88 protein-coding genes, 1 tRNA gene and 3 rRNA genes (2 of these 92 only partly in view) are annotated in these 115,343 nt (G+C 59.1%); 64 read left to right on the top strand and 28 right to left on the bottom strand.

The window, feature by feature from the left end:
- From ACYZT0_RS24880 to ACYZT0_RS24865, 4 genes are all read left to right on the top strand, one after another.
- Positions 1-2,025 (top strand): 23S ribosomal RNA (locus tag ACYZT0_RS24880) (it extends 867 nt beyond the left edge of the window).
- A 156-nt stretch (positions 2,026-2,181) separates the two neighbouring features.
- Positions 2,182-2,297, top strand: a 5S ribosomal RNA gene (gene rrf / locus ACYZT0_RS24875).
- Positions 2,298-2,404: 107 nt separating this feature from the next.
- Positions 2,405-2,520, top strand: a 5S ribosomal RNA gene (gene rrf / locus ACYZT0_RS24870).
- A 407-nt stretch (positions 2,521-2,927) separates the two neighbouring features.
- Positions 2,928-4,808, top strand: coding sequence for a methyl-accepting chemotaxis protein (locus ACYZT0_RS24865; RefSeq protein WP_462043432.1), 1,881 nt, complete (start codon positions 2,928-2,930; stop codon positions 4,806-4,808).
- Between the two features lie 58 nt (positions 4,809-4,866).
- Here the strand turns inward: ACYZT0_RS24865 and ACYZT0_RS24860 are convergent, their stop codons facing one another.
- From ACYZT0_RS24860 to ACYZT0_RS24840, 5 genes are all read right to left on the bottom strand, one after another.
- Positions 4,867-5,334, bottom strand: coding sequence for an SRPBCC family protein (locus tag ACYZT0_RS24860; protein ID WP_462043431.1), 468 nt, complete (start codon positions 5,332-5,334; stop codon positions 4,867-4,869).
- Positions 5,335-5,365: 31 nt separating this feature from the next.
- Positions 5,366-8,782 carry an amino acid adenylation domain-containing protein gene (locus ACYZT0_RS24855; RefSeq protein ID WP_462043430.1) on the bottom strand — a complete coding sequence of 1,139 codons (3,417 nt, stop codon included), beginning with the start codon at positions 8,780-8,782 and terminating at the stop codon, positions 5,366-5,368.
- 13 nt (positions 8,783-8,795) lie between these two features.
- On the bottom strand, positions 8,796-9,725 hold the full coding sequence (locus tag ACYZT0_RS24850; RefSeq protein ID WP_462043429.1) for a diiron oxygenase: 930 nt from the start codon (positions 9,723-9,725) through the stop codon (positions 8,796-8,798).
- On the bottom strand, positions 9,722-10,498 hold the full coding sequence (locus tag ACYZT0_RS24845; RefSeq protein ID WP_462043428.1) for a DUF3050 domain-containing protein: 777 nt from the start codon (positions 10,496-10,498) through the stop codon (positions 9,722-9,724). Before ACYZT0_RS24845 ends, ACYZT0_RS24850 begins: the two co-directional genes overlap by 4 nt.
- 682 nt (positions 10,499-11,180) lie before the next feature.
- A complete protein-coding gene (locus ACYZT0_RS24840; RefSeq protein ID WP_462043427.1) occupies positions 11,181-11,891 on the bottom strand; it encodes a GntR family transcriptional regulator in 711 nt (236 codons plus the stop codon).
- Between the two features lie 234 nt (positions 11,892-12,125).
- Here ACYZT0_RS24840 and lapG point away from each other — a divergent pair, with 234 nt between their 5' ends.
- Positions 12,126-12,818: a cysteine protease LapG gene (gene lapG / locus ACYZT0_RS24835; RefSeq protein WP_462043426.1), complete on the top strand. Its 693-nt coding sequence runs from the start codon at positions 12,126-12,128 to the stop codon at positions 12,816-12,818.
- Between the two features lie 14 nt (positions 12,819-12,832).
- Complete coding sequence (gene lapD / locus ACYZT0_RS24830) at positions 12,833-14,779, top strand: cyclic di-GMP receptor LapD (protein WP_462043425.1); 1,947 nt, start codon at positions 12,833-12,835, stop codon at positions 14,777-14,779.
- Positions 14,780-14,931: 152 nt separating this feature from the next.
- Here the strand turns inward: lapD and ACYZT0_RS24825 are convergent, their stop codons facing one another.
- Both ACYZT0_RS24825 and ACYZT0_RS24820 read right to left on the bottom strand, forming a co-directional pair.
- Entirely contained in the window at positions 14,932-15,270 is a 339-nt protein-coding gene (locus ACYZT0_RS24825) for a tryptophan synthase subunit beta (RefSeq protein ID WP_462043424.1), read from the bottom strand.
- Positions 15,271-15,418: 148 nt separating this feature from the next.
- Positions 15,419-28,918 carry a retention module-containing protein gene (locus ACYZT0_RS24820; protein ID WP_462043423.1) on the bottom strand — a complete coding sequence of 4,500 codons (13,500 nt, stop codon included), beginning with the start codon at positions 28,916-28,918 and terminating at the stop codon, positions 15,419-15,421.
- 358 nt (positions 28,919-29,276) lie between these two features.
- Between ACYZT0_RS24820 and ACYZT0_RS24815 the strand changes: the two genes are divergently transcribed.
- The 12 genes from ACYZT0_RS24815 (at position 29,277) to ACYZT0_RS24760 (ending at position 45,332) form a co-directional block, all read left to right on the top strand.
- Positions 29,277-30,629, top strand: coding sequence for a TolC family outer membrane protein (locus ACYZT0_RS24815; protein WP_283189571.1), 1,353 nt, complete (start codon positions 29,277-29,279; stop codon positions 30,627-30,629).
- Between the two features lie 42 nt (positions 30,630-30,671).
- Positions 30,672-32,828, top strand: coding sequence for a type I secretion system permease/ATPase (locus ACYZT0_RS24810; protein ID WP_462043422.1), 2,157 nt, complete (start codon positions 30,672-30,674; stop codon positions 32,826-32,828).
- Complete coding sequence (locus ACYZT0_RS24805) at positions 32,818-34,185, top strand: HlyD family type I secretion periplasmic adaptor subunit (RefSeq protein WP_462043421.1); 1,368 nt, start codon at positions 32,818-32,820, stop codon at positions 34,183-34,185. Before ACYZT0_RS24810 ends, ACYZT0_RS24805 begins: the two co-directional genes overlap by 11 nt.
- 320 nt (positions 34,186-34,505) lie before the next feature.
- Positions 34,506-35,402 carry a TauD/TfdA dioxygenase family protein gene (locus tag ACYZT0_RS24800; RefSeq protein WP_462043420.1) on the top strand — a complete coding sequence of 299 codons (897 nt, stop codon included), beginning with the start codon at positions 34,506-34,508 and terminating at the stop codon, positions 35,400-35,402.
- An 18-nt stretch (positions 35,403-35,420) separates the two neighbouring features.
- A complete protein-coding gene (locus tag ACYZT0_RS24795; protein WP_462043419.1) occupies positions 35,421-36,446 on the top strand; it encodes an ABC transporter substrate-binding protein in 1,026 nt (341 codons plus the stop codon).
- Between the two features lie 5 nt (positions 36,447-36,451).
- Entirely contained in the window at positions 36,452-37,312 is an 861-nt protein-coding gene (locus ACYZT0_RS24790; protein WP_462043418.1) for an ABC transporter ATP-binding protein, read from the top strand.
- Between the two features lie 20 nt (positions 37,313-37,332).
- Positions 37,333-38,199: an ABC transporter permease gene (locus ACYZT0_RS24785; RefSeq protein WP_462043417.1), complete on the top strand. Its 867-nt coding sequence runs from the start codon at positions 37,333-37,335 to the stop codon at positions 38,197-38,199.
- A 61-nt stretch (positions 38,200-38,260) separates the two neighbouring features.
- Positions 38,261-39,187, top strand: a complete 927-nt coding sequence (locus ACYZT0_RS24780; protein ID WP_462043416.1) for a LysR family transcriptional regulator — start codon at positions 38,261-38,263, stop codon at positions 39,185-39,187.
- A gap of 230 nt (positions 39,188-39,417) precedes the next feature.
- Positions 39,418-40,956, top strand: a complete 1,539-nt coding sequence (locus ACYZT0_RS24775; RefSeq protein WP_462043415.1) for an MFS transporter — start codon at positions 39,418-39,420, stop codon at positions 40,954-40,956.
- A gap of 26 nt (positions 40,957-40,982) precedes the next feature.
- Entirely contained in the window at positions 40,983-42,047 is a 1,065-nt protein-coding gene (locus tag ACYZT0_RS24770; RefSeq protein ID WP_462043414.1) for an HlyD family secretion protein, read from the top strand.
- Entirely contained in the window at positions 42,044-43,591 is a 1,548-nt protein-coding gene (locus ACYZT0_RS24765; protein WP_462043413.1) for an efflux transporter outer membrane subunit, read from the top strand. The genes ACYZT0_RS24770 and ACYZT0_RS24765 overlap by 4 nt, the downstream gene beginning before the upstream one ends.
- A gap of 172 nt (positions 43,592-43,763) precedes the next feature.
- Positions 43,764-45,332: a glycosyltransferase family 39 protein gene (locus ACYZT0_RS24760; protein WP_462043412.1), complete on the top strand. Its 1,569-nt coding sequence runs from the start codon at positions 43,764-43,766 to the stop codon at positions 45,330-45,332.
- 110 nt (positions 45,333-45,442) lie between these two features.
- Here the strand turns inward: ACYZT0_RS24760 and ACYZT0_RS24755 are convergent, their stop codons facing one another.
- The 3 genes from ACYZT0_RS24755 to ACYZT0_RS24745 all read right to left on the bottom strand — a co-directional run bounded on the left by ACYZT0_RS24755 (position 45,443) and on the right by ACYZT0_RS24745 (position 47,445).
- Positions 45,443-45,826, bottom strand: a complete 384-nt coding sequence (locus ACYZT0_RS24755) for a DUF6124 family protein (RefSeq protein WP_462043411.1) — start codon at positions 45,824-45,826, stop codon at positions 45,443-45,445.
- A gap of 327 nt (positions 45,827-46,153) precedes the next feature.
- On the bottom strand, positions 46,154-46,912 hold the full coding sequence (locus ACYZT0_RS24750; protein WP_462043410.1) for a slipin family protein: 759 nt from the start codon (positions 46,910-46,912) through the stop codon (positions 46,154-46,156).
- A gap of 2 nt (positions 46,913-46,914) precedes the next feature.
- On the bottom strand, positions 46,915-47,445 hold the full coding sequence (locus tag ACYZT0_RS24745) for an NfeD family protein (protein ID WP_462043409.1): 531 nt from the start codon (positions 47,443-47,445) through the stop codon (positions 46,915-46,917).
- Positions 47,446-47,643: 198 nt separating this feature from the next.
- Between ACYZT0_RS24745 and ACYZT0_RS24740 the strand changes: the two genes are divergently transcribed.
- From ACYZT0_RS24740 to ACYZT0_RS24725, 4 genes are all read left to right on the top strand, one after another.
- Positions 47,644-48,105, top strand: a complete 462-nt coding sequence (locus ACYZT0_RS24740; protein WP_462043408.1) for an aminoacyl-tRNA deacylase — start codon at positions 47,644-47,646, stop codon at positions 48,103-48,105.
- 155 nt (positions 48,106-48,260) lie between these two features.
- Positions 48,261-48,506 (top strand): DUF2789 domain-containing protein, encoded by a 246-nt coding sequence (locus ACYZT0_RS24735; RefSeq protein WP_462032779.1) that lies wholly within the window; start codon positions 48,261-48,263, stop codon positions 48,504-48,506.
- A 143-nt stretch (positions 48,507-48,649) separates the two neighbouring features.
- Positions 48,650-48,895, top strand: a complete 246-nt coding sequence (locus ACYZT0_RS24730) for a type II toxin-antitoxin system Phd/YefM family antitoxin (protein ID WP_462043407.1) — start codon at positions 48,650-48,652, stop codon at positions 48,893-48,895.
- Entirely contained in the window at positions 48,885-49,166 is a 282-nt protein-coding gene (locus tag ACYZT0_RS24725) for a type II toxin-antitoxin system RelE family toxin (RefSeq protein WP_109627206.1), read from the top strand. The genes ACYZT0_RS24730 and ACYZT0_RS24725 overlap by 11 nt, the downstream gene beginning before the upstream one ends.
- A 17-nt stretch (positions 49,167-49,183) precedes the next feature.
- On the opposite strand, the gene ACYZT0_RS24720 is transcribed toward ACYZT0_RS24725, so the two are convergent.
- A complete protein-coding gene (locus ACYZT0_RS24720) occupies positions 49,184-49,366 on the bottom strand; it encodes a hypothetical protein (protein ID WP_462043406.1) in 183 nt (60 codons plus the stop codon).
- Positions 49,367-49,562: 196 nt separating this feature from the next.
- Here ACYZT0_RS24720 and ACYZT0_RS24715 point away from each other — a divergent pair, with 196 nt between their 5' ends.
- From ACYZT0_RS24715 to ACYZT0_RS24660, 12 genes are all read left to right on the top strand, one after another.
- Positions 49,563-49,991, top strand: a complete 429-nt coding sequence (locus tag ACYZT0_RS24715) for a MarR family winged helix-turn-helix transcriptional regulator (RefSeq protein ID WP_462043405.1) — start codon at positions 49,563-49,565, stop codon at positions 49,989-49,991.
- Complete coding sequence (locus tag ACYZT0_RS24710; RefSeq protein ID WP_462043404.1) at positions 49,988-52,060, top strand: FUSC family protein; 2,073 nt, start codon at positions 49,988-49,990, stop codon at positions 52,058-52,060. Before ACYZT0_RS24715 ends, ACYZT0_RS24710 begins: the two co-directional genes overlap by 4 nt.
- On the top strand, positions 52,057-52,266 hold the full coding sequence (locus tag ACYZT0_RS24705; protein ID WP_462043403.1) for a DUF1656 domain-containing protein: 210 nt from the start codon (positions 52,057-52,059) through the stop codon (positions 52,264-52,266). Before ACYZT0_RS24710 ends, ACYZT0_RS24705 begins: the two co-directional genes overlap by 4 nt.
- Positions 52,263-53,150 carry an efflux RND transporter periplasmic adaptor subunit gene (locus ACYZT0_RS24700; RefSeq protein ID WP_462043402.1) on the top strand — a complete coding sequence of 296 codons (888 nt, stop codon included), beginning with the start codon at positions 52,263-52,265 and terminating at the stop codon, positions 53,148-53,150. Before ACYZT0_RS24705 ends, ACYZT0_RS24700 begins: the two co-directional genes overlap by 4 nt.
- Positions 53,147-54,595 (top strand): efflux transporter outer membrane subunit, encoded by a 1,449-nt coding sequence (locus ACYZT0_RS24695; protein WP_462043401.1) that lies wholly within the window; start codon positions 53,147-53,149, stop codon positions 54,593-54,595. Before ACYZT0_RS24700 ends, ACYZT0_RS24695 begins: the two co-directional genes overlap by 4 nt.
- 82 nt (positions 54,596-54,677) lie before the next feature.
- Positions 54,678-55,316, top strand: coding sequence for an NADH:ubiquinone oxidoreductase subunit N (locus tag ACYZT0_RS24690; RefSeq protein WP_462043400.1), 639 nt, complete (start codon positions 54,678-54,680; stop codon positions 55,314-55,316).
- Positions 55,317-55,614: 298 nt separating this feature from the next.
- Entirely contained in the window at positions 55,615-57,120 is a 1,506-nt protein-coding gene (locus ACYZT0_RS24685; protein ID WP_462043399.1) for a YdgA family protein, read from the top strand.
- Between the two features lie 251 nt (positions 57,121-57,371).
- Positions 57,372-59,441: a type VI secretion system Vgr family protein gene (locus ACYZT0_RS24680; RefSeq protein ID WP_462043398.1), complete on the top strand. Its 2,070-nt coding sequence runs from the start codon at positions 57,372-57,374 to the stop codon at positions 59,439-59,441.
- A complete protein-coding gene (locus ACYZT0_RS24675; RefSeq protein ID WP_462043397.1) occupies positions 59,438-60,271 on the top strand; it encodes a DUF4123 domain-containing protein in 834 nt (277 codons plus the stop codon). The genes ACYZT0_RS24680 and ACYZT0_RS24675 overlap by 4 nt, the downstream gene beginning before the upstream one ends.
- A complete protein-coding gene (locus ACYZT0_RS24670) occupies positions 60,268-63,540 on the top strand; it encodes a toxin VasX (protein ID WP_462043396.1) in 3,273 nt (1,090 codons plus the stop codon). Before ACYZT0_RS24675 ends, ACYZT0_RS24670 begins: the two co-directional genes overlap by 4 nt.
- Positions 63,537-64,466, top strand: coding sequence for a hypothetical protein (locus ACYZT0_RS24665; RefSeq protein WP_462043395.1), 930 nt, complete (start codon positions 63,537-63,539; stop codon positions 64,464-64,466). Before ACYZT0_RS24670 ends, ACYZT0_RS24665 begins: the two co-directional genes overlap by 4 nt.
- 326 nt (positions 64,467-64,792) lie before the next feature.
- The gene (locus ACYZT0_RS24660) at positions 64,793-65,422 is read left to right on the top strand and encodes a hypothetical protein (RefSeq protein WP_462043394.1); all 630 of its coding nucleotides are present in this window, start codon (positions 64,793-64,795) and stop codon (positions 65,420-65,422) included.
- A gap of 353 nt (positions 65,423-65,775) precedes the next feature.
- Here ACYZT0_RS24660 and ACYZT0_RS24655 read toward each other — a convergent pair whose 3' ends face one another.
- Complete coding sequence (locus ACYZT0_RS24655; RefSeq protein WP_462043393.1) at positions 65,776-67,305, bottom strand: FAD-dependent oxidoreductase; 1,530 nt, start codon at positions 67,303-67,305, stop codon at positions 65,776-65,778.
- A gap of 139 nt (positions 67,306-67,444) precedes the next feature.
- Between ACYZT0_RS24655 and ACYZT0_RS24650 the strand changes: the two genes are divergently transcribed.
- The 7 genes from ACYZT0_RS24650 (at position 67,445) to ACYZT0_RS24620 (ending at position 72,004) form a co-directional block, all read left to right on the top strand.
- A complete protein-coding gene (locus tag ACYZT0_RS24650) occupies positions 67,445-68,005 on the top strand; it encodes a YbhB/YbcL family Raf kinase inhibitor-like protein (RefSeq protein WP_462043392.1) in 561 nt (186 codons plus the stop codon).
- A gap of 89 nt (positions 68,006-68,094) precedes the next feature.
- Positions 68,095-69,807: a vWA domain-containing protein gene (locus ACYZT0_RS24645; RefSeq protein ID WP_462043391.1), complete on the top strand. Its 1,713-nt coding sequence runs from the start codon at positions 68,095-68,097 to the stop codon at positions 69,805-69,807.
- 1 nt (position 69,808) lies between these two features.
- A complete protein-coding gene (locus ACYZT0_RS24640) occupies positions 69,809-70,375 on the top strand; it encodes an RNA polymerase sigma factor (RefSeq protein WP_462043390.1) in 567 nt (188 codons plus the stop codon).
- Entirely contained in the window at positions 70,372-70,995 is a 624-nt protein-coding gene (locus ACYZT0_RS24635; RefSeq protein WP_462043389.1) for a hypothetical protein, read from the top strand. Before ACYZT0_RS24640 ends, ACYZT0_RS24635 begins: the two co-directional genes overlap by 4 nt.
- A gap of 20 nt (positions 70,996-71,015) precedes the next feature.
- Positions 71,016-71,282 (top strand): hypothetical protein, encoded by a 267-nt coding sequence (locus ACYZT0_RS24630; RefSeq protein WP_462043388.1) that lies wholly within the window; start codon positions 71,016-71,018, stop codon positions 71,280-71,282.
- A 117-nt stretch (positions 71,283-71,399) separates the two neighbouring features.
- Complete coding sequence (locus ACYZT0_RS24625; RefSeq protein WP_462043387.1) at positions 71,400-71,699, top strand: type II toxin-antitoxin system prevent-host-death family antitoxin; 300 nt, start codon at positions 71,400-71,402, stop codon at positions 71,697-71,699.
- Complete coding sequence (locus ACYZT0_RS24620) at positions 71,696-72,004, top strand: type II toxin-antitoxin system RelE/ParE family toxin (protein WP_462043386.1); 309 nt, start codon at positions 71,696-71,698, stop codon at positions 72,002-72,004. Before ACYZT0_RS24625 ends, ACYZT0_RS24620 begins: the two co-directional genes overlap by 4 nt.
- A 292-nt stretch (positions 72,005-72,296) precedes the next feature.
- On the opposite strand, the gene ACYZT0_RS24615 is transcribed toward ACYZT0_RS24620, so the two are convergent.
- Positions 72,297-72,373: transfer RNA gene (locus ACYZT0_RS24615), tRNA-Arg, on the bottom strand.
- 350 nt (positions 72,374-72,723) lie between these two features.
- Here ACYZT0_RS24615 and gabD point away from each other — a divergent pair.
- The 3 genes from gabD to ACYZT0_RS24600 all read left to right on the top strand — a co-directional run bounded on the left by gabD (position 72,724) and on the right by ACYZT0_RS24600 (position 76,983).
- Entirely contained in the window at positions 72,724-74,166 is a 1,443-nt protein-coding gene (gabD, locus tag ACYZT0_RS24610) for an NADP-dependent succinate-semialdehyde dehydrogenase (protein WP_462043385.1), read from the top strand.
- A 173-nt stretch (positions 74,167-74,339) separates the two neighbouring features.
- Positions 74,340-75,617, top strand: a complete 1,278-nt coding sequence (gene gabT / locus ACYZT0_RS24605; RefSeq protein WP_462043384.1) for a 4-aminobutyrate--2-oxoglutarate transaminase — start codon at positions 74,340-74,342, stop codon at positions 75,615-75,617.
- A 151-nt stretch (positions 75,618-75,768) separates the two neighbouring features.
- Complete coding sequence (locus ACYZT0_RS24600; RefSeq protein WP_462043383.1) at positions 75,769-76,983, top strand: HDOD domain-containing protein; 1,215 nt, start codon at positions 75,769-75,771, stop codon at positions 76,981-76,983.
- 118 nt (positions 76,984-77,101) lie between these two features.
- Here the strand turns inward: ACYZT0_RS24600 and ACYZT0_RS24595 are convergent, their stop codons facing one another.
- Positions 77,102-78,091 carry a GGDEF domain-containing protein gene (locus ACYZT0_RS24595; RefSeq protein WP_462043382.1) on the bottom strand — a complete coding sequence of 330 codons (990 nt, stop codon included), beginning with the start codon at positions 78,089-78,091 and terminating at the stop codon, positions 77,102-77,104.
- Positions 78,092-78,242: 151 nt separating this feature from the next.
- A complete protein-coding gene (gene desA / locus ACYZT0_RS24590; RefSeq protein ID WP_462043381.1) occupies positions 78,243-79,427 on the bottom strand; it encodes a delta-9 fatty acid desaturase DesA in 1,185 nt (394 codons plus the stop codon).
- A 147-nt stretch (positions 79,428-79,574) separates the two neighbouring features.
- Between desA and dibA the strand changes: the two genes are divergently transcribed.
- The 6 genes from dibA to ACYZT0_RS24560 all read left to right on the top strand — a co-directional run bounded on the left by dibA (position 79,575) and on the right by ACYZT0_RS24560 (position 85,708).
- Positions 79,575-81,500, top strand: a complete 1,926-nt coding sequence (gene dibA / locus ACYZT0_RS24585; RefSeq protein WP_462043380.1) for a phosphodiesterase DibA — start codon at positions 79,575-79,577, stop codon at positions 81,498-81,500.
- Between the two features lie 174 nt (positions 81,501-81,674).
- Positions 81,675-81,857, top strand: coding sequence for a sulfur starvation response protein OscA (oscA, locus tag ACYZT0_RS24580; protein WP_007945260.1), 183 nt, complete (start codon positions 81,675-81,677; stop codon positions 81,855-81,857).
- Positions 81,858-81,927: 70 nt separating this feature from the next.
- Complete coding sequence (locus ACYZT0_RS24575) at positions 81,928-82,941, top strand: sulfate ABC transporter substrate-binding protein (RefSeq protein WP_462043379.1); 1,014 nt, start codon at positions 81,928-81,930, stop codon at positions 82,939-82,941.
- A 70-nt stretch (positions 82,942-83,011) separates the two neighbouring features.
- The gene (gene cysT / locus ACYZT0_RS24570) at positions 83,012-83,830 is read left to right on the top strand and encodes a sulfate ABC transporter permease subunit CysT (protein ID WP_030131597.1); all 819 of its coding nucleotides are present in this window, start codon (positions 83,012-83,014) and stop codon (positions 83,828-83,830) included.
- Between the two features lie 12 nt (positions 83,831-83,842).
- A complete protein-coding gene (gene cysW / locus ACYZT0_RS24565) occupies positions 83,843-84,715 on the top strand; it encodes a sulfate ABC transporter permease subunit CysW (protein ID WP_449642874.1) in 873 nt (290 codons plus the stop codon).
- A 3-nt stretch (positions 84,716-84,718) separates the two neighbouring features.
- Positions 84,719-85,708 carry a sulfate/molybdate ABC transporter ATP-binding protein gene (locus ACYZT0_RS24560; protein WP_462043378.1) on the top strand — a complete coding sequence of 330 codons (990 nt, stop codon included), beginning with the start codon at positions 84,719-84,721 and terminating at the stop codon, positions 85,706-85,708.
- Between the two features lie 96 nt (positions 85,709-85,804).
- On the opposite strand, the gene ACYZT0_RS24555 is transcribed toward ACYZT0_RS24560, so the two are convergent.
- Positions 85,805-86,323 (bottom strand): Mpo1 family 2-hydroxy fatty acid dioxygenase, encoded by a 519-nt coding sequence (locus ACYZT0_RS24555; protein ID WP_462043377.1) that lies wholly within the window; start codon positions 86,321-86,323, stop codon positions 85,805-85,807.
- 84 nt (positions 86,324-86,407) lie between these two features.
- Between ACYZT0_RS24555 and ACYZT0_RS24550 the strand changes: the two genes are divergently transcribed.
- Positions 86,408-87,094 carry a Crp/Fnr family transcriptional regulator gene (locus ACYZT0_RS24550; RefSeq protein WP_462043376.1) on the top strand — a complete coding sequence of 229 codons (687 nt, stop codon included), beginning with the start codon at positions 86,408-86,410 and terminating at the stop codon, positions 87,092-87,094.
- Between the two features lie 70 nt (positions 87,095-87,164).
- Entirely contained in the window at positions 87,165-87,530 is a 366-nt protein-coding gene (locus tag ACYZT0_RS24545; RefSeq protein ID WP_462043375.1) for a response regulator, read from the top strand.
- Between the two features lie 48 nt (positions 87,531-87,578).
- Here the strand turns inward: ACYZT0_RS24545 and ACYZT0_RS24540 are convergent, their stop codons facing one another.
- Positions 87,579-88,847, bottom strand: coding sequence for an IS110 family RNA-guided transposase (locus ACYZT0_RS24540; RefSeq protein WP_462041914.1), 1,269 nt, complete (start codon positions 88,845-88,847; stop codon positions 87,579-87,581).
- A 383-nt stretch (positions 88,848-89,230) separates the two neighbouring features.
- Positions 89,231-90,235: an AraC family transcriptional regulator gene (locus ACYZT0_RS24535; RefSeq protein WP_462043374.1), complete on the bottom strand. Its 1,005-nt coding sequence runs from the start codon at positions 90,233-90,235 to the stop codon at positions 89,231-89,233.
- Positions 90,236-90,335: 100 nt separating this feature from the next.
- Between ACYZT0_RS24535 and ACYZT0_RS24530 the strand changes: the two genes are divergently transcribed.
- From ACYZT0_RS24530 to ACYZT0_RS24490, 9 genes are all read left to right on the top strand, one after another.
- On the top strand, positions 90,336-91,409 hold the full coding sequence (locus tag ACYZT0_RS24530) for a fatty acid desaturase (RefSeq protein ID WP_462043373.1): 1,074 nt from the start codon (positions 90,336-90,338) through the stop codon (positions 91,407-91,409).
- A gap of 233 nt (positions 91,410-91,642) precedes the next feature.
- A protein-coding gene (locus ACYZT0_RS24525) for an IS3 family transposase (protein ID WP_462042754.1) occupies positions 91,643-92,805 on the top strand; the annotation gives its coding sequence in 2 pieces (ribosomal slippage) (positions 91,643-91,898 and positions 91,898-92,805; 1,164 coding nt in all).
- A gap of 236 nt (positions 92,806-93,041) precedes the next feature.
- Positions 93,042-93,623, top strand: coding sequence for an alpha/beta hydrolase (locus ACYZT0_RS24520; protein ID WP_462043372.1), 582 nt, complete (start codon positions 93,042-93,044; stop codon positions 93,621-93,623).
- Positions 93,624-93,683: 60 nt separating this feature from the next.
- Entirely contained in the window at positions 93,684-94,616 is a 933-nt protein-coding gene (locus tag ACYZT0_RS24515) for a sigma 54-interacting transcriptional regulator (RefSeq protein WP_462043371.1), read from the top strand.
- A gap of 163 nt (positions 94,617-94,779) precedes the next feature.
- Entirely contained in the window at positions 94,780-95,562 is a 783-nt protein-coding gene (locus ACYZT0_RS24510; RefSeq protein WP_033058537.1) for a MetQ/NlpA family ABC transporter substrate-binding protein, read from the top strand.
- Positions 95,563-96,114: 552 nt separating this feature from the next.
- Positions 96,115-96,780: an amino acid ABC transporter permease gene (locus ACYZT0_RS24505; protein WP_462043370.1), complete on the top strand. Its 666-nt coding sequence runs from the start codon at positions 96,115-96,117 to the stop codon at positions 96,778-96,780.
- Positions 96,761-97,420, top strand: coding sequence for an amino acid ABC transporter permease (locus ACYZT0_RS24500; RefSeq protein WP_462043369.1), 660 nt, complete (start codon positions 96,761-96,763; stop codon positions 97,418-97,420). The genes ACYZT0_RS24505 and ACYZT0_RS24500 overlap by 20 nt, the downstream gene beginning before the upstream one ends.
- Entirely contained in the window at positions 97,417-98,199 is a 783-nt protein-coding gene (locus ACYZT0_RS24495; RefSeq protein WP_462043368.1) for an amino acid ABC transporter ATP-binding protein, read from the top strand. The genes ACYZT0_RS24500 and ACYZT0_RS24495 overlap by 4 nt, the downstream gene beginning before the upstream one ends.
- Positions 98,196-99,077 carry a transporter substrate-binding domain-containing protein gene (locus tag ACYZT0_RS24490; RefSeq protein ID WP_462043367.1) on the top strand — a complete coding sequence of 294 codons (882 nt, stop codon included), beginning with the start codon at positions 98,196-98,198 and terminating at the stop codon, positions 99,075-99,077. Before ACYZT0_RS24495 ends, ACYZT0_RS24490 begins: the two co-directional genes overlap by 4 nt.
- Before the next feature lie 182 nt (positions 99,078-99,259).
- Here ACYZT0_RS24490 and ACYZT0_RS24485 read toward each other — a convergent pair whose 3' ends face one another.
- Positions 99,260-100,420, bottom strand: coding sequence for an AAA family ATPase (locus ACYZT0_RS24485; RefSeq protein WP_462043366.1), 1,161 nt, complete (start codon positions 100,418-100,420; stop codon positions 99,260-99,262).
- A gap of 182 nt (positions 100,421-100,602) precedes the next feature.
- Here ACYZT0_RS24485 and ACYZT0_RS24480 point away from each other — a divergent pair, with 182 nt between their 5' ends.
- Genes ACYZT0_RS24480 through ACYZT0_RS24470 form a run of 3 tightly spaced genes read left to right on the top strand, consistent with a single transcriptional unit; the run spans position 100,603 to position 105,820 of the window.
- Entirely contained in the window at positions 100,603-101,706 is a 1,104-nt protein-coding gene (locus ACYZT0_RS24480) for an efflux RND transporter periplasmic adaptor subunit (protein WP_462043365.1), read from the top strand.
- Positions 101,703-102,770 (top strand): efflux RND transporter periplasmic adaptor subunit, encoded by a 1,068-nt coding sequence (locus ACYZT0_RS24475; RefSeq protein WP_462043364.1) that lies wholly within the window; start codon positions 101,703-101,705, stop codon positions 102,768-102,770. The genes ACYZT0_RS24480 and ACYZT0_RS24475 overlap by 4 nt, the downstream gene beginning before the upstream one ends.
- Complete coding sequence (locus ACYZT0_RS24470) at positions 102,767-105,820, top strand: efflux RND transporter permease subunit (protein WP_462043363.1); 3,054 nt, start codon at positions 102,767-102,769, stop codon at positions 105,818-105,820. The genes ACYZT0_RS24475 and ACYZT0_RS24470 overlap by 4 nt, the downstream gene beginning before the upstream one ends.
- A 115-nt stretch (positions 105,821-105,935) precedes the next feature.
- On the opposite strand, the gene ACYZT0_RS24465 is transcribed toward ACYZT0_RS24470, so the two are convergent.
- The 9 genes from ACYZT0_RS24465 to tcyN all read right to left on the bottom strand — a co-directional run.
- The gene (locus ACYZT0_RS24465) at positions 105,936-106,562 is read right to left on the bottom strand and encodes a class I SAM-dependent methyltransferase (protein WP_462043362.1); all 627 of its coding nucleotides are present in this window, start codon (positions 106,560-106,562) and stop codon (positions 105,936-105,938) included.
- Positions 106,563-106,747: 185 nt separating this feature from the next.
- On the bottom strand, positions 106,748-107,392 hold the full coding sequence (locus tag ACYZT0_RS24460; protein WP_462043361.1) for a methionine ABC transporter permease: 645 nt from the start codon (positions 107,390-107,392) through the stop codon (positions 106,748-106,750).
- Positions 107,382-108,503, bottom strand: coding sequence for a methionine ABC transporter ATP-binding protein (locus ACYZT0_RS24455; protein WP_462043360.1), 1,122 nt, complete (start codon positions 108,501-108,503; stop codon positions 107,382-107,384). The genes ACYZT0_RS24460 and ACYZT0_RS24455 overlap by 11 nt, the downstream gene beginning before the upstream one ends.
- 2 nt (positions 108,504-108,505) lie before the next feature.
- Positions 108,506-109,315, bottom strand: a complete 810-nt coding sequence (locus ACYZT0_RS24450; protein WP_462043359.1) for a MetQ/NlpA family ABC transporter substrate-binding protein — start codon at positions 109,313-109,315, stop codon at positions 108,506-108,508.
- 145 nt (positions 109,316-109,460) lie between these two features.
- Complete coding sequence (locus ACYZT0_RS24445; RefSeq protein WP_462043358.1) at positions 109,461-110,828, bottom strand: LLM class flavin-dependent oxidoreductase; 1,368 nt, start codon at positions 110,826-110,828, stop codon at positions 109,461-109,463.
- Positions 110,828-112,021 carry an SfnB family sulfur acquisition oxidoreductase gene (locus ACYZT0_RS24440; RefSeq protein ID WP_462043357.1) on the bottom strand — a complete coding sequence of 398 codons (1,194 nt, stop codon included), beginning with the start codon at positions 112,019-112,021 and terminating at the stop codon, positions 110,828-110,830. The genes ACYZT0_RS24445 and ACYZT0_RS24440 overlap by 1 nt, the downstream gene beginning before the upstream one ends.
- Before the next feature lie 23 nt (positions 112,022-112,044).
- Positions 112,045-113,286 (bottom strand): SfnB family sulfur acquisition oxidoreductase, encoded by a 1,242-nt coding sequence (locus tag ACYZT0_RS24435; RefSeq protein ID WP_462043356.1) that lies wholly within the window; start codon positions 113,284-113,286, stop codon positions 112,045-112,047.
- Positions 113,287-113,647: 361 nt separating this feature from the next.
- Positions 113,648-114,412, bottom strand: coding sequence for a hypothetical protein (locus ACYZT0_RS24430; protein WP_462043355.1), 765 nt, complete (start codon positions 114,410-114,412; stop codon positions 113,648-113,650).
- A gap of 474 nt (positions 114,413-114,886) precedes the next feature.
- A protein-coding gene (gene tcyN / locus ACYZT0_RS24425; RefSeq protein WP_462043354.1) for an L-cystine ABC transporter ATP-binding protein TcyN crosses the window boundary here: on the bottom strand, positions 114,887-115,343 show its 3' portion. It continues 299 nt past the right edge of the window; only the last 457 of its 756 coding nucleotides appear in the window; the start codon falls outside the window, past its right edge — the gene reads right to left on this strand; its stop codon occupies positions 114,887-114,889.

The raw sequence follows: 115,343 nt of genomic DNA, 5'->3' as shown, positions 1-115,343 counted from the left end.
AGGGGGTCATCCCGACTTACCAAACCGATGCAAACTCCGAATACCTACAAGTGCCGAGCATGGGAGACACACGGCGGGTGCTAACGTCCGTCGTGAAAAGGGAAACAACCCAGACCGTCAGCTAAGGTCCCAAAGTTATGGTTAAGTGGGAAACGATGTGGGAAGGCTTAGACAGCTAGGAGGTTGGCTTAGAAGCAGCCACCCTTTAAAGAAAGCGTAATAGCTCACTAGTCGAGTCGGCCTGCGCGGAAGATGTAACGGGGCTCAAACCATACACCGAAGCTACGGGTATCACTTAGGTGATGCGGTAGAGGAGCGTTCTGTAAGCCTGTGAAGGTGAGTTGAGAAGCTTGCTGGAGGTATCAGAAGTGCGAATGCTGACATGAGTAACGACAATGGGTGTGAAAAACACCCACGCCGAAAGACCAAGGTTTCCTGCGCAACGTTAATCGACGCAGGGTTAGTCGGTCCCTAAGGCGAGGCTGAAAAGCGTAGTCGATGGAAAACAGGTTAATATTCCTGTACTTCTGGTTATTGCGATGGAGGGACGGAGAAGGCTAGGCCAGCTTGGCGTTGGTTGTCCAAGTTTAAGGTGGTAGGCTGGACTCTTAGGTAAATCCGGGATTCTAAGGCCGAGAGCTGATGACGAGTTACCCTTTGGGTGACGAAGTGGTTGATGCCATGCTTCCAAGAAAAGCTTCTAAGCTTCAGGTAACCAGGAACCGTACCCCAAACCGACACAGGTGGTTGGGTAGAGAATACCAAGGCGCTTGAGAGAACTCGGGTGAAGGAACTAGGCAAAATGGCACCGTAACTTCGGGAGAAGGTGCGCCGGTGAGGGTGAAGCATTTACTGCGTAAGCCCATGCCGGTCGAAGATACCAGGCCGCTGCGACTGTTTATTAAAAACACAGCACTCTGCAAACACGAAAGTGGACGTATAGGGTGTGACGCCTGCCCGGTGCCGGAAGGTTAATTGATGGGGTTAGCTAACGCGAAGCTCTTGATCGAAGCCCCGGTAAACGGCGGCCGTAACTATAACGGTCCTAAGGTAGCGAAATTCCTTGTCGGGTAAGTTCCGACCTGCACGAATGGCGTAACGATGGCGGCGCTGTCTCCACCCGAGACTCAGTGAAATTGAAATCGCTGTGAAGATGCAGTGTATCCGCGGCTAGACGGAAAGACCCCGTGAACCTTTACTATAGCTTTGCACTGGACTTTGAATTTGCTTGTGTAGGATAGGTGGGAGGCTTTGAAGCGTGGACGCCAGTTCGCGTGGAGCCAACCTTGAAATACCACCCTGGCAACTTTGAGGTTCTAACTCAGGTCCGTTATCCGGATCGAGGACAGTGTATGGTGGGTAGTTTGACTGGGGCGGTCTCCTCCTAAAGAGTAACGGAGGAGTACGAAGGTGCGCTCAGACCGGTCGGAAATCGGTCGTAGAGTATAAAGGCAAAAGCGCGCTTGACTGCGAGACAGACACGTCGAGCAGGTACGAAAGTAGGTCTTAGTGATCCGGTGGTTCTGTATGGAAGGGCCATCGCTCAACGGATAAAAGGTACTCCGGGGATAACAGGCTGATACCGCCCAAGAGTTCATATCGACGGCGGTGTTTGGCACCTCGATGTCGGCTCATCACATCCTGGGGCTGAAGCCGGTCCCAAGGGTATGGCTGTTCGCCATTTAAAGTGGTACGCGAGCTGGGTTTAGAACGTCGTGAGACAGTTCGGTCCCTATCTGCCGTGGACGTTTGAGATTTGAGAGGGGCTGCTCCTAGTACGAGAGGACCGGAGTGGACGAACCTCTGGTGTTCCGGTTGTCACGCCAGTGGCATTGCCGGGTAGCTATGTTCGGAATAGATAACCGCTGAAAGCATCTAAGCGGGAAACTAGCCTCAAGATGAGATCTCACTGGGACCTTGAGTCCCCTGAAGGGCCGTCGAAGACTACGACGTTGATAGGTTGGGTGTGTAAGCGCTGTGAGGCGTTGAGCTAACCAATACTAATTGCCCGTGAGGCTTGACCATATAACACCCAAGCAATTTGCTGGCCCGAGAGGGCACCAGATTGCGGTGTGTGAAGACGACACCAGTCGAAAATTTGCAAGGCAACACACAAATCTATCACCTACCCATTCGCTGGAGCGTGAACCTGTAAAGGCCCACGACCTGGCTCCCGAATTTCTTGACGACCATAGAGCACTGGAACCACCTGATCCCATCCCGAACTCAGCAGTGAAACGATGCATCGCCGATGGTAGTGTGGGGTTTCCCCATGTGAGAGTAGGTCATCGTCAAGATTAAATTCCGAAACCCCTATCTGCGTATGCAGGTAGGGGTTTTGTTTTAGTAGAAGTCACCAATTTTGCTGGCACGTTACCGCGGTAACGGGCTGGTCACAGAATTTCTTGACGACCATAGAGCATTGGAACCACCTGATCCCATCCCGAACTCAGCAGTGAAACGATGCATCGCCGATGGTAGTGTGGGGTTTCCCCATGTGAGAGTAGGTCATCGTCAAGATTGAATTCCGAAACCCCTGTCTGCTAACGCAGACAGGGGTTTTTTCGTTATGGGCTCCCTAAACGCTCAGTGACGCCATAGTCGAACATCAAGACATCCAGAGAGATGTTATCTACCGAACCATCGTTGAAGCCGCGTAACACGTACTCATAGCGGTGGGTTGCGCCCGTACGAATAACCGTTCTTACAAAAAGGCTGATGAGCGCTCTGGCACGCCGTTCGGCGGGTATATGACACGAATGCCGACCATTTCGTACAAACCCCTAAGTTTTCTCCGGTTTGTGCCGACAGACTGATGAGACATGCGTGCACCAACGTAGAGCGGCCCCAGATCACTGGCTGCGCTGTTACATGGAATGTTGCACTCCGGAACGCATCCCCACTTTTTGCATAAGAAGTCGCATGAAATGAATCTCAAATTCAGTCATAAAATCCTGCTGGCCGCCTCTGGCGTCGTGGTGCTGGCTTTTGCGTTGTTCACTTTGTACAACGACTATCTGCAGCGAAATACCATCCGTGAAAGCCTTGAATCGAGCGTCCAGCAGGCTGGCGATCTGACCGCCAGCAGCGTGCAGAACTGGATGAACGGCCGCGTGCTGGTGCTGGAAAACCTCGCGCAGAACGTCGCCCATCAAGGCGCCAATGCCGACCTCCCGGGGCTGGTCGATCAACCGGCCCTCACCTCTAACTTCCAGTTCACCTACGTGGGTCAGGCCAACGGCGTGTTCACTCAGCGCCCGGACGCGAAGATGCCTGACGGTTACGATCCGCGTCTGCGTCCCTGGTACAAACAAGCGGTGGCTGCCGACAAGACCATGCTGACTCCGCCTTACATGGCTGCCGTCGGTGGCTTGGTGGTGACCATCGCCCTGCCGGTGAAAAAGAACGGCGAGTTGCTCGGCGTGGTCGGTGGTGACCTGAGCCTGGAAATACTGGTGAAGATCATCAACTCGGTGGACTTCGGTGGCATCGGCCACGCATTCCTGGTCAGCGCCGACGGTCAGGTGATCGTCAGCCCGGACAAAGACCAGGTGATGAAAAACCTGAAGGACATTTACCCGAACGCCGGCGTGCGCATCGAGAAGGGCAATCAGGAAGTCACCCTGAACAAGCAGGACCGTATCCTTTCGTTTACGCCGGTCAGTGGTCTGCCGAATGCCGAGTGGTACATCGGTCTGTCGATCGACAAGGACAAGGCCTACGCGCCACTCAGCCAATTCCGCACTTCTGCGCTGATCGCTATGTTCGTCGCCGTGACGGCCATTGCGGTGCTGTTGAGCCTGCTGATCAACGTGCTGATGCGTCCGCTGATCACCATGGGCCGGGCGATGCAGGACATCGCTCAGGGCGAAGGCGACCTGACCCGTCGCTTGGCCGTGGAAAGTAAAGACGAGTTCGGTGAGTTGGGAGGTTCGTTCAACCAGTTCGTGGAGCGAATTCACGCGTCGATTTCCGAAGTGTCGTCGGCAACCCGTCAGGTTCACGACCTGTCGCAACGGGTGATGGCCTCGTCCAACGCTTCGATCGTCGGTTCCGATGAGCAAAGCGCCCGAACCAACAGCGTAGCCGCGGCGATTAATCAATTGGGCGCCGCCACCCAGGAAATCGCCCGCAATGCCGCCGATGCTTCCCAGCACGCCAGCGGTGCGAGCGAGCAGGCCGATGACGGTCGTCAGGTGGTGGAGAAAACCATTCTGGCGATGACCGAGTTGTCGCAGAAAATCAGCCTGTCCTGCACTCAGATCGAAACCCTGAACGCCAGCACCGACAACATCGGGCACATTCTGGATGTAATCAAAGGCATCTCCCAACAGACCAACTTGCTCGCGCTCAACGCGGCCATCGAAGCGGCCCGTGCCGGTGAAGCCGGTCGTGGTTTTGCGGTGGTAGCGGACGAGGTGCGTAACCTCGCTCACCGTACTCAGGAATCGGCGGAAGAGATCCACAAGATGATCACCTCGCTGCAGATCGGTTCTCGCGAAGCGGTGACCACAATGAACGCCAGTCAGGCCTCCAGCGAACAGAGCGTCGAAGTGGCGAACCAGGCTGGCTTGCGACTGGTCAGCGTGACCCAGCGCATCGGCGAAATCGACGGTATGAACCAGTCGGTGGCCGCGGCGACCGAAGAGCAGACGGCGGTCGTGGAAACGCTCAACGTCGACGTTAACCAGATCAACCTGCTGAACCAGCAGAGCGTGGCCAACCTCAATGAAACGTTGAAGGATTGCGATGCGTTGTCGTTGCAGGCGAACCGGTTGAAGCAGTTGGTTGATAGCTTCAAAATCTGATCAAACGATGTAAAAAAGAGCCCGCTGTGGAGTGATCCGCAGCGGGCTTTCTTATGCCTTACGCAAACAGTTTCAATACATTGTTCATCGCATCATCGGCAAAGCCCTGAACGAAATCCTTGAACCCCGGCAGCGCCTCGGCACCGCCCTGTGCGGGTTCAGCGATGATGGTCCAGGTCGCCCGCGACTTACCCGCATCCAGCGGTTCAACACTCATTGCCGCCCACAAATTGGCCACGCCCAGGGTGTTGTAAATCGTGGTCCAGGTCATGTTCAGCGCTTGGTCATCCCGGGAATTGAGTTGCTCGACCACCAGGTTGCCGTCCTTGAAGAATTTCTTGCGCAGGGACGACACGCCTTCCCCGGTCATTTCGATGTGAGACAGCGCCGGAATGAATTGATCGAAGCCGGCAAAGTTACCGACCACTGCCCAGACTTTCTTGGCATCGGCTGGCACTTCCACCGAGGACACTACGTGGCAGCCTTGAGGATTTTTGATCAGGGTATCGGGTTGCAGGGTGCTCATGGTCTTGCTCCATTCTTGGGGTTGGGTTGAATCAGATGAAATTGATTTCTTTGAGGTAGTCGCAGCCACGACGCAGCAGCGCCGGGGATTTTTCCGGGTAATGCGCGCCCATCTGCCAGACGCCGGCCTGGGCGTTGTCGTGGCCGATCATCGAGATGTCGCCGATGTCTTCCTCGAAACCGTTGAGGTAAAAACCGAGCACGCCGAACAACGCATTGTTGCTGTCGACCCGGTCCAGTTGCTGCTGCCAGTCGGCGACGCTGACCATGGAAAACTCCCGACCCGCCTCACGAAATGACGCGACGTAGTTGTCCCAGCTCAGAGGCTCGGGGTTGTGCAGGTTGAATACCGCTTTTTCAGGCTGATAACGGCTGGCATGGAAGGCGATGAAGCGGGCCAGAAAGTCCACCGGCATCAGGTCGAAATTCAGCGTGAACTCCGGCACCTGGCCGAGCTGGATTGAGCCTTTGAGCATCAGCATCAAGCGATTCTTGTGAGGCTGGCAGACACCCGTGAGGCTGTTGAAACTGATGTTGCCGGGGCGATAAAGATTGACCCGTACGCCACGCTCGCGAGCCCGTTCGAGGATCCGCTCACCGACCCATTTGGACAGGTTATAGCCGTTCTTGATGTAGATCGGTGGGGTCTGCGCGGCAGGCAATTCCAGCACCCGGCCATCGGCGGCAATCGTGCTGGAGGCCGAGAGCGTGGAGACAAAATTGAAGATCTTTTTGCTGCGCCCTTCACACAACCGAAGGCACTCGAAAATCGGCTCGACGTTATCCCGCGCCAGCGACTCGTAATCGAGTACGTGATTGACGTTGGCGGCGTTGTGCACCAACGCGCCGAACTGCCGATCCAGTCGCTCGTAAACATCCGCTTCGAGCCCCAATGACGGGCGTGTGATGTCCGCCGCGTAAACCCGCACTCGGCTCAGGTCCAGATGGTCCAGGCGGTTTTCTCGCAAAGCATGGGCAAAACGCTCGGCCGCCGATTGCCCACCGCCATCGCGCACCAAGCAGGCGACTTCGCTGGCGCCCCAGGCCAGCAATGCTTCGACAATGTGCACGCCGACAAAGCTGTTGGCGCCGGTAACGATCACCTTGTGCACGTCGCCCATGCGGTTGACTGGCAACGGCTGGATATCCAGTTCACGGAAGGCATCGGACATGGCCTGCTCGCTCAGCACTTCTTCGGTGCCGGAGCCACGCACCAAGGTCGCCAACTTGGCAATGGTCGGCAATTCGATGAAGCGGTTGATCGAGATACTGCGACCGAATTCTTCCCGCAAACGCAAGAGCATGCGCGACAGCAGGATCGAGTGGCCACCCAGGTTGAAGAAACTTTCATCGGTGGAAATGTCGCTGGCCGGCAGTTCCAGCAGCTCAGCCCAGATCTCCAACAACAGCGCCTCATCGACACTGGCGGGCAAACGCCGCAAGGTGTTTTCGGAGACATTCACGGGCATCGCCAGCAGCGCCTTGCGGTCAACTTTGCCGTTGCTGGCGAACGGCATGCTCGGCAGTTCGGTCCAGGCAGTGGGTTGCATGTAATCCGGCAAAAACTGCATCGAGTGGGCTTTCAACGCATCGCGAGCGGTGCCGGGTTGATCCTCCTGAGGCTGCGCGAGGAAGGCCAGAATCCGTCGCTGGCTGTCGATGACCACCGCCACCTGGCGGTACAGCTGACTGTCGCGCAAGCAGCGTTCGATTTCTTCCGGCTCGACCCGAAAGCCACGAATCTTCACCTGATTGTCGCGCCGTCCGCAGAGCTCGATGCCGTCGCGGGTCCACTTCGCCATGTCGCCGGTACGGTAGGCGCGCAGGCTCCGGCCATTCGGCAAGCTCAGGTTCAGATAACGTTCGGCAGTCTGCTGCGGGTTGTTCAGGTAACCCAGGCACACGCCTGGCCCGACGATGTACAACTCACCGACCCTCTGTTCGGCCACCGGTTGAAAATCCTCATCGAGAATCAGTACCTGGCTGTTGGCGATTGGTGCGCCGAGGGTGCGGTTGTTGTCGCCGGTGCGCAGTTGCCGCGCGGTAATCAACACCGTCGCTTCGGTAGGGCCGTAGAGGTTGTAGAGGTTGCCCTGGCGGGTGAGTTGCTCGATGACATAGGGTTCGCAGACATCGCCGCCCGTCATCACGTGATCGAGGCATTGCAATTGATCCAGCGGCAGGATGCTCAACAACGCCGGCGGCAAAAAGGCGTGGCTCAGGTGCTGATGGCGGATCAGTTCGACCAGTTGCAACGGATCGCGCCGTTGATCGTCGCCGGGCACGATCAGTTCGGCGCCCTGAAGCAGGGTCGGGAAAATATCGATCAGCGACGAGTCGAAACTCAATGACGAAAATTGCAGCACCCGACTCTGCTCGGTCAGCTGCACGTAGTCGGCGTACCACGCGGTGAAGTGCGCGAGGTTGGCCTGGCTGAGCAACACACCTTTGGGATGGCCGGTGGTGCCCGAGGTGTAGAGCGCCATGCACGGCTCGTCTAGATCGGGTCGTTGACGCATCAAGGGTTGATCGAGATCCACGTCATCGGTGTCGATACGGCTGATGTCGAGTCCCGGCATTTGGGCCGCGAGCGGATGCTCACCGTCATGCAGCAGCAACACGGCCCCGGCGTTTTCCAGAATGTACTGCTGGCGTTGCAGGGGATGGCTCGGCTCCAGCGGCAAATACACCGCGCCGCTGCCAAGAATTGCCAGAATTCCCGCATACAACTCGCTGCATTTCGGCAGGCAGATCCCGACCACCAACGGCCCTTGATGCCGAGCGAGCAACGGGAGCAATTGCTGCTGGATCGCGCGGCTTTGGGCGTGCAAATGCCGATAGCTCAGGAACGTGCCGGCAATGTTCAACGCGGGTCGTTCGGCACACTGGATGAAGCGCTGCTCAAGGCGCTCGATCATCGGGATTTGGCTGAGTTCCAGCAGCGCGGGGGCAGCCGTGATATTGAGCCGATGGAAAAACGCGAGACTCTCCAAATAGAGCAGGTTTTCCACGACCCCGAAGCGAGCGGGAGCCGCAGAGTCGGTCAGCAAAAAATAGTCGGCATCGCGAGAGTAACGGCTGACCAGCAGCGCCACGTGATTGACCAGTTCCTCCACTGCCCGCAGGCGTAATACCTGGCCATTGCCCGAAGGTTCGTCGGTGATCGGCACGCGAGTGAACAGCGTCGAACCGTACGTGCACAGCAATTCCAGCGCCGGCAGGCCAGAAACTCCAGACTCACCAATACCCAGCTGCAGCGTCAATCGCGGCGCATCGCCGACGTCTTGAACAGGCAGGCTGGCGTCGTCGATCAGCAAATCGGCGTTACCCAGCGGTTGCTTGTCGACGGCAGTCAGGCGCACCAGAGCATGACCGTGTTGTTCAAGCTCCAGCGCCAGGTCGGTCAGGGCCTGGCTGTGTCCAATGAGCAGAATGTCGAGACGTCTCATGATGTGCTCCTCGTTAAACCAGGTAATCGCTGAGAGCGTCTTGCACGCACGGCGAATCGAGCAGCGAACTGCTGCGGAAAAACCGCACGATGTTGGCGACCAGCGGGTGATGGCGATTGATCGGGAAGGCCAACCCCGACACTTCGCTCTTGAGTGCGTGGCGTGCGGCATCGCTGATCTTCAAGGACTCGATCAGCCGGAAGTCGAACGACTTCTGAATGTCGTTGGTCAGGTAATGGCCGATGAATATCGGCAGGATGTGCGCGATGCATCGGCGGTCGTCTTCGCTCGCGGTGTGCCAGTAGATGCGCACCAGCCGCGCCCAGAACCCGGAGTGGCGACCTTCGTCGAGCAGGTGGTCGGCCATCAGGCCCTTGATCGACTGCTTGACCGTGTCGTCCTTGGCGAACGCCGCGACATCGCCGGTCACTGTATTCTCGGCAATGGCCACACAGATCAATTCCACGGCGCTGCGCAGGTGATCCGGGGCGAGCGCCACGGCCGCTGGAATGGCTCGGCTGAGTTCGATTTCATCCGGCAGTTCGATGGGTGTGATGCTTGTCATGGCGACGGTCTGTTGCATGAAATCCATCGCCACGAGTGCGTGGTAATCCTCGTCCACCACCACGGTCATGGCGTCGTAGCGGCAGGCGAACGGGAAGGCCACGGCGAAGCGATTCTTGGCGATGCTACGGGCAGTCTTATCGACGATTTCGGTTTCGAAAATCACCACGTCGTTGATGAATTTGTAGAGCGTCTGCACCAGTGCAAAGTCGCGCTGCTCCGGGCATTCACGCAGGAAAGTTTCGCTCAGCACCAACGGTTGGCGGCTCAATGGGTAGATCAGCTTGTCGTCGTTCTCCAGCACGCGCCGGGGGCGGGTACGGATGGTCGCGCGACTTTCCCAGGCATCGGCGAAGGATTGGTAGTCGGCGGCGTTCATGCGTTCACCTCAGCAACAGGTTCGCTCATGCTCAGGCGCAAGCCGTCCCACAAGGCGATGCGGCTTTCCACGGCAGCGATGGCGCTGGCGTAGACGTCCTCTTCGCGTTGCGGATCGCCATCAACCAGCCGGGCGAGAAGTTTTTCCGCCGCCGGGCCATGGTTTTCGGAGTCGACTTCGATGTGGCGCTCAAGGTAGTAACGAAAGGTCGGCGCCTGATCCAGACCAATGCCCCAATCATCGAGGATCCGCTGGAACATCTGCGGAATGACACTTTCCCGGCCATGCAGGAACACCGCCGCAACGCTATGGCCAGGCGCATGCAGCGCGGTGTGCAAGGTATGACGCACGAACCGTGCGGCGGCCGGGTCGACGTCCACACTTTGCAGCGCCACGTCGTAGCTCACCCCTTCCTTTTGCAGTGTCACGAAGCGCTCGACCGCGACCGTGCTGGCACCGACTTCGCGCATCGCATCCAGGTACAACTCGAAATGGCTGTAGTGACCTTGAGCGGGACGATCATCGGACTCTTCACCCAGCACGATCTCGTTGATCAAGCGCGCTGCCTGCGGATCTCGCGGTGGCAGCCAGGGCAGCTGAACGCAGGTCAGTTCCTGTTGCAGGCGTTTGGTCAGTGACATGAAATCCCACACTGCAAACACATGGGTTTCCATGAAACGTTGCAATACCGACAGTGAGTTGATTTCGGAAAAGATTGGATGAGCACTAAGTTCTGCTTTCTTCTGATTGAGGCGATCTTTATTCGTTTTCATGAGTGAGCCTATAAGTGATCTGAATGCCGTTAAGGGTGCTGTGATCAATAGTGACTGACGGTTTAAGTTTTCTATTGGCGAGCGAATGTCTCAAGTTAATTGATATGTGTGGGTTAAAAGTAAGTTGCCAGATAATGGCTTGCTGCCTGTATTCAAAGGGCGGCGGAGAGAAACTAATACACGAATAAAGTGTCAGGCAAGTTATTTTTTAACTAATTCAAAGTTCATGTTTATTCGGCGCGAGAAGTTCCAATAAGACTTTTGTTTTAAGTTTTATTTTGGCGTAGTTGCTCCTTCCGACTGATAAAGGTCAGAATTTAAATAAAGAGTGAATGCCTCACTCGAAGCAACTTTCTAACTGAATCGTTGAAGTGAATTGAGGGGTCGGAAGTTGGCTGGGATCAACGCCGGTTCTTCCTTTCCCGTGGCAAGACTCCTTCCGTAGGTTCTTGGTGCGGGGATTGCTCCGCTCGCGCGATGCGTCGCCCGTTCATTATTCGTTGGCCGGCCAAGAGTGAGCGTAATTCACAGCAGCCGCTATCACCGACGCGTCATCTGCTCGGGGTAAATATTGAATCTTCAGAGGGGTAAATCGAGGGCAGGGCTTTGGAGAGGGGCGCAGCGCAGTCGCGACAAGCGAAAACGAGCAGTTCGATCTGCTCGCTCAGGCTTGCCGTCGTTTTTACCGGGAGGTTTTTTTGTTCAGCGCTTCGGGGCTGTTGAGGTAGCGTGTGATGACCTCGACGGCCCGGTTAAGGTGATGTTCGAGCAACTTCACCGAGCGTTCGACGTCTCGGTCTTCTACGGCCTGCAAAAGCGCCCGGTGATCTTCCTGGGACAGTTTGCCCAGGCCCATGGCTTCCAGGTTGAAACGGAGGAAGCGCTCCTCTTCGTTCAATCCGTCTTCCACCAGCCTCAACAACCGCCCGTTCGGCGCCTTGCTGTACAGCGACATGTGGAAGAGCCGGTTGAGCCGGCCAATCTCGGTGTAGTTGTGTTCCGTTTCCAGGTCGTCGATATGACGGGCGGCCTGTTCGAAGTCTTCCTTCTCAAGCAGTGGAATCGACAGGCGCAGCGCTTCGGATTCCAGCAGGATCCGCAGTGCATAGGTTTCCACGGCATCGCCCTGAACCAGCGGTGCGACCACCGCACCTTTATGGGCGATTACGTTAAGCAGCGCCTGGGCTTCGAGTTGGCGCAAGGCTTCGCGCACCGGCATGCGGCTGACACCGAAAAGATCGGCCAAATCTTGCTGACGCAGGGCGGTGCCGCAGGGAATGCGACCGTCGAGAATGGCCGAACGCAGGGTTTCTTCGATTACCGAGCGTGCCAGATGAGCCGGTATCGGCCCGTTGACCTTGATGCTGTTCAGAGGATTGGGCTTCTGTGTCACAACTACGCACCCTGTTTGACTGAAAAAATTTGGATCCAAGAGGACACTAGTGACTGCCTGACAGGTTGTCAAACGTACACAAGGTCGCAAGCCTGACGTGGCCACGGTGTTTTTAATGACACCCGCCATACAAAGTCTAGCGCGCCACCGGTGATCTCACCGTGCCATTGTCTTTTACCGGGCTAACCTGCACCATCAAACGCTTTCCCACCTGCCTGACCTGGATGCCTCGCATTGGCGGTATGTTTCGCGATCCCTCGGACTTTGCGCTGGCTGTGCTGCGCGTTGTTGCTCGCCGGCGTTATGCTGGGCGGGCTGCATGCCGATTGGGATTTTTCGCTGATCAGCCGTCGCGCGCAGGCATTGTACGGGTCGTTGGGCGAAGGGCAGCAACGGATTGATGCCTGGCAGCACTTATTGGCTACGCAAAAGCAGGTCAACGAGCTCGAACAGCTTAAAGTGGTCAACCAATTCTTCAACAAGCAGATGCGCTATGAGGAAGACATCGACCTGTGGCACGAGGTCGATTATTGGGAAACGCCCATCGAGGCCCTGTGGAAGGGCGCCGGCGATTGCGAAGATTACGCGATCGCCAAGTATTTCAGCCTGCGCCATCTCGGCGTTTCCAGTGACAAGCTGCGCATCACGTACGTCAAGGCGTTGCGCCTGAATCGGGCGCACATGGTGTTGACCTACTACTCAAGCGCCGAGGCCATGCCGCTGGTACTCGACAGCTTGATCGATGCGATCAAACCGGCCAGCCAACGAACCGATTTGCTGCCGGTCTACTCTTTTAATGCCGAAGGGTTGTGGTTGCCGGGCGCCAAGGGCAACAAGAAAGTCGGTGATACCAAGCGCCTGTCTCGTTGGCAGGATGTGCTGAAAAAAATGCAGGCCGAAGGTTTCCCGGTCGAGACGACTAACTAGGAGCACGCGCTCAGATGTCTTTGTTCAAACAGCTGTTGATCGCTATCTGTCTGTTTCTGGTGATTGCCTTCACCGGCAGCTTCATGGTCAGCCTGGAAAGCTCGCGCACCCAGTACGTCAACCAGTTGCGCTCCCACGCCCAGGACGCCGCGACCGCATTGGCACTGTCCCTGACGCCGAACATCGACGACCCGGCAATGGTCGAGTTGCTGGTCAGTTCAATTTTCGACAGCGGTTACTACGCGAGCATCCGTGTGGTCGACCTGGCCAACGACAAGACCATCGTGGAGCGCAGCGGCATCCCGGCGGTGAACAATGTGCCGGACTGGTTCGTCAAACTGATCGGCCTGGAACCGGCCGGTGGCGACGCGATTGTCAGTCGTGGCTGGGAGCAGGCGGCGCGGGTCGAGGTGGTCAGCCATCCGATGTTCGCGTTGGCCAAACTCTGGCAGAGCGCGCTGGGCAGTCTTGGCTGGTTGCTGATCTGCGGTGCGGTGAGTGCGGTGCTGGGTGCGCTGTTGTTGCGCCGGCAACTGAAGCCGCTGGATTACATGGTCAAGCAATCCCACGCCATCGCTCGCCGCGAATTCCTCAGCCTGCCGGAACTGCCGCGCACACCCGAACTGCGCCGCGTGGTGCAGGCCATGAATCAAATGGTCGAGAAGCTCAAGGCGTTGTTTCAGGAGCAGGCCGTGCGTAGTGAAAAACTGCGGGTCGAATCCTATCAGGACAACCTGACAGGCCTGGCTAACCGTCGCTATTTCGAAATGCAGTTGAACGCCCGGGTGAGCAATCCGGAGCAGGCGAGTTCCGGTTATCTGCTGTTGTTGCGGGTCAAGGACCTGGCCGGGTTGAACCAGCGGTTGGGCGGTCAACGCACCGACCAGCTGTTGATAGCGGTGGGTGAGCAGCTGTCCCGCGAGTGTGCCAAGTACCCGGAAACCCTGAACCTCGTGACGCGGATTCGCGGCGGTGAGTTCGCCGTGCTGGCGCCTGGGCTGGTGCGTGAAGAAGCGCTGCAACTGGCGCAGAACCTCGACAGTGCGCTGGCGAGTCTGCATGCGACGGGCGCCACCGATGTCGCCTCGGTGGCCTCGATCGGGCTGGCGCCGTTTGTTTATGGTGACTTGCCGCAAGCCGTGCTTGGGCTGGGCGATCAGGCGTTGGCTCAGGCGGAAAGCCAGGGTGAACCGAGCTGGGCGTGCCTCGATCACAGCGCCTCGGCCAGCGTCGGTGATGACCATCATGCCTGGCACAACTTGCTGGATCAGTCGTTGGATCAGAAGCGTTTCGAACTGTATTTCCAACCGGTCGTTGCCGCCCAGGACACGCAATTGGTGCTGCATTACAAGGTGCTGTCGCGTCTGATCGACGACGAGGGCCAGACCATTCCCGCCGGGCGCTTCCTGCCGTGGCTCGAGCGCTTTGGCTGGACCGCGCGGTTGGACCGGCTGATGTTGGAGCTGGTGCTTGAACAGATGGCCGACCATGAAGAATCGCTGGCGCTGAACCTGTCTTCAGCGACGCTGGCCGACCCGCAGGCGTTGAATAAAGTCTTTGAAGTCCTGCGTCAGCATTCGAATCTCGGGGAGCGGTTGACCCTGGAAATCGGCGAGGAGCAGCTGCCGGAGCAAGCCATGCTGGAAGAACTGACGCGACGTCTGCACGAACTCGGGTTCTCCCTGAGCCTGCAACGCTTTGGCGGGCGTTTCAGCATGATCGGCAACCTGGCGCGGCTTGGGTTGGCGTACCTGAAGATCGACGGCAGTTACATCCGGGCGATTGATCAGGAAGGTGACAAGCGGTTGTTCATCGAGGCGATTCAGCGGGCGGCGCACAGCATTGATCTGCCGTTGATTGCCGAGCGGGTCGAGACGGAAGGGGAGTTGATGGTGATTCGTGAGATGGGGTTGTATGGGGTTCAGGGGCAGTTGTTTGGTGAGCCGAAGCCTTGGCACTAACCCACTGATCGTTCCCACGCTCTGCGTGGGAATGCAGCCCGTGACGCTCTGCGTCACATCGGTGTCAGGCGCAACATCAGCGGTGAGGCCGGAACGCGGAGCGTCCCTTGAGGCATTCCCACGCAGAGCGTGGGAACGATCAGCGTCTGGAGTTAGATCAACCCCGTCTCATCATCATCGATCAAATGGCTCAACCCACCCAACGCTTCACGGGCGTGTGACCGGTCCATCAGCTTGGCCTGGGCGGCGGCCGGCAGGTCGGTGACGCGGATCACGCCTTTGCTGGTCAACACCTGGATCAAGTCGTCCAGTACCCGAATCATTTCCAGGTCGCTCTGCTTGAGCTGTTTGAGGCTGGTTTCCACTACCTCGTTGGCGTACCAGGCCTGGATTTCATGGTGGTCGGCCGGCAGCGTTTCCGTGGCCTCGGCATAGGCCGCGGCTTCCACGCGCACCAACTGACCTTGCGCATCGCGTTGCACGTAGAACATTGAGCATCCCTCGGAAATGAACCAGCGTCATGCTGTCAGCAGCATAGGCCAACTGGACGCGAGTATGCGGTGCAGCGACGAAATCGTCACCGGGTTGATGGGCGTAAACGTGACGGCCGCCCCATAAGAGCGGCCGTTGTTCGTTGGATCAGCTGTTGTTGTGGTCAACCTTGATGGTCGGATCGCTACCGGCAATCAGGTTATGCAGGTTGGCGGTGGACCAGTTGTTGCCTTCCAGTTTGATCGTCACATCCGGTGCAGCGGCGGCGTCGGCACCGTTGAACTTGCCGGCGGAGCTGACTTGCAGGGACGAAACGCCGTCCACGGTGGTGATCTTCAGGAAGTTGTCGATAGTACTGCCGGTTTCGCCCTGCAGCAGATCGTGCAAGTCGATGCGATCACCTTCACTGGCTTTGAAGTCCTTGATCACGTCGCTGCCGGTGTCGCCAGCCTTCCACACGAAGGTGTCGGCGCCCGAACCACCGATCAGCGAGTCGTTGCCAGTGCCACCGAGGAGGGTGTCATTACCGGCACCACCGTCCAGCGTATCTGTGCCAGTGCCACCGATGAGGAAGTCATTGCCGGCGTCACCGTTCAGCAAATCGTTGCCAGTGCCACCGAGCAGGATGTCGTTGCCGCTGCCGCCGTAGAGTTTGTCGTCACCGCCCTGCCCGAAGATGATGTCGTTACCAGCACCACCCAACAGCGTATCGTCACCGTCGTGGGCGCCAGACACATCGAACGTGGAGTAGTGCTCGGTGACGTACTGGTGCACGTTGCTTGAGGTGACTTTGTTGGTTTCGATGCCGGTTTCCTTGCCGACAAAAGCCTGCAGCGCGGTGTAGCCCTCACCCGTCACGCCAGTGAAACTCACCAGATCGCCGAAGATGATGTCGTTGCCATCGCCGCCGTTGATAGTGTCCTTGCCTGGAAGGGTCGCTTCGCTGTGGCCGAGAATTGCGTTGGCCAAATCTTCCGGGTTGATATTGGCCAACGGTTTTCCATCGGTGGTGTTATACGGCGCGAGGTCGCTTACCGAGACATCGCTGTTCACGCCAATGGCTTGTACCTTGGAGTTTGCGGCAGCAAACAACGCGAACGCGGTTGCCGCATTGCTCGCACTGGAGCTGTCGACAGAGCCGCTGCCTGCGTAATCCGACAGTTCATAGGTGCCGTCACCTTGGGCGTGAACTTGCAAGTTGTAGCCTTTGGCGCTGTACTTGTCCGACGACCAGTTGCCGTTCGATTTTTCGCTCCATTTGTACAAAGCCCCCGAGGAATCAACTACCACGCGACTCTCACCACCGATAACCATCCTGAACTCGGTCCCTGGCGTGTAGGAGCCTTGCTTCAACACGTCGTCGAGGTAGAGGTCCTTAACGCTATCGGACTTGAAGTCGACGACCACCGGATTGGTTTGTTCTCTTTGCGTATAAGCGGTCGGCTCACCATCGGTGATGAAGTAGGTGAGGTTGATCGCGTGGGGGTTGCTCAGCGCGTCAGGCCCTTTGAACCAGTTCGCGGTGGTTTTGAACACGTCTTCGTAGTTGGTGTAACCACCAGACTGCATGCTGTTGAGGACCCCCTTCAATAGGTCCAGAGCGCCCGCTTTCGACAGATCGATCGAAATCGATTTGTTGACCTGTGTATCGAAGTCCACGAGGAATACTTTCACGGTGCCAGCGCTCGAGTTTTGCGAGGTGGCGCTGGCGATCAGCGAGGTGAACACCGCTATCAGGGAATTCTTCGCCGACGTTACGGAGGAAGCGCTCATGCTGCCGGAGCTGTCGACCATGAACGCGATGTTGTAATTCTGCCCCGGTATGACCGTCAGGCCGCCGATATCTCCCACTACGATGTCATTGCCATCGGTGCCACCGACATTGTCGTTTCCTGCGGTACCAGTGATCGGGTTATAGACCGCCGGATTAATCGTGATCGGAATCTGTGTGGTACTGCTGGCCGAGTCACCCTGGCTCTCGGTCGAGACTGCCGTCACGGTCAGTGTGTTGGTACCGGTGGCGTACGGTGCCGGGGTGTAGCTTAACTTGCTCACATCCCAGCCGCTGAGGTTGGCGACAGCGTTACCGGTCGTGCCGGTAAAGGTGTGCGTGCCGTCGGTCAGCGTCGCACCTGCCGGGATGCCGCCGATCGTGGTGATGGTCTGGGTTTCAGAGCCATCAGTGTCCAGCGAGGTTACCTTCAAGCCCAGCGCAACGCTGCTGTTCTCGGCCACCTGAGTAGTGGTGGCGGACACAATCGGTGTATCCGCGACCGCGGTCACACTGATGTCCAGGGTGGTGCTTGAACCGGTGCTGGTGGTGTAGGTCACCGTCGGAACCGTGCCGCTCCAATTGTTGGCCGGGGTAAAGCTGTAGTCACCGTTGGCACCGAGCGTCAGATTGCCGACGTTGGCTATGGTGGCAGTACCGCCTGCTGTGTACTCGGTGCCACCCACCGTGAACTTGGCCACGCTCAGGACGTTATCCACATCGCGGTCGTTAGTCAGTACGTTGCCGGTGGCGATCTTGTCCTCGAGGGCGGTGTTGCTGTCAGCAGTCAGCACACTCGGGTCATTGACCGGGGTGACGCTGATGTTCAGGGTCGAAGTGACATTGCTACCCAAACCGTCGGTGACGCTGTAGCTGACGGTCGGGACGCTGCCGTTGTAGTTGGCGGCCGGCGTGAAGGTGTAGGCGCCGTTGGCCGCAAGCACCAGGGTGCCGACATTGGTGATATTAGCGGTGGCGCCCGCCGAGTAAGCGGTCCCGCCGATGGTGAAGTTGACCACGCTGACCGGGCCATCGACGCTGCTCGTGCCGGTGAGGACGCTGCCGGTAATGACGGTGTCTTCCAGGGTGGAGACCGCTTCGTTGGAGTCGGTGAAACTGTCGTCGACCGGGGTGACGCTGATGTTCAGGGTCGAAGTGACATTGCTGCCCGAACCATCGGTGACGGTGTAGCTGACCGTCGGCACGATGCCGTTATAGTTGGCGGCCGGCGTGAAGGTGTAGGCACCGTTGGCCGCAAGCACCAGGGTGCCGACGTTGGTGATAGTCGCCGTGGCGCCTGCCACATAGATGGTCCCGCCGATGGTGAAGCTGACCACGCTGACCGGGCCGTCGACGCTGCTCGTGCCGGTGAGGACGCTGCCGGTAATGGCGGTGTCTTCCAGGGTTGGGACCGCTTCGTTGGCGTCGGTGAAGCTGTCGTCGACGGGTGTGACGCTGATGTTCAGGGTCGAAGTGACATTGCTACCCAAACCGTCGGTGACGCTGTAGCTGACGGTCGGCACGCTGCCGTTGTAGTTGGCGGCCGGCGTGAAGGTGTAGGCACCGTTGGCCGCAAGCACCAGGGTGCCGACGTTGGTGATAGTCGCCGTGGCGCCTGCCACATAGGTGGTCCCGCCGATGGTGAAGCTGACCACGCTGACCGGGCCGTCGACGCTGCTCGTGCCGGTGAGGACGCTGCCGGTAATGGCGGTGTCTTCCAGGGTTGGGACCGCTTCGTTGGCGTCGGTGAAGCTGTCGTCGACGGGTGTGACGCTGATGTTCAGGGTCGAAGTGACATTGCTACCCAAACCGTCGGTGACGCTGTAGCTGACGGTCGGCACGCTGCCGTTGTAGTTGGCGGCCGGCGTGAAGGTGTAGGCACCGTTGGCCGCAAGCACCAGGGTGCCGACGTTGGTGATAGTCGCCGTGGCGCCTGCCACATAGGTGGTCCCGCCGATGGTGAAGCTGACCACGCTGACCGGGCCGTCGACGCTGCTCGTGCCGGTGAGCACGCTGCCGGTAATGGCGGTGTCTTCGTTGGTCGGAACGGTTTCACTGATGTCGGTGAAGCTGTCGTCGACCGGCGTGACATTGATATTCAGGGTCGACGTGTCGTTGGTTCCTGAACCATCGGTGACGGTGTAGCTGACGGTCGGGACGCTGCCGTTGTAGTTGGCGACCGGGGTGAAGGTGTAGGCGCCGTTTGCCCCGATTACCAAGGTGCCGACGTTGGCGATGGTCGCCGTGCTGCCAGCGGTGTAGGTGGTCGCACCGATGGTGAAGTTGACCACGCTGACCGGGCCGTCAACGCTGGAAGTACCGGTGAGCACGCTGCCGGTTATGGCGGTGTCTTCCAGGGTTGGGACCGCTTCGTTGGCGTCGGTGAAGTTGTCATTAACCGGCGTAACACTGATGTTCAGCGTACTGCTCGAGCCGGTGTTGGTGGTGTATGTCACCTGTGGAACGTTGCCATTCCAGTCGGCAGCCGGCTTGAAGGTGTAGTCGCCGTTGCTGGCGATGATCAGCGTTCCGACACCGGTGATGGTCGCGGTCTGGCCCGCCGTGAAGCTGCCGTTGACCCCCGTCACGCTGAAGCTGGAGACGCTCAGGGCATTATCGACATCGTGGTCGTTGGTCAGCACGTTGCCGGTCGCGTTGTGGTCTTCGTCGACGGAGATCTTGTCCACCTGCAGCACGCTTGCGTCATTGACGGCAGTAACGTGCACCACCAGTGGCAGCGAGGTGCTGGCGCTTGGGGCGTCGCCGTCTTTGGCGGTGGCCGTTACGGTCAGTGTGATGTCGCCATTGAAGTTCGTCGGCGGTGTCAGCTTGAGCGTGGACAGGTTCCAACCAGTAACGTCCACCGAGGTCGAGCCGTCGGCAGCGTTGAAGGTGTGGGTGCCGTCGGTGAGTCTGGAACCCACCGGCAAGCCGTTCAGTGTGAGAGTGAGTGTTTCCGAACCATCGACGTCGTTGGTGTGGGCCTGGATGGTCGACAGCAGGATCGCGTGGTCTTCAAGACCCGAGTTGAGCACCTGGGTGACATTGATGTTGTCCAGCAGGCCGCCCAGGCTGTTGCTATCACCGGCGCGGAACTCGAGTTTCTGATTGCCATCGGCAGAGACCGGAATGTCGAAACTGTAGTGCTGCATACCGGAGGTCGCGGTGTTCAGGGTGCCAATGTGTTGGCCGCCCCAGTACACGTTGATGACGGAATTATTCACGCCGGCACGCGGTGCGTAGTCGAACGACACGTTATAGGAGGTGCCGGCCTTGGCATCGATAGTGGTGTAGAGGTTGCTCGCATCGCCGGTGTTGCGCTCCAGTTCGATGACCTGGTTGTTGCCGCCGGCACCATAGACGCTGGCCTTGCCGATTTCGACCTTGCCACCGCTGTTGTCTGTGTGCCACACGCCATTGCCGAGCTTGCTGACATCGATGTCGCTATGCGAGCCGTTCAGAGCGACTTCCTGGAAGTCGGTCGAGGCAACCGTACCGCCGCCGGACAGTGACAGGCTCGGGGTATCGGTTACTGGCGCGACGACGATGGTGCTGGTCGCCGAAGACGTGGAAGGTATGCCCTGGTTGTCGGTCGAGCTGTAGGTGAAGCTGGTGGTGCCACTCCAGTCGCCGGTGGGCTTGAAGTAAACCGTTGCGCCGTTGGCGGTTGCGGTGATCACGCTGCTGGCGGTCAACGCGATGGTCCCGGCGGCGTCAGCGTAAAACACGCCATTGGCCGGCAGGCCGGTCAAGGTGAAGTGGTCGACGGTGCCGTCGAGGTCATTGCCGCCGAGCTGCACGGCGATCAAATGATCTTCATCGCCGCTGGCCGAGGTGGTATTGACGGTTGGTGCGTCGTTGACCGAGTTGACCGTGATGTCCAGGGTGCTGGTGGAATTGGTGTTGGTGGTGTAGCTGATCTGTGGCGCGGTGCCGTTCCAGTTCGCTGCCGGGGTGAAGCTGTAGTCGCCGTTGCTGGCGATAGTCACCGTGCCGACGCCGGCGATGGTTGCGACTTGACCGGCGGTGAAGCTGCCAGTCACACCGGCGACGGTGAAGGTCGCGACACTTAGGGTGCTTTCGACATCGCTGTCGTTGTCGAGCACGTTGCCGATCGCCGTGGCGTCTTCGGCAATGGTTTGGGCATCGGCGGTCAGCACGCTCGCGTCGTCGACCGGGGTGACGCTCAGGTCCAGGGTGCTGGTGGAATTGGTGTTGGTGGTGTAGCTGATCTGTGGCGCGGTGCCGTTCCAGTTCGCTGCCGGGGTGAAGCTGTAGTCGCCGTTGCTGGCGATAGTCACCGTGCCGACGCCGGCGATGGTTGCGACTTGACCGGCGGTGAAGCTGCCAGTCACACCGGCGACGGTGAAGGTCGCGACACTTAGGGTGCTTTCGACATCGCTGTCGTTGTCGAGCACGTTGCCGATCGCCGTGGCGTCTTCGGCAATGGTTTGGGCATCGGCGGTCAGCACGCTCGCGTCGTCGACCGGGGTGACGCTCAGGTCCAGGGTGCTGGTGGAACCGGTGTCGGTGGTGTAGCTGATCTGTGGGGCGGTGCCGTTCCAGTTCGCTGCCGGAGTAAAGCTGTAGTCGCCGTTGCTGGCGATAGTCACCGTGCCGACGCCAGCGATGGTTGCGACTTGGCCCGCAGTAAAGGAACCGGTGACGCCTTGTACGGTGAAGCTGGCCACGCTCAGGGTGCTTTCGACATCGCTGTCGTTGTCGAGCACGTTGCCGATCGCCGTGGCGTCTTCGGCAATGGTTTGGGCATCGGCGGTCAGCACGCTCGCGTCGTCGACCGGGGTGACGCTCAGGTCCAGGGTGCTGGTGGAATTGGTGTTGGTGGTGTAGCTGATCTGTGGCGCGGTGCCGTTCCAGTTCGCTGCCGGGGTGAAGCTGTAGTCGCCGTTGCTGGCGATAGTCACCGTGCCGACGCCGGCGATGGTTGCGACTTGACCGGCGGTGAAGCTGCCAGTCACACCGGCGACGGTGAAGGTCGCGACACTTAGGGTGCTTTCGACATCGCTGTCGTTGTCGAGCACGTTGCCGATCGCCGTGGCGTCTTCGGCAATGGTGTTGGCATCGGCGGTCAGCACGCTCGCGTCGTCGACCGGGGTGACGCTCAGGTCCAGGGTGCTGGTGGAACCGGTGTCGGTGGTGTAGCTGATCTGTGGGGCGGTGCCGTTCCAGTTCGCTGCCGGAGTAAAGCTGTAGTCGCCGTTGCTGGCGATAGTCACCGTGCCGACGCCAGCGATGGTTGCGACTTGGCCCGCAGTAAAGGAACCGGTGACGCCTTGTACGGTGAAGGTCGCGACACTCAGGGTGCTTTCGACATCGCTGTCGTTGTCGAGCACGTTGCCGATCGCCGTGGCGTCTTCGGCAATGGTGTTGGCATCGGCGGTCAGCACGCTCGCGTCGTCGACCGGGGTGACGCTCAGGTCCAGGGTGCTGGTGGAACCGGTGTCGGTGGTGTAGCTGATCTGTGGGGCGGTGCCGTTCCAGTTCGCTGCCGGGGTGAAGCTGTAGTCGCCGTTGCTGGCGATAGTCACCGTGCCGACGCCGGCGATGGTTGCGACTTGGCCCGCAGTAAAGGAACCGGTGACGCCTTGTACGGTGAAGGTCGCGACACTCAGGGTGCTTTCGACATCGCTGTCGTTGTCGAGCACGTTGCCGATCGCCGTGGTGTCTTCGGCGACGGTGTTGGCATCGGCGGTCAGCACGCTCGCGTCGTCGACCGGGGTGACGCTCAGGTCCAGGGTGCTGGTGGAACCGGTGTCGGTGGTGTAAGTGACTTGCGGCACCGCGCCGTTGTAGTTCGCTGCCGGGGTGAAGCTGTAGTCGCCGTTGCTGGCGATAGTCACCGTGCCGACGCCGGCGATGGTTGCGACTTGGCCCGCAGTAAAGGAACCGGTGACGCCTTGTACGGTGAAGGTCGCGACACTCAGGGTGCTTTCGACATCGCTGTCGTTGTCGAGCACGTTGCCGATCGCCGTGGCGTCTTCGGCAATGGTGTTGGCATCGGCGGTCAGCACGCTCGCGTCGTCGACCGGGGTGACGCTCAGGTCCAGGGTGCTGGTGGAACCGGTGTCGGTGGTGTAGCTGATCTGTGGGGCGGTGCCGTTCCAGTTCGCTGCCGGGGTGAAGCTGTAGTCGCCGTTGCTGGCGATAGTCACCGTGCCGACGCCGGCGATGGTTGCGACTTGACCGGCGGTGAAGCTGCCAGTCACACCGGCGACGGTGAAGGTCGCGACACTTAGGGTGCTTTCGACATCGCTGTCGTTGTCGAGCACGTTGCCGATCGCCGTGGTGTCTTCGGCGACGGTGTTGGCATCGGCGGTCAGCACGCTCGCGTCGTCGACCGGGGTGACGCTCAGGTCCAGGGTGCTGGTGGAACCGGTGTCGGTGGTGTAAGTGACTTGCGGCACCGCGCCGTTGTAGTTCGCTGCCGGGGTGAAGCTGTAGTCGCCGTTGCTGGCGATAGTCACCGTGCCGACGCCAGCGATGGTTGCGACTTGGCCCGCAGTAAAGGAACCGGTGACGCCTTGTACGGTGAAGGTCGCGACACTCAGGGTGCTTTCGACATCGCTGTCGTTGTCGAGCACGTTGCCGATCGCCGTGGTGTCTTCGGCGACGGTGTTGGCATCGGCGGTCAGCACGCTCGCGTCGTCGACCGGGGTGACGCTCAGGTCCAGGGTGCTGGTGGAACCGGTGTCGGTGGTGTAAGTGACTTGCGGCACCGCGCCGTTGTAGTTCGCTGCCGGGGTGAAGCTGTAGTCGCCGTTGCTGGCGATAGTCACCGTGCCGACGCCAGCGATGGTTGCGACTTGGCCAGCGGAGAAGCTGCCAGTCACACCGGCGACGGTGAAGCTGGCCACGCTCAGGGTGCTTTCGACATCGCTGTCGTTGTCGAGCACGTTGCCGATCGCCGTGGTGTCTTCGGCAATGGTGTTGGCATCGGCGGTCAGCACGCTCGCGTCGTCGACCGGGGTGACGCTCAGGTCCAGGGTGCTGGTGGAACCGGTGTCGGTGGTGTAGCTGATCTGTGGGGCGGTGCCGTTCCAGTTCGCTGCCGGGGTGAAGCTGTAGTCGCCGTTGCTGGCGATAGTCACCGTGCCGACGCCGGCGATGGTTGCGACTTGGCCCGCAGTAAAGGAACCGGTGACGCCTTGTACGGTGAAGGTCGCGACACTCAGGGTGCTTTCGACATCGCTGTCGTTGTCGAGCACGTTGCCGATCGCCGTGGTGTCTTCGGCGACGGTGTTGGCATCGGCGGTCAGCACGCTCGCGTCGTCGACCGGGGTGACGCTCAGGTCCAGGGTGCTGGTGGAACCGGTGTCGGTGGTGTAGCTGATCTGTGGGGCGGTGCCGTTCCAGTTCGCTGCCGGGGTGAAGCTGTAGTCGCCGTTGCTGGCGATAGTCACCGTGCCGACGCCGGCGATGGTTGCGACTTGACCGGCGGTGAAGCTGCCAGTCACACCGGCGACGGTGAAGGTCGCGACACTTAGGGTGCTTTCGACATCGCTGTCGTTGTCGAGCACGTTGCCGATCGCCGTGGCGTCTTCGGCAATGGTGTTGGCATCGGCGGTCAGCACGCTCGCGTCGTCGACCGGGGTGACGCTCAGGTCCAGGGTGCTGGTGGAACCGGTGTCGGTGGTGTAAGTGACTTGCGGCACCGCGCCGTTGTAGTTCGCTGCCGGGGTGAAGCTGTAGTCGCCGTTGCTGGCGATAGTCACCGTGCCGACGCCAGCGATGGTTGCGACTTGGCCCGCAGTAAAGGAACCGGTGACGCCTTGTACGGTGAAGGTCGCGACACTCAGGGTGCTTTCGACATCGCTGTCGTTGTCGAGCACGTTGCCGATCGCCGTGGTGTCTTCGGCGACGGTGTTGGCATCGGCGGTCAGCACGCTCGCGTCGTCGACCGGGGTGACGCTCAGGTCCAGGGTGCTGGTGGAACCGGTGTCGGTGGTGTAAGTGACTTGCGGCACCGCGCCGTTGTAGTTCGCTGCCGGGGTGAAGCTGTAGTCGCCGTTGCTGGCGATAGTCACCGTGCCGACGCCAGCGATGGTTGCGACTTGGCCAGCGGAGAAGCTGCCAGTCACACCGGCGACGGTGAAGCTGGCCACGCTCAGGGTGCTTTCGACATCGCTGTCGTTGTCGAGCACGTTGCCGATCGCCGTGGTGTCTTCGGCAATGGTGTTGGCATCGGCGGTCAGCACGCTCGCGTCGTCGACCGGGGTGACGCTCAGGTCCAGGGTGCTGGTGGAACCGGTGTCGGTGGTGTAGCTGATCTGTGGGGCGGTGCCGTTCCAGTTCGCTGCCGGGGTGAAGCTGTAGTCGCCGTTGCTGGCGATAGTCACCGTGCCGACGCCGGCGATGGTTGCGACTTGGCCCGCAGTAAAGGAACCGGTGACGCCTTGTACGGTGAAGGTCGCGACACTCAGGGTGCTTTCGACATCGCTGTCGTTGTCGAGCACGTTGCCGATCGCCGTGGTGTCTTCGGCGACGGTGTTGGCATCGGCGGTCAGCACGCTCGCGTCGTCGACCGGGGTGACGCTCAGGTCCAGGGTGCTGGTGGAACCGGTGTCGGTGGTGTAAGTGACTTGCGGCACCGCGCCGTTGTAGTTCGCTGCCGGGGTGAAGCTGTAGTCGCCGTTGCTGGCGATAGTCACCGTGCCGACGCCGGCGATGGTTGCGACTTGGCCCGCAGTAAAGGAACCGGTGACGCCTTGTACGGTGAAGGTCGCGACACTCAGGGTGCTTTCGACATCGCTGTCGTTGTCGAGCACGTTGCCGATCGCCGTGGTGTCTTCGGCGACGGTGTTGGCATCGGCGGTCAGCACGCTCGCGTCGTCGACCGGGGTGACGCTCAGGTCCAGGGTGCTGGTGGAACCGGTGTCGGTGGTGTAGCTGATCTGTGGGGCGGTGCCGTTCCAGTTCGCTGCCGGGGTGAAGCTGTAGTCGCCGTTGCTGGCGATAGTCACCGTGCCGACGCCGGCGATGGTTGCGACTTGACCGGCGGTGAAGCTGCCAGTCACACCGGCGACGGTGAAGGTCGCGACACTTAGGGTGCTTTCGACATCGCTGTCGTTGTCGAGCACGTTGCCGATCGCCGTGGCGTCTTCGGCAATGGTGTTGGCATCGGCGGTCAGCACGCTCGCGTCGTCGACCGGGGTGACGCTCAGGTCCAGGGTGCTGGTGGAACCGGTGTCGGTGGTGTAGCTGATCTGTGGGGCGGTGCCGTTCCAGTTCGCTGCCGGAGTAAAGCTGTAGTCGCCGTTGCTGGCGATAGTCACCGTGCCGACGCCAGCGATGGTTGCGACTTGGCCCGCAGTAAAGGAACCGGTGACGCCTTGTACGGTGAAGGTCGCAACACTCAGGGTGCTTTCGACATCGCTGTCGTTGTCGAGCACGTTGCCGATCGCCGTGGCGTCTTCGGCAATGGTTTGGGCATCGGCGGTCAGCACGCTCGCGTCGTCGACCGGGGTGACGCTGAGGTCCAGGGTGCTGGTGGAACCGGTGTCGGTGGTGTAAGTGACTTGCGGCACCGCGCCGTTGTAGTTCGCTGCCGGGGTGAAGCTGTAGTCGCCGTTGCTGGCGATAGTCACCGTGCCGACGCCAGCGATGGTTGCGACTTGGCCAGCGGAGAAGCTGCCGGTGACGCCTTGTACGGTGAAGGTCGCAACACTCAGGGTGCTTTCGACATCGCTGTCGTTGTCGAGCACGTTGCCGGTGGCAACGTGGTCTTCATCGACGGTGTTAGTGTCAGCCGTCAGGACGCTCGGGTCATCGACTGGCGTGACATTGATGTTCAGCGTTGAGGTGACGTCAGTGCCCAAGCCGTCGGTCACGGTGTAGCTGACCGTTGGCACAGCACCGTTGTAGTTGGCGGCCGGGGTGAAGGTGTAAACCCCGTTGGCTGCGAGCACCAAGGTGCCGACGTTGGCAATAGTGGCGGTTTCACCGGCTTGGTACTGGGTACCGCCGACCGTGAAGTTGACCACGCTGACGTCGCCGTCGACGCTGCTGGTGCCGGTCAGCACGTTGTCAGTGACCGCCGTGTCTTCGTTGGTGATCAGCGTTTCGCTGGCATCGGTGAAGGTGTCGTTCACCGGGGCGACGCTGATGTTCAGGGTCGAGGTGACATTGCTGCCCGAACCGTCGGTGACGGTGTAGCTGACGGTCGGCACTGTGCCGTTGTAGTTGGCCGCCGGAGTGAAGGTGTACGCACCGTTCGCTCCGATCACCAGGGTGCCAACGTTGGCAATAGTCGCGGTACTGCCGGCGGCGTAGGTGGTTTCACCGATGGTGAAGTTGACCACGCTGACGTCGCCGTCGACGCTGCTGGTGCCGGTCAGCACGTTGTCAGTGACCGCCGTGTCTTCGTTGGTGATCAGCGTTTCGCTGGTGTCGGTGAAGCTGTCATCGACCGGGGTGACGCTGATGTTCAGGGTCGAGGTGACGTTGCTGCCCGAACCGTCGGTGACGGTGTAGCTCACCGTTGGCACTGTGCCGTTGTAGTTGGTCGCCGAAGTAAAGGTGTAGGCGCCATCGGCGGCGATGACTAGAGTCCCGACATTGGCAATAGTCGCGGTACTGCCCGCGGCGTAGGTGGTTTCACCGATGGTGAAGTTGACCACGCTGACCGGACCATCAACGCTGCTAGTACCGGTGAGCACACTGCCAGTCACTGGGGCATCTTCCAGACCGGAGACCGTTTCGCTGGCATCGATAAAGTTGTCATCAACCGGGGTAACGCTGATGTTCAAGGTCGAAGTGACGCCAGAACCGGAGCCGTCAGTGACGGTGTAGCTGACGGTGGGCACCGTGCCGTTGTAGTTGGCAGCCGGGGTGAAGGTGTAGGCACCATCGGCCGCAATGACCAAAGTCCCGACATTGGCAATGGTGGCGGTCTGGCCGGCTGTGAAGGTGTCATTGACGCCGGCGATGGTAAAGGTGGCCACGCTCAGGACGTTGTCGATGTCGCTGTCGTTACTCAGCACGTTGCCGATCGCAGGGGTGTCTTCTGCAATGTTTTGGTTGTCTGCAGTCAAAACGCTCGGATCATCGACCGCCGTCACGGTGAGATCCAGCGTGCTGGTCGAGCCGGTGTTGGTGGTGTACGTGACTTGCGGTACGGCGCCGTTGTAGTTGGCGTCTGGAGTAAAGGTGTAGTTGCCATTGGTGCCGATGGTCAACGTACCGACACCGACGATGGTCGCCGTCTGGCCTGCGGTGAAACTGCCGGTCATGCCAGCGACGGTGAAGCTGGCGACGCTGAGGGGCGTGTCGGCATCGCTATCGTTGTTCAGTACATTGCCGGTCGCGACGCTATCTTCGGCCTGTGTGCCAGTATCAGCGATCAGTACACCCGGAGCGTTGGTGGCCGTGGTGTTCTGATTGCCGGTATCGAGCGTGGTGTTTGTGGCAGTGGAATCAGGACCGACGGTCGGGAAACCAATGGTCGGGTCGACCCGGCCAGCGGTTGCGTCCAGCACCACGAAGCTGTGGCCGCCACCTGCCGCGCCGCCCGTACCGGCGCCCGTAGGGCCGGCCGCGGTGGCTTCAAGATTGGTGGTCGGGTCGGCACCGGCAGCGATGGCTTGCTGCAGCTCTTCAACCGATGGCGCGGCTTGTGCAGTGGCTTGTGCCAGGTCAGTGCTGGAATCCGGGTCGCTGCCGCTCCATTGAGTGTCGCGGCCCAGGTCCAGGGTCCGGCCGTCAGCCAGTTCAAGCGTGACAGCACCTGCTGCGCCAGTGTCTACCTGATCGCCGACAAACAACCGATCACCTTCAACGAGTACGCGGCGCACGCCCTCTGGGGACACAGCGAAAACCTGACCGACAATGCTTTTGACGATGGCCACAACACTGCTCATTGAAGACTCTCCGGGTGTCACATTCAGTAGACGTCCATGTACCTGAGAGCGATTGATCGCGTTCAGTCTGGATGGACTTTCAATAGATAAAAGGCGCAATTCTGACGCGGTCATTCGTCAATAAAATGGCTATATTTTTTCGCTATAAACTTTATGCCAAACTATTGACCTTGCGCATGTCATCCTAAACAATCGCCTCCGTAATGTCACATTGATATTTCGGCGCCGACCGCTCTCGAAGAGTGTGATTCAGTTCCAACATTCAACTTTCCGACATACGGTCATTCCAGTTGTCATCATCCGATGCAGCGGCACGCTCTGCAGTGACTCAAGACAAGCAATTCCGGGAACTCCAATAATGCGTTTGCATCTGCTCAAGGCTTTACCCTTCGCCGTAGCCGCCAGTTTTGTTCAGGCGCAGACCCTTCCGGAGGCCATGCAACAGGCACTGGATGTCCATCCGGAAATCCAGGCAGGCGTTAACAGTCGATTGGCCGCGGATTATCAGTTAAAGGCAGCAAAAGGTGGATACCTCCCACGGGTCGACCTGCTGGGTGGTTATGGTCGCGAAGGCACTGACAGCGTTACCACGCGTGCTGCCGGCAACAACAATCACTGGGAAACCCTGAATCGCAGCGAGTCGAGTGTGCGGTTGTCGCAAATGGTTTTTGACGGTTTTGCGACGTCGAGTGAAGTGGGGCGTCAACAAGCCACCGTTAACTCCCGCGCTTATTCTTTGCTGGGCACGTCCGAACGCACCGCGCTCACCGTCGCTCAGGTTTATCTCGATGTACTGACCCGCCGTGAGTTCGTGCGCCTGGCGACCGACAACCTGAAGAGCCACGAACGAATCTTCGACCAGATCAAACTGCGCACCCAGCGCGGCGTGGGCAGCGGCGCCGACCTCGATCAGGCCGAAGCGCGTATGGCTCAAGCCCGCAACAACCTGATCACCGAGCAGACTAACCTGGCCGACGCCGAGACCAACTTCCTCAGCGCCGTGGGCCAGATGCCCGATCAGCTGGAGCGTCCTGCCGATTTCATGGCGCTGTTGCCGGCCAACCTCAATGAAGCCCGGGCGCAGATGCTGGAAAACAGCCCGATCCTGCGTTCCGCCGAGTCTGACATTGCCGCTGCCGAGAAACAGTACGAAGCCGCGAAGTCGAGCTTCTACCCACGCTTCGATGCCGAATTGGGTCGCACTGCCGACAACGATCTCGGCGGCCAGAACGGTCACAGCAATGAATGGCAGGCCATGTTGCGCATGCGCTTCAATTTGTATGCCGGCGGCAGCAACAAGGCTGATCTGGAATCCAAGTCCTACCTGTCCACCCAGGCACTGGATATTCGCAACAACGCCTTGCGCGTATTGAACGAAGAGCTGGGTCTGGCCTGGAATGCCTTGAACAACGCCAATGCCCAAGTGCCGATTGCCCAGCAATATGTCGATCACAGCACCAGCGTGCGCACCGCCTATCAGAAGCAGTTCGGTCTGGGCGAGCGCACGTTGCTCGACCTGCTCGACAGCGAAAACGAGCTGTTCTCGGCTTCTCGTCGCCTGGCGGAGATCAAAAACATTCAGTTATTTACTCAGTACCGAATCAAGGCGACCATGGGCGAGTTGCTCAAGAGCCAGGGAGTGGTCGCACCGTTGGCATCCGTTGTGCAGAACGACGTGAAGCCGAAGGTTCAACTGCCCGGTATGAATTGAGCAGAACCTTCATTGTTCAATTGTTAGCCAAGAGTGCCGAGCGTGGAATCAGAAGTCAGTCGAGTTCAACTCATCCATGATCCACGCGCGCTGCACGACGATCCGTTACTGGACGGCTTGCTGGCGCTCTGCACCCTGCATCAGAAACCGGCCAGCGCCGCGATGTTGACCACCGGCCTGCCGTTGCCCAAGCAGCGTCTGAGTGTTGAACTGCTACCCCGCGCGGCAGCTCGCGCCGGTCTGCAAGGGCGGGTGCTGGTACGCAAACTGGAGCAGATCCCGGCGATTGCCATGCCGGCGTTGTTGCTGCTCAAGGATGGTCGCAGTGCCGTCCTGCTGGGTTGGCTAGGTGACGACCAGGCGCGCCTGCTGCTCAGCGAAAGCGATGGCGGCGAAAGTGTCGTCAGCCGCGAACTGCTGGCCGATGACTACATCGGCAAAGTGTTCTTCGCTCAACCCCAGCACAAATTCGACGTTAATCACGGCACGCTGATCCCGCGCGCGCGCTCCTGGTTCCGCGACACCCTCAAACGTTCGCGCTGGCTGTACGCCGACGCCATCGCCGCCAGTTTCCTGATCAACATCATTGCCATGGCCGCGCCGCTGTTCGTGATGAACGTTTACGACCGCGTCGTGCCGAACCAGGCCGAATCGACCCTGTGGGTGTTGGCCATCGGTATCACCGGGGCTTACCTGTTCGATCTGATCCTCAAGAGCCTGCGCAGCCTCTGCCTGGACCTGGCCGGGAAGAAAACCGACCTGATCATCTCGGCCACGTTGTTCGAGCGCATCGTCGGCATGGCCATGAAGTACCGCCCGGCGCGGGTCGGCAGCTTCGCCCAGAACATCCATGAGTTTCAGAGCCTGCGGGACTTTCTCGCCTCACTGACCCTCACCAGCCTGATCGACCTGCCGTTTACGCTGCTGATCTTCATGGTCATCGCGATTCTCGGCGGGCATCTGGTGTGGATTCCGGTGCTGGCGTTCCCGATTGCCTTGCTGATTGGCTATGCGCTGCAGAAACCGCTGGTGGCGACCATGGAGCGGACCATGGCCCTGGGCGCCGAGCGTCAGTCGAGCCTGATCGAAACCCTGGCCGGCCTCGATGCCGTGAAGGTCAACAACGCCGAAAGCGAACGCCAGTATCAGTGGGAGCAAACTATCGGCACCCTCAGCCGCCTGGAGTTGCGGGTGAAAATGCTCTCCGGTCTGGCGATGAACATCACCTTGCTGATCCAGCAACTGGCCGGGGTGATCATGATCGTCTTCGGCGTGTACCAGATCATCGACGGTCACCTGAGCATGGGCGGTTTGATCGCCTGCTACATGCTCAGCGGTCGCGCCCTCAGCCCGCTGGCCTCGCTGTCTGGCCTGCTAACCCGCTATCAGCAAGCGCGGGTGACCATGACGTCGGTCGATCAGATGATGGAGCTGCCGCAAGAGCGCAATTTCGAAGAGCGCCCACTGAGTCGCAAGGTCCTGCAAGGCGCCATCGAGTGCCGACAGATGAACTTCACTTACCCGAACCAACAGAACGCGGCGCTGAAGAACATCAACATGATCATCAAGCCCGGCGAGAAGATCGGCATTATCGGGCGCAGCGGCTCGGGGAAAAGCTCCTTGGCCAAACTGCTCGTAGGCCTCTACCAGCCAGACGACGGCGCGCTATTGGTGGATGGCGTCGATATCCGCCAGATCGACGTCAGCGAATTGCGCCACAACATCGGTTACGTGGCTCAGGACATCCAGCTGCTCGCCGGGACCCTGCGCGACAACCTCGTGTCGGGTGCGCGCTATGTAGAGGACGAAATGGTGCTGCAAGCTGCCGAGTTGGCCGGCGTCCACGAATTCGTCCGTCTGCACCCGCAAGGTTATGAGCTGCAAGTCGGCGAGCGCGGGCAGAACCTGTCTGGCGGTCAGCGCCAGAACGTTGCCCTGGCCCGTGCGTTGCTGCTCAACCCGCCGATCCTGCTGCTCGACGAACCGACCAGCGCCATGGACAACACGGGTGAAGAACGCCTTAAGCAACGCCTCGCGGCGGTGGTTGAAAACAAGACCGTGGTGCTGGTGACGCACCGGGCTTCGCTGTTGTCGCTGGTGGATCGGCTGATCGTCATCGACCGCGGGCTGATTATCGCCGACGGCCCGAAAGCCGCTGTGATGGAAGCGTTGAAGAAGGGGCAGATCAGTGTTGCTTAAGTCGGGTTTCAAGAATTCGATCGGCCGTTATTTCAAAGGCTCCGAGTCGCTGCATGGCCAGCCACTTCCCGAGGTCAATAAAGCGCTGATCGAAGACGCCCCACGCGTGGTGCGGCTGACCATCTGGGCGATCATCGGCTTCTTCGTGTTCCTGATGCTCTGGGCCAACTTCGCGGTGATCGACGAAGTCACCAAGGGCGACGGCAAGGCGATTCCGTCGTCCAAGATCCAGAAAATCCAGAACCTTGAGGGCGGTATCGTCTCCGAGTTGTTCGTGACCGAAGGGCAGATCGTCGAGGCCGGCGCGCCGCTGATTCGCCTGGACGACACGCGATTCGCCTCCAATGTCGGCGAAACCGAAGCCGATCGGCTGTCGATGCTGCTGCGAGTAGAACGCTTGAGCGCGGAAGTCGATGACCGACCGCTGAACTTCCCCGCTGACGTGCTAAAGGCCGTACCCGGTCAGGCGACCAGCGAGGAGTCGCTGTACATCAGTCGCCGTCAGCAGCTGCACGATGAAATTGGTGGTTTGGAGGAGCAGTTGATCCAGCGTCAGCAAGAGCTGCGCGAGTTCACCTCCAAACAGTCGCAGTACCGTAACGGTCTCGCGTTGCAGCGTCAGGAAATCAACATGTCCGAGCCGTTGGTGGCCCAGGGCGCGGTATCGCCGGTTGAAGTGCTGCGACTCAAGCGCGCCGAGGTTGAAACCCGCGGGCAATTGGACGCGACCACCCTGGCCATTCCTCGCGCCCAATCGGCGATCAAGGAAGTGCAGCGCAAGATCGACGAGACTCGTGGCAAGTTCCGCAGCGAAGCACTGACTCAACTCAACGAAGCACGCACTGATCTGAACAAGGCCCAGGCCACCGGCAAGGCGCTTGAAGACCGGGTCAGCCGGACGCTGGTGACTTCGCCGGTGCGCGGTATTGTCAACAAATTGCTGGTGAACACCATCGGCGGCGTGATCCAGCCAGGCAGTGATCTGGTGGAAATCGTGCCGCTGGACGACACCTTGCTGGTTGAGGCGAAAGTTCGCCCGCAAGACATCGCCTTCCTGCATCCGGGGCAAGAGGCGACGGTGAAGTTCACGGCCTATGACTACACCATTTATGGCGGGCTCAAAGCCAAGCTTGAGCAGATCGGTGCCGACACCATCACCGACGAAGACAAGAAAACCACCTACTACCTCATCAAACTGCGTACTGAGCGCAGCCACTTGGGGACGGATGAAAAGCCGTTGCTGATCATCCCGGGGATGGTGGCTTCGGTGGACATCATCACGGGTAAGAAGACCGTTCTCAGTTACCTGCTCAAGCCGATTATTCGGGCGCGCGCCGAGGCGTTGCACGAGCGGTAGTTCTCGAGCGCAGCTGACGGCCTCTTCGCGGGCAAGCCTCGCTCCTACAGGATTTCATGTCGTACGCCAAATATGTGAACGACCCCAACCCTGTAGGAGCGAGGCTTGCCCGCGAAGGCGGCCTCAAAAACACTACAATCCAAAAGCCATATCGTTATTCACTAACGGTATTTAAATTTCAGTTCTTATATCTATAAAGTCATCTTCCTGCGTACCTGCCGACCAATCGGCGCGCCGCACGACACGAACCAACACGGGACCTCCGTGAGTTTCTTGATCGACGCGCGCGCCCTTGAGCGTGCCGTGCGTGGGAGTGATTTATGTCTGCAGCAACGGCTTCCCCAAGCGCCGCGAACGTCGCGCCGCAAACCTTTGACATCCGCCCGTTCAGTGGCGCCGTCGGTGCCGAAATCATCGGCCTTGACGTGTCCCGCCCGTTCAATGATCAGGACTTCGCCCGCATCCACCGCGCGCACCTGGATCATCACGTCGTGGTGTTCCGCGACCAGCGTATTACCCCCGAGCAGCACATCGTCTTCAGCCGTCGTTTTGGCGTGTTACAGATCCATGTGCTCAAGCATTTCCTGCTGGCCGGGCATCCGGAAATTCTCATCGTTTCCAACATCATCGAAAACGGCCAATCCATCGGCCTCGGTGACGCCGGCAAGTTCTGGCATTCCGACCTTTCCTATAAAGAACTGCCAAGCCTGGGCTCGATGCTGCACGCCCAGGAGCTGCCGTCCGAAGGCGGCGACACGCTCTTCGCCGACATGCACAAAGCCTGGGACAACCTGCCCGAAGCGCTGCGCAAAGCCGTCGAAGGCCGCTCGGCGGCGCACGCTTACACCGCGCGCTACAGCGAGACCAAATTCGAAGGCAATTGGCGCCCGACGCTGACGCCGGAACAACTGGCGCAGGTCGCTGAAGTGGTCCACCCGATTGTCCGTACCCACCCGGAAAACGGTCGCAAAGCGTTGTTCGTCAGTGAGGGTTTCACCACGCGCATCGTCGGTCTGCCGGAAGACGAGAGCAAACAACTGCTCGACGAGCTCTACGCCCACAGCGTGCTGCCGCAAAACATCTACCGCCATCAATGGCAGGCCCACGACCTGGTGTTCTGGGACAACCGTTCGCTGATTCATCTCGCCGCCGGATGCCCAAGCTATCTGCGCCGCAAGTTGTATCGCACCACCATCCAGGGCGACGCGCCTTTCTGATTTGTCGGAGAAACTCTCATGTCCAAACGTCTTCCATTTGCCCCGCTGGCCGCTGCCATCGGCCTGGGTTTCAGCCTGATCGCCGGCAGCCTGGTGACGCCGACTGTGGCCCACGCCGAAGGTGAAATTCGCATCGCCGAGCAGTTCGGCATCGTCTACCTGCTGCTCAACGTCGTGCGCGATCAGAACCTGATCGAGAAGTACGGCAAGCAGGAAGGCATCGACATCAAGGTCGACTGGACCCAGCTCTCCGGCGGTGCCGCTGTCAACGATGCGCTGCTCTCCGGGTCCATCGACATTGCCGGTGCCGGCGTCGGTCCGCTGCTGACCATCTGGGACCGCACCCACGGCAAGCAGAACGTCAAAGCCGTGGCTTCCCTCGGCAACTTCCCTTACTACCTGGTGAGCAACAATCCCAAGGTCAAAACCATCGCTGACTTCACTGAGAAGGACCGCATCGCGGTACCGGCGGTCGGCGTGTCGGTGCAGTCGCGCATTCTGCAATACGCGGCCGCCAAGCAATGGGGCGACAAGGAATTCAATCGCCTCGACCAGTACACCATCGCCGTTCCGCACCCCGACGCCACAGCGGCGCTGATTGCTGGCGGCACCGAGTTGACCGGGCATTTCTCCAACCCGCCTTTCCAGGATCAAGAGCTGGCCAACCCTAACGTCCACGTTGTGCTGAATTCCAATGACGTGCTCGGCCCGAACTCGCCGACGGTGCTGTTCGCCACCGAGAAATTCCGCGACGAAAACCCGAAAACCTACAAGGCCTTTGTCGAAGCGCTGACGGAAGCCGCCGAGTTTGCTCAGAACGATAAGGGCGCGGCGGCTGACACTTACATCCGCGTCACCAAGGCCAAAATCGACCGTGCCGCGTTGCTGAAAATCATTGATAACCCGCAGTTCGAATTCAGCGTCACGCCGAAAAATACTTACCCGCTGGCCGAATTCCTCTACCGCGTCGGCGCGATCAAAAACAAACCGGACTCTTGGAAGGACTACTTCTTCCAGGACGCCAAACCGCTGCAAGGGAGCTGACCGACATGAACGCCCCTTTGCAAGGCCACACGGTCAGCAAACCGATCGCGGCAGCCCAGGCGCTGCTGTCGGTCGACAACGTCAGCCTCGAATACCGCACGCCTCAGCGGGTGGTTCGGGCGACCCATCAGGTCAGTTTCGAGATCGATTCGGCGGACCGCTTTGTGCTGCTCGGCCCGTCCGGTTGCGGCAAATCAACGTTGCTCAAGGCTGTCGCCGGGTTCATCCAGCCCTGTGAGGGCGAGATTCGTGTTCAGGGGCAAACCGTTAATGCCCCTGGACCGGACCGGATCGTGGTGTTCCAGGAATTCGATCAACTGCCGCCGTGGAAAACCGTCAAACAGAACGTGATGTTTCCGCTGCTGGCGTCCAGGACGCTCAAGCGCAAAGAGGCCGAGGAGCGAGCGCTGCACTACCTGGACAAGGTCGGTCTGGCGGCGTTTGCCGATGCCTACCCGCATACCTTGTCCGGCGGCATGAAAGCGCGTGTAGCGATCGCCCGGGCGTTGGCCATGCAGCCGAAAATCCTCTTGATGGACGAGCCCTTCGCCGCCCTCGACGCGCTGACCCGCCGCAAGATGCAGGAAGAATTGCTGCTGCTCTGGGAAGAAGTGCGCTTCACACTGCTGTTCGTTACTCACTCCATTGAAGAAGCGTTGGTGGTGGGCAATCGGATTCTGCTGCTGTCGCCGCATCCGGGGCGGGTGCGGGCGGAAGTCCACAGCCATCAATACGATTTGCACAGCCTCGGTGGCGTGGCCTTTCAGGAATCGGCGCGGCGCATTCATCGGTTGTTGTTCGATGAAGGTCAGTCCCCGGAAACCGAGCGTGAGCTGGACTTCTCCGACCTCCGCATCGCTTATTGAGCCATTGAGAGGAGTGCCCGATGAGCCTTTTATCATCCCCGCGTGAAGAATTTGAAACGGTATTGCAGCCGCTGACGAGTGTGCCGCTGGAGCGGGAGTTACCGCTCGGCCAGCGCCTCTGGCAACAGGGCTGGGTGCGTAAAAGTCTGATCCTGATTTTGCTCGCGGTGCTGTGGGAAGTGGTTGCCCGTGTTCAGAACAACGACCTGTTGCTACCCAGTTTTCTGCAAACCGGCAGCGCGCTGTATGACGGTTTGCTCAGTGGCGAGTTGCTGGGCAAGGTGTGGATTTCCCTGGTGGTGTTGCTCAAGGGCTACCTGATCGGCATCGTGCTGGCATTTGTCCTGACCACCCTGGCGGTGTCGACGCAGTTCGGTCGCGATCTGCTGAGTACGTTGACCTCGATGTTCAACCCGCTGCCGGCGATTGCGCTGTTGCCATTGGCGCTGTTGTGGTTCGGCCTGGGGCAGAACAGCCTGATTTTCGTGTTGGTGCATTCGGTGCTCTGGGCGCTGGCCTTGAACACCTATGCCGGCTTTCTCGGTGTCTCGGAAACCCTGCGCATGGCTGGGCGCAATTACGGTTTGAAAGGCATACGTTTCGTGCTGTTCATCTTGATCCCGGCAGCGCTGCCATCGATTCTCGCCGGACTGAAAATCGGCTGGGCCTTTGCCTGGCGCACGCTGATCGCCGCCGAACTGGTGTTCGGCGCCACCAGCGGCAAGGGTGGTTTGGGCTGGTACATCTTCCAGAACCGTAATGAGCTGTACACCGACAAAGTGTTTGCCGGGTTGGCGGTCGTGATCCTGATCGGCTTGTTGGTGGAAAATCTGGTGTTCGACACGTTGGAGCGGGTCACGGTGAAGCGTTGGGGGATGCAGCGTTGATCGATGTTTGATCTGCTAGCATTGCGTCTGCATCAATCCAGATCAGACACGAGTGCTCAGCATGCAACTCCCGGACATGAACCTGTTGGTCGCCCTCGATGCCTTGCTCGACGAGGGCAGTGTGGTGGGCGCTGCGCGGCGGATGAACCTCAGCCCGGCGGCCATGAGCCGGACGCTGACGCGAATTCGCGAGGCCATCGGCGATCCGATTCTGGTGCGCGCCGGTCGTGGTTTGGTGCCGACGCCCAAGGCACTGGCGTTGCGCGAGCAGGTGCGTGACGTGGTGGAGCAGGCCGCGCTGTTGTTTCGCTCGGCCGATGCGGTGGAGCTGGGTTCGTTACGGCGGCGTTTCAGCATCCGCGCCAATGACTTTTTCGTCGGGGTATACGGTGGCAAGTTGTTCGACACCCTCGATCGCCAGGCACCGCACTGTGAGTTGCGCTTTGTGCCGGAAGGCGATGGCGATGATGAGGCGCTGCGCGAAGGGCGGATTGATCTGAGCATCAGTAACACCCGGCCGTTGACCCCGGAAGTAAAGATTCAGAATCTGTTCTCTACTCATTTCGTCGGTCTGGTTCGCGAAGACCATCCGCTATTCGACGAAGAGATCACGGCCGAGCGTTTCGCCGGGTTTTCCCATATCAGCATGTCCCGTCGCGGCATTGCCCGTGGCCCGATCGATACCGCGCTCAATGCCTTGGGGCTGGAGCGGCGGGTAGCAGTGATTGCGCCGAGTTTCCACGCGGCGATGTTTGCCTTGCCTGATTCCGATTTGATTCTGCCGGTGCCTAAGGAGGCATTGCTGAGCGTCCAGCGCCTGGGCCTGAAGCTGAGTTCCTTCACCCTGCCGATTCCGCTGCCGACCCTAATGCTGACCCAGTCCTGGCACCCACGCTTCGACAAAGACCCGGCGCACCGCTGGTTGCGTGAAACCCTAAAAGCTTGTTGCGATGAGACGTGGCTGGCCGCACAACCCACCTCAAATTGATCACTGACCGCTGTCACTGATCGTTCCCATGCTCCGCGTGGGAATGCCTCAACGGACGCTCCGCGTCCGCTCTTGGGACGCGGAGCGTCCCGGGCTGCATTCCCACGCAGAGCGTGGGAACGATCAAAACCATTGCGTCTGGTGCACTTATAACCTTCTGATAAGTCAATTTTCGTAAGGTCCCGCGCTTCCTAAAATGCTTCGGTATTCACCCTCCGGAGCTTGCAGTCATGACTTCCCTCACGGTCACGGCACCTCTCGCCGCGGCCAGCCCAGCGACCGCTGTCGCGCCACCGGTCTTCGGTCCGCGGATCATCATCGGCCTGGCGGGCGTGTTGCTGGCGGTGCTGGTGTCGGGCCTGAACGAAATGGTGACCAAGGTTGCCTTGGCCGACATCCGCGGCGCGTTGGCCATCGGCTACGACGAAGGCACCTGGCTGGTTGCCAGTTACACCGCGACCTCGGTGGCCGCCATGGCCTTCGCACCGTGGTGCTCGGTGACGTTCTCGTTGCGGCGGTTCACCCTCTGCGCCATCAGCGTGTTCACCCTGTTGGGCGTGTTGTGCCCGTTCGCGCCAAGCTACGAAAGCCTGCTGGTCATGCGCACCTTGCAAGGCTTGGCTGGCGGCGCGTTGCCGCCGATGCTGATGACCGTCGCGCTGCGCTTTCTACCGGCAAACGTGAAGCTTTATGGTCTGGCCGGTTATGCCCTGACCGCGACGTTCGGCCCAGGGCTCGGCACTCCGCTGGCCGGGTTATGGACCGAATACGTCGGCTGGCAATGGACCTTCTGGCAAATCATCGCACCGTGCCTCATCGCTATGGCAGCGGTGGCTTATGGTTTGCCCCAGGACCCGCTGCGCCTGGAACGCTTGAAGCCATTCAACTGGCGCGGTTTGCTGCTGGGTTTTCCGGCGATCTGCATGCTGGTGATCGGCATCTTGCAAGGCAATCGGCTGGACTGGTTCGGGTCGAGCCTGATCTGCGGATTGCTCGGGGGTGGGTTACTGCTGTTGGTGCTGTTCCTGATCAACGAATGGTCGCAGCCGATTCCGTTTTTCAAGATGCAGATGCTCGGCATCCGCAACCTGTCGTTCGCCTTGCTGACCTTGGCCGGGGTGCTGGTGGTGTTGCTGGCGGTGATCATCATTCCGTCCAGCTACCTGGCGCAGGTGCAGGGTTATCGCCCGGTTCAGACCGCGCCGATCATGCTGCTGGCGGCGCTGCCGCAGTTGATCGCGCTGCCGTTGGTGGCGGCGCTGTGCAACCTGCGCCAGGTCGATTGTCGCTGGGTGTTGGGGATCGGTCTGAGCATGCTGACGCTGTCCTGCATCGGTGGGTCGCAGCTGACATCCGTGTGGATACGCGACGACTTCTACGTGCTGCAACTGCTGCAAATCTTCGGTCAGCCGATGGCGGTGCTGCCGCTGTTGATGCTCGCTACCGGGAGCATTACCCCGATGGAAGGGCCGTTCGCTTCGGCCTGGTTCAACACCGTAAAAGGCTTGGCGGCGGTGATCGCCACCGGCGTGCTGGAGGCGTTGACCACCTCAAGGCTGCATTTGCACTCAATGATGCTGGTGGACAACCTCGGCAATTCACTCCTGGTCGACAGCGACAGCGCGTGCCTTGCCCGTCGGCTGCATGAGCAGGCGGTGGTGCTGACGGCATCGGATCTTTATCTGTGCATGGCCGGCGTCACATTGGCGCTGATCCTGCTGATTTTCTGGCTGCCGACGCGGATCTATCCGCCGCGTGCGCCGACTTGAACGCTTCGCTGAAACAGAAGGTTTTTATGACGACTCAATCAAAGCAAAAAGTGGCCGTTGGCGTCGCCACGGTGGTGGCGCTCGGTGTACTGGTTTATCTGCTGGCGCCCGGCCTGTTCAACAAGCGTACGCAGCAGAACACCAATGACGCCTTTGTCTCGGCGGACTTCACGCTGGTGGTGCCGCGCGTGGCCGGGTTCATCAAGGAAGTGCTGGTGGAGGACAACCAGCAGGTCAAGGCCGGGCAGTTGCTGGCGCTGATTGATGACCGGGATTTGCGTGCCGCCGCTCAAGCGGCAGACGCTGAAACGCTGGTGGCCAGGGCGCAACTGCAAAATGCCCGTGCGACCCTTGAGCGCCAGGCTTCGGTGATCGCTCAGGCCCAGGCCACGGTCGTGTCGGCCAAGGCTGAAATGGCCTTCGCCGAGTATGAACTGAATCGCTACAACCATCTCGCCGGGGTGGGCGCCGGTACGGTGCAGAACGCTCAACAAGCGCGGACTCGCATCGATCAGGCCGCTGCGCGGCTGGCTAACGTGACGGCGGTGCTGGCGGCGGAACGCAAGCAGGTGGAGATCCTCACGGCCCAGCGTGACGCGGCGGAAGGAGGACTGAAACGGGCGCAAGCGGCGCTGGAAATGGCCAGCTATGAGTTGTCCTACACGCGCATCGTTGCGCCTCAGGACGGCGTGGTCGGCGAGCGCGCCGTTCGGGTCGGCGCCTATGTCACGCCGGGGAGCAAAATCCTCGCGGTAGTGCCGCTGGCGCAGGCCTATGTGGTCGCTAATTTTCAGGAGACCCAACTGACCGATGTGCAACCGGGGCAGGGTGTGCAAGTCCGTGTCGACAGCCTCGGCGGCGAAGCGTTGAGCGGTCGCGTCGAGAGCATCGCACCGGCCACGGGCGTGACGTTTGCCTTGATCAAACCGGACAACGCCACCGGTAACTTCACCAAGGTGGTGCAGCGAATTCCAGTGAAGATTGTTCTGGAGCCGGGTCAGGCATTGGCCGAACGGTTGCGAGTGGGGATGTCGGTTGAGGCGAGTATTGATACTGCCAGCGCTGATAAACATGAGGTCGTTCAACGATGAGGATTTTTGTTGATCGTGCTGACGCCTTCGCGAGCAGGCTCGCTCCCACAGGGGAATGCATTTCAATGTGGGAGCGAGCCTGCTCGCGAAGAGGCCAGCGGCCTCAACTCACCTTTTGCGCCTTGTTCGTCATGAGCCTTTCCGCCTGCACCGTCGGCCCGGACTTCCACAAACCCGAGCCACAGCAAATTACCGAATGGTCAAAACCGCCAAAGTCCGCCGCCAGCCAAGCCATCGCCGAAACCATGGACGAGCGCTGGTGGGACGTCTTCCACGATCCAAAGCTCTCAGCCCTGAGCCAGCGTGTCGTGACCGATAACCTCGACCTGAAACTCGCCAGCAGTCGCTTGCAGCAAAGTCGCGCTGCGCGTCAGGTGATCACCGCCGACCGTTACCCGAGTACCGCCGCCACTGGCAGCTACGGGCGTAAACGCAACAGCGGCGAAGGCTTGAACGATCCGTCGGGGCATAACGGCGATTCGGCGTTCAACCTGTGGGATACAGGTTTCTTAGCGTCCTGGGAACTGGATTTCTGGGGCCGTGTGCGCCGCGAAACCGAAGCGGCCGACGCGACCCTGGACGTCGCGGAAAACGACCGACGCGGCGTGTTGCTGTCAGTCCTCGCCGAGACTGCTCAGGACTACATTCAGCTGCGCGGTGTGCAAAGTACGCGCGCCGTCACCGAGCAGAACCTCGACGTTGCCCGCCATAGCCTGAAACTCTCGCAGCTGCGCCTGGCCGACGGTGTCGCCACCGACTTGGACGTCGCCGAAGCTGCCGCCCAGGTAGCGGCCATCGAATCGCGCCTGCCAGCGTTGGAGCAGCGCCAGTCGCAACTGATCAACGCCTTGAGCCTGTTGATGGGCGAGCCGCCGCAAGCGCTGCATGCCGAGTTATCCACCGACGCCCCGGTACCGCAATCCCCGCGTCAGGTCGCTATCGGTCTGCCGTCGCAACTGGCCGAACGCCGCCCGGACATCCGCCAGGCCGAAGCCCGCCTGCATGCCGCGACCGCGAGCATCGGCGTGGCCAAGGGTGATTTTTATCCGCGGATCACCCTGTCGGGCAACATCGGATCGCAAGCCATGCAACTCAGCGATTTCGGCTCCTGGGGCTCGCGCGCCTTCGGTATCGGCCCGCAATTCAGCTTGCCGTTGTTCGATGGCGGCCGCTTGCGCGGCGTGCTGCACCTGCGCGAAGCCCAACAACAGGAAGCCGCCATCGCCTACCAGCAAACCGTGCTGCGCGCCTGGCATGAAATCGACGATCAACTGACGGCCTACAACGCCAGCCAACTGCGCCGCGGCAGCCTCGCCGAAGCCGTCCGCCAGAACCAGATCGCCCTGCGCACTGCGCAACAACAATATGTGGAAGGGGTGGTGGATTTCGTTAACGTGCTGACGGTGCAAGGCGCGTTGTTGGCGACTCAGGAGCAGTTCGTGGAGAGCTCAACCGGGGTTTCGCTGGCGATGGTTGGTTTGTACAAGGCTTTGGGTGGGGGATGGGAGTCGGTGTATCCGGTGACAGAGACGGCACCGCGTTGACTTGGATTTTCACCTCAGCCTAGTGAAATGATTGACCGCAACCTGTACGCGCAACAGACAACTGCCCGCATAGTTAAAGGCGAAAGGTAAGCCAGCATCGACGAGGGCGCTGCCGCTGTCCTACAGTGATGGCAAGCTTCAAGGTTTTTTACCGGCAGTCCGAGGGGTGGCAATGGAGGCGCGCAGAGAAACTCCGCTTGACGGCACCCAAGGCCCGCACGCGGCACCCGGCGCCTGGGCGAGTGTTCTGCGCTTGATTCGATGGGTGCGCGAGCATTGGTTGCTGCCAATCCTGGCATTGGCCGCATTCGTGCGTTTTTATGACCTGACAGCGGCGGCTGTCTGGGGCGACGAAGGGTCCAGTCTGCTGCTGAGCCAGTATTCGCTGGCCGGGATCTGGGTGCATGCCGCCCATGATGTGCATCCGCCGCTGTATTTCATGCTGTTGCATGGCTGGATCGAGCTGTTCGGCAATGGCATTTTTTCGATTCGAAGCTTGAGCGCGCTACCGGGAATTGCCACCGTGGCGCTTGGCGTCTGGTTGGTGGACTTGCTCGCCACTCGCCGCGCCGCATTGTTGGCCGGCGTCCTGTTGGCGCTGCTACCTACCGCCGTGCGTTACAGCCAGGAAGTGCGCATGTATTCGTTGCTGGGGCTGTGGCTGATCGGTGCCACGATCGCCCTGGTTTACTGGATCAAACGTCCCGGGCGTAGGCGTTATCTGGTGATTTACACACTGCTGATGAGCGCAGCGTTCTACACCCATTACTTCACGGCCCTGTGCGTGTTGTGTCATTGGCTGTATTTAGGGCTGATCCGCATACAGCCTGGCTATCGCTTGCGGCATATCCAGCAGCCCGGCTGGTGGTTGGCGAACGTGGCGATTGTGTTGGTGTACTTGCCGTGGGTGCCCAACCTGATCGATCTGGTTCAGCACATGGACCAGCTCAAAGCCAATGGCGATGTAGGGTGGGAAACACCGGTCACGTTCGGCTCGTTGCCTTCGATGATCTGGTCGTTCCTGATCCAGGACGATGACGAGAACCTGCCCACATCGATTTTCATTACGTTGCCTTTGGCGTTGTTGGCCTTGGCCTGGGTGGCGCTGGCGCGAGATCGCAGTGTCATTCGTGGCAGCGCGTTGCTGGTGATCTACACCGTTTTGCCGTTGTTGCTGGTGTTTTCGGTGTCGTTCATCTCGCCGGTGTTCATCGAGCGTTACCTCACCGCGTATGCCCTCGGCCTGCCGATGATTGCTGCACTGGCCATTGACCGCGTGTACGCGGTCTTTCGGGTGGTGGCCCTGACGGTGCTGGTGTTGTTTGTCAGCGTCGAACTGGTCGGCCTGAACAACAACGCCACGGTCGATACCAACGATCAAATCAGCGTCATGGTGGACTACGTGAACCAGCACTTCGTTGCCGGTGACCGGATCGTCACCAGCGACATGCTTTGGTACCTCAGTTACGTCTATTACAACCGCACGGACGCCAAACCGCTGCTGTACACCCCACCGGCCAAGGGTGTTTCGAGCCGCCCGAATGCCTATGGTTTCGGCACGCTGGTGACCCAGGACATTTACCTCGACAGCCTCGGCGATTTGCCCAAAGGCACTGGCCGAGTGTGGTTGATCGGCACCCTCAATGTGCCAGACGAATTCGCGCCGTTGCCCAAAGGCTGGCAGAGCGTTGGCGTAACGCAGGCGGGAGGCGCCAACGCACGCCTGTTCGTGTTGCAGTGAGTCTGTAACAAAAAACGCGTTTTCCAGAAGTCGTGTATCGACGGGACTGACGCCATCGCGATCCGACCTGCTCGCGATGACGGCGGTCAATTCACCCCAAATCCACCCGGCTAGACCTTGACCCGGGCCTGCATGATCTCCGACTCCTCCCAATGATCCAGCGCTCGCTCTACGAGCAACTGCACGCCATCGGCCATGCGGCTGAGCGCCAGGGCTACCGAACGCCGCGTCCCGTCCACATCGTCCGCCAGATTGGCAGCGATGGCGCTGATGGACAGCAGGTCTTCGGAGGCGTTGGCCAGAAGGGTTTCGGTGTTGACATCGGGGGCGACGGTGAAGAGGTTGCCTTTGCGGTGCTTGGGCGGTTTTTCGGCGGTTGGGGGGAAGTAGTGGGCGAAGGCGCGTTCTGCGGCTTCTTTGAGTTTTTCGGTTTCGAGGGATTCTTCGGACGGGGTGCCAGAGTTGTCTGGCGGATTCGGCGTTACCTTGAACATATAAAAAATCCTAAACAGTAATAAGTTGGAGCCGTCACCGTTCGTTTGCACGCGAATTGGGTGGCGGCCGTGCGCAGGTGTGCAAGACCGGGACTGTTTAGGACACCCAGCAGATCCGAGGATCTCCTGCGCGCAGCCGCCATAAAGCATGAGCCATGGCAATTGCGCCCTAAACAGTTTCGTCGGACTTGCACGTCCGTGTCACCGTTTATTCAGTGACAAGGCCACACTAGACCTGGGTTCGGGCCGGAACAAGTTCACCAACACCGCTACAACTTGAAGGAAATCTCCGACGGCGCTACCGGACGTTGGCGACTGTAGCGAAGGTCACTCTTTGGACGACAAATCCGCCATCCCCTTGAGCAATTCGATCGGCAGCGGAAAGACAATCGTTGACGTCTTGTCCCCGGCAATCGAACTCAAGGTCTGCATATAACGCAGCTGCATGGCCCCAGGCTGGCGCCCGAGCATTTCGGCGGCCTGCATGAGTTTTTCCGAGGCCTGCAATTCGCCCTCGGCGTGGATGACTTTGGCCCGGCGTTCCCGCTCGGCTTCGGCCTGTTTGGCGATGGCGCGGACCATCGATTCGTTGAGGTCCACGTGCTTGATCTCGACGTTGGCGACCTTGATGCCCCAGGCGTCGGTCTGAGCGTCGAGCACTTGCTGGATGTCGATGTTCAACCGCTCACGCTCGGCGAGCAGTTCATCGAGTTCATGTTTACCGAGCACTGCCCGCAACGTGGTCTGGGCCAACTGGCTGGTGGCCATGAGAAAGTCTTCGACCTGAATAATCGCTTTCTGCGGATCGAGGACGCGGAAATACAGCACCGCGTTGACCTTGACCGAGACGTTGTCGCGGGTGATCACGTCTTGTGGCGGCACGTCGAGGACCACGGTACGCAAGTCGACGCGAACCATTTGCTGGACCACCGGAATCAGCAGAATCAGGCCAGGGCCTTTGACCTGCCAGAAGCGCCCGAGCTGGAACACCACCCCGCGCTCGTATTCGCGCAGGATGCGAAAGGTCGACCCCGCCAGTGCAATCACCAGTAACAGCAGCGCGGCAAAACCCAGTTGCAGGCCCATGGTTATTCTCCACCCGGCGCCGCGTCAGCCGCGGCCACTTCCAGCAATAATCCCTTGCGTGCCACCACCCGGACCCTTTGCCCGGGTTGCAGCGGCGTGGCGCTGAGCACTTGCCACTTTTCTCCTTGCAGGTGCACCCAGCCGTTGTAGGCATTGCCGGCCAGCGACATCACCGGGGCCACACTACCCACCAGTCCTGCATCGCCACTGACGTTTTCGCGCGGTCGGGTTTTCAGAGCATGGATCAGCAGGAAGATCAGCAGCAGCGCACTGATCAGTCCCAGGCCGATCATCAACGGAACAGGCACCTCGGTGTTGGTCATAATCACCGCACCGATCACGAACATCACAATGCCGCCCAGACCGATCACGCCGTAATTGGGCAAGGCCGCCTCGGCGATCAGAAACGCGATGCCGAACGTGATCAGCCAGATCCCGACGGGGTTGGGCACCAGCAGGACGACGGTGTCCGCCGCGAATACCGATCCGCTCAAGGCCAACAGCAGCGCAACTGCACAACAACGAGTGTTCACGTGACCCTCCGGGAGAGTCATTTATGGTTCTTTATACAGTCTAGTCGAGCTCTAGGTTGTACGAATTTTGATCAGTTGTCGACGTTGTTCCGGCGGGAAGATTTCCCGCGCGATTGCGCCAGCGGGCCTAGACTTTTAGTGGAGATAAAAAGTTTAACCATCGTCCGCGAACAGTGGTTGCGGACACCGAGGTGCATCATGCGTATGGCAAAAACCCTGCAGAGCAGCCTGGAGAAGGCCCACTGCGAATATGACGTCGTCACCCACCCGCACTCGGCCAGCAGCCTTGAAACGGCGCGGGTCGCGGGCATTCCTGCCGAACGGGTGGCCAAATCGGTGATCCTCGATGACCACCATGGCCATTATCTGATGGCCGTGCTGCCCGCGAGCCGTCATCTGGACCTGAGCAAGGTACGCGGCAGCGGCGAATGGCAAATCACCCGGGAAAGCACCCTGGCGCATCTGTTCGAAGACTGCGAACGTGGTGCCGTGCCCGCGTTCGGTGAATCCTATGGCCTGGACATGGTCATCGACCCACTGCTGACCCGGCAGAAAGACATCTACCTCGAAGCCGGCAACCACAACAATCTGGTGCACATGAGCATGCCGGAATTCCTGAAAATGGTGCCGCATGCTGAGGTGTGTGAGTTGAGTCAGTAGTTTTGCAGCGTCAGTTATGACGCCTTCGCGAGCAAGTCGGATCGCCGCATCGCTCGCTCCTACAATGGACCGCAGATCCCCTGTAGGAGCGAGGCTTGCCCGCGATTGACTGCAAAGCAGTCACCCAATCATTTGCCATAAAAAAGGAGCCCGACATGGAATCCCCAACCCACAGCCTCCCCTCCCTGTTCAAACAACTCGGCCTGCCCGACGACGCCCAAAGCATCGACCAATTCATAGCCACCCACTCACCGCTCAAACCCGAATTACATTTGGCTGATGCATTTTTCTGGAGCAAGAGCCAAGCGCAGTTTTTGCGTGACGATATTCTGGATGACGCGGATTGGGCGGAGGTGGTGGATCAGTTGAATGTGCTGTTGAGGAAGGGGCGTGGGGTGTAAAAATCTGAGAAAAACGACTGAAATGTGCAAAAAACTGGTGAGCGGTAAAAAAATCTGAGTGCAAATCCAATTTTAGAGTTTTTTCTACGTTGCTCATAAAACGTGAATGGACCAGAATCGAGACCTAAATTGAGGTCTTAATTATGCAAAATGTTCTGGCCGACATCGCTGTAAGCGTGTCTGAGTTGAAGAAAAATCCAACAGCAGTACTGAACGGCGCCCATGGCGGGCCTGTGGCAGTGCTAAATCACAATCGGGTCATGGGCTACATGGTTCCGGCCGATGTTTTCGAGTGCATGATGGAGCGACTCGATGATCTTGAACTGGCGGAGATTGTTCGCTCACGCAGGCATGAGACACCGATCCCGGTAAATCTGGATGACCTATAAGCTCGAATTCCTGCCGTCCGCACGCAAGGAGTGGGACAAACTGGGTCATACGTTGCGCGAGCAATTCAAAAAGAAATTGGCAGAGCGACTTCAGCTCCCGCGAGTACCGTCAGACTCACTACATGGAATGCCTGACTGCTACAAAATCAAGTTGCGCTCATCGGGGTACAGGTTGGTGTACGAAGTTATTGATGAGCGTGTGGTCGTTTCCGTGGTGGCAGTGGGTAAGCGTGAACGCAGCGCTGTTTACGACCGAGCCAAGAAACGTTAATAGCCTTCCGACCTTTATTATTCCGCCGCCTGCGCCCGCTTGGCGGCAAATTCAGTTTCGATCTCTTCATTGCTGAAGTATTGGCCTTGACGCTGTGATAGCCGTGCCGCGTCCACTTTCCTTTGCAGGAAACCGCGGTACTGCTTTGAGTCTGCAGAAACCAGGGTGTTTTCAGATTCTGATTCAGGAGGTTTAGTCACTGGTTAAGTCTCGGTCCGGTCGCAAAGCGTTACGCAGTTTCGAATGCTACGGCGATTCCTGCCGAAGATAGTCATGGATCATGACCGCCAAATTGTTTCAAAACTTGACCAACTTTCCCCCCAAATGCCATATTGATAGTTAGCAAACTAACAGTGTGTACATTCCCTCGTGCCGAAGAACCTCGACGCTCTCCAGATGAACATCAGCAGTTCCATGGTGGTGGCCGCCAGGCATTGGCGGAAGATCTGCCAGACCACGCTGGTCAACTATGGAATCTCCGAAGCCTGCGCCGTCCCGTTGTTGATGATCGGGCGTTTGGGCGAGGGTGTGCGGCAGGTGACGGTGGCGCAGGCGGCCGGGATGGAGAGCCCGTCCCTGGTGCGCCTGCTGGATCAACTGTGTCATGCCGGTTACGTCTGCCGCACCGAAGATGCCCATGACCGGCGCGCCAAATGCCTGAGCCTGACCGAGACGGGCCGTGAGTTGGTGCAAGCCGTCGAGATCGAGCTGGTGCGCTTGCGCCATGAAGTGCTTGAAGGGATCGACCAGAGCGATCTGGAAGCGGCGTTGCGGGTGCTGAGAGCGTTTGAATCGGCCAATCATCTGCCGGTGGTGAACCCTTGAGCGGGTTTTTCACCGGCATTCCCCCGGCGCGGGACTGGTTCTACGGTGTACGGACGTTCGCGGCATCGATGATCGCGCTGTACATCGCCATGCTCATGCAAATGCCGCGTCCTTATTGGGCGATGGCCACGGTCTATATCGTTTCCAGTCCGTTTGTCGGCCCTACCAGTTCCAAGGCGTTGTACCGCGCGGTCGGCACCTTCCTCGGCGCCGCTGCGGCGGTTTTTTTCGTGCCGATGTTTGTCCAGAGCCCTTATGTGCTGGTGGTGGTCATTGCGCTGTGGACCGGGATTCTGTTGTTCCTGTCGCTGCACCTGCGCACCGCCAACAGTTACGCCTTGATGCTCGCCGGCTACACCTTGCCGCTGATCGCCCTGCCCGTCGTGGATAACCCATTGGCGGTGTGGGACGTGGCCGAAGCGCGGACTGAAGAAATCTTCCTCGGCATCGCTGTGGCGGCGGTGGTTGGCGCGATGTTCTGGCCCCGGCGGCTGGCGCCGGTGTTCAACGATTCGGTGAACACATGGTTTACCGATGCCTCGACTTACAGCCTGCGTTTCCTCAGCCGCAATGTGCAGCCGGACGAAGTCAGCGCGCTACGCTCCTCGATGGTTGCGACCTTCAACACGCTGGAATTGATGATCGGTCAGTTGCCCCACGAAGGCGCGCGGCCGCAAACGGTGCGCAACACCAAGGAACTGCGCGGCCGCATGATTCACCTGCTGCCAGTGATCGACGCCCTGGAAGACGCGCTTTATGCCCTTGAGCGGCGCACGCCCGAGCTTGTGGATAAATTCGCGCCGTTGTTGGCCGCGACCACCGAATGGCTCGGCCACAAAGACGCCGACCTGGACCGCTGGCAAACGCTGAAAACCCAGCTCGATGCCCTGCAACCCAGTGCCGAGGCGCTGAATGATCGCAAGCAATTGCTGTTTTCCAACGCCCTGTATCGCCTCGGCGAGTGGATCGATGTGTGGCAGGACTGTCGCAGCCTGCAGTACGCCATCCAGTGCGAAAGCCAGGACAGCTGGCGCGCGGTCTATCGGCACTGGCGGCTCGGTCGGCTGTCGCCGTTTCTCGACCGAGGGTTGATGCTCTATTCGGCGGCGTCCACGGTCACGGCCATCATCGTCGCTTCGGTGCTGTGGATTTTGCTCGGCTGGACCGACGGTGGCGCTGCGGTCATTCTGGCGGCGGTGGCGTGCAGCTTTTTCGCTTCGATGGACGACCCGGCACCGCAGATTTATCGATTCTTTTTCTGGACGGCGATGTCGGTGTTGTTCGCCAGTCTTTATCTGTTTCTGGTCCTGCCCAATCTGCATGACTTCCCGATGCTGGTGCTGGCGTTTGCCGTGCCGTTTATTTGCATCGGCACCCTGACGGTCAAGCCGCAGTTTTATCTGGGCATGCTGCTGACCCTCGTCAACACCTCGTCCTTCATCAGCATTCAAGGCGCCTACGACGCGGATTTCCTCAGCTTCGCCAACGCCAACCTCGCCGGTCCCGTGGGCTTGTTGTTCGCCTTCGTCTGGACCCTGATCGCCCGGCCGTTCGGCGCCGAACTGGCGGCCAAGCGTCTGACCCGTTTCAGCTGGCGCGACATTGTCAGCCTGACCGAGCCGGCGTCGTTGTCTGAGCACCGGCACTTGGGCGTGCAGATGCTCGATCGCCTGATGCAGCACCTACCGCGCCTGGCCATGACCGGCCAGGACACTGGCATCGCCCTGCGGGAAGTGCGCGTGGCGCTGAACCTGCTGGACTTGCTCGCCTATACGCCGCGAGTCCTCGGCGTACCGCAAGCGCTGCTGCACCAAGTGGTGGCCGAGGTCGGCGAGTATTTTAAAGCCTGCCTCAAGGCTGGCGAACGTTTGCCGGCACCGAGTCCGTTGCTGATGACCCTGGACCGCACCCGTCGTGCCCTCAACACGGAGTGCGATGAGGGCGCCCGTCTGCATTTGCTGCACGCCCTGAGCGGTCTGCGCCTGTCGCTGCTGCCAGGGGTGGAATTCGTCGGCAGCGGCGAGCTCGAAGAACAGCTTCCCCATGGCATCGATGGAGCGCCTTTATGATCGGTGATCTGGATATCAGCGGGGTGTTTCTGCCCACGCTGCTAGTGCTGATGGGCATTACGTATGTGTTGTACCTGCTGGTGCACGGGTTGCTGACGCGCCTGCACTTTTACCGTCTGGTCTGGCACCGGGCATTGTTTAACGTGGCTCTCTACGCCGTGCTGCTCGGCGTCGTGGACTCACTCAGTCGATACCTGATGACATGAAAAAACCTTTTTTGACCCTCGGTCGCGTGGTCTTGACCCTGCTGATCGTGACCTTCGCCGTCGTCGTGGTCTGGCGCATGGTGATGTATTACATGTTCGCGCCCTGGACCCGGGACGGCCACATCCGTGCCGACATCGTGCAGATCGCGCCGGACGTGTCCGGGTTGATCCAGCGCGTCGACGTGCGTGACAACCAATTAGTGAAACGTGGCCAAGTGCTGTTCAGCATCGATCAGGACCGTTTCAAACTGGCCTTGCGTCAGGCCAAGGCAGCGGTCGCCGACCGTCAGGAAACCCTGGCTCAGGCGCAACGCGAAGCCAAGCGTAACCGTGGCCTCGGCAATCTGGTGCCGGGCGAGCAACTGGAAGAAAGCCAGTCCCGGGTGGCCCGCGCCGAAGTGGCGTTGATAGAAGCTCAGGTGGCCGTGGACAGCGCTCAACTCAACCTCGACCGCTCGACCATCCGCAGCCCGGTGGACGGCTACGTCAACGACCGTGCACCGCGAACTCAGGAATTTGTCACGGCCGGGCGCCCGGTGTTGTCGGTGGTGGACAGCCATTCGTTCCACATCGACGGTTATTTCGAGGAAACCAAACTGGACGGCATTCATGTCGGCCAGAGCGTCGATATTCGGGTCATCGGCGACCGCGCTCGCCTGCGCGGGCATGTGGAAAGCATCGTCGCCGGCATCGAAGACCGCGACCGCAGCAGCGGCAGCAACCTGCTGCCCAACGTCAACCCGGCGTTCAGTTGGGTGCGGCTGGCCCAGCGGATTCCGGTGCGGATCGCTTTCGATGACGTGCCGACGGATTTCCGCATGATCGCCGGGCGTACCGCCACGGTGTCGATCATTGACGATCAAACCCGGGAGCCGGCGAAATGAGCAGGGCCTCGGGTTTGGCTATCTCCGGATTAGGCCTGTTGTTGTCAGCCTGCCAGGTGGTCGGGCCGGATTATCACGTGCCGGACGAGGCCGCCGTACACCGTGAAGACTTGCAGGACGACTTGGCGGTGAACGGCAAAAATGTCGTCTCGGCACCGGTGCCCAGCGATTGGTGGCGCTTGTATCAGGACCCGCGCCTCGATCAATTGGTCCAGCAGGCCATGGCCTCCAACACCGATTTGCGCGTGGCGGCGGCGAACCTTTCCCGGGCACGTGCGCAGGTCGATGAGGCTCAAGCTGCCGGTGGCTGGAGCGGCGGCGTGAAGATAGGCGCCCAGCGTTTGCAGGAGTCCGGCGAAGCGTTCTTGCTACCGGAGAAAGTGCCAGTGGCCAACGTCGGCGACATTGGCATTACCACCTCGTATCAGTTCGATCTGTTTGGCACGTTGCAACGCGGCATCGAGGCGGCCAAGGCCAATGCCGATGCGACTCAAGCTGCGGCGGATACGGCGCGGATCACCTTGGTGGCTGATGTGGTTCGGGCGTATACCCAAGTCTGCGCGGCCAACGAAGAGCAGGAAATCGCCCAGCATTCCCTCGACTTGCAAGCCCAGGGCAACACGCTGATCCAGCGCTTGCGGAACGCCGGGCGTGGCGATGAAACCCAGGTCACCCGCTCACAAACCCAATTCAAATCCTTGCGTGCCGACATGCCGCGCTATGAGGCGGCGCGTCAGGCCGGTTTGTTCCGGTTGTCGATGCTGCTGGCTAAACCGCTGGATCAACTGCCGGCCGGCACCGACAGCTGCGCCGAACTGCCGAAAATTACGCAATTGTTGCCGGTGGGTGACGGCGTGACGTTGCTCAAGCGTCGCCCCGATGTGCGGCAGGCCGAGCGACGACTGGCTGCCGCGACCGCCGGCATCGGCATCGCCACCGGCGAGTTGTACCCGGACATCAGCATCGGCGCGACCGTTGGTACCGTCGGCATCCTGGAAAACCTCGGCAAACCGGCGACCAATCGCTGGGGCTTCGGGCCGTTGCTGACCTGGACCGTGCCGTCCAACGGCTCTCGCGCACGAATTCGCGAGGCCGAAGCCGCCACCCAAGGTGCGCTGGCACATTTCGATGGTGTGGTGCTCAACGCCATCCGCGAAACCCAGACGGGTCTGGCCCAGTACTCCGCGTTGTTGCAACGTCGCGATGCGCTGGCTGACGCCGAGCAGTCGGCGCAACTGGCGGCAGACCAGACCCACCGCTTCTTCCAGGCCGGTCGCGCATCGTTCCTGGCGGACCTGCAAGCGACCCGCACCTACACCGATGTGCGGGCGCAACTGGCCTCTGCCAACACGCAAGTTGCCATGAGCCAGATCGATTTGTTCCTCGCGTTGGGCGGCGGTTGGGAAAGCGGACGAACGCAAGCGTCACAGCCCGGCAAACCCTGAGGCCGTTGCTATGCTTTGATTTGATGAGGTCGCGCGACGAGCTCATCATTCAAGGCTCGCGTTGGTCATGGGGATTCCAATAATGAAAAACCCTTATGCTCCCGGCTTCTGGTGCGCTATTGCGGCATTGGTGTTGCTATCGGCCACCTATTTCTACGGCATCATGCTGGCCCACCAGATTGACAAGGCTCTGGTGTTCCTCGACAGCGCTTCAGCACTGATTGCCGTGATGGCAATCGTGGTGGTGGCCTGGTCTTCGTTCCAGGGCCAGCGCATCAAAAAAAGACAACTCGAACAAGGCAAGACTCTGGTGTTGATCTGGGACACCAAGGTCGCGCTGCGCCGTGTCGAAACGGTGTTCGATCGGTATTTCTGGGGCAGTTACTGGCAACCGGGGCGTACGTTCCAGGAAGTCATGGGCGAACTCACCGGCACGCCGCTGGAAAAAAGCCTCGAAACCCTGAAAAAACAATGCCAGGCGCTGGACAAGCAAATGTCCGAGGACGGCTGGCACTGGCTCAACAACGCCCGTGAACTCTCCGATGTCGCCAACGCCATGGCCCGCGAACGTTATCAACTGGACTTCTGCGACCCGCGCTCGGAATCCCCAAGCGGCACGGCGGTGATCAATCGGGACTTCGAGGTGCTGGTCTATACATGGACTGCACGGCTCAAGAGCTTTGATCATCAGCTGGATGAGATCGAGGTTCAGTATTCCTGAATTGATGTTGCCTGTACTGACGCCTTCGCGGGCAAGTCGGGTCGCCGCATCGCTCGCTCCTACAAGGATCACGCGATATCTGTAGGAGCGAGGCTTGCCCGCGAAGGCGATTTAATGCCCACCGAAACTCTCACCCCCACGCACGGTCCATAGACACTCTTTAACCTTTAATCATTGGGTTGCCCTGCGCGCCTGATGCTAATCTGCATCCCACTTTTTGCGCAGTCGTGACCGCAACCCGTCATGGGTTCAGGGAAGACGACCACACCTTCAACAACGGACATTGATCGGGTAATTCATGAATAAATCAGCAGGCGTGCTTCTAGGAATTGTGGTCGCCATCGGTGCAATCAGCGCCGGCGGTGCCTGGTACACCGGGACCAAACTCGAAGGTGTGCTGAACACCTCGATCGCCGACGCCAATAAAGAGCTGCAAACCGCGCTGGTCGGTTCCAAAGGCACAGCGTCGCTGGAACTGGTGTCGCTGGAGCGCAATGTATTCAGCAGCACCGCGCACTACCGCCTCAAGGGCCAAGGCGAGATGTTCGGTGAAGCACCGGTGGAGCTGCTGTTTGTCGATCACATTGAACACGGTCCGTTGCCGTTCTCGCGCCTGATGTCGCTGAAGTGGCTGCCGGTCCTGGCCACCAGTCACTACGAACTGGAAAGAACCCCGACCACCGAAAAGTGGTTCGCCGCAGCCAAGGACAAATCCCCTCTGACGGGCGTGGTCAACATCGGCTACGACAACTCCACCAAGGGCACCCTCGAATTGCTGCCGCTGGACGTGGCGCTTGACGATAAGTCCAGCCTGAAATTTTCCGGGCTGAACCTTGATGTCGCCGCCAGCGCTCAAGCGCAGAAGGTCAAGGCCAACGGCTACATGGACAGCCTGACGCTGAGCACGGTCGCCGAAGATCAGACGCCGGTGAAGGTCGAACTGAACGGCCTGACCCTGGCCAGCAACCTGACAAAAAGTACTTACGGATACTACACCGGCGAGAACACCGTCGAGCTGACCGACAGCAAGACCACCTTCGGCGCCAAGCAGTCGGTACTGGGCTTCAAGAAATTTGAAATGAAGAACCAAACCGAGGAATCGGGCACCAGCGCTTCGGGGCGTGCCGATTACAAGGTGGGTGAGGTGACCTTGAACGGCAAGGCTGTCGGGTCTGCGCAAATGGCCATGAGCCTGAAGAACCTCGATATCCCGGCAACAATGTCGCTGATGCAGATTTACCAGACCAAACTGCAACCGTACGAGAAGGCCGCCGCTGAGGCCGCTGCTGCGGGTGAACCGGCCCCAGAGTTGGTTTTGACCCCGGCCGAAGAGGCGCAAGTCAAAACCGGCCTGGAGAAACTGCTGGCCGCCGGCCCGCAGGTCGCCCTGGAGAATCTGTCGTTCAACACCCCCAATGGCGAAAGCCGCGCCAACCTGGTGCTCGACCTGACCAAACCACAATCCATGGACCTGCCGCCAGACCAGCTTACCCAACAACTGATCGCGCTGCTGGACGTCAACGTGCAAGTGTCCAAGCCAATGCTCGTTGACCTGCTGAGCGTGCAGTCGCAAATTGACGGCCAGACCGACGCCAAGCTCATCGCTGATCAGGCCACCGCCACCGCCGACATGTTCAGCAGCATGGCGGTCGGCACGCAGTTGGCCAAACTGGACGGCAATAACATCGTCTCCAAACTGCACTACGCCAATAATCAGGTGGAATTCAACGGCCAGAAAATGACCGTCGAAGAGTTTGTCGGGTTCGTCATGGGCAAACTCGGCGGTAATGTCACCGTCCAGTAAAACCAGGATTTACCCACCGACGCCCGGCCTCTGCGTAATGCAGACGCCGGGCGTTTTGCTGTCCGGCGTTTGAAACGGGATAAGGAGCGACGCCCAATTTTCTGAAAAACGGAAAAGTCTCGCTGTATTAGAAGACCCTTCCTACATAAATCCGCTTCCCCCGTTGATAACGTGCCCGCCAATTTCGCGTGCACAGACCATGGAGGGTTTGGATATCGCGCTTCATTTCCTCTTTGCTTAAGGATAAGCGTGTGTTCGGATCGGCCAATACGGCGCATTTTGCGCTGCACATCCCCGCTGTTCGTAACGATTTCAAAGTGCTCGCCTTTGACGGTGTGGAGGCCATCAGTGCTTTGTACGCGATCCAGGTTGAACTGGTCAGCGAGCACCCTGATTTTGATCTGGAGAGTCTGCTCAGCCAACCTGCATTTCTCCAGTTCGGTCTTAACGGCGAAGGCCTTCACGGTCGCATCGAAGAGGTGTTTGTCGGTGAAGCCGGCAAACGCCTGACCCGTTATCACCTGACCCTGGTACCGACGCTGCACTACTTGCAGTTCAGCCACAATCAGCGGATTTTCCAGAACCTGACGGTGCCGCAAATCATCGCTCAGGTGTTCAAGGGTCACGGCATTCAGGCCGATGCGTTTGTCTTTCATGTCAGCAACAGCCCCGAGCGCGAGTACTGCACGCAATATGGGGAAAATAACTTCGAGTTCGTCCAACGTTTATGCGCCGAGGACGGCATCGCCTGGCATCACCAGCATTCGCCAGACGGTCATTTGCTGGTGTTCACCGATGACCAGACCTACTTCCCCAAACTGGGCGAAACGCCTTATCAGCAAGACTCCGGCATGGTGGCGGAGCACCCGGTGGTCAGCCAGTTTTCCATGCGTTTCAGCGCCCGCACCAGCACGGTCACGCGCCGGGACTATGACCTGAAACGACCGAGTCTGCTGCTGGAAAGTCACTTTACTGCCGCGTTCAGCCCAGAGCTGGAAGACTATCGTTACCCGGTGTTCATCGAGAACGAAAAACGCGGCAAACAGCTCGCTCGTCAGGCCTTGGAGCGGCACCGCACCGATTACCAGTTAGCTGAGGGCAAAAGTGATCAGCTCACGCTGCGCTGCGGTCACTTGTTCGACCTGACCGAACACCCGCGCAAAACCTGCAACGATTTGTGGCTGTTGCTCAGCGTGACGCACGCTGGCAAGCAGCCTCAGTCACTGGAAGAGGCCATTAGCAGCGACGTCAAACCCGAAGACGGCTTTACCCAAGGCTATCGCAACCGCTTCAGCGCCATTCCCTGGGACGTGTTTTACCGTCCACCTTTGCGTCCACGCCAAACCGTGCTGGTCAGCCAGACCGCTCGAGTCACCGGGCCGGTCGGCGAAGAGATTTATTGCGATGAATATGGCCGTGTCCGTGTCGAGCTGCCCTGGGATCGGGCCGAACTCAACAGTGAAAAAAGCAGTTGCTGGCTAAGGGTGTCATCCAGTTGGGCTGGGGAAGGTTTCGGTGCAGTGACCATCCCGCGCATTGGCATGGAAGTCGTCGTCACTTACCTGGAAGGGAACCCCGACCAACCATTGATCACCGGGTGTGTGGCCAACACCGTCACCTCAGTACCGTATTCGTTGCCCGAGCACAAAACCAAAACCGTATGGCGCAGCCACAGCTCCCCGCACACCGGTGGTTACAACGAACTGTCGCTTGAAGACCGCGCCAGGCAGGAAAAAATTTACCTGCGGGCGCAGCGCGATATCGAACAGCTGATCCTCAACGACAGCGATACCAAGATCGGTAACGATCGCCGAGAACAGGTCACTCGGGACAGCCACAGCCTGATCAGCAACGACCGTTTCGAACAGGTGGACAACCACAGCGCCAGTCTGATCAAGGGCGACGAACTACACACCACCCAAGGCGCGCGCAACACCGTGATCGGCGGCAACGAGCTGATTTCTATCACCGGCAACAGCAGCACCACGGCAGGCGGCACGTTGGTGATTCAGGCCGGTTCACAGGCCCACGTCACCGCTGCCAACGTGGTGATTGATGCGGGGATGAGCCTGACGCTCAAGGCTGGCGGTCACCACATCGTCATCAACGCCGGCGGGATTTTCAGCAGCGTGGCCGTTGTCGAGGGTGGGGCGCCGGTGGCCGGTGTGCCTGTTCAGCCCGCGCTTTCATTGGTTCCGGTGGCTGCGCAGGCGCTGATTGCGCCATCACTGGCCGCGCAAAAACTGGCATTGACTCAGGCAGCACAACAGGCCGCACCGATCTGTGCCGTGTGTCAAAAACTGGCGGAGATATCGGCATGAGTCAGGCTTATCTGCTGCTGGATCGCGCCCAGATTGAACATCTGCCCGAGCGTCTATTTGAGCTGGGGAGCACGACATTCCAATCGCTTTACCAAAACACTGCTTATGGCCCATTGGAGGAAGTCGGGCCGGTCTTGGTGCCTGTTGCTAACAATAGCCCGCTGGCCCAGACCTTTTTTCGGGACTGGAGTGCGACGTGCGGTATCTGGCTGGAGTCAGAGGCGCAAGAAGCTGTAGTGCTTGAGCATTTACGTAGCCTGATTCACGTTCGTGTCGAAGGGGATGTCACGGTCTTGTTCCGTTACCACGACCCTCGTATCGCGGCATTGTGGCTAGCGCAGTTGTCCGCCTGCGAGCGTGATCGCTTGATGGGGCCTGTGAGTCGGATCCGGCTTCCGGAGTTGGATCTCCACCAAGAAAACCCGGATCAACCCGTTGCACGGTATGCGCATGAGCCTTGGTTGTTCCTGTCTGCGGAGCAACTGGAGCACTTGGGCACCGCCCAACGGCAGCGCTTCGCCCAACGGTTGATCGAACACTGCCAGCAGTACTTTTCCGAATACCTGCAAGGGCTGGACGACTTTGCATTGCAACAGTGGGCTTCTCATTGCCAGCACCGTGCCGGTCGTCACGGCTACAGCGCCATCGATGAAGTCCTGCTCTGGGCTCGCTTCCACGCTGTGCTGGGCACTGACTTTCCCGATGCACCTGATCACGCCGCTTACCGAAGGATGTTGGCCGAGCCCGATGTATCGCCCGAAGAACGGCTGGATAACCTGAATGCTGAGCTGACGCGTCAGCAGCTCACCGACAAGGAGTCCGGCGTATGAGCGCAGAAAAACTGGCAATGGTCGACCGAGCCGCTCAGGCCGAACGCGCCGCCAAGGCTCAACCTCACGTCGATATCAACAGTACGCTTACGCCGTGCCCGGCCAGCCAGGCCGAGATTTTCGTCGTGCCCGTGCGTTATGCCTTGGCTGAAGAAAAGGCCGCCAATCCTTGCTGCGTCCCAGGCGTGACCACTCAAAGCCGTCCCATGGCGGCGCGTCGCTTGCGGGCCGGATTTGTTTATCTGTGGCAGGACAAAGGCCCCCTTAAACGCTATGCCGTCTCGCCTAATGGTCTGCTCAAAGAGCAAGCGCTGGAAGCCGACGCGACACTGGTACATGACGCCACCCTGACGGGGCTGGCCCTGGAAAAAATCCACGACACGTGGATGCTCTACAGCGAGTTCCCACTGAATCCCGAGCACTGCAAATCGCTGAGCGACAGCAGCGCCAAGCGTCGTGCGCACATGTGTCATGTGGCGTTGCGCACCGTGGCCAATGAACTGCAAGCCGAGCATTGCCCACCGTTGGAAAAAGCCGTTGAGGTCATGGCTGAACTCATCCCCGGCACCTTCGCCCAGTTCATGAAGGCTGACCCACAATGGGGCGCTGAGGATACCGGCGCGCTTGGCGAAACCGTGATGAAAGACCCGACGCCGGCCAACATCAAGGCCTACACCGACGCCATGCACCGCGTGCGTGAGCGCGACAAAGCCATCGCCCAATATCCCGGCGCCCGCAACCAGCTGCCAGGCGAGTGGAGCGCCGAACCATGGGATGGCCAGGGCACTCAGGATTGGCTGGACAGTGCCAAGGCACAAACCAAAGGCCTGTTCGCTATCTTCGCCTGCCTGAATGACGACCTGGGCGTGCTGCGTGACATCAATCACGAGCAGGAATGGGTTGAGGCTGGTCACGAAAAATGGTTGGGCGAGAATAATGTTCGGCTGAGCATCGGCGGGTTTGTGCGCAGCCTGATCAGCGAAGACGGGGCCGAACTGGCCGGGTCCATCAGCTACCGCTACAAGGCTCGCGAAATCACCCTCACGCCCGAACAGGGCCAAGTCATGCTCGACACCCAGCATCGGCTGGATGAAGAACTCAAGGCTGAAACCCGGGTTCGTCAATACGGTGGCCAGCCCACTCAGGCCGAAGCCAGCGGCCGGGATGCGCGTATCGCAGCCATCGTCGCACCAGTGCGAGCCTTTATTCCGGCGGACTTGTACACCGAAGTAGAATTCATCGTCCGCGAATACCGCGCCGAAAAGCACGCCAACCTCAACAATCATCACTTCAGTGCCAAGGTCGGCAAGTACATCGACCTCGATGCGATGAATACCTGGTTCGCGCAGACGGCAGCGGCGCACTACCAACAAATCGAACAGCGTCACACCGCGTTGTTTGCCGACCGGGGCATGTACCTCAACCGCTCGCTCAGCGGCACCTGGTTTGTCGATTACGACGACCTGACGACGCGCCACTGGCTGACCGAACTGGCCACCGGCTGCCTGACCGCCCAATGTCTGCGCGCCCAGGGCGCCGAGCAATATGCGGACTACGTGCGCGCCGCTGATGGGGGCGCGCTAAAACAACTGTTCAACGCCTGGACGCCCTCGATCGATGCCGCCATTAACAACACCTCTCGCCTGGGCGAGTTGATGGCAGCACTGGCCTCCGACAACATCAGCGCCACCCATCAGGCATTGGCTCCTTTGAGCTCAGCGGTTCTGGACGACATCGCGGCGATGGCCCGAGACGCGAGCAGTGCATGGAGTGTGCTGGTCAACCGGCTGGCGGCTTCGCTGTTGTTGCTCAAAGGGGGCAACAACTTTAGCGGCTCATGGATGGGCGTCTTTGTCGCCGCACGCTTGGGCAGCGACACGCGTTTGCAGTTCGTGACCGAGGCGGGCCGGCAGGTGTGGAAGTTGTTGGGGCAACAGGGTGAAGCGCTGGGCGAATGGGCGAAGGCGACTGGGAGGGCTATTGGTGCGGGGCGGGTTGGGCGGATAGTTAACTCGCCTGTTGTGGCCAATAGCGGCGGGGTGGTGCCGTTGGCGGCGTTGTTGTTGAACGTGCTGAATGCGCATAACTATTTGAGTGAGGCCGGGGTGTTGGAGGGGATGGACAGTCGGCGGGTGAATGACACGGTTTCGGCGACGTTGTATGCGGCAGCGGCGTTGGTGGCGGTAGTTGATAACCAGGTGCGGAAGGGGGTCGGGAAGGATCGTTTCCTGATTCGTTCATCTGCGGCTCCGACGCTTACGCTGTTTGGTGGGGTGATTGGTGGATTGTCATTTGCCGCCGCAGTGAACGAATACAGGTCTCTGCAGACTCAGCTAGAGAGAGCACATACTCATGTCGATCCGTGGCTGGAGATGCGTCAGACCGTGGTCGCGGGTCAGGTCGGTGCTTTTGGTGCTCAGGCACTGTTGGGGATGGCCCAAACCGGCAGAGCCCTGGCTGGATTGGTTGAAGTCGAAACGGCGATTTTACGTTACACACTGTACATGGGACCGTTGAACTGGATTATTGCCGCGTTAGGCGTGCTGTACCTGGTTGCCTGGTTCTTTGAGCGGACGCCGCTGCAAAACTTACTGAACTTCTGCTGTTGGTCAAAAGCGCGGGCGATCAATCTGGAGCCTATAGCGCCCAAAGCCCAACAAGACGAACTCGACCGTTTGTACCGCATTCTTTATACGCCTCGGGTCAGCATGCAAAGCAGCTCGGTGCTGGGCAGTAGCAATGGCCCATCCGGGCTGGCTTCCGTCAGTTCCATTAATGCTTTGACCATCGACTTGCCAGGGGCTGAGCCCAGCAGTGTCTACCTGGAACTGAGCATAGTCGGTGATCCCGTGGATACCCTGGGCTACCGCGATCTGATCAAAAACAGCCCGTTCAACCACTACAAAGCACCGCGTCCCTGGCGAGATACGACGCCTCAATGGTTGTCCAGTAGCGTCTGTCAGTGGATACCGTTCAAGGAAGGTCAGGGCTTACGCCTGAGTGGCCCCTTTAATACGCTGCCGAACGTATTGGGCACGCCACCCAGTACTGTTTCGCTACGTTTGCGTTATCGCACCCCATTGACCGCGATGCTCGGCGCCCGCACCTTTATCGGCGGGGAACGAGGGCTTGCCTTTACCTTGAATGACACATCAGGCGTGATAGAGCTGCAGGCCGACCCGACGCCTCAACTGGATCGTGTGCCGAGTTACCCGCTCGGCGAGGACCTCCCCGGCGCTATTTACCTGCAACCCAAGGACAAAGCATGAGCACGCCACCGGCAGGCACCACGAAAAAAAGAATATTTTCGCGCAATGACTACCTGGCGCCGTTACCCATCCCCACGGGTAGAAAACCCTCTGATGTGCTCAATATCATCTGGCGCAAAAACGACGTGTTTCTCGATATTGGTAGCTACAGCATCGGTTCGGCGGTGATGGTTCTGTGGCCGATGGTATTGCTATTTGCGCTTTTGAACTACATCACTCCCGATCCTCTGATATGGGGCGGAGGGCTAATCATCGTGGGCATCCCTATTTTGCTTTTGGTCTATGGCCTATTCCGCGAAGTGCCCTTACCCGTGCGCTTCAATCGGCAACGCCGAGAAGTCTGCGTACCACGCGACGACGGCGAGTACTGGATCGTGCCCTGGGAAACCGTCACAGCCGCCGCCACACAACACTCGTCGGTCAGTCAGGCTGGTAAAGCCACGATGGGCTTATTGATCATCGGTTTCGAAAACCCAGACCCGCAGGCCAAGGAAGACAACAAACACTTTTCGCTGGGTTTCAACTGTGGAGGCGGCACCACGGCGATGGCGTTGTGGGAGTGCATGCGCAGTTACATGGAGATTGGTCCGGAGGCTGTTGAGGATCAAACAGCACGTTTCGACAGGTCTAAAGGGATATGGGCGACCTATCTGGATGATCTTGTAAAAGCCGCAAAATTGAGAGGCTGGCCTTTAACCATCTTGTGGGAAGGTTTCTGCGGGATCTTCATTTTCAACACGCTGCTGATCGACGTCCTTGAACGGTGGAAACTGAATCCGCCGCCAGACCTGCCCTATCCCGACATCATCGAATGGTCAAAACCATTACCCCCCGAGCAGTGGGCCAAACGCTCCCCGGAACTGGAGGAAGCCATAACCAAACGCGAAGCTGAACTAGTCGCTCACGCCGAGCGAGAGTTAGCTTGAAGGCGAGTATTCGAGGCTGCGGGAATCTGATCAAAACAGCCCACTCAGCCGCGACATGCCACTCCGTCCTTGGCGCGATATGACGCCTAAATGGTTGCGCTGTAGCACCTGTCAGCGAATGCCTTCCAAGGAAAATCGACGAATTGTCATAACTGTATCCATCCGGACAGGGTGCCAAACTTTCATTGGCATTGGAGCGGCGATTATAAAATTTTGAGGTTGGACAGACAGTGGGATGAAGTGCAGTAGTTGGAGGGTGGTTTGTGTTGCGGTAATTTTATACTTTAACAATGTTGTTAACTGATTTTGAAAGCGGAGAAATTGAAGTGAGTGTGATAATTCCATTGAGTTACATCGAGAAGACCTATCGTTATCCTAAATTGTCATCTGAAGTGCTATCTGAAATGGTATCTGAAATGGTATCTGAAATAACATGCTCTCTGTGGTGGAGGTTAATGGTTGCAACTACCTATGTAGTGTTTGGTTTTGTGGTGTTCGTAGTCGCCATTGTGCGTTTTTTTTTGGTGCCCCGGTATTCTGAGGTTTTTGCATATTCGATGCTTGGTTTAGGTGCGTTACTTCTCGTTATGACCGTAGTCATTGTGGTTGTGGAGTGGTCTGAGAGTAAGAGTAAGCCTATCGATAGTGATCTCATTGAGAGAGTTTTGAATGTTTGTTTCAGCTCGGCAGGCGTTTCTGTCGAAATATCGGTGGGTTCAGAGCGTTTTATACACGTGCTATCTCTCGCCGGCATTAAATCCGTTTCAGGCTATGTTCAAGATGGGTGGCTCTGGGTTCGGGATCGTGGTGTTGTAATTGAAACAAATGATGGAAAGCAATTTCGTTTTGTTTTGTCTTTGAGTAAGGCTGAGTTAACTCGTTTTTTAAATGATTTTACATTGTCGCTGAGTGAAATAAATTTCCCTGTAAGAAGCCTAAGGAAGTTTCAGGTATGAGTTGGTAGTTTTGATGATGTTGTACTGCAGTCGAAGTTTTTATTCCGATTTTGTTTAAGAGGCCGGCGTCCCGCCCCCGACCTGCCCTATCTCGACATCATCGAATGGTCAAAACCATTACCCCAAAAACAGTAGGCAAAACGCTCCCCGGAGCTGAAAGTCGCCATCACCAAACGCGACGCTGAACTGGCTGAGCAAGTGGAACAAGTGTTGTTTAGGGAAGGGGCGTAGAGACAATCGTGCCCCAACTTCCCTCACCGCTAACCCCCGGACACGGTGATCTACCCGATTACGACGTATGCCTCCCGGCAAACCTGCGCCCCGACGCCGATCGCTTGAGGTTAGTCCAGCGTCTAGCCAACATCCCGAATCAGCCGCCATGCCTCATCCACCGGCAGCGGCTGCTTCATCCGTTCGGCGAGCAGCGCTATCGCACGTTCTTTATCGCAAGCCACCGCGGCGACCACTACTCCGTCCTTGCCGAACAGCCCGATAAAGGGTGGATGGTCGGGGTCGCCTTTGAACTCGACGTCATCCCAAGTCTCGGCGTGTCCAAGGTAGTCGTAGTTTTTACCGAAATGCCAGGTCCAGAAATAGGGCACGCCGAGGTAGTGCTCGTCGCCGCCGAGCATGTTCATTGCAGCGATCCGCGCCTGTTGCTGTGCCAGGCGCCAATGTTCGATCCGTTGGGGCTGGCCGTTGAGCGGGAAGGTCGCGATATCGCCGGCGGCCCACAGCCCTTCGGTCACGCGCATCCCGCCGTCGACCTTCAGCGACTGGTCCTTTTCCATGGGCAGGCCGGTAAATGCGCCGGTTGCCGGGCTGACACCAATGCCGACCAGCACCAAATCCGCCGGTATGCATTGGCCGTTGTCCAGGCGCACCGCTTCGACCCTGACGGTTCCTTCGATGTGCGTTGCTTCGCCATCCGTATGAAACACCACGCCGTTGGCCTCGTGCAGGGCACGAATCGCTTTGCCGACCGCGTCGCCAAACTGTTTGACGAAAGGCACGGCGTGGCGAGCCAGAACGGTGACGTCCAGGCCGTATTGACGCAGGGAGGACGCGGATTCCATGGCGATAAAACTGTCGCCGATGATCACCGCTCGCTGGCCTGGTTTTGCCAAGCCCAGAATTCGCAGCGCCTGATCCTTGGAACGCAGCACAAACACCTGCGGCAGGTCGGCGCCAGGCAGCGTAAGAGGATTGGGTGTGCCTCCGGTGGCGAGCAGCGCGGCGTCGTAGCTCAGCGATAGACCATTAGCCAACTGCAACGTCTTGTTCACGGCGTCCAGGCTCGTCACTTCAGCGTTTATTCGCTCAATGCGCTGTTCGCGGTAAAAGTGTTCATCACGTAGCGGCGGGACTTCTTCCGGTGGCATCTCCCCGGCAATCACGAATTTGCTCAATACCGTGCGGTCGTAACCGGCGTCGGTTTCACGGTCGATCAACAGCACCCGGCCACCGAAGCCTCTCTCGCGCAGCGCCGCCGCACCCGCTGTGCCTGCGGCGCCGGCGCCTATGATCACAAACGTCCGCTCATCGTCCGCCGGTGGGGTGTGAGCGTCGGGCATCGGCTGATCGTCGACCCAGACCTCGTCATCGCGCACTTCCAGCGGATAGCGTTTGAGGCTGTCCAAGGCCGGTGGTTCACAAAGCGCACCGTCCTCGATGCGAAACGTTGCCTTGTGCCACGGGCAGATCAGGCGGCCATGACACAGCGCACCCTCGGCCAGCGGCGCGCCTGCGTGAGGGCATTTGCCCTGATAGGCGCGCAATTGATCGCCGACCCGCAGCAGGAGGATTTTGGTGTCCGCGATCCGCACTTCCAGGCCACGGTCTTCGAGAACGTCGGCGTAACAGGCGACGCGGTGCAGTGCCATGATCATTCTCCAGGCAAGCGTTTCACTTAAGAGTTTGGCGCTTATCTCGAGGTTCAGCCAATTCCCACTGCCACCGAACGAACGGTCCGGCTATAGTTTGCACGCCGACGACGGCCCCACCCGCACAAGGTGCTCCGGTATGACCCGATTGACCTCTCTGAACCCTTGGCTGGCGGCCGTTGCAGTCGCCCTTTGCGTGCAGTTTCCGGCGCAGGCCCAGGAGCGTTTCACCCTGAACATCCCAGGAGTCACCGACGATCGACTGTTCACCTCGGCTGCCGCCAGCGATGCGCCCAATTGCGGTGGGCACAATCAGTCACCGGCCTTGAACTGGAACGCCGGCCCGGCGGGCACCCTCAGTTACGCCATCGTCATGCATGACCCCGATGGCGCTAAAGGCCAAGGCGTCGATCACTGGGTGCATTACGGCATCAAATCGACCACCCACCAGATTCCGGCCGGTGTCGGCGCCAAATCCGCCCTCGAAGGCGTCGGTGGCACGAACGTCAAAGGCACCACGACCTACATCGGCCCTTGCCCTCCAGTCGGCGATAGTGCGCACCACTACATCATCCAGATTTATGCCCTGGACCTGGCACCGGACGCCTTGCCTGCTGGCCTTACCCGCGCACAGCTCCTGGAAAAGATCAAAGACCACGTGCTGAGAAACAGCAGCGTGGTGCGGCGTTATCACCGCTGAAGATTTTTTTCACTGCGGTTTAACCCGAACCTGTCGGGCTGTCCGTCTCAGAGGATGAATGGATCAATTTCCTCCTGAGGTCAGCCCCCATGTCCCTCCCTCTGCATTTCCTCCGCCCGGCCGCCCAGGGTTTCGCCGCCGGGTTGCTGCTCGCCATTGCCGGTTGCGGCGTTTCATCCAAGCCTGATTCCGCTTCTGTGTCGCCACCGGCTCAAGCTGTGCTGCCGGCTGAAATCTTGGTGCGCAGCGAGGCTGTCATGGCGGACGCCTCGATGGCCAAGCGCAGCGTGCGCCCGGCACCGACGGCGAGCTATGCGCCGATGCCGGCGGGCGAGGCATCTGCGCAGGGCTATCGGGATGAGCAGCGGGAGCAGTATCAAGCGCTGGCGGATAACCCGATTCACAGCGTGGCCGAAGCGCCCGTCTCGACCTTCAGTGCCGACGTCGATACCGGCGCTTACGCCAACGTGCGCCGTTTGCTCAATCAGGGGCGCCTGCCACCGGAAGGCGCGGTCCGACTGGAGGAGATGGTCAATTACTTTCCCTACGATTACGCATTGCCCACCGATGGCTCGCCGTTCGGCGTGACCACCGAGCTGGCGCCGTCACCGTGGAACCCGCATACCCGATTGCTGCGCATCGGCATCAAGGCCTCGGACCGCACGGTAGCGGAGTTGGCCCCGGCGAACCTGGTGTTTCTGGTGGACGTCTCCGGCTCGATGGACCGACGCGAGGGTTTGCCGCTGGTCAAAAGCACCCTCAAATTGCTGGTTGATCAATTGCGCGAGCAGGACAGGGTTTCGTTGGTCGCCTATGCCGGCGATTCGCGTGTGGTGCTGGAGCCAACCTCCGGATGCGACAAAGCGAAGATTCGTACAGCCATCGATCAATTGACCGCCGGCGGCTCCACCGCTGGGGCGTCAGGCATCGAACTGGCCTATCAGATGGCGCAGCAAGCATTCATTCCCAAGGGCATCAACCGCATCCTCCTGGCCACCGACGGTGACTTCAACGTCGGCATCAGCGACTTCGACAGCCTCAAACAAATGGCTGTGGATAAACGCAAGACCGGCGTTTCCCTGACCACGTTGGGGTTTGGTGTGGATAACTACAATGAACACCTGATGGAACAGTTGGCCGATGCTGGCGACGGCAACTATGCCTACATCGACAACCTGCGCGAGGCGCGCAAGGTGCTGGTGGATCAGCTCGGCGCGACCCTCGCCGTCGTGGCGAAGAACGTGAAGCTGCAAGTGGAGTTCAACCCGGCACAGGTCAGTGAATATCGGCTGTTGGGGTATGAAAACCGGGCGTTGAAGCGTGAGGATTTCACTAACGACAAGGTTGATGCCGGTGAAGTGGGTGCAGGGCATACGGTGACTGCGTTGTACGAAATTGTGGCCAAAGGTGAAAAGGGTTGGCTGGAGCCGCTGCGGTACGGCAGTCCTGGGGCCGCTGTTTCCGAAAAGACCGGGGAATTGGCGATGTTGCGAGTGCGGTATCAGCTACCTGAGGGTGGGAGTAGTCGCTTGATCGAGCGGCCGATTGCGGGTGGTTTTGAAGGCAAAGCCAGTGACGACCTAAGATTTGCGGCGGCCGTGGCGGCGTTTTCCCAGCAGCTCAAGGACGGGCGTTACACCGGTGATTTCAGCTTGAAAGACACGGAAGCCTTGGCCCGTGGCGCACGGGGTGATGATCGATTCGGTCTACGGGCAGAATTCGTGCAATTGGTGGCGTTGGCGCAGAGCCTGCGAACCACGACCGCATCAAATAGTGAGCCACTTAAGGGAGGCTACAACTGATATGTCTGCGCCTGATCCGAGCGATGAATCGCTGCTGGCCCGTTATCGCGCAGGCGACGGGCCGGCGTTCGAGATTTTGTACGCTCGTCACCGCCAAGGGCTCTACCGATTCCTGCTCGGCTTGAGCGGTAAATCCGAGCTGGCCGAAGAGGTTTACCAGGAAACCTGGTTGAGCCTGATCCGCAGCACCAGTCAGCCACAAGGCCGGGCGAATTTTCGAACCTGGCTTTACCAGATTGCCCGCAATCGACTGATCGATCACTGGCGCAAACACGGAATCCACAACCCCTTGCACGACAGCTACGACGAACAGATCCACGCGTTGAGCGATGACACTGCCGACCCCGAACAACTGCTGAGCCTGAGCCGCGACAGCCAGCGCCTCGAAGCGGCCCTGCAAAACCTGCCCGCTGACCAGCGCGAAGTGTTCCTGCTCCGCGCCCACGGCGATCTCGATTTGCCGCAGATCGCCACCCTTACCGAAACACCGCTGGAAACCGTCAAAAGCCGCTTGCGCTATGCCCAGCAAAAACTGCGTCGGCTGCTGGCCGAGGAGGTACTGACATGACTGACGCCCGACCTACACCAGAAGACCAAGTGCTACAGCATTTTCGCGAGCATGCGGCCGGCGAACCACCGTCCCACCTCGACGCTTTCATCCTCGCCACAGCGCAACGCGAAGTCCCTGCACAGAAACCAGGTCTGTGGAAACGCTGGGTTCAGGCCTGTCATAAACCTCGTTGGCAGGTCGCATTTGCCAGCCTCATCGGTGTGGCCCTGATGCTGGCGCTGGTGCAGCGTGCGCCGGAGAAATTGCCGAGTTACGACTTCGCACCCGCGCCAAAAGCATCGGCCCCGGTGGCCAAGAAAGAAGCACCGTCATCGGTTGCGCGTTCTATGGCTGCCCCGGCCGGCGCTATGTCCGCGCCAGAGCCTGCGGCCCCGATGGCCGATCTTGCTGCCCCAGCGCAGAGCGAATCGATCAGCGCTGAAATGGCTGACGAAGCGAAGGTCAGCAAACGCCCGGCAATAGCTCCGGCAAAGTTTATCGACGATCAATTAAGGGAAGTGATCCGCCTGCAAAAGGCTGGTCAGGCTCAAGCGGCTGCTGACCTGATGGCGACATTGCACAAACGCTTTCCCAAGGAAAATCTCATGGCCCGACTCAAGGCGTTGCAGAAAAACTGAATGACACAGCGGTCGCGAATTTGGCATCGACACCGGAAAGCGCGCACTATCGGCCCATAGCCGATGCGTTGGAGGAAGCCATGGCGAAAAAAATCGACCGCATCGCCCAAATGCTCAACTGCCCGGTGAAGGGCGAGGAATTACGGCGAGCGGTTACTGAGAGTCGTAAGGAGTTTCTGCTGGCGAAGCAGGCAGAAGAAGCGCTTGAGGAAGACGTTCTTGATGATGAGTTGATCGAGGATGAAGAAGACGATGAATATGACGAGTTCGACTGGACGACTGTGTGAAAAAACCGCTTCGGCGGTTTTTTTGTACGCGTGGATGGCCTCGGTCAGATGCTCGTTGACCGTGGTTCTGAAAATCGAGCAGTATAAGGTACTTTTTTTCGTACCTTTGGAGCCGTCATGGAGCAATTACTCGCTAGCCGGTCGGTCAGCATCACCGAACTCAAACGCAGTCCCAGCACTGTGATCGAGCAGGCAGGCTCAGAGCCCATTGCTGTTCTCAACCACAACCGTCCCGCCGCCTATCTCCTGCCGCAAGCTGCTTATCAGGAATTGCTGGATAGATTGCAGGCAGCAGAAGTCCGTGAGGCCATTGCTGCCAGTCGCAATGATCCACGTCCAGCCATTGCCGCCGATACGGTATTTGCTGAGCTCGACGCGCTCATTGATGAGGTCGCAACTGAGCAGGGGCGCTCATGAGGCAACTGCTTTTCTCCGCACATGCACGAGATGATTTGCAGCAAATCGCGAGATACATCGCCCGTGACAATCCTGCCCGCGCCAAGACGTTCGTTGGAGAGTTGCGCGTGCAATGCTCACGGCTGGTTGCGCAGCCGCTTCTTGGTATTTCTCGAGATGACTGCTCCAAGGGCGTGCGAATGATTTCTTATAGTCGATATATGATCTTTTATAGCGTGATCGACAACGATGTTCACATCGAGCGGGTATTGCATAGCGCGAGAGACATTGGCCGGCTGTTTGAATCCAGCAGTGTTGATCATTAGGTAAAACCATCCGGGGTACACCTTTCGACCGACATAAACGAGCCAGCAATTGAACCGTCAAGTCTTCCTTGACAGTTGCCTCTGCCAAACGCTTTCCCTTCCCGTAATGATGCTGCGCTTACTGACTCAAATTGCGAGTTTTGATTAGGTCGCCAGCGCCTACCGGTGGTTTTTTTGCTTTATCAGTCGCGTGTTGTCGATGGTGAGGCCCTTCCTGGAATCAGCGCCCCTAAGATAGCACCCACAAAAAAGCCCCAGACCCTACGGCCTGAGGCTTTCTCGTTTCTACGTATGGTGCACCAGGCGGGATTCGAACCCACGACCACTGCCTTCGGAGGGCAGTACTCTATCCAGCTGAGCTACTGGTGCAATGCGGGCGCCATGATACTCATATGCGCTGCGGGCGTCCATGCTGCTGAATCGCCTGCGGTTTTCCAAAGCGTAACCTGCGTTTGCTACGTTGATCAGAAAAATTATGCAAATGCGGCGTTTTCGTTCTTTTTTTCGAACAGGCTATTGTCCTTTACCCCCTTTGATCCTAGGATTCGTTTGAGATTTCAAACGCTCTTGTCTGGGTGCTGAACCGCACGAGTTTCAATCAGTGCGCTATTTATGTGCTTCAGCCCGGTGAATGATTTCCCTGACGGCAGCCTATAAGGCGCCTTTCAACAATCATAATTCGCTCCGCGCTTGCCGCGGTGCTGTTAAGGAAAGCCGACATGCAGCTTAAAGACACCCAGTTGTTCCGCCAGCAAGCCTTTATCGATGGCGCTTGGGTTGATGCGGACAATGGTCAGACGATCAAGGTCAACAACCCGGCAACGGGCGAAATTCTGGGCACTGTGCCAAAAATGGGCGCTGCCGAAACCCGCCGTGCGATCGAAGCCGCTGACAAAGCGCTGCCGGCCTGGCGTGCACTGACCGCCAAGGACCGCGCGAACAAGCTGCGTCGCTGGTTCGAGCTGATCATCGAGAACCAGGATGACCTGGCTCGTCTGATGACCCTGGAACAGGGCAAGCCATTGGCCGAAGCCAAGGGCGAAATTGTTTACGCCGCTTCCTTTATCGAGTGGTTCGCCGAAGAAGCCAAGCGCGTTTACGGTGATGTGATTCCGGGCCACCAGCCAGACAAGCGCCTGATCGTGATCAAGCAGCCAATCGGCGTGACCGCTGCAATCACCCCGTGGAACTTCCCGGCCGCGATGATCACCCGTAAAGCCGGCCCGGCACTGGCCGCCGGTTGCACCATGGTGCTCAAGCCTGCTTCGCAAACTCCATTCTCGGCGTTCGCTCTGGCTGAACTGGCCCAGCGTGCCGGCATTCCGAACGGCGTGTTCAGTGTTGTGTCCGGCAGTGCCGGCGACATTGGCAGCGAGCTGACCAGCAACCCGATCGTGCGCAAGCTGTCCTTCACTGGCTCGACCGAGATCGGTCGTCAGCTGATGGCCGAATGTGCGAAGGACATCAAGAAAGTCTCTCTGGAATTGGGCGGCAACGCGCCGTTCATCGTGTTCGACGACGCGGACCTGGATAAGGCCGTCGAAGGCGCGATCATTTCCAAATACCGTAACAACGGCCAGACCTGCGTCTGCGCCAACCGTCTGTACATTCAGGATTCGGTCTACGACGCGTTTGCCGAGAAGCTGAAAGTGGCCGTGGCCAAACTCAAGATCGGCAACGGTCTGGAAGAAGGTACTACCACTGGCCCGCTGATCGACGAGAAAGCAGTGGCCAAGGTTCAAGAGCACATTGCTGACGCTGTCAGCAAAGGCGCAACCGTTCTGGCAGGTGGCAAGGTCATGGAAGGCAACTTCTTCGAGCCGACCATTCTGACCAACGTGCCGAAGAACGCTGCCGTGGCCAAGGAAGAAACCTTCGGCCCACTGGCTCCACTGTTCCGCTTCAAAGACGAAGCCGAAGTGATCGCGATGTCCAACGACACCGAGTTCGGTCTGGCTTCGTACTTCTATGCTCGCGACCTGGGTCGTGTGTTCCGTGTGGCTGAAGCCCTGGAATACGGCATGGTCGGCGTCAACACCGGGCTGATCTCCAACGAAGTCGCGCCGTTCGGCGGCATCAAGGCGTCGGGCCTGGGCCGTGAAGGCTCCAAGTACGGCATCGAAGATTACCTGGAAATCAAATACCTCTGCCTGGGCATCTAAGCATTGCTTCAAGCGCAAAGGGCACGAGAGCGCTGTCCCTTTGCGCGCTTCAAACGGAATTTTCTCTGTGGCCGGGAACGCTGTGGCAGTCGATCATCGCATGCTGTCGTAGTTGCCTCCCCGCCGCATTTTCCTTGAACCACGCCGCCCGATGAGCGGTGAATGAGGACTTTATGAGCAAGACTAACGCATCCCTGATGAAACGCCGCGAAGCCGCTGTACCACGCGGTGTTGGCCAGATTCACCCGATCTTCGCCGAGTCCGCGAAGAACGCCACCGTGATCGACGTTGAAGGTCGCGAGTTCATCGACTTCGCCGGCGGTATCGCCGTGCTGAACACCGGTCACCTGCACCCGAAAATCATCGCCGCCGTGACTGCGCAGCTGAACAAACTGACTCACACCTGCTTCCAGGTGCTGGCTTACGAACCGTATGTAGAGCTGTGCGAAAAAATCAACGCCAAGGTGCCAGGTGATTTCGCCAAGAAAACCCTGCTGGTGACCACCGGTTCCGAAGCCGTGGAAAACGCCGTGAAAATCGCCCGTGCCGCCACTGGCCGTGCTGGCGTGATCGCCTTCACCGGCGCTTACCACGGTCGCACCATGATGACCCTGGGCTTGACCGGTAAAGTCGTGCCTTACTCGGCCGGCATGGGCCTGATGCCAGGCGGCATCTTCCGCGCGCTGTACCCGAACGAACTGCACGGTGTGAGCATCGACGATTCGATCGCCAGCATCGAACGCATCTTCAAGAACGACGCCGAGCCGCGTGACATCGCTGCAATCATCATCGAGCCGGTTCAGGGCGAAGGTGGTTTTTACGTCGCGCCTAAAGAGTTCATGAAGCGTCTGCGCGCGCTGTGCGACCAGCACGGTATCCTGTTGATCGCTGACGAAGTACAAACTGGCGCTGGTCGTACCGGCACCTTCTTTGCCATGGAACAGATGGGCGTTTCTGCCGACCTGACCACCTTCGCCAAATCCATCGCTGGTGGTTTCCCGTTGGCCGGTGTGTGCGGCAAGGCCGAATACATGGACGCCATTGCTCCAGGCGGCCTGGGCGGCACCTACGCCGGTAGCCCGATTGCTTGCGCCGCGGCGCTGGCCGTAATGGAAGTGTTCGAAGAAGAGCACCTGCTGGACCGCTGCAAGGCTGTTGGCGAGCGTCTGGTCACCGGTCTGAAAGCCATCCAGGCCAAGTACCCGGTGATCGGCGAAGTCCGTGCGCTGGGCGCGATGATCGCGGTCGAGCTGTTCGTCGACGGCGACAGCCACAAGCCGAATGCTCCTGCAGTGGCATCGGTTGTGGCCAAGGCTCGCGACAAGGGTCTGATCCTGCTGTCGTGTGGCACTTACGGCAACGTTCTGCGCGTCCTGGTACCGCTGACTTCGCCGGACGAGCAGCTGGACAAGGGCTTGGCGATCATCGAAGAGTGCTTCTCGGAACTTTGATTTAAGTTGCACTGATCGATTTTGTGACCTGATCGACAAAAAAACCCGCTTCGGCGGGTTTTTCGTGTCCGCGGTACACATCGATGGCAAATGCGCTGTATCGAATGGCCAGCATTGACTAAGGTGCAGGCGCTACCTTTGGAGTGTGTAAATGATTGCTGTGGTGTTACCCGCTGCACCGCGTGTGCTGATTGCCGAGGCCGACCCCTGGTCCCGCGACCTGCTCAAGCAGGTTTTGTTGAATGTGCGCTGCGACGCACGGCTGGACCTGTGTGCCGATGGTCAGGAAGCGCTGCACCTGTTGGCGGAGAACCCTTACGACCTGGTGATCGTCGACTGGGAGTTGCCCGGCGTCGATGGTTTGAATGTCTTGCGCAGTGTTCGTCAGCGTAAACGCAACCCACCTCTGCCGTTCATTCTGATGAGCAGTCGCAACGACAGCGCCAGCGTGCGCGAAGTCTTGCCCCTTACGCCTGCGGCGTACCTGACCAAACCCCTGAACATGGAAAATCTGACTCACCGTCTGCAGGATTTGCTGCTGAACGCCGGTGAAGAGGTGTCCTGCGAAGCGCCTTCGCTGGCGCCAGGCATGACCTTGTCGGTTTACCTGGAACGTCGACGTGAGCTGGCCGACGGCGCACCACTGATGACCGACGTACAGTTGGCGGTCAAACGCAGCCTCAATCCCAACGGCCTCGATCTGACATTGCTGCATGACGAGATTCGAAATGATCCGCAGATCACCGCCGTGCTGATCGCCGCCGCCAACAGCGCGGCCCAGCACCATGGCACTGCCGTACATACCCTGTCCCAGGCATTGCACCGCCTCGGCACTGGGCAAAGCATGAACCTGATTCTGGGGCTGGCCCTCAAGCGCAGTGCCCGCCTCAGCGATCCGTTTCTGGCCGACTATGCCGAGCGCTATTGGGGGTTATCGCTGCGCACCGCCGAATACGGCCGGACCTTGGCGCGCTTGCTGGATCTGGATCAGGAGCGCTGTTATTGCGCCGGTATGCTGCATCGCCTCGGCGACCTTGCGCTGTTGCGGTGTTTGCAGGAATGGAAGCAGGCTGGTGGTGAGCTGGATGAATGGGAGGAGGTCGGCGAGGCGCTGGCCGAATTCGGCGCGGCTTATGGTTCGGCGCTGCGTACTCGCTGGCGCCTGCCACTGGAGCTGCGAGAGCTGATTGCGGCGGTCTACCAGTTCGGTGGCGGGGTTTACTCCCGCGAAGCGCTGGTGATGAACATGGCCGCCCAATTGGCGCGTCTGACCGAGCATGAGGGCATTGAGGCGCTGGCGAAAAGCCGGACGGCGCGGTTGCTCAAGATCGGATTGCCGGAATTGATGCGTTTGCGCAAAAAATAGATCGTTCCCACGCTCTGCGTGGTAATGCCGCCCCGGACGCTCCGCGTCCCTTCGCAAGTCGTGACGCAGAGCGTCACAAGATGCATTCCCACGCAGAGCGTGGGAACGATCCAAAAACCTAGCTGGAAATGATGCGGTTCTTGCCCTGGCGTTTGGCTTCGTACATCGCCGCATCCGCGCGGGCAAACAGGCTGTCGATGTTTTCGTCCTCAGCGGTGAGGCTGGTCAGGCCCTGGCTGACGGTGATGCCGAACGTCTGCTCGTCATGGGTGAAGCTTAATCGCTGAATCTCTCGTTGCAGGCGCTCGGCCACCTGCATGGCCATGTCTGGCGCGCAGCCGGGAAACACCGCTGCGAATTCCTCACCGCCAATTCGCCCGAACACATCACCGCGACGCAACGCTGCGCGACCGCTCTCGGCGATCCGCTGTAGCACGTTGTCGCCCTCCAGGTGGCCGTAGGTATCATTGATCACTTTGAAATCATCGATGTCCAGCAGCAGGAACGCCAGCGGCGTGCCTTGGAGCCGTGCCTGTTCGAATTCACGGTGGGCACATTCGAAGAAGTGTCGGCGGTTGCTGCTCTGGGTCAGCACGTCGGTGGTGGCCAAGCGTTGTAGCTCGGTTTCCATCTGCTTCTTGTCCGTAATGTCTTCGGCAATACCGACGATGATCACGGGTTGCCCCGGCTCGGCTTGGCGGTTGATGAAGCACTTGTCACTGAGCCAGCGGACCTGGCCGTCGGCGGCAATGATTCGGTATTCGCGGTCTTCAACGGCGCCTTTGACCAGTACTTCGGCCAGGCTGCGTTCGGCATAGTCCAGGTCGTCAGGGTAAATGCTGTCGCGCCATTGGTTGTAGTCGGAGAGCAAAAGGCCTGCGGAGCGGCCGAAAATCCGTTCATACGCGGGGCTGACATAGAGCACCTGGCGGGATTCCCAATCGAAGGCCCAGAGCACCGCGTTGACGCTCACCAGCAGAGCGCTGAACAGCTGCTCGCGTTCGCTCAGGCGCGCCACTTCGCCTTGTGCATGCATCAGCGCCAGCAAAGTTTGCGCGGCCTCGGGCCACTGCGGGAGGGATGAGTCTTGTAGGTTTTTATTGACCATCGACACAAACTCTCAAAGGGCGTGTGCCGCTCGAGGTTCGAAAGCGGCCACTACAAAGCACGCCTGGATGGCGAAGTGTCTTTGAGATAGGGGATTTGGAGCTAAGTTCCGAAGTGTGCGCCCACGAACCGGGGCGCACCGATCAACGGCGTCAGACAGCGGCGGGGCGCAGGGAGTAGGTTTTCAACTGATCGGCGAAGTCGCGCAGGGATTGAATCCCGCTGGCTTCGGCTTCGTGTACCCATTCCTTGATGGCAGCCAGCATATCGTGACCATTTGAGCTGGTCTTGACCCAGATCTGCTGCAAGGCCAGTCGTTTCTCGTAAATTACCTTCAGCGCCTGGCTGTGCTCGAGCATGGTCTGGATGCGAATGTGGTGTTTGTCATCCAGCAGGCTGGTTTCCCGCGAGAGCAAGCGCTTGGCCCGGTGAAACTGGTGGCGGACCGAGTGATCGACCTTTTCCAGCTCTTGTTTGACCAGCGGTGCGATCACCAATTTGCGGTACTGGGCCATGATCTGGAAACGGTTGTTGAGAATCGCCATGGCGGTGTCCATGTCCAGGTTGCCTTTGCCTTCGACCCGGTGAGCGATTGGCGCAACCCGCTGAACCTTGGCCAGACGCAGGAAGCTGAAGACCTGGATCCAGGCCCAGCCGAGATCGAATTCCCACTTCTTCACCGACAGTTTTGCCGAATTAGGGTAGGTGTGATGGTTGTTATGCAGTTCTTCGCCGCCGATCAGGATGCCCCAGGGCACCAGATTGGTCGCCGCATCGCGGCATTCGAAGTTGCGGTAGCCGATAGCATGGCCAAGCCCATTGACCACGCCGGCGGCCCACACCGGGATCCACATCATCTGGATGGCCCAGATGGTGATGCCAATGGTGCCGAACAGCAGCAGGTCGATGACGCCCATGATCGCCACGCCCAGCAGCGGAAAGCGGCTGTACAGGTTGCGTTCGATCCAGTCTTCGGGGCAGTTCTTGCCGTAGATGCGCAGGGTCTCGGGGTTTTCCGCTTCTGCACGATACAGCTCGGCGCCTTTGCGCAGAACGGTGGAGAGCCCCTTGATGACCGGGCTGTGCGGGTCATCGACGGTTTCGCATTTGGCGTGGTGCTTGCGGTGGATAGCGGTCCACTCGCGGGTGTTCTGCGCCGTGGTCAGCCACAGCCAGAAGCGGAAGAAATGTTTCAGGCCAGCATTGAGCTCCAGGGAGCGATGGGCTGAATAACGATGCAGATAGACCGTGACGCCAATAATCGTCACGTGGGTCATCAGCAGGGTGACTGCCACCAGTGACCAGGGTGACAAGCCGAGAAAACCTTCGTACCACATAAGCTATTGGGCCCTCGATAAAGAAAAAAACAGCCGTTGCATTATCACTAAGCCCACAGATAAAACCAGTCGCCCTTTCAGATAAGAGTGGCTGGATGTGTCTTTAAACTATCATTCCATCCTTTTTGAAGGGACATGGACAGCCGAATGTCTGCTACCTATCGCGATGCTCTGCGTGCAGCACTGCTTTACCTTCTGGTTTCCGTAGCTTGGCTTCAGTTTAGTGGCCATTTATTGAACAGTTTCTTCGATAGCTCTGCAGCGCTAATGCGCTGGCAACTGATCAACGGTTATGCCTGGGTGGTGTTCAGCGCCGGATTGATTTTCCTCGCTCGGGCGCGATTGTTCCGTTGCCTGGGGATCGGCGCAAAGTTGCGTGAACGCGCCGAAGACCGCGAGCGTTTGTGTCAGGCGGCCGCGGTGTTCGATTGCACCCGTGAAGGAGTGCTGGTCACTGATTGCAAAGGCTTGATCGTTCATGTGAATCGGGCCTTTATGGAAATAACCGGCTATCAGCGTGAGGAAGTGCTGGGTCAGCGACCCAGTTTGTTCAAGTCCGGTCATCACCCGCCGGCTTTCTACCAAGCGATGTTCGCGACACTCAACAGCACGGGCGAGTGGAGCGGGGAAATCTGGAACCGCCGCAAAAGCGGCGAGATTTACCCGCAATGGCAAACTATCCGCATCATTCACGACGACCGGCAGCGGGTTAGCCATTACGTCGCGGTGTTTTCCGACATCAGCGCGATCAAGAACTCCGAGCATGAACTGACGCATTTGGCTCATTACGATCCGCTCACCGATCTGCCTAACCGCCTGTTGTTTACCGATCGCGCCGAGCAGGCCCTGGCTGCGGCGCAGATGCACAAGCGCGGCTGCGCGTTGCTGATGATCGATCTGGATCACTTCAAAATGATCAACGACAGCCTCGGGCACAGCATTGGAGACCAGTTGCTCAAGGGCGTGGCCGAGCGTTTAAAAGCGATGGTCGGTCCGGGGATCACGCTGGCGCGCCTTGGCGGTGACGAGTTCGCCGTGCTCGCTGAAAGCTGTCTGCAAATGGTGCACGCTGCGGCGTTGGCTCAGCGGATCATCGATGGCCTCAAAGAGCCGTTCCAGATCGACGGGCATCAGTTGTTCGTCAATATCAGCGTTGGCATCAGCCTATTCCCTGGTGACGCCTTGAGCGCCGAGCAGCTGTTGCGCAATTCCGACTCGGCGCTGTTCAAGGCCAAGAGTGCCGGCCGTAACGGTTACGCCCTCTATACCGAAGAATTGACCGCCCATGCCCAACAACGGGTCGAGACCGCATTCGAATTGCGCCGTGCGCTGGAGCAGCAGGAGTTGCGGGTTTATTACCAGCCGGTTCACGACCTCAAGACCGGTCGCCTGATCGGCGTCGAGGCATTGGTGCGCTGGGAGCATCCACAGCGAGGGTTGGTGTCGCCGGCAGAATTCATTCCCATTGCCGAGCGCACCGGTCTGATCGCCGAAATCGATGCCTGGGTTATGCGCCAGGCTTGTGAGCAGATGTGCCAGTGGCAGCAGGCCGGGGTGGTGTTGTCGTTTGTCGCGGTGAATGTTTCTTCTCGATTGTTTGCCCGCCGTGAGCTGTTTCAGCAGGTGGCGAAGGTGCTGCACGAAACCGGGCTGGATCCTGCCTGTCTGGAGCTGGAAGTCACCGAGAGCGCTGTGATGGATGACCCGGAAGTCGCGCTGGAGCAAATGCACAGGTTGCGTGAATTAGGTGTACGGCTGGCTATCGATGACTTCGGCACAGGGTATTCGTCGCTGCTGCGCCTCAAGCGATTGCCGGTACAGAAACTCAAGATCGATCAGGGCTTCGTTGTCGGTTTGCCGTGGGATGAGGATGACGCGGCGATTGTGCGGGTGATCATTGCGCTGGCCCAGAGCATGGGAATGCAGGTTCATGCCGAGGGGATCGAGCAGGTTGAGCAGGCGTGTTTCCTGCTCGAACACAGCTGCGATCTGGGGCAGGGGTACTGGTTTGGACGGCCGGTGCCGGCCGGGCAGCTGGATTGGGATCGTGTTCCACAGATTCTCCAGCACTGATCGTTCCCACGTAGAGCGCGGGAACGATCAGCCCGCGTAGGAATGATCAGTCTTCTGGTTATATAAACATTCTTAAATAGTCTTTTTAAGAATATCTGCGCTTATCTACTATTGCTCTCACGCCGCAAGCAGTCCCGCCACTGCCAGGCAATCTCTAGTCGAAGGAGCAGCACCATGAGCGCATCCCTACGTAGCGTTGACGGCCAGGACGAAGCAACCATTTTGCGTGAGATCCAGAGCGCCTTGCGCGATCTGCGTTTTGGCGCGGTGGAAATCACCGTGCATAACGCCCAGGTGGTCCAGATCGAACGCAAAGAGAAATTCCGTTTGCAGAATCCAAGCAACAAACCGAGTTAAAAACCGGCAACCCGATTCCAGCACACCATAAGAAAAAGCCAACACAATCAGAATTCCAGGAGCTTTCACCATGTCGTCGATTCGTCATTTTGCTTTGGCCGCCCTGGCCAGTGCCCTTTTTGCGGGTTCCGCGGTTGCCAAGGATTACGAACTGCTCAACGTGTCGTACGACCCGACTCGCGAGCTGTATCAGGACTACAACGCTGAATTCATCAACTTCTGGAAGAAAGACCACGCTGGCGACAACGTGAAAGTCCAGCAGTCCCACGGTGGTTCGGGCAAGCAGGGCCGGGCGGTGATCGACGGTTTGCGCGCTGACGTGGTGACCCTGGCGCTGGCCGGTGACATCGACGAAATCGCCAAACTCGGCAAGACCCTGCCGGCGGATTGGCAGAAGCGTCTGCCGGAAGCGAGCACGCCGTACACCTCGACTATCGTGTTCCTGGTGCGCAAGGGCAACCCTAAAGGCATCAAAGACTGGGGCGACCTGACCAAGAACGGCGTGGAAGTCATCACCCCGAACCCGAAGACCTCCGGCGGTGCGCGCTGGAACTTCCTCGCCGCCTGGGCCTATGGCCTGAAAGCCAACGGCGGTAACGAAGCCAAGGCCAAGGAATACGTGCAAACCCTGTTCAAGCACGTTCCTGTGCTGGACACCGGTGCTCGCGGTTCGACCATCACCTTCGTCAACAACGGTCAGGGCGACGTGTTGCTGGCCTGGGAAAACGAAGCCTTCCTGGCCCTGAAAGAAGACGGCGGCGCTGACAAGTTCGACATCGTCGTGCCTTCGCTGTCGATCCTCGCCGAACCTCCAGTCGCCGTGGTCGACAAGAACGCTGAGAAAAAGGGCAACACCGAGATCGCCGAAGCGTACCTCAAGCACCTTTACAGCCCGGCCGGTCAGGAAATCGCGGCGAAAAACTTCTATCGTCCACGTGACAAGGATATTGCTGCCAAATACGCCAAGCAGTTCCCGACACTGGACCTGGTGACCATCGACAAGGACTTTGGCGGCTGGAAAACAGCCCAACCCAAATTTTTCAACGACGGTGGCGTGTTCGACCAGATTTATCAGGCGCAATAACCTGAAATAAGCCATAAACGAGCCCCGGATTGACGTTCGGGGCTTTGCGCGTTCTCAACCAAGGACTTTTATGTCGCGTCGTATCTCCCCCGTCATACCCGGCTTCGGGCTGACGCTGGGCTACACCTTGGTGTACCTCAGCCTGATTGTGCTCATTCCACTGGCGGCGATGTTCGTCCATGCCGCCCAACTCACCTGGGATCAGTTCTGGGCGATTATCTCAGCGCCTCGGGTGCTGGCGGCATTGAAGCTCAGCTTCGGCACCGCGCTGTACGCCGCGATCATCAACGGCATCATTGGCACGCTGCTGGCGTGGGTGTTGGTGCGCTATACCTTCCCAGGTCGCAAGATCATCGATGCGATGATCGACCTGCCGTTCGCGCTGCCCACTGCCGTGGCGGGTATCGCGCTCACCGCGTTGTACACCCCAACCGGTTTGGTTGGTCAGTTTGCAGCGGACCTGGGTTTCAAGATTGCGTATACCCCACTCGGCATCACTCTTGCCCTCACTTTTGTGACGCTTCCATTCGTAGTACGTACCGTACAGCCAGTATTGGCCGATATCCCGCGTGAGGTGGAAGAAGCGGCCGCGTGCCTGGGTGCCAAACCCTTGCAGGTTTTCCGCCATATTCTGGTTCCAGCGCTGCTGCCAGCGTGGCTGACCGGTTTCGCCTTGGCCTTTGCCCGCGGGGTTGGCGAGTACGGCTCGGTGATTTTCATCGCCGGCAACATGCCGATGAAAACCGAGATTCTGCCGCTGCTGATCATGGTCAAACTCGACCAGTACGATTACACCGGCGCAACGTCCATTGGTGTACTGATGCTGGTGGTTTCTTTCGTCCTGTTGCTGCTGATCAACTTGCTGCAGCGGCGTATCGAAACCCCATAAGGAGGCGCGAAAATGTCCCAATCGTCTATTAGCGCCGCTTCCTCGGCCAACGCTGCCCGCCGTGGCAGTGCCACTTCGCGGCGAATCCTGATCAGCCTTGGCTGGCTGATTTTTGCGTTGTTTCTGTTTTTGCCGCTATTCATCGTGGTGTCCCAGGGCCTGAAGAACGGCCTCGGTGCGTTCTTCACCGCGATCTTCGAACCCGACGCGTTGTCGGCCCTGAAACTCACGGTGATCGCCGTGCTGATTTCAGTACCGCTGAACCTGGTGTTCGGTGTCAGCGCCGCGTGGTGCGTGAGCAAGTACTCATTCCGCGGCAAGAGCATGCTGGTGACGCTGATCGACCTGCCGTTTTCGGTGTCGCCGGTGATCGCCGGTCTGGTCTACGTGCTGATGTTCGGCGCCCAGGGCATTTTTGGCCCGTGGCTGCAGGACCATGACATCCAGATCGTCTTCGCCTTGCCGGGCATCGTGCTGGCGACGATTTTCGTCACCGTGCCGTTCGTGGCGCGCGAGCTGATCCCGTTGATGCAGGAGCAAGGCACGCAGGAAGAAGAGGCCGCGCGCCTGCTCGGGGCCAATGGCTGGCAGATGTTCTGGCACGTCACTGTTCCCAACATCAAATGGGGCCTGATCTACGGCGTGGTGCTGTGTACTGCGCGGGCCATGGGTGAATTCGGTGCGGTGTCGGTGGTTTCCGGGCACATTCGCGGGGTGACCAACACCCTGCCGCTGCACGTCGAGATCCTCTACAACGAATACAACCACGTGGCCGCGTTCGCCGTGGCGAGCCTGTTGCTGATCCTGGCGCTCTTCATCCTGCTGCTCAAGCAGTGGAGCGAAAACCGTATTAACCGCCTGCGCGCCAGCGCCGCGGAGGAATAAGTCATGTCGATCGAAGTGCGTAACGTCAGCAAGAATTTTCACGCGTTCAAGGCGCTGGACAACATCAGCCTGGACATTCACAGCGGCGAACTTGTGGCGCTGCTTGGCCCGTCCGGTTGCGGCAAGACCACGCTGTTGCGGATCATCGCCGGTCTCGAAACGCCGGATCAGGGCAGCATCGTGTTCCACGGAGAAGACGTCTCCGGCCACGACGTGCGTGATCGCAACGTCGGTTTCGTGTTCCAGCACTACGCGCTGTTCCGCCACATGACGGTGTTCGACAACGTCGCGTTCGGCCTGCGCATGAAGCCGAAAAACCAGCGTCCGAGCGAAAGCCAGATTGCGGTGAAAGTCCACGAACTGCTGAACATGGTGCAACTGGATTGGCTGTCGGATCGCTACCCGGAACAACTCTCCGGCGGTCAGCGTCAACGTATCGCGTTGGCCCGCGCGCTGGCGGTGGAACCGAAAGTCCTGCTGCTCGATGAGCCCTTCGGTGCCCTCGACGCCAAGGTCCGTAAAGAACTGCGTCGCTGGCTCGCGCGCCTGCACGAAGACATCAACCTGACCTCGGTGTTTGTGACTCACGACCAGGAAGAAGCGATGGAAGTCGCCGACCGCATCGTGGTGATGAACAAGGGTGTGATCGAGCAGATTGGCTCACCGGGCGACGTCTACGAAAACCCGGCCAGCGATTTTGTTTATCACTTCCTGGGCGATTCGAACCGGCTGCATCTGGGCGAAGACAATCACGTGCTGTTCCGTCCGCACGAAGTATCGCTGTCGCGTCATGAGCTGGAGGATCACCACGCGGCCGAGGTGCGGGATATTCGTCCATTGGGCGCGACGACACGGGTGACGTTGAAGGTCGAAGGCCAAAGCGAATTGATCGAAGCTGAAGTGGTGAAGGATCACGACAGCCTGATCGGGCTGGCGAAAGGCGAGACGCTGTTCTTCAAACCGAAGGTCTGGCAGAAAGTCGCTAACATCTAAGATCAAAAGCTTCGCGAGCAAGTCGGATCGCCGCACCGCTCGCTCCTACAGGGATATCCGTGACCTGTAGGAGCGAGGCTTGCCCGCGAATGCGATTTAGATGGCGGCGCGATTTGGATTGACCCGCACACCACCCACCCGCGCCTCGATCTGCTCTTTCAGCTCACGCCGCAACCCCAGCAAAAACGCCAACTCAACCACCACAAATAACGGCCCGACAATCAGCCCCGTCACATCATCGACAAACGCCGGTTTGCGTCCTTCGTAGTGATGACCGACAAACTGAATCGCCCAACCCACCACAAACATCCCGATGCCACTGGCAAGCCAGACCAGCGTACTTTGCTGCGCCAGCGTTTGCCCTGCCCAAATGCACAGACCGAGCAAAATGGTCATCAGCACCCCGAGGCGCAACTCCAGGCGCAGGTAAAACCACGCAGACGCCAGCGCTATAAGCACCGCCGGTGAAAGCCACCCTCCAGCCCATTGCGGGCGGGACAGCAACACGGCCACCGCCACAACAATCAGCGGAATACCGATAAAGTGGGTGGCAATATTGCGCGGGTCACGGTGGTAAGCGGCGTATTGACTGAGATGGTCGACGAGGCTTTTCATTGTTGTTCCTCCTGATGGGTGATGGATCATGCCTCGGGTCCACATCTCGCTCTGTCAGCCAGGCGACAATCTCTAGGAGTTTTCATGGATAAGCAGGTCTGGCGTCCACGCCTGATGAGCGGCCAGTGGTTCAGCCATTTACCTGTTCCCTTACAGGATAGTCTGCTGGCTGCCGCCAGGGTGCGGCGGTTGTCGCCGGGCCAGCGCTTGTTCAAGCGCGGCGATCCTGCGTGCGGCCTGTACGCGGTGCTCGAAGGTTCGGTGCGCATCGGCGCGGTGAGCGAGCAGGGCAAGGAGGCGTTGCTGAGCCTGGTGGAGTCGCCCCACTGGTTCGGCGAAATCTGCCTGTTCGATGTTCAGCCGCGCACTCATGATGCATTCGGGCTGGGTCATTGCATCCTGTTGCACATCCCGCAAACCGTGCTGCTGGCGTTACTTGATGAGCAGCCTGTGTACTGGCGGCAACTGGCATTGCTGATGAGCCAGAAACTGCGCCTGACGTTCATCAATCTCGAACAGCTGAGCCTCATGCCAGCCGCCGCTCGACTGGCTCACCGCTTGCTGATGATCGCCGAAGGTTATGGCGAGATCGATCCGCCACGACGGGTGCTGCAACTGCCTCAGGAGCAATTGGCGTCGATGTTGTCGCTGTCGCGCCAGACCACCAACCAGATTCTCAAGGACTTGCAGGGGCAGGGGATTGTGAATCTCAAGTACGGCGAGATCGAAATACTGAATGCCGAAGGCTTGCGGGCACTGGCGATTTTTTAAAACACAGCGTTATTGATGGGCTTTGTCCGCGAAGGCGCCTAGCCTGTGATGACGACAATTGAGGTGTGCCATGCGTGTGTTGTTAGTGGAAGACGAACCCGAGACCGCCAAACTCCTGGCCAAGGGCCTGAGCGAGGCAAGTTATTCGGTGGATGTGGCGGTCAACGGAATGGACGGCCGGCGCTTTATCGAGTCCGGCGATTATGAGCTGATCATCCTCGACGTGATGCTGCCAGGGCTCAACGGCTGGCAGTTGCTGCAGCAAATCCGCAAGCTCGGTGAAACGCCGGTGTTGCTTCTAACGACCAAGGATGGAATCGAAGATCGCCTGCGCGGGTTGGAGTTGCATGAGGATGATTACCTGCTCAAACCGTTTGCCGTGAGTGAACTGGTGAAGCGGGTGCGCAAATTGTTGCGGCGTGATCAGGGGCGCTGAGGTTTCTGCGGTGTCTGAACAATCGCCTTCACGCCCTGAGCCTTTCCGTCAACACGGTTTTGCTGTGTCCGGCTCGCTGGTCAACGGTGAGCCGTGCCGGAGCAAGGCTTGTAAATAAACCTTTTCGTCGTACACGGTGCTGCTCTTCCAGCACTGATAAACGATCCGGATCCACTTGAACGCCAGGGCCCTGAGGGCCGCTTGGTATGAGCAGCCTTTGGCCCTTTGCTGGCGATAATAAGCCTCTGCCCACACCGATTGATTGATGCTGTGTGCAGCCCACTCAACAAAGGTCTGGCGCAAAAAAGTTGCGCATTGATAGCGCCAGTGGACGACTTTTTTCTTGCCACTGCGTTCGGTGACCGGGGCAATCCCGGCATATCGCTGCACAGCACTGGCATCCTTGAAGCGATCACGCTGCTCACCAAAGGCGACCATCAACCGTGGTGCAAGCTGCTGTCCCGCGCCGGGCAAGGCCTTGAAGAGTCGATAGTCGGCCAGGGTGTTGGCAGTTTTTTCGATCTCCCGATCAAAATCTTTGATCGCCGTGATGACCCCTTTCAGTTGCGAGACCAGGGCCAGCACATACAGCGCTGAAGGACTGACCACGCCTGGATCTTCAGTCAACGGCATGGCTTTGGCGATCAATGCCAAACGCTGCTGATTGAGCTCAGCATGGCGAACATTATGCGCGTGAAGGAACTTCAAAACGCTGGCTGGCCGAGCGTGCTTAAGCACTTCAAATGTCGACCAGCGCGCCAAAAACTCACAGAAAACCAGCGTGTCATGGTCATGAAACAGCTCAAGAGCCAACGGATAATACTGTTTGAGCATGCAGACCAGACGATTGCTGATCTTGACCCGGTCATCGACCAACCCGCGGCGATGTTCGGTCAGGCTGGCGAGCGAACGCATGGCGGAGCTTTGCTGGACCAGTTGAGGAAACCGTTCGGGGTGATTCAGCAACAGCTCAAGCGCCCATTGAGCATCCGTTGGATCATCCTTGGCGCCACTGGGGACGAAGGTTTTACGGTGCCGGGCCAAGATGCTCGGATTGATCGGAAAGATACAAAAAAACTCATATTTTTGCAGAGCCGCTATCAGTGGCCCTTTGTTCAACTCCACGGCGATCGCGATCGGGCCACCGTAACGTTGATGCAGCGACTTGGCCCAGCGATCAATCGACTCGGGCTTGTGGTCGATGACCTCGAAACTCCGCTGCGCCTCTCCAGCAATCTGCAAACAGATGTCGTGCTTGGCGTCTGCCCAATCAATTCCGATATAAGCAGTGAAATTCTGAGACAGGAGCGTTTGCATGGAACACCTCCACAGGCGCTAAAGTACATGCAGGGACATGCATGCTTGCGTCCAGCGAAGGCGATATAGAGAGCCGTGTCGGGCTTTCCCTGAGAATTCGTTAGAGGGCGCAAGCGCACCTGTGGACTCGAAGGTGAAGGCGTAATCATCGAGTGCTGCGCGAGCATATTCGTAGCCCGCAGGTGCATGTTCCTTCCTCGCCGACAGCCAACTTCCAGCGAAGTCAGTATGGAAGAGAAAGGAACGGACTACCTATATCGCGAGCAAGCCCGCTCCCACATTTGATCTCGGGTGTTCACAAATAACGTGTTCACCGCAGATCTGATGTGGGAGCGGGCTTGCTCGCGAAGAGGCCAGACCAGGCAACACACATTTTGGATCTGTCACCGCAACCCATCCCGAAACTGTCCCGGCGTTATTCCCGTCCAGCGCTTGAACGCGCGGCTGAAGCTGCTCGTATCAGCAAACCCCAGCAGATAGCTGATCTCGCTCAATGAGCATTGCGGATCGCGCAAATGCAGCAGCGCCAGATTCTCGCGGCTTTCATTGAGCAATGTATCGAACCGGCAACCCTCGTCCGCCAGATGCCGTTGCAGGCTGTGCAAACTCAGGTGCAGGGCCTGGGCGATGTGTTCGGCGCTGGGTTCGCCTTCCGGCAATTGCTCCTCAATGGCGTCGCGAACCTTACGTTCCCAGGTCAGGGGTTTGAGTTGTGCAAGGACGCGTTTGAGCACGGCTTCGTTGTGCTCGGCCAGTTCCGGGTTAGCGTCGTCCAGGTGACTGTCGAAGTCCACGACGGCGAATTCCAGCCGGTCTTCATCGGCGGCGAAGTACACCGGTGAGCGGAAGACTTTGTGCCATTGATGCGGGTCCGCCGGTTCCGGGCGGCGCAGGTACACCGCCAGCGGGGCGTAATCGCGGCCCAGGCGATTGCGGCAGGTGCGTACGTAAATCGCCGTGAAGGCATCGATGGCTTCGAAGGCCGGGGGCGGATTGCCTGGCGGGATTTTCAGGCGAAAGCGGTAGCGGTCCTCGGTGCGGGTCAGTTCCAGTTCCAGGGCGTCGCTGACCACTTGGTGATAACGCACGATGCGCTCGAACACTTCTCGCAGACTGCCGCTGGCCACCAGCGCATAGCCGAGCGCGTGAAACGTGGTTGGGCTGACGAAACGCGATACCCGCAAACCAATCGCCGGATCGCCGCTGACTTGCACTGCGATTTCCCACAGGCGCGTGGTGCCGGACAACGGGTAACGGGCGTTCGGGTCGTCCATCAGTTGCGGGTCGAGCCCCGCCTGTTGGCACAGGGCGGTGCTGTCCAGGCCCAGCGCATCGAGTTGCTTGCGCAGGGCGCGGGTCCAGCTGGCGAGGGAGGTCGGTTCAGTCATGCTGATTGGCGCTTCCGGTCAACAGATTGGCGTTCACGGCTACCGCTTTGCGAGGGATCACAAGGCAGGATGCGAACATCAATAACCAGAGGATGGAAGCATGCACGGTACTTCTGCAAGTCCCCAGCGACTGAATGCAGCACAACGATCAGCGCATATTCGTGAAGTGGTGCTGGCCAAGGGCGTTGAACTGCGTCAGCGCTACCCGATTCTCAACCATCAGGACGCCTTGGGCGCGGGCATTCTGGCCTTCGCTCTGGTCGGAATGATTGGCTCGGCGACGCTCTACATGACTGGGCACATGGCGTGGTGGGCGTGTCTGTTGCTCAATGCGTTTTTCGCCTCGTTGACCCATGAGCTGGAACACGACCTGATTCATAGCCTGTACTTTCGCAAACAGCGCGTGCCGCACAACCTGATGATGAGCCTGGTGTGGCTGGCGCGGCCGAGCACGATCAATCCGTGGATTCGCCGGCATCTGCACCTCAATCACCACAAAGTCTCCGGCACAGAATCCGACATGGAAGAGCGCGCCATCACCAACGGCGAGCCGTGGGGTTTCGCGCGGCTGTTGATGGTCGGCGACAACGCGATGTCGGCGTTCATCCGTATGCTGCGGGCCAACACCTGGGCTCACAAGATCAGCATCATCAAGCGCGCCCTGAAGGTCTACGCGCCACTGGCGCTGGTGCATTGGGGCGCGTGGTACATGTTCATCGGCTTTCACGCGGCTAACGGCATCGCTCATGTGCTGGGCGCGCCCATCGAATGGTCGGCGACCACGTTGTCGGTGATGCAAGTCATCGATATCGCGGCGGTCGTGATCATCGGGCCGAACGTGTTGCGTACCTTTTGCCTGCATTTCGTCAGCTCGAACATGCACTACTACGGTGACGTGGAGCCGGGCAACGTAATGCAGCAAACCCAGGTCCTGAACCCATGGTGGATGTGGCCGTTGCAGGCTTTCTGCTTCAACTTTGGCAGCAGTCACGGCATCCATCATTTTGTGGTGAAGGAGCCGTTTTACATCCGTCAGATGACCGTGCCGGTGGCGCATAAGGTCATGCGAGGGATGGGTGTGCGGTTCAATGATTTCGGGACGTTTGGGCGGGCGAACCGATTTGTGCGCAACGAAACGACAGAGGCGCAGGAGGTTAGTGTTGCTCAGGCTTGATCGATGCACTCGGAAACTCAAAACGGCAAAGGCGCCCGTCATCAATCTGACCCAAAGGAGCGATACGTTATGACTCAAGCAGGGTTGCTTGGTAGTTGATGTATCGCTGATTGATATATGCGTTTTGGATCTAATAAAGTAATTAAATATTCCTTTATTAGATAACCGTTGTAGTGGTCTAATGAAACCGGACACCCATTTAGGCGAGAATGCTCGCCAGATCGAGGTGTCAGATGACCAAACAACGCCGTTCCTTTTCTGCTGAATTCAAACGCGAGGCTGCCGACCTCGTGCTCAAGCAAAACTACAGCTACATCGAAGCCAGCCGTTCACTCGGTGTCGGCGAGTCGGCACTACGCCGCTGGGTCGACCAGGTTCAGCAGGAACACCAAGGAGTCACCCCGCAGAGCAAAGCGCTGACACCGGAACAGCAAAAAATTCAGGAGTTGGAAGCCCGAATTACCCGCCTTGAACGGGAAAAATCGATATTAAAAAAGGCTACCGCGCTCTTGATGTCGGAAGATCACGAGCGTACGCGCTGATCCATCAGCTGAGCGTCCATGAGCCGATTGATTGGCTGTGCAAAGTGTTTGAGATCAATCGATCAAGTTACTACGCCCACCGCCTCAAGCACCGAACGCCGGATGTCGAACGGCTTCGGTTGCGCAGCCGGGTGAGCGAGTTGTTTTCACAAAGTCGCAGTGCTGCCGGCAGCCGTAGCATCCTCTCGTTGATGCGTGACGATGGTGAGCAACTCGGTCGGTTCAAAGTGCGCAGCTTGATGCGTGAGCTTGACCTCGTCAGCAAACAGCCAGGTTCTCATGCTTACAAACGGGCAACGGTTGAACGGTTGGATATCCCGAATATCTTGAATCGGGAGTTCGATGTCCCGGCACCCAACCAAGTGTGGTGCGGCGACATCACCTACATTTGGGCTCAGGGGAAATGGCACTATCTGGCTGTCGTGATGGACCTTTGCGCGCGTCGGGTGGTGGGCTGGGCGCTATCGGAAAAGCCGGACGCCGAGCTGGTTATCAAGGCGCTGGATATGGCTTACGAACAACGGGGAAGGCCTCAGGGGCTGCTGTTTCACTCGGATCAAGGGTCGCAGTATGCGAGTCGTTTATTTCGCCAGCGACTGTGGCGTTATCGCATGCGTCAGAGCATGAGTCGTCGGGGGAATTGCTGGGACAACGCGCCGATGGAGCGCGTGTTCCGCAGCTTGAAAACCGAATGGATACCGACCACGGGCTACAGGACGGCTCAAGAAGCCCAACGCGATATCAGTCATTTCTTGATGCATCGGTACAACTGGATTCGGCCCCATCAATTCAACGGTGGGCTGGCGCCAGCTCGGGCCGAAGAAAAACTTAACGTCGTGTCCGGGATTAGTTGACCACTACACCGTTTCAGCCAATCATCGCACCCAGTGTGTTGATCAGCGCTAGCAGATTTTGAGTTTCCGGGGCCGTCTCCTTGGCAGGGTGCGGTCCCTTTTTTTGTCTGTACCCAATTGCTTTATATGCTTTATATGCTTTATAGATCTTAATAAATAGCTTCTTATTCCTTAACGAATATAACTCTCCTCCCTATACTTGCTCAGGAACAGACACGCAGCAGGAGAGCTCCCCCATGCGCAACGAATCAATTCGCTACCTGATTGTGCCGGGCTGGCAAGGATCGCCAGAAGATCATTGGCAAAGCCATTGGCAGAACAGCCTGCCGAACAGCGCGCGGGTGGAGCAGGCCGACTGGCTGACGCCGCGCCGTGAAGACTGGGTGGCGGCGTTGGCCGAGGCGATTGCCGCCGACAGCACGCCGGTGATCCTGATCGCTCATAGCCTGGGTTGCATCACTGTCGCGCATTGGGCTGACACTGCGCCCATGCAGTTTTTGCGTCAGGTTCGCGGTGCCTTGCTGGTCGCCCCTGCGGACGTCGAGCGTGCGGCCTGCGCACCGGCCCTGCGCAACTTCGCACCGATTCCAACCCACCTGCTGCCGTTCCCGAGTCAGGTTGTCAGCTCCGACAACGACAGCGCCGTGAGCACACCGCGGGCGTTGGAACTGGCACGTAACTGGGGCGCCGAGGCGGGGATTTTGTCGGGTGCCGGGCACATCAATGTGAAGTCCGGTCACCAACGCTGGGAGCAGGGTTTTGCTTATCTCTATCGCCTGCAAAACCGCATGGAACACCACGCCCTGCGACGTGCTTAAACCTTTTCTTTCTTTTTAAAATCGCCCCCGTCTCCCGGCGGTTTTGGGCGGGAGTCTGCCATGAGTATTGAAGTATTCGGTCAGCCGCTGCTGACCTTTCCCGACGCAGAAAAAAGTCCTTTGAGCATTCGCGCCAAGGCGCTGGTGTTTGTCGATCTGCGTTCGCGTCAATTACGCCAGGAGCTGGAGCTATTGGCACCGCGCTCGATCTCGGTTTTGATCCGTGGCGAAACCGGCAGCGGCAAGGAGTTGCTCGCGCGGCACATCCATCGTGCGAGTGATCGCGGCGGGTTGTTCGTGTCGGTCAACTGCGGCGCGATCAGTCCAACTTACGCCGATGCTGAGTTGTTCGGTTATGCCGCTGGCAGTTACAGCGGTTCGGCCAGCAGTCGTGCTGGCTGGTTCGGTTCTGCCAACGGCGGGACGCTCTATCTGGATGAGATCGGCGACTTGCCGCTACCGATTCAGATCAAATTGCTCGCGGCGCTGGAAAACCACGAAGTCACCCGTGTCGGCGCTCACCAACCAAGCCCGGTGGACGTGCGCCTGGTGGCAGCTACCAGCATCGACCTGGCCCAGGCGGTGGCCGCCGGAAAATTCCATGAGCGTCTCTATCACTACCTCAGTGAAGGCCATCTTGAACTGCCGGCCTTGCGTGAACGGGTGGGCGATATTTTGTCGCTGTCGGAATATTTCCTCGGCATCTATAGCCAGCGCCTGGACCTGCCGGTGCCGTTGATCAGCGAAGCCGCGCAGCATTTGTTAGAGCAACACAGTTGGCCGGGCAACACCCGGGAGCTGGAGAACGTCATTCACTTTGCGTTGTTGGTCAGCACCGGCGATGAGATTTTGCCGGAGCATTTGAATCTGCCTGAATCGCCCACCTCGCTGGCGCAGGTCGAGCGGCAAGTGGCTCAGACGATTAAAAACGGCAGCGTTGCGGAGCGATCCGCACTCAAGCATTTGCTCGAAAGGCTGACACAGACGCTATAGCGATCTGTATGAACAAAATGGAATATGAAAGTGAATAAAAGATATTGTTCGGGAATAAAAAATCCCGGTATTGTCCGCCTCACGCCAGCGATAGCACTTCACTGGCACTCGTACTAAACAAGCCGTCGTCGATGACGACCGTGATTTTCGATAAGGACACTGCATGAAAAAGGTTCTGTTGTTCACCGCATTGGCGGCTGCCCTGACCGCGGGCCTGGCCCAGGCTGGTGAGAAACTGGTGGTTGCGGCGACCCCGGTCCCACACGCCGAGATTCTCGAACTGATCAAACCCACCCTCGCCAAAGAAGGCGTGGACCTGGAAATCAAAGTCTTCACCGACTACGTTCAGCCGAACGTCCAGGTCGACCAGAAGCGTCTGGACGCCAACTACTTCCAGACCCTCCCGTACCTGAAAAGCTTTAACGAAGGCAAAGGCACTCACTTGGTGACCGTGATCGGCGTGCACGTCGAACCGTTCGGTGGCTACTCGAAGAAAGTCAAAACCCTGGCTGAGCTGAAAGACGGCGCAACCATCGCGATCCCGAACGAAGGCAGCAACAGCGGCCGTGCCCTGATCCTGCTGCAGAAGGCTGGCCTGATCGAGTTGAAAGACCCGAAAAACGCCCTGGCCACCCCGAAAGACATCGCCAAGAACCCGCACAACTTCAAGTTCAAGGAACTGGAATCGGCCATGCTGCCGCGTGTTCTGGACCAGGTCGACCTGGACATGATCAACACCAACTACGCGCTGGAAGCAGGTCTGAACCCGGCTAAAGATGCGCTGGTGATCGAAGGTGCAGATTCGCCTTACGTGAACTTCCTGGTGGCTCGTCCGGATAACAAGGACAGCGTTGCCATCCAGAAACTGGCCAAGGCGTTGACCAGTCCTGAAGTGAAAGCATTCATCGAGAAGAAGTACAGCGGCGCGGTATTGCCGGCGTTCTGATTCGCGAGGTAAACCCCTTCAAGGTTTCAAACGCCGACGGCTTGTAGAGCGTCGGCGTTTTTTTGTGATCGTTCCCACGCTCTGCGTGGGAATGCCTCAAGGGTCGCTCCGCGTCCAGTGACGCGGAGCGTCACGGGCTGCATTCCCACGCAGAGCGTGGGAACGATCTACATCTCTCAGGCCACCCTGGCCTTCAACGCTCTGTGCAACGCCACCAACAACTTCACGATGTCCTGCGGATCCAACCGCTGTGGCACTTTTACGTCAGCCATTTTCTCTTCCTTGTGAGGGTTCGGCCGGGGAGTCTGGCCAAAAGTTGTCCGTCCTTGGAGGGGTAATCGGAAAAAAAGAACCCTCCTACAGCACAAAGAAAAATAGTCGTCTTCCGCTGCCCCAGCAAATCCACAGGATAGTTTTTTGCGTGATATCAATATGCTTTAACGGTATTTAAATTCTTCTTTTTATACCTTTAAAGTCGGTGCCTGCCGGGCAGTTATCCACTGCCCATGGACTGCACCACCGTCGCTTACCGAGCGGCGTCCAGGATGGTCAATGAACTTCGATTACGCATTCATCCTCAGCACCTTGCCGGCGTTTCTCAAAGCCGTGGGCGTGACGCTGCAGGTCGGCATTATCGCCATTGGTATGTCGTTGCTGGTGGCGCTGACCAACGCGACTATTCTGGTGTTTCGCACGCCTTACCTGCAGCGGCTGGTTGGGCTCTATGTGGAACTGGCGCGCAACACCCCGCTGTTGATTCAACTGTTCTTCGTCTACTTCGCCTTGCCGGCTTTGGGCATCAAGGTTTCGGGCTTTGCTGCGGCGATCATCACCATGACCTTCCTCGGCGGCGCTTACCTCACTGAAGTGCTGCGTGCCGGCGTCGACGCGGTGCCTCAGGCGCAGCTCGAGTCCGGCCGCTCCATCGGCCTGTCCCACGGGCAATTGCTGCGCTACGTGATTCTGCCGCAAGCCGGCATCCTCAGCCTGCCGTCGCTGTTCGCCAATTTCATTTTCCTGCTCAAGGAAACCACCGTGGTCTCGGCGGTGGCGGTGCCGGAGATTCTCTACACCACCAAAAGCTACATCGCGCTCTACTACAAAACCTACGAAATGCTCGCCGTGCTGACGCTGATTTGCGTGCTGCTGTTTTTGCCGCTGTCGCTGTTGCTCAGCCGTCTGGAAAGGAGGCTCCAGCATGGCCAGTTCGGGTCTTGAGTTGCTCTGGGTGTCGTTGCCGCAATTGGGCAAGGGCGCTGCGCAAACCCTGTCGATTTCTTTCCTGAGCATCGCCATCAGCACCGTGGGCGGCGTGCTCTACGGCGTGTTGCGCACACTGAATTCGAAAGTGTTGAACGCGATCCTGCGGGTCTATCTGGAATTGTTCCGGGCGATCCCGGTGCTGGTCTGGCTGTATTTGCTGTTCTTTGGTCTGCCGATTTTCTTTGGCCTGAGCGTTCCGAGCTTCTGGTGCGCGGTGCTGGTGTTGTCGCTGTGGGGCGCCAGCGAAGTCGGCGAAGTGGTGCGCGGTGCGTTGCACTCGTTGCCTCGCGGTCAGCGTGAGGCGGGGCTGTCGATCGGCTTGAACGGGCCGCAACTCTACGGCTACGTGCTGCTGCCCCAAGCGCTGAAGCGCATGACGCCGCCGACCATCAACGTCTACACGCGGATCATAAAAACCAGCTCCCTGGCGGTGCTGATCGGTGTGGTGGACGTAATCAAGGTCGGCCAGCAAATCATCGAACGCACCTACGAATCAGTGCTGATCTACGGCGCTCTTTTCCTGTTTTTCTTTTTCATCTGCTACCCGCTGTCGGCCGCCTCGCGCGTGCTGGAGCGGCGCTGGACGCAAGCATGAGCGCATTGATCGAGTTCAAGGGTTTCAACAAGTTTTTCGGTGAGCAACAGGTGCTCAACGGCATCGACCTGCACGTTAAACCGGGCGAAGTGATCGTCATCCTCGGGCCCAGCGGCTGCGGAAAAAGCACCTTGCTGCGTTGCCTCAACGGTCTTGAAGTCGCCCACAGTGGCAGCTTGAATTTTGCCGGGCGTGAGTTGCTGGACAAAGGCACCGACTGGCGTGAAGTGCGGCAGCAGATCGGCATGGTGTTCCAGAGTTACCACCTGTTTCCGCACATGAGCGTGCTCGACAACCTGCTGCTCGGCCCGGTCAAAGTGCAGAAACGCAACCGCCGCGAAGCCCGCGCCCAGGCCGAAGCCTTGCTGGAACGCGTGGGCCTTTCGGGCAAGCGCGACGCCTTCCCGCGTCAGCTCTCCGGCGGCCAGCAGCAACGCATCGCCATCGTCCGTTCGCTGTGCATGAACCCAAAGGTCATGCTCTTCGACGAAGTCACCGCCGCCCTCGACCCGGAAATGGTCAAGGAAGTGCTGGAAGTCATCCAGGGCCTGGCCCGTGAGGGCATGACCCTGTTGATCGTCACTCACGAAATGGCGTTTGCCCGCGCCGTGGCTGACCGCATTGTGTTCATGGATGCCGGGCGAATCCTTGAGCAAAACCCTCCCGAGATTTTCTTTACGAACCCGCAAACCGCACGAGCGCAGCAGTTCCTGGAGAAGTTCTCCTACGTCGCCGCACTACCCAAAACGACTCAAACAAAGGAACTGGAACTGCCATGAAAACTGCCACGTCTTCTCTGCTGCTACTCCCACTGTTCGGCCTTGCGCTGCTGTCCGGCTGCAATAAAACCGAAGAACCGCCAAAGCCGAAAGTCGCCAGCGAAAGCACCGCTCCAGCCGGTTACCTGGAAAAAATCAAAGCGCGGGACAAGCTGCTCGTGGGCGTCTTTACCGATAAGCCGCCGTTTGGTTTCGTCGATGAGGCCGGGCGTTACGTCGGTTTCGATACCGACATCGGCCGTCAGTTTGCCAAGGACTTGCTGGGCGACGAGAACAAAGTCGAGTTCGTCGCGGTAGAACCGGCGAGCCGGATTCCGTTTCTGCAAAGCGACAAGGTCGATCTGATCCTGGCCAACATGACCGTCACCCCGGAGCGCAAGGAGGCGGTGGAATTCACCAATCCGAATCTGAAAGTCGCGGTACAGGCGCTGGTACCTCAGGCCAGCTCGGTGAAAAACCTGGATGACCTCGCCACTCGCACCACCATCGTGACCACCGGCACCACGGCTGATATCTGGCTGACGAAGAACCATCCGGACTGGAAACTGCTGAAATTCGAGAAAAATTCCGAGTCTCTGCAAGCGTTGGCCAACGGTCGTGGTGATGCCTATGCGCAAGACAACCTGGTGCTGTTCAGCTGGGCCAAGCAAAACCCTGGCTATCGCGTACTGACCCAGACGTTGGGCGCCGAAGCGCCGATTGCGCCGGCGGTGAAGAAGGGCAATATCGAATTGCGTGATTGGGTGAATGCCGAGTTGGCGAAGCTGGGTGAAGAGAAGTATCTGCTGAAGCTTTACGACCAGTACGTGCGTAAGGAACTGAGCGAAGACACCAAGCCTGAGAGCGTGATTGTTGAGGGTGGGAAGTGGCAGGGGTGATGAGCCTGAGATGATCGTTCCCACCTGTGGCGAGGGAGCTTGCTCCCGCTCGGTTGCGCAGCAGCCGTAAACCTATCGATGCGTTACTTTAGACAAATCGCATACTCAGGTTTTAGGGTCGCTGCGCACCCCAGCGGGAGCAAGCTCCCTCGCCACAAGAGCGTGGGAATGATCGGAGGGGGTTAGTCGGGCCAATACCAAGCCGGCTCATCCAGCATTCGCTGCCCGACAATCCCGGTCTGGCCGAGATTCTTCTCCAGCACAATGCAATTGCACTCCAGATCCTCCTGCAACGCCGAGATCAACCGTCGAGCATGGGACACCACCCACACCTGACACTGCTCCGACGCGCGAATAATCAACCTCGCCAAAGCCGGCAGCAGATCCGGATGCAAACTGGTTTCCGGCTCGTTCAGTACCATCAGCGTCGGCGGCCGAGGCGTCAGCAGTGCCGCGACCAGCAGCAAATAACGCAACGTTCCGTCCGACAGCTCGGCCGCCGACAATGGTCTCAACAATCCTTCCTGGTAAAACTCGATCGCAAACCGTCCACCCTGCAACGGCGCTATGTTCAGCGTCGCGCCGGGGAAGGCGTCACTGATCGCCGTCTGCAAGGCCTGCGGATCGCCAATCTCGCGAATCGTCTGCAACGCCGCCGCCAGGTCCCGACCATCGTGGTGCAACACCGGCGTGCGGGTGCCCAGTTGTGGCTGGCGCACGGGCGCGTCGGCGTCGCTGCGAAAGTGATCGTAGAACCGCCAGCGCCGGATGAACTCGCGAAGCTGCAAGACTTCCGGCGAGGTGCGAAAACTGCCGACCTGATCGAACAAACTGTCGAAATTAGGCGTGTGCTGGGCCAGCACTTCCCAGCCACGACCGACCCGGGCGCGGATCATCGGGCCGTTACGGTCTACCAACAGGCTGGCTGGACGATAGAACGGCCCGGACCAGATGCATTCTTTTTTGATTTCCGGGTCGAGGGAAAAGTACGACTGTGTGGGCTCCGGCAGGCCCAGCGCGATCGAGTAGCTGAAATCTTCCCCGGCAAACCCCAGGCGCAGGCGTTTGGCGCCGTGTCGTACGGTCGCTTCGATAGGGACTTCGCCATTACGCATGCGCCGGCTGATGTTTTCCGGGCCGGCCCAGAAGGTCGAATCCAGCCCACCCTCGCGGGCCAATGCATTGACCACGCCGCCCTGAGCGGTTTCCGCCAGCAGGCGCAACGCGCGGTAGAGGTTGGATTTTCCGCTGCCGTTGGGACCCGTGATCAGGTTCAACCGGCCCAGCGGAATCACCAATTTATTGATCGAGCGGTAATTGGCCACCGCGAGGGTTTTGAGCATAAAGGACTTTCTCTGTGGCCCCGAAACGCATCAGGATAACCGCGTTGGCGAATTTAACTTGTAGGAACTATCTGCAACTCCTGTAGAAGGAAATACCTATCAGCGCGGGCGAAGGTGGAACCCTGTTCTAAGCTCGTAGTCGTATCGCCATTGGCACGTCCGTACAACGCAAAGGAGTCTGCATGGTGGGTCCCGGGTTGAAAACAATGGTTGGCCTGAGCCTCCTTATCCTGCTGAGCGCTTGTGGCGATAAAGAACCGGTCGAGAAGGACCGGCCGCGGGTGTTTGTGCAAGAGGTCAAATCGGCTGATTACGCAGCGTCTGTGACACTCACCGGCGATGTTCAGGCGCGAGTCCAGACTGAATTGTCGTTCCGCGTTGGCGGCAAGATCATCCAGCGCATGGTCGATGTCGGTGACCGGGTATTGGCCAAACAAGTGCTGGCCAAGCTCGATCCCAAGGACTTGCAAACCAACGTCGACTCAGCTCAGGCACAGGTCGTCGCCGAGCAGGCCCGAGTCAAACAGACCGCTGCCGCTTTCGTTCGCCAGCAAAAACTCCTGCCCAAGGGCTACACCAGCCAGAGCGAATACGATTCCGCCCAAGCCGCCTTGCGCAGCAGCCAAAGCGCCCTGACGGCTGCCCAGGCGCAACTGGCCAATGCCCGTGAACAATTGAGCTACACCGCGTTGGTCGCCGACGCGCCGGGGGTGATTACCGCGCGACAGGCCGAAGTCGGCCAAGTGGTGCAGGCCACGGTGCCGATTTTCAGCCTGGCCCGGGACGGTGAGCGCGACGCCGTGTTCAACGTCTACGAATCGCTGCTGGCTGAGGCGCCGGAAGATAAAACGATCGTGGTCAGCCTGCTCGACAACCCGGCTATCAAAACCACCGGCACCGTTCGGGAAATCACCCCGGCCGTCTCCGCGCAGACCGGCACAGTGCAGGTCAAAGTCACTCTCAACAGTCTGCCGGAAGGGATGCAGCTCGGCTCGGTGGTGAGTGCCACGGCCAAGACGCCGGGCAAATCGGCGGTCGAACTGCCCTGGTCTGCGCTGACCAAAAACCTCAGCGACCCGGCCGTGTGGCTGGTGGACGATGAGGGCAAGGCACAGCTGCACACCGTCACTGTCGGTCGCTACCTGACTGGCAAAGTGATCATCAGTGCCGGCTTGAAGGGCGGCGAAAAAGTTGTCGTCGCCGGCGGCCAGTTACTGCACCCCGGTGTGAAGGTGGAAATTGCCGAAAACACCTATAAGGATTTAGCCGCGGGAGCCCAGCCATGAAGCGTCTATTGCTGGTTTTCGCCGGTGTGATCCTAGCGGCCTGCTCGAAAAAAGAACCGCCTCCGGAGCCTGTACGCCCGGTGTTGTCCTTCAAGGTCCAGGCCCTGAACGAGGAAAATCTTGGCCGCTTCGCCGGCAGCATCCAGGCCCGTTATGAAAGCAATGTCGGCTTCCGGGTGCCGGGCCGAATCGCCAGCCGTAACGTCGATGTCGGTGCCGAAGTCGAGAAGGGTGCCTTGCTCGCAACACTCGACCCCACTGACCAGCAAAACCAGTTGCGCTCGGCCCAGGGCGATCTGGCCCGAGTGCAGGCGCAGTTGATCAATGCCCAGGCCAACGCCCGACGCCAGCAGGAACTGTTCGATCGCGGGGTCGGCGCGCAGGCACAACTGGACATCGCCCAAACCGATCTCAAAACCACTCAGGCGTCCCTTGATCAGGCCAAGGCAGCGGTCAACCAGGCCAAGGACCAACTCGATTACGTCGAACTGCGCACCGACCACAAAGCCATCGTCACCGCGTGGAACGCCGAAGCCGGGCAAGTGGTGACCGCCGGCCAGCAAGTGGTGACCCTGGCGCAGCCGGACATCAAGGAAGCGGTGATCGACCTTCCCGACTCGCTGGTCGACCAGTTGCCGGCGGATGTGGTGTTTCAAGTCGCCGTGCAACTGGACTCGAGCATTACCACCACCGCCATCGTTCGCGAAATCGAACCCCAGGCCCAAAGCGCGACCCGCACCCGTCGCGCCCGTCTGAGCCTGACTGACACGCCACCGGGTTTTCGCCTCGGTACGGCGATCAGCGTGACCCTCAGCTCTGCGATCAAATCGCGCATCGAATTGCCGGTAAGCGTACTGCAAGAGGTGGATGGCAAATCGCGAATCTGGGTCGTCGATCCGCAGACGCAAACCGTTGCCCCGCGAGACGTCAGCCTGATCAGCCGCACTGACAGCACAGTGGTGCTGGCCGACGGTGTGAAATCGGGTGAGCGGGTCGTCAGTGCGGGTGTGAACAGCCTGAAACCTGGGCAAAAAGTGAAAATCGATGAGGACAGCCCGCAATGAAAGGGAGTTTCAACTTATCCGAATGGGCCCTCAAGCATCAGTCGTTTGTCTGGTATTTGATGTTCGTTGCGCTGCTGATGGGCGTGTTTTCGTACTTGAACCTCGGCCGTGAGGAAGACCCGTCGTTCACCATCAAAACCATGGTGATTCAGACCCGCTGGCCGGGCGCGACTCAGGAAGAAACCCTCAAGCAGGTCACTGACCGCATCGAGAAAAAACTCGAAGAACTTGATTCGCTCGACTACGTGAAAAGCTACACCCGCCCCGGCGAGTCAACGGTCTTCGTTAACTTGCGTGACACCACCAGTGCCAAAGACATTCCGGAAATCTGGTACCAGGTGCGCAAGAAAATCAACGACATTCGTGGCGACTTCCCCAAAGGACTTCAAGGGCCGGGGTTCAACGACGAATTTGGTGACGTGTTCGGCTCGGTGTACGCCTTTACCGCTGATGGTTTGTCGATGCGTCAGTTGCGCGATTACGTCGAGCAGGTCCGCGCCGAGATCCGCGAAGTACCGGGGCTGGGCAAGGTCGAGATGGTCGGCGAGCAAGACGAAGTCCTCTACCTGAACTTCTCCACCCGCAGACTGGCGGCGCTGGGCATCGATCAGCGTCAGGTGGTGCAGAGCCTGCAATCGCAAAACGCGGTGACCCCGGCCGGGGTGATCGAAGCCGGTCCCGAGCGGATTTCCGTGCGGACGTCGGGGCAGTTCGCCTCCGAGAAAGACCTGGCCAACGTCAACCTGCGACTCAACGACCGCTTCTACCGCTTGGCCGATGTCGCCGAGATCAGCCGTGGCTATGTCGACCCGACGACACCGGAATTCCGCTTTAACGGCCATCCCGCCATCGGCCTGGCCATCGCCATGAAGAAGGGCGGCAACATCCAGGTGTTCGGCAAAGCGCTGCACCAGCGCATGACCGACCTGACCGCGGACTTGCCGGTGGGCGTCGGTGTGCACACGGTTTCCGACCAGGCCGAAGTGGTGGAAAAAGCCGTCGGCGGCTTCACCAGCGCGTTGTTCGAAGCGGTGGTGATCGTGCTGATCGTCAGCTTCATCAGCCTCGGTGTGCGCGCCGGATTGGTGGTCGCCTGCTCGATTCCGCTGGTGCTGGCGATGGTCTTCGTCTTCATGGAATACAGCGGCATCACCATGCAACGGATCTCCCTCGGCGCCCTGATCATCGCCCTCGGCCTGTTGGTGGACGACGCGATGATCACCGTCGAGATGATGGTCACGCGCCTGGAAATGGGCGAGACCAAGGAGCAAGCGGCCACGTTCGCTTACACCTCGACAGCGTTCCCGATGCTCACCGGTACGTTGGTGACGGTGGCCGGTTTCGTGCCCATCGGCCTGAACGCCAGCTCGGCCGGCGAGTACACCTTCACGCTGTTCGCGGTGATCGCGGTGGCCATGATCGTGTCGTGGATTGTCGCGGTGCTGTTCGCCCCGGTGATCGGCGTGCACATCCTCAGCGCCAACGTAAAACCTCACGATGCAGAACCGGGGCGCATCGGTCGGGCGTTCAATTACGGCATGCTCTGGGCCATGCGCAATCGCTGGTGGGCGATCGGCATCACCATTGCACTGTTCGTGGCGTCGGTGTTTTCCATGCAGTTTGTGCAGAGCCAGTTCTTCCCGTCCTCGGACCGCCCGGAAATCCTCGTCGACCTGAACCTGCCGCAAAACGCCTCGATCGCCGAGACCCGCAAGGCTGTGGACAAGCTCGAAGAAACCCTCAAGGGCGACCCGGACATCGTGCGCTGGAGCACGTACATCGGCGAAGGTGCGATCCGTTTCTACCTGCCCCTCGACCAGCAATTGCAGAACCCGTACTACGCGCAATTGATCATCGTCAGCAAAGGCCTGGAGTCGCGCACGGCCCTGAGCCAGCGCCTGCGTGAGCGACTGCGCAAGGACTTCGTCGGCATCGGCAGTTATGTTCAGGCACTGGAAATGGGCCCGCCGGTGGGTCGGCCCATTCAGTACCGGGTCAGCGGCAAAGACGTCGATCAGGTACGAAAGCACGCCATCGCCCTGGCCACCGAACTGGATAAAAACTCGCACATTGGCGAGATCATTTACGACTGGAACGAACCGGGCAAAGTCCTGCGCATCGACATCGCGCAGGACAAGGCACGGCAGTTGGGACTGTCGTCGGAAGACGTCGCCAACCTGATGAACAGCATCGTGGTGGGTGCGCCGGTGACGCAGGTCGACGACGATATCTACCTGATCAACGTGGTGGGTCGTGCCGAAGACGCGGAACGCGGCACCCCGGAAACCCTGCAGAATTTGCAGATCGTCACGCCGGGCGGCACGTCGATTCCGCTGCTGGCTTTCGCCACCGTGCGCTATGAACTTGAGCAACCGTTGGTCTGGCGCCGCGACCGCAAGCCGACGATCACCATCAAGGCTGCGGTGCGCGACGAGATTCAGCCGACCGACCTGGTGAAGCAGCTCAAACCGGACATCGACAAATTCGCCGCCAGTTTGCCGGTGGGCTACAAGGTCGCCACCGGCGGCACGGTTGAGGAAAGCGGCAAGGCCCAAGGGCCGATTGCCAAGGTCGTGCCGTTGATGCTGTTTTTGATGGCGACCTTCCTGATGATCCAGCTACACAGCGTGCAGAAGCTGTTCCTGGTGGCCAGCGTCGCGCCGCTCGGCTTGATCGGCGTGGCGCTGGCGCTGATCCCGACGGGTACGCCAATGGGCTTTGTGGCGATTCTCGGGATTCTGGCGCTGATCGGTATCATCATCCGCAACTCGGTGATTCTGGTGACGCAGATCGACACCTTGGAGAAAGACGGTCATTCATCGTGGGATGCCGTGGTGCAAGCCACGGAACATCGTCGCCGACCGATTCTGCTGACGGCAGCGGCGGCGAGCCTGGGGATGATTCCGATCGCCCGGGAAGTGTTCTGGGGGCCGATGGCCTACGCGATGATTGGCGGGATTATTATTGCGACGTTGCTGACGTTGCTGTTTTTGCCGGCGCTTTACGTCGCCTGGTACAAAATTCGGGAGCCGAAGAAAGACGCTGCGTAATGATCGTTCCCACGCTCTGCGTGGGAATGCCTCCCGGGACGCTCCGCGTCCCTGCGGCTGTGACGCAGAGCGTCACTGGCTGCATTCCCACGCAGGAGCGTGGGAACGATCATGTTCAAGCTTTACGCCAAACACTCGCCAACCAAGGTTGCTGCTCCCGCGGCAACCCCGCCGGCCGGTAGTAATGCTCCAACTCCACAAACCCCGCCGCCGTCAGCAAGTGCTGCCACGCCTCAAGATCGTGATACGCCCCATACCGCGGCCCATTCCACCCCTCCTGATTCTCGCCACGCGGATTGGAACTGAACAACACCCCACCCGGCTTCAAAGCCCCGCGCAATTCCTTCAACACCCGAGGCAACTCCTGACGCGGAATATGAAACAAGACCGCATTGGCAAATATCCCGTCGAAGCGCTCAGCTGGCAGATCAAGTTTCAGGAAATCCTGCTGCCACACCTCACAACCACTGTCTTCGCGCGCCATCTGCGCAAACTTTTCCGAGCCATCAAGCCCGACAGCGGTGTGGCCCATGCGCGTGAAGGTTTGCAAATCACGCCCCGGCCCGCAGCCAAAATCCAGAACCTCGAACGGCGCCTTGCCCTGAATATGCCGCAGCAGCGCATCAATGTTCTGACTGACATCGTGATCGCGAGTCCCTTCGCGAAAATCTTCGGCCACCGAGTTGTAATGGCCCAGTGTGGTGGCAGTGATCTGCTCGAGGTCGGTGGGAGTCTGTTTCATGGTCGGCTGCGCAGGCAATGTGAGTTCGCCGAATATACGCCAAGGTGCCGGTGGCTGCTTCGCAGCCATTCGCGAGCAGGCTCGCTCCCACATTCGACCGAGTTGTCCAAGCGGACGCGATCAACAGTGGGAGCGAGCCTGCTCGCGAAAGCGATATCACTGACGACCAATGACTTGAGCCCGACTCAGCGCTTATTCAGCCCCCGAGCCAACCGATCCCCACCCAATTGAATCACCGCCACCAACACCACCAGCAACACAATCACCGTCAACATGATCTGGCTATCAAAGCGCTGATAGCCGTAGCGATAAGCGATGTCGCCCAACCCGCCGGCACCAATCGCCCCCGCCATGGCCGACGAGTTGATCATCGTTACCAACGTAATCGTGAAACCGCCGACAATCCCCGGCAGCGCCTCAGGCAGCAACACATGCCAGACGATGTGCCCGCGTCGGCAACCCATCGCTTGCGCGGCTTCGATCAACCCGTGATCGACCTCCCGCAAACTGACTTCGGCGATGCGCGCAAAGAACGGCGTGGCAGCGATGGTCAGCGGCACCACGGCGGCCCAGACACCGTACGTGGTGCCGACGATCAGCCGGGTGAACGGAATCAACGCCACCATCAGAATCAGAAACGGAATCGAGCGGAACAGGTTCACGAACGCGCCCAATGCGCGGTTCAGCGCCGGTGCTTGATAGATCCCACCCTTGGAGCTGGTGACCAGGATCACCGCCAGCGGAATGCCCGCCAGCAGCGCGATCAATGATGAAACGCCGACCATCAGGAAGGTGTCGATGAAGCCTTGCAGCAAACGATCAAACCACATAACCCAGCACCTCCACCTGTTGCGCCCAGTTGCCGGCGCGTTGGCGCAGTTCCTCTGCACCGAGGGACGAGCCGGTCACCGCCAGCAGCAGTTGCCCGAGCGCATGGCCCTGAATTCGTTCCACGCCGCCTTGCAGCAAGCGCACGCGACCGCCGAGCGCGCTGAACAGCGCCGCCAGATCAGGCTCCTCGTGAGCCGCTCCAGTGAATTGCAGTCGCAGCACCACCGCGTCATCCGAAGACTGCGGCTGCACACGCAAACGGCTTTTCAGTTCTTCCGGCAAACCGTGTTGCAACGGCGCCAGTAAGGTTTTGCTGACTTCGTGCTGCGGGTTGCCAAAGACTTTCCAGACCGGCCCTTGCTCGACGATGCGCCCGTGTTCCAGCACGACGACCCGATCACAGATATCGCGAATCACCGCCATCTCGTGAGTGATCAGCACGATGGTCAGGCCCAGACGCTGATTGATCTCGCGCAGCAGGCCGAGGATTGATTGCGTGGTTTCCGGGTCCAGCGCCGAAGTGGCTTCGTCGCACAGTAGAATCGCCGGGTCATGCACCAAGGCGCGGGCGATGCCGACGCGCTGTTTCTGCCCACCGGAAAGCTGCGCCGGGTAGGCCTTGTGCTTCTCTTGCAGGCCCACCAGCTCCAACAATTCGCGGACTTTTTGCTCGCGTTTTTCCTTCGGCACACCGGCCACCTTCAGCGGCAACTCGACGTTCTGCCAAACCGTCTTGGCTGACATCAGGTTGAAGTGCTGGAAGATCATGCCGATGCGCCGACGCAGCGCCACCAAGCGGTCTTCGTCGAATTCACCGATGTCGACCTGATCGATCAGCACGCGACCCGTACTCGGTTGTTCCAAGCGGTTGATGGTGCGGATCAGCGACGATTTGCCGGCGCCGCTGCGGCCGATGATGCCGAACACCTCGCCGCGCTGAATCGCCAGGTCGATGCCGTGCAGCGCCGCGACCGGGCCTTGTTGACCGTTGTAGGTTTTACCCAGGCCGATGAAGCGCACGTGGGCGCGATTCAGGTCCGGGTGCAGTTTGTTGTGTTCAGCTTTCTGAGGCTCCGGAATTTCCGGTCGCCGTTGGATCGCGGCCGTCATGTTCAGCTTTCCCAACCGGCTTGATAGAGCTTGCCGTGGGCTTTATCCAGCGCTGCACGAACGGCCGGCGAATGCTGGTAGATGTCGACGAACTTGATCAGGCGCGGGTCGGTTTTGCTTTTCGGCTGGATCACGAACTGGATCACGTATTCCTTGTGGTCGAGGCCGTCGAACAGCAGGGCAGAGCCAGCATCGAAGGTCTTCGACAAGCGAATGTAGGCCGGGTAGCCCTGGACCAGATCGGCGTCGTCATAGGCGCGTACCAGTTGCACGGCTTCGACCTGAAGGATTTTGATCTTCTTCGGATTGGCGGTGATGTCTTCTTCGGTGGCTTTGTAGCCGACACCCGGTTTGAGCGTGATCAGTCCAGCCTTGGCCAGCAGTTGCAAACCACGACCACTGTTGATCGGGTCGTTGGCGATCGCCACGCTGGCGCCTTCTGGCAGTTCGTCGAAGCTTTTGTATTTCTTCGAGTAGAGGCCGACGTTGTTGATGATCCCCGGTGCGAACGGCACCAGGTCGAAACCGGCGGCGGCCTTGGCGTTTTCCAGGAACGGGATGTGCTGGAAGTAATTTACGTCGATGTCACCGGCGGCGAGGCTGACGTTGGGCGCAATCCAGTCGCTGAACTCCACCAAGTCGACTTGTAGGCCCTGTTTTTTGGCTTCTTCGACGGCGGCCTCCAGGGGAATGGCGAAGGCGGCGGTGGTTCCGACTTTCAACGCTCCGTCGGCGGCGAAGGTGGCGGAGCTGAAAAGGCCGAGGGCCAGGGCCAGTGCTTTGACTGGGTGGGTTAAGAGTTTCTTGGTCATGATGAGTTTTCCAGTCAAGTTAAGACGATCGTTCCCACGCTCCGCGTGGGAACGCCTCAATGGACGCTCCGCGTCCGCTGTTGGGACGCGGAGCGTCCCGGGCTGCATTCCCACGCGGAGCGTGGGAACGATCAGGGTCGGGGGGTTAGTGTCGGTAGTGGGAACCCGTGTGTTGCTCCGGCAAATGCGCCTCCCCGTGAAACAGCTTTTCCCGCAAGCTGCCGGTGTCGTAAGCGGTCTTGTACGACCCTCGGCGCTGCAACTCGGGAATCACCCGTTCAATGAAGTCCACGTAACTTTCCGGCGTGACAATCCGCGTCAGGTTGAAACCATCCAGACCGGTTTCTGCGATCCACGATTCCAGCTCATCGGCCACTTGCTCAGGCGAACCGACCACGGTGATGTAGCGTCCTCCGAGGGCGTGTTGCTCAAGTAACTTGCGGCGGGTCCAGTCGTTGTTTTGCAGGTTCTTGGTAGCGGACTGGATCGCGTTGCTCTTCACGTACTGGATCGGTTCGTCGATGGCGTATTCGGAGAAATCAATCCCGGTGGACGCCGAGAAATGCGCCACGCCGGCCTCGGCACTGGCGTAGCTCAAGTATTCGGCATGCTTGGCCCAGGCCGCGTCTTCTGTTTCGCCGACAATCACGTTCAGCCCCATGAACACCTTGATGTCCTCGGGGTTGCGGCCGGCCTCGACGGCACTGGCGCGAACCTTGTCCACTTGAACTTTGGTCGACGGTTTGTTCTGGCCACTGATGAACACGCACTCGGCATGGCGCCCGGCGAACAGCAAACCGCGATCCGAACTGCCGGCCTGGAACAGCACCGGCGTGCGCTGCGGCGAGGGTTCGCAGAGGTGATAACCCTCGACCTGATAGAACTCGCCCTTGTGCTCGACCTTGTGCACTTTCTCGGGCTGCGCGTAGATTCGCTGCTGCGGATCGTTAAGCACTGCGCCGTTTTCCCAACTGCCTTCCCAGAGTTTGTAGAGCACTTGCAGGTATTCATCGGCCTGATCGTAACGACGGTCGTGTTCCACCTGTTCGCTCAAGCCCATGGCCTTGGCGGCGCTGTCGAGGTAGCCGGTGACGATGTTCCAGCCGACCCGGCCGCGACTCAGGTGATCGAGCGTGGACATGCGTCGGGCGAACAGATACGGCGGTTCGTAGGAAAGGTTGGCAGTGAGTCCGAAGCCGAGGTTTTTGGTGACCGCAGCCATCGCCGAAACCAGCAGCAGCGGATCATTGACCGGCAGTTGAATTGACTCTTTGAGCGGCACATCCACTGAGTTTTGGTAGACGTCGTAAACCCCGACGATGTCGGCGATGAACAACCCGTCGAACAGTCCGCGCTCAAGAAGTTGTGCCAGTTCGGTCCAGTATTCGATCGTCTTGTATTGGGTTGAGTTGTCCCGTGGATGCGTCCACAGACCGTGGTTGATGTGCCCGATGCAGTTCATGTTGAACGCGTTGAGCAGAATCTTTTTTCTCTTTGTTAAAGACGAGGGCATCAGATCGTCCCCCGCAGCGGCGGGTTTTCATCGTTGAGGTAGTAATTGCCGACAGCGTGATACTTCCAGCGCACCGGGTCGTGCAGCGTGTGCACCCGAGCGTTGCGCCAGTGGCGATCCAGGCCGTGTTCGACCAGTGTTGCCTGGCTGCCGGCCAATTCGAACAGCGTGCTGCCAGCGGCGAGGGAAATCTCGGTGCTGATGGCACGGGCTTCGGCGACGGCAATTGAGGCAGCGGCGACGGTCTCGGCGTTGGTGTCGGCCTGAGCCTTGTCGAGAAATTCGCCGGAGCGTTCCAGCAAGGCTTCGGCGGCGTGCAGACGAATGCTCAAGTGGCCGAAGCTCTTGATGGTTAGCGGGTCCTCGGTGGCTTTGTCGTTGCCGGAATCAATCCACGGCCGAGTCTTGGTCCGCACAAAATGCAGCGCATCTTCATAGGCAGCGCGGGCGATGCCGGTGTCGATGGCGGCGTGAAGAATCTGCGCCAACGGGCCGACGGTGGTCGGGCGCTCGAACGCACTTTGAAACGGGATCACGTCTTCGGCGGCGACATAGACATCTTCAAACACCACCGAACCGCTGCCGGTGGTGCGCTGGCCGAAGCCGCTCCAGTCGTCGATCACCGTCAAGCCTTTGCTGTTGCGCGGCACGAACGCCAATTGCTGCACGCCGTGTTCATCCACCACCGAGGTCGGGATGCGCTGGGCGTAGATCGCACCGGTGGCGTAGAACTTGCGGCCGTTGATGCGATAGCCGCTGCTGTCACGGGTCAGGCTGGTGACCCGGTCATGTGCGGTTTTGGTGCCGAGTTCGGCGAGGGCATTGCCGAAGCGTTGACCGGCCAGGACTTCTGCGTAGAGGCGTTTTTTCTGTTCGGCGCTGCCATTCACTCGCAGCACTTCAAGGGCGTAGAAATGGTTTTGTGGGATTTGTCCAAGAGAGCCGTCAGCCTGGGCAATCAGCGCGATCACCCTGGCCAGAGTGACGTTGGAAACCCCGGCGCCGCCGTATTCTTTAGGCACGCTGATACCCCAAAGCCCCGAGCGGGAAAACACTTCCAGTTCCGGGTGCGGCAAACGGCGTTCGCGGTCGCGCAAGGCACTGTCGCGTTTGAAGTCTTCGGCCAAGTCACTGGCGACAATCAGGGCTTGCTCATCGCTGGTTATGACCGCGAAGTGGTGAGAAAGAGTCATGTGTTTCTCCAGAGATCTGGTCGTTAAATCCAGGAGTGGCGAGCGGGAAGCGTGCCGTTCAAGTGATAAGTGCCGACCGCGTGATACTTCCAGCGCACCGGGTCGTGCAGCGTGTGCACGCGGGCGTTGCGCCAGTGGCGGTCGAGGTTGAATTCGGCGAGGGTGGCGCGGCTGCCGGCCAGTTCGAAAAGCTTTTCGCTGGCCAGCAGCGAGATCTCGGTGGTCAGCACTTTGGCTTCGGCCACGGCAATCGAGGCGCGGGCGGCGGACTCGGCGGTGAGCGGCGCGGCGTTGACCTGATCGAGTACTTGCCCGGCCTTGCGTAGCAGCGCTTCGGCGGCGTGCAGTTCGATCTTCAGTTTGCCGATGTCGGCGATCACATAGAGGTCATCGCTGGCCCGTTCGACCTTGGCGTCGATCCACGCTCGTGCACGGGTTTTCACGAACTCGATGGCGTCGTCGATGGCCCCCCGGGCGATGCCGGCGTCAATGGCTGCTTGTATCAACTGCGACACGGCACCCTGAATGTTCGGGCTGTCATTGATCTTCCAGTTTTCCACCACCAGCTCGGCGTCGACCTGCACGTTGTTGAACAAAAGGGTGCCGCTGGCGGTGGTGCGTTGGCCGAAGCCCGACCAGTCATCAACGATGCGCAGGCCCGGTGTACCGCGGCGCACGAAGGCCAGAACCTGTTTGCCGTCGTCGTTCAGCGCTTTGACGGCGACCCAGTGGGCGAACAGCGCACCAGTGGAGTAAAACTTCTGGCCGTTAAGGACGAAGCCATCGCCGTCCGCGGTGATCCGTGCTTTGAGTTCGAGGGTGTTTTTGGTGCCGCGCTCTGGCCCGGCATTGCCGATGCGCCAGCCGTCGAGCACGCTTTTGAACAGCTGTTTTTTTTGCGATTCGGTGGCGCTGCCGAGCACCAGATTGAGAATGCCGAACTGGTTCTGCGGGATCTGTCCCACTGCCGGGTCGGCCGCGGAAATGATCGCGAAGACTTCGGCAACGGTGACGAACGAAACCTGTGGGCCACCGTACTCACGCGGGATCGCAATGCTGCCCAGGCCGCTGCGGGTGAACTGTTCGATTTCCGACCACGGCAGCTTGCGCTGCTGGTCGCGTTTGGCTGCTTGCAGGCGGGCGACTTGCGCCAGTTCATGGGCAGCCTTGATGGCTTGTGCGTCGTTGCGCAAGACCTGCGCGGGCAACAACAGCGGGGCGATGTCCAGATCACTCTGGACGATTGCATCTGCCAGACTGGACATCAGTGCCGCTCCTTGGCTGCACGCAATGCCCTGGCGATCTGCACTGGGGTGATTGTGTTCCGGACCATACCTACCTCACATCTCATGGAAACGCCGCGAGGGTTGCGACGAACGAAAACAAGAATGTCCGGTGGTCCGGTGCATATACCCTAAGCGTGTATAAAAATTAAATAAACTAACTTTTAGGAATAACGATAGAAGGGGTGTCACAGATCCATGTAGTAGCTGGCGAAGCCTGCGTCCGGCTCCGTAGGAGCGAGCGGTGCGGCGATCCGACTTGCCCGCGAAGGCGTCAGTTCTGACGCACCGCGCTATCGTTCTTCGCGAGCAAGCTTCGCTCCTACAGTCGAACGCAGGGACCTCAGCGTTTGCGGGGCTCGGCGGCCATGAGCATCTCTTTTGGCCGGACCTGCAGATAGGGATTGGCGCAACCAATCTTCAGCCTGCGCGGTGGTGCCCAGCGGGAGTTGTTACCCACCCGGTCAAGGATGCAGTAAGTCACTTCCAGCCGCAGGTCTTCGCCGGCTTCGAGAATGATCGCCGCAGGCACCCAGACCTGGATCGGCTGGCCGACATCGCCTGTCTTGAGTCGTGGCAGATCCATACGCACATCACCCCAGCGCAGGGTGATTTCGTCGTCGGCGGCCATGTTCAGGTAAGGCTCGATGGTCAGCGGAACTCCGCGCTTGATCTGGTTCGGATTGACCCCCTGACGGCGAATGGTCTCGGGGATGTTCACGGGCTCCAGACTCTGGTTTTCATCGCCGCACAGTGCAGACGGTTGGCCACCGGGGCAGTCGAGTTTGATCTGCACCCGTCTGACGGCTGACAGGGTTGGCCCTTGCCCGATCTGCATGATCCGGTAGTGAACGCGCGAGGTGCCATTGGCGATGAAGCTCTCGGGCACACGCAGTTGGACCGGTTGGCCGACATCGTTGGCCGTAAGCACCCTGGAGGCTACGTAGCAGTTATCCCAGAACAGTTCGATCAGGTCGCCTTCGTCCATGCCGGGGTAGGGCGCCACGTCAATCAGCAGGTGAGCCGCCGAGCTGATGTTGATGCAGGTCTTGTGTGATTGCGCCAGGGACGGGGCCGCAAGTTCGGGTTTGTTCGAAGTACTTGTCATGGGTTTCTCCTTGAAGCCTGCAGCGAAGTCCGTTTCTGAAAGTTCGAAAGGCGTGAATTGCCGAGCAACAAAACTGTTCACCGTTTGCGAATTAAATAATGAATGAGTTCGAGATTCGACGCCTGCTGGAGACTAGATAAGAGTGCGCTTGAATAGGTGTCAATAGAGCTGGCTAGTTAAGTACGGTATCTAGGGTTATTCAGAAAGATCCTACGCATTGAAGTTAATAAGCTGCACCGCTCTGTCGAACTTGACCGCGATTTTATGGGCCTTGAGCGCGTTGTGGGCGACGAGTTCAGTTGGTGGGGAGGCTGGTTTTGACGGATTTTAGGCGAGGTTAATCTGTTGCAGGACATATAGATGTACCGCACGCAGCGTTGAGTAAATATCTATTGTTCGGGCGGGCCAAGAGATTTTATTAGCGGGTAGTTGTCACTTCCATCCATGGAAGTTAATAAGCGGTGAGGTGATGTTTCAGGGGTGAGCGTTATTCAAGAACTTGCTGAGGAACTGTTTGGTCCGCTCTTCTTTCGGATTGGCAAACAACGCCTTGGCTTCGCCTTGCTCGACGATCACACCCTTGTCGAAAAACACCACACGGTTCGCCACGTCCCGGGCAAAGCCCATTTCGTGCGTGACGATGACCATGGTGCGCTTCTCCTCGGCCAGGCTGCGGATGGTCGCCAGCACTTCGCCTACCAGTTCTGGGTCGAGCGCTGAGGTCGGTTCATCAAACAGGATGACTTCCGGTTCCATCGCCAGTGCGCGGGCAATCGCCACACGCTGTTGCTGACCACCGGAAAGGCGTCGCGGGTAAGCGTCTTCCTTGCCTGCCAGCCCAACCCTGGCCAAGAGCTTTTTACCCAAGGCAACGGCTTCGGCATGTGGGATTTTTTTCACCACGATCGGGCCTTCGATGACGTTTTCCAGG

This window comes from Pseudomonas sp. ZS1P83 (assembly GCF_054897825.1).
Note: the sequence above shows the minus strand (reverse complement) of the source record. Positions and strands in the feature narration are given on the sequence as shown.

What these genes read in the sequence shown, in the direction of transcription:
- ACYZT0_RS24865 (WP_462043432.1), top strand. Translation starts at nt 2,928, where the DNA reads ATGAATCTCAAATTCAGTCATAAAATCCTGCTGGCCGCCTCTGGCGTC.
- ACYZT0_RS24860 (WP_462043431.1), bottom strand. Translation starts at nt 5,334, where the DNA reads ATGAGCACCCTGCAACCCGATACCCTGATCAAAAATCCTCAAGGCTGC.
- ACYZT0_RS24855 (WP_462043430.1), bottom strand. Translation starts at nt 8,782, where the DNA reads ATGAGACGTCTCGACATTCTGCTCATTGGACACAGCCAGGCCCTGACC.
- ACYZT0_RS24850 (WP_462043429.1), bottom strand. Translation starts at nt 9,725, where the DNA reads ATGAACGCCGCCGACTACCAATCCTTCGCCGATGCCTGGGAAAGTCGC.
- ACYZT0_RS24845 (WP_462043428.1), bottom strand. Translation starts at nt 10,498, where the DNA reads ATGAAAACGAATAAAGATCGCCTCAATCAGAAGAAAGCAGAACTTAGT.
- lapD (WP_462043425.1), top strand. Translation starts at nt 12,833, where the DNA reads ATGTCTTTGTTCAAACAGCTGTTGATCGCTATCTGTCTGTTTCTGGTG.
- ACYZT0_RS24825 (WP_462043424.1), bottom strand. Translation starts at nt 15,270, where the DNA reads ATGTTCTACGTGCAACGCGATGCGCAAGGTCAGTTGGTGCGCGTGGAA.
- ACYZT0_RS24820 (WP_462043423.1), bottom strand. Translation starts at nt 28,918, where the DNA reads ATGAGCAGTGTTGTGGCCATCGTCAAAAGCATTGTCGGTCAGGTTTTC.
- ACYZT0_RS24815 (WP_283189571.1), top strand. Translation starts at nt 29,277, where the DNA reads ATGCGTTTGCATCTGCTCAAGGCTTTACCCTTCGCCGTAGCCGCCAGT.
- ACYZT0_RS24800 (WP_462043420.1), top strand. Translation starts at nt 34,506, where the DNA reads ATGTCTGCAGCAACGGCTTCCCCAAGCGCCGCGAACGTCGCGCCGCAA.
- ACYZT0_RS24795 (WP_462043419.1), top strand. Translation starts at nt 35,421, where the DNA reads ATGTCCAAACGTCTTCCATTTGCCCCGCTGGCCGCTGCCATCGGCCTG.
- ACYZT0_RS24790 (WP_462043418.1), top strand. Translation starts at nt 36,452, where the DNA reads ATGAACGCCCCTTTGCAAGGCCACACGGTCAGCAAACCGATCGCGGCA.
- ACYZT0_RS24785 (WP_462043417.1), top strand. Translation starts at nt 37,333, where the DNA reads ATGAGCCTTTTATCATCCCCGCGTGAAGAATTTGAAACGGTATTGCAG.
- ACYZT0_RS24780 (WP_462043416.1), top strand. Translation starts at nt 38,261, where the DNA reads ATGCAACTCCCGGACATGAACCTGTTGGTCGCCCTCGATGCCTTGCTC.
- ACYZT0_RS24775 (WP_462043415.1), top strand. Translation starts at nt 39,418, where the DNA reads ATGACTTCCCTCACGGTCACGGCACCTCTCGCCGCGGCCAGCCCAGCG.
- ACYZT0_RS24770 (WP_462043414.1), top strand. Translation starts at nt 40,983, where the DNA reads ATGACGACTCAATCAAAGCAAAAAGTGGCCGTTGGCGTCGCCACGGTG.
- ACYZT0_RS24765 (WP_462043413.1), top strand. Translation starts at nt 42,044, where the DNA reads ATGAGGATTTTTGTTGATCGTGCTGACGCCTTCGCGAGCAGGCTCGCT.
- ACYZT0_RS24760 (WP_462043412.1), top strand. Translation starts at nt 43,764, where the DNA reads ATGGAGGCGCGCAGAGAAACTCCGCTTGACGGCACCCAAGGCCCGCAC.
- ACYZT0_RS24755 (WP_462043411.1), bottom strand. Translation starts at nt 45,826, where the DNA reads ATGTTCAAGGTAACGCCGAATCCGCCAGACAACTCTGGCACCCCGTCC.
- ACYZT0_RS24750 (WP_462043410.1), bottom strand. Translation starts at nt 46,912, where the DNA reads ATGGGCCTGCAACTGGGTTTTGCCGCGCTGCTGTTACTGGTGATTGCA.
- ACYZT0_RS24740 (WP_462043408.1), top strand. Translation starts at nt 47,644, where the DNA reads ATGCGTATGGCAAAAACCCTGCAGAGCAGCCTGGAGAAGGCCCACTGC.
- ACYZT0_RS24735 (WP_462032779.1), top strand. Translation starts at nt 48,261, where the DNA reads ATGGAATCCCCAACCCACAGCCTCCCCTCCCTGTTCAAACAACTCGGC.
- ACYZT0_RS24730 (WP_462043407.1), top strand. Translation starts at nt 48,650, where the DNA reads ATGCAAAATGTTCTGGCCGACATCGCTGTAAGCGTGTCTGAGTTGAAG.
- ACYZT0_RS24725 (WP_109627206.1), top strand. Translation starts at nt 48,885, where the DNA reads ATGACCTATAAGCTCGAATTCCTGCCGTCCGCACGCAAGGAGTGGGAC.
- ACYZT0_RS24715 (WP_462043405.1), top strand. Translation starts at nt 49,563, where the DNA reads ATGAACATCAGCAGTTCCATGGTGGTGGCCGCCAGGCATTGGCGGAAG.
- ACYZT0_RS24705 (WP_462043403.1), top strand. Translation starts at nt 52,057, where the DNA reads ATGATCGGTGATCTGGATATCAGCGGGGTGTTTCTGCCCACGCTGCTA.
- ACYZT0_RS24700 (WP_462043402.1), top strand. Translation starts at nt 52,263, where the DNA reads ATGAAAAAACCTTTTTTGACCCTCGGTCGCGTGGTCTTGACCCTGCTG.
- ACYZT0_RS24695 (WP_462043401.1), top strand. Translation starts at nt 53,147, where the DNA reads ATGAGCAGGGCCTCGGGTTTGGCTATCTCCGGATTAGGCCTGTTGTTG.
- ACYZT0_RS24690 (WP_462043400.1), top strand. Translation starts at nt 54,678, where the DNA reads ATGAAAAACCCTTATGCTCCCGGCTTCTGGTGCGCTATTGCGGCATTG.
- ACYZT0_RS24685 (WP_462043399.1), top strand. Translation starts at nt 55,615, where the DNA reads ATGAATAAATCAGCAGGCGTGCTTCTAGGAATTGTGGTCGCCATCGGT.
- ACYZT0_RS24675 (WP_462043397.1), top strand. Translation starts at nt 59,438, where the DNA reads ATGAGTCAGGCTTATCTGCTGCTGGATCGCGCCCAGATTGAACATCTG.
- ACYZT0_RS24670 (WP_462043396.1), top strand. Translation starts at nt 60,268, where the DNA reads ATGAGCGCAGAAAAACTGGCAATGGTCGACCGAGCCGCTCAGGCCGAA.
- ACYZT0_RS24665 (WP_462043395.1), top strand. Translation starts at nt 63,537, where the DNA reads ATGAGCACGCCACCGGCAGGCACCACGAAAAAAAGAATATTTTCGCGC.
- ACYZT0_RS24655 (WP_462043393.1), bottom strand. Translation starts at nt 67,305, where the DNA reads ATGGCACTGCACCGCGTCGCCTGTTACGCCGACGTTCTCGAAGACCGT.
- ACYZT0_RS24650 (WP_462043392.1), top strand. Translation starts at nt 67,445, where the DNA reads ATGACCCGATTGACCTCTCTGAACCCTTGGCTGGCGGCCGTTGCAGTC.
- ACYZT0_RS24645 (WP_462043391.1), top strand. Translation starts at nt 68,095, where the DNA reads ATGTCCCTCCCTCTGCATTTCCTCCGCCCGGCCGCCCAGGGTTTCGCC.
- ACYZT0_RS24640 (WP_462043390.1), top strand. Translation starts at nt 69,809, where the DNA reads ATGTCTGCGCCTGATCCGAGCGATGAATCGCTGCTGGCCCGTTATCGC.
- ACYZT0_RS24635 (WP_462043389.1), top strand. Translation starts at nt 70,372, where the DNA reads ATGACTGACGCCCGACCTACACCAGAAGACCAAGTGCTACAGCATTTT.
- ACYZT0_RS24625 (WP_462043387.1), top strand. Translation starts at nt 71,400, where the DNA reads ATGGAGCAATTACTCGCTAGCCGGTCGGTCAGCATCACCGAACTCAAA.
- ACYZT0_RS24620 (WP_462043386.1), top strand. Translation starts at nt 71,696, where the DNA reads ATGAGGCAACTGCTTTTCTCCGCACATGCACGAGATGATTTGCAGCAA.
- gabD (WP_462043385.1), top strand. Translation starts at nt 72,724, where the DNA reads ATGCAGCTTAAAGACACCCAGTTGTTCCGCCAGCAAGCCTTTATCGAT.
- gabT (WP_462043384.1), top strand. Translation starts at nt 74,340, where the DNA reads ATGAGCAAGACTAACGCATCCCTGATGAAACGCCGCGAAGCCGCTGTA.
- ACYZT0_RS24600 (WP_462043383.1), top strand. Translation starts at nt 75,769, where the DNA reads ATGATTGCTGTGGTGTTACCCGCTGCACCGCGTGTGCTGATTGCCGAG.
- ACYZT0_RS24595 (WP_462043382.1), bottom strand. Translation starts at nt 78,091, where the DNA reads ATGGTCAATAAAAACCTACAAGACTCATCCCTCCCGCAGTGGCCCGAG.
- desA (WP_462043381.1), bottom strand. Translation starts at nt 79,427, where the DNA reads ATGTGGTACGAAGGTTTTCTCGGCTTGTCACCCTGGTCACTGGTGGCA.
- dibA (WP_462043380.1), top strand. Translation starts at nt 79,575, where the DNA reads ATGTCTGCTACCTATCGCGATGCTCTGCGTGCAGCACTGCTTTACCTT.
- oscA (WP_007945260.1), top strand. Translation starts at nt 81,675, where the DNA reads ATGAGCGCATCCCTACGTAGCGTTGACGGCCAGGACGAAGCAACCATT.
- ACYZT0_RS24575 (WP_462043379.1), top strand. Translation starts at nt 81,928, where the DNA reads ATGTCGTCGATTCGTCATTTTGCTTTGGCCGCCCTGGCCAGTGCCCTT.
- cysT (WP_030131597.1), top strand. Translation starts at nt 83,012, where the DNA reads ATGTCGCGTCGTATCTCCCCCGTCATACCCGGCTTCGGGCTGACGCTG.
- cysW (WP_449642874.1), top strand. Translation starts at nt 83,843, where the DNA reads ATGTCCCAATCGTCTATTAGCGCCGCTTCCTCGGCCAACGCTGCCCGC.
- ACYZT0_RS24560 (WP_462043378.1), top strand. Translation starts at nt 84,719, where the DNA reads ATGTCGATCGAAGTGCGTAACGTCAGCAAGAATTTTCACGCGTTCAAG.
- ACYZT0_RS24555 (WP_462043377.1), bottom strand. Translation starts at nt 86,323, where the DNA reads ATGAAAAGCCTCGTCGACCATCTCAGTCAATACGCCGCTTACCACCGT.
- ACYZT0_RS24550 (WP_462043376.1), top strand. Translation starts at nt 86,408, where the DNA reads ATGGATAAGCAGGTCTGGCGTCCACGCCTGATGAGCGGCCAGTGGTTC.
- ACYZT0_RS24545 (WP_462043375.1), top strand. Translation starts at nt 87,165, where the DNA reads ATGCGTGTGTTGTTAGTGGAAGACGAACCCGAGACCGCCAAACTCCTG.
- ACYZT0_RS24540 (WP_462041914.1), bottom strand. Translation starts at nt 88,847, where the DNA reads ATGCAAACGCTCCTGTCTCAGAATTTCACTGCTTATATCGGAATTGAT.
- ACYZT0_RS24535 (WP_462043374.1), bottom strand. Translation starts at nt 90,235, where the DNA reads ATGACTGAACCGACCTCCCTCGCCAGCTGGACCCGCGCCCTGCGCAAG.
- ACYZT0_RS24530 (WP_462043373.1), top strand. Translation starts at nt 90,336, where the DNA reads ATGCACGGTACTTCTGCAAGTCCCCAGCGACTGAATGCAGCACAACGA.
- ACYZT0_RS24520 (WP_462043372.1), top strand. Translation starts at nt 93,042, where the DNA reads ATGCGCAACGAATCAATTCGCTACCTGATTGTGCCGGGCTGGCAAGGA.
- ACYZT0_RS24515 (WP_462043371.1), top strand. Translation starts at nt 93,684, where the DNA reads ATGAGTATTGAAGTATTCGGTCAGCCGCTGCTGACCTTTCCCGACGCA.
- ACYZT0_RS24510 (WP_033058537.1), top strand. Translation starts at nt 94,780, where the DNA reads ATGAAAAAGGTTCTGTTGTTCACCGCATTGGCGGCTGCCCTGACCGCG.
- ACYZT0_RS24505 (WP_462043370.1), top strand. Translation starts at nt 96,115, where the DNA reads ATGAACTTCGATTACGCATTCATCCTCAGCACCTTGCCGGCGTTTCTC.
- ACYZT0_RS24500 (WP_462043369.1), top strand. Translation starts at nt 96,761, where the DNA reads ATGGCCAGTTCGGGTCTTGAGTTGCTCTGGGTGTCGTTGCCGCAATTG.
- ACYZT0_RS24495 (WP_462043368.1), top strand. Translation starts at nt 97,417, where the DNA reads ATGAGCGCATTGATCGAGTTCAAGGGTTTCAACAAGTTTTTCGGTGAG.
- ACYZT0_RS24490 (WP_462043367.1), top strand. Translation starts at nt 98,196, where the DNA reads ATGAAAACTGCCACGTCTTCTCTGCTGCTACTCCCACTGTTCGGCCTT.
- ACYZT0_RS24485 (WP_462043366.1), bottom strand. Translation starts at nt 100,420, where the DNA reads ATGCTCAAAACCCTCGCGGTGGCCAATTACCGCTCGATCAATAAATTG.
- ACYZT0_RS24480 (WP_462043365.1), top strand. Translation starts at nt 100,603, where the DNA reads ATGGTGGGTCCCGGGTTGAAAACAATGGTTGGCCTGAGCCTCCTTATC.
- ACYZT0_RS24475 (WP_462043364.1), top strand. Translation starts at nt 101,703, where the DNA reads ATGAAGCGTCTATTGCTGGTTTTCGCCGGTGTGATCCTAGCGGCCTGC.
- ACYZT0_RS24470 (WP_462043363.1), top strand. Translation starts at nt 102,767, where the DNA reads ATGAAAGGGAGTTTCAACTTATCCGAATGGGCCCTCAAGCATCAGTCG.
- ACYZT0_RS24465 (WP_462043362.1), bottom strand. Translation starts at nt 106,562, where the DNA reads ATGAAACAGACTCCCACCGACCTCGAGCAGATCACTGCCACCACACTG.
- ACYZT0_RS24460 (WP_462043361.1), bottom strand. Translation starts at nt 107,392, where the DNA reads ATGTGGTTTGATCGTTTGCTGCAAGGCTTCATCGACACCTTCCTGATG.
- ACYZT0_RS24455 (WP_462043360.1), bottom strand. Translation starts at nt 108,503, where the DNA reads ATGACGGCCGCGATCCAACGGCGACCGGAAATTCCGGAGCCTCAGAAA.
- ACYZT0_RS24450 (WP_462043359.1), bottom strand. Translation starts at nt 109,315, where the DNA reads ATGACCAAGAAACTCTTAACCCACCCAGTCAAAGCACTGGCCCTGGCC.
- ACYZT0_RS24445 (WP_462043358.1), bottom strand. Translation starts at nt 110,828, where the DNA reads ATGCCCTCGTCTTTAACAAAGAGAAAAAAGATTCTGCTCAACGCGTTC.
- ACYZT0_RS24440 (WP_462043357.1), bottom strand. Translation starts at nt 112,021, where the DNA reads ATGACTCTTTCTCACCACTTCGCGGTCATAACCAGCGATGAGCAAGCC.
- ACYZT0_RS24435 (WP_462043356.1), bottom strand. Translation starts at nt 113,286, where the DNA reads ATGTCCAGTCTGGCAGATGCAATCGTCCAGAGTGATCTGGACATCGCC.
- ACYZT0_RS24430 (WP_462043355.1), bottom strand. Translation starts at nt 114,412, where the DNA reads ATGACAAGTACTTCGAACAAACCCGAACTTGCGGCCCCGTCCCTGGCG.